Consider the following 112130-nt stretch of genomic DNA (forward strand, 5'->3'; position numbering starts at 1 on the left):
GCGTCGATCGCGTCGAGCAGCTGGCCAATCGCGGCCTCGAAGCTCGCGCGTTCGATCATCAGGGTCTCCGGCGGCGCCAGCCGGTCAAGCTCGAGCGCGACCTGCGGCTGGGAGGACAAGCCGATCTTCGCGCCCTCGACCTGCATCGCCAGCCAGTGGCCGGCACGCTCGTCGATCAGGTCCTGCAGGCGGGCCAGCTTCGCCGGCTCGCGCGCATCGCGCACCAGGTCGTCGAGCTGGGCGATGCTCTTCCTCGTATAGGCCTGGTTGATGGTATGCCAGGTCGCCAGGTTGAAGTAATAACTGGACGGGATCTCGGCGCCCGAGCGCAGCGCGCTTCGATAACCCAGCAGCGGCATCACCGAGGCCAGGCTCAGGTATTTGTCGAAGTCGGTGCCGCCGATGTGCACGCCGCCGGTGGCGAGGATGTCGTCGCGGCGCTCGGCCTTGCCGGCGCGGCCCGGTCCCAGGCGTACCAGCGAAAAGTCGGAGGTGCCGCCGCCGATGTCGGCGATCAGGACCAGTTCCTCGCGGTCGATCTGGGATTCGTAGTCGAAGGCGGCGGCGATCGGCTCATACTGGAAGGCGATCTCGCGGAAACCGACGCTGCGCGCCACTTCCGCCAGCGTATCCTCGGCCAGCTTGTCGGCGGCCGGGTTCTCGTCGATGAAGAAGACCGGACGCCCGAACACCGCGCGCTCGAATCCACGCCCCGCCTCGGTCTCGGCGCGGCGTTTGACTTCGCCGATGAACTGGGCCAGCAGCATCTTGAACGGCAGCGCCCGCCCGCCCACTTCGGTCTGGCCGTCCATCAGGCTCGTGCCCAGCAGGCTTTTCAGGGAGCGCATCAGGCGCCCTTCGTAGCCGGCCAGGTAGTCGGCCAGGGCCGCGCGGCCATAGCGCACCTCTTCGTCGTCGGCATTAAAGAACACCACCGACGGCAGCGTTGCCTTGCCATCCTCGAGCGTCAGCAGCGCGCTTGCCCCCTGCGCCGGCTTGTCCTGCCCTGGCTTGATCCAGCCAACCGTGGAATTCGACGTACCGAAGTCGACGCCGCAAGCATTCGTCATGTGTGCCTTTCTCAGAAGGGGCGAGATCTTACCAGAAATCAGCTTCCCTGGCGAAGGCTCGATCGGCGCCGTTGCGCGAGGGCTACGTCCCAACTGCGGTCCCTCGCGCGCGGCGCGTCAATACAGCCTCTCCTATAATGGAATGATCCGTGTCACTCACACATGCCCGCCATGGCGCATACCTGGATCCTGAAACGCAACTGTTCGCTGACGCCGCGCCAGTCGGCGGGCGCCTACGCACTGCTGTGCGCCGGATCCTTCGGTATCGCCCTGGTCTTCCTGCTGCAGGGAATCTGGGTCGTGCTGGCGTTTTCCATCGTCGAAATGGCAGCCGTCGGCTGGGCCCTGCTGCATTACGCGCGCCACGCGCTGGACGTGGAACGGATCGCGCTGACGGATGGTTCCCTGGTCGTCGAGCGCATCGACGCCGGGCGCAGCAGCCAGTTCCAGCTCGACCCGGTACGCACCCGCATCGAGCCGCCGCTGCCGCGCAGGCGCAAGCTGATCCTGCTTGAGTCGCCGGGTACGCGTGTCGAGATCGGCAGCTACGTTTCGGAGCCGATCCGCCAGCAGGTGGCGCAGGAACTGGCCCGCGCCATGCGTTCCCACCCAGCACGTTTCCTATAGAAATGTTGTCTTCGTTGTAAGTTTGATCTTACATTGTCACGGCGGCGCTACCGATAGGTGTTTTCTATTAGCGTTTTTATAATTCTCTCTTAGATCTGCCAAGCGCCACAAGCGTGAAGGCAACAACAGAGAGGAAGACATTTTGAGCAACAAGGAACAAGGATTCGCCATCGTCGTCCACGGCGGCGCGGGCGAACCGCTGGAGTTCGCCGACGGCTGCGAGCGTGCTGCGCAGCAGGCGCGCAGCAAACTGCTGGAGACGGGCGACGCCCTCGACGCCGCCATCGCCGCGGTCCTGGTGCTCGAAGAAGACGAACGTTTCAATGCCGGCACCGGTTCGGTGCTGTGCCTGGACGGCGCCACCATCGAAATGGACGCCTCGATCATGGACACCCGCGGCCGCCTGGCCGCCGTCGCCGGCGTGCGCGACGTGCGCAACCCGGTCCTGCTGGCGCGCGCAGTGGCCGACACGCCGCACGTCTTCCTGGCCGGCGAAGGCGCCGACCGCCTCGCGCGCGCCCTCGGACTGGAGCGCGCGCAGCCCATCCGCGCCAGCCAGCGCGACAAACACCAGAAGCTGCTGAAGGAGCTGGCCGGCTCGGTGCCCGCCATGCCCGGCATCGACAACCGCATGTTCGAGCGCTTCTGGAATTACAAGACCCCGCTGCAACTGCCGCCGAGCGCCGCGCACGACACGGTCGGCGCCGTCGTGCGCGGGCCGGACGGCCACTTCGCCGTGGCCGGTTCGACCGGCGGCTCGGCCCCTTCCCTGCTGGGACGGGTCGGCGATACCGCCGTCATGGGCAGCGGCTTCTATGCCGGGCCGCTGGGCGCGATCGCCGCCACCGGCGTCGGCGAGCACATCGTGCGCCACATGCTGGCGCGCACCGTCTACGGCTATCTCGAACAGGGCATGCCGCTGCAGCTGGCCCTCCAGCGCGGCATCGACCTGATCGACAGGGACGTCGACACGGGCCTGATCGGCGTCACCAGAACGGAAGCTGCCTCCTGCAGCAACACGCATATGCCAATTGGGAAGATCGAACAGCAATGAAAACCGAACCACACCACACCGCATCGCACGGCCACCTCGTCATCATCGGCGGCCACGAGGACCGCAAGCACGGCAAGGAAATCCTGGCCCGCTTCGTCGAACTGGCGGGCGGGGAGAATGCCCGCATCGTCGTCATCACCGCCGCCAGCCAGATCGCCGAAGAGATGTGGGACCAGTACGACCAGGCCTTCGGCGACCTTGGCGTCCGCCAGCGCTTCCACCTGCCGCTGGCGAGCCGCCAGGACGCGAACGACGAAGCCAAGGTGCGCATGGTGGCCGAGGCCGACGGCATCTTCATGACCGGCGGCGACCAGAAGCGCCTGCTGGCCATCATCGGCGGCACTGCACTCGACGCCGAGATGCACACCGCGCTCAAGGTACGCGGCGCCTGCATCGGCGGCACCAGCGCCGGCGCCTCGGCCATGTCGGGCCATATGCTGGCCCAGGGCAAGACCGACCTGCTGCCCGAGAAGGGCGCGGTCAGCCTCGCGGCCGGACTCGGCTTCCTGCACCGCGTCGTCATCGACCAGCATTTTTCGGAGCGCCAGCGCCTGTCGCGGCTCCTGTCGGTGGTGGCGCAGAACCCGTATTTGCAGGGCATCGGGATCGACGAGGACACGGCCCTCGTGGTCGAGCGCGGACGCGGCATCGAGGTGCTGGGCGAAGGCTCGGTCACGGTGGTCGACGGCCGCACGATGGACACCAACATGGCCGACATCCAGGAGCGCGACACGCCTGAACTGATCGACGTGCGCCTGCACCTGCTGCCGGCCGGCAGCCGCTTTTACCTGCCGACGGACGACGAACCGCTGACCAAGCCGATGTCGCCCTCGCTGCGCGATTTCTTGGAAAATGTAACGAAACGGAACCCGATCTCATGAGAATTCTCGAACAACGCTTCCTGCGCGGCCCGAATCTGTACAGCGCCGCACCTTGCCTGATGGCGGTCGCCGATCCGGCCGGTCTCGACCTTGCGCCCGGGTTCGGCGCGCGTCTGCTGGCACTGCTGCCGGAGCTGTCGCCCGAAGTAGCGGCGCGCCTGGCCGGCATTCAGAATGCCGCGCAGGCGCTTGAACCAGTCGTGATGGAACTCCAGCGCCTGGCCGGCGCCCCGGCCGATTTCAGCCAGACCCTGGACGTGCCGCGCAAAACCGAGGTCCGGCGCGCCGTCTGCGGCTACCGTACCGAACAGGTGGCACGCCTCGCCTTCGACACGGCACTCGATCTGATCAAGGCCGTCGCGCGCGGCGAAGACTTCGATCTCGCCCGGGCCGTCGATGCGCTCCATGAAACGGCCGAGGATTATGCGATCGGCACCAGTACCGGCGCCGTGGTCAACGCGGCGCTCAAGCGCGGCATCCCCAGCCTGCGCATCACCGACGAAGCAAACCTGTTCCAGCTCGGCTGGGGCTCGAAGCAGAAGCGCCTGCAGGCGACCATCACCGGCGCCACCAACTCGATCGCGGTCGGCATCGCCAGCGACAAGCAGCTGACCAAGACCCTGCTCGAGCAGGCCGGCGTGCCGGTCCCGGGCGGCTCCACCGTCACCACGCTGGCGGACGCCCAGCGCGTGGCGCGCCGCCTGGGCGGCCCGGCCACCATCAAGCCGCTCGACGCCAACCAGGGCAAGGGCGTCACCACCACCTGCACCACGCCGGAGGAAGTCGAGCGCGCCTTCGAGCACGCCCGCAAGTACGGCCGCTACGTGATCGTCGAGGAATTCCTCGAAGGGCGCGACTACCGCGTGCTGGTCACCGGCAACAAGATCGCCGCGGCTTCCTGGCGCCGTCCGCCCTGCGTGACCGGCGACGGCAAATCCACCGTGCGCGAACTGGTCGAGGTCGAGAACCGCAACCCGGCGCGCGGCGAAGGCCACACGAATATTCTTACCAAGATCCCGCTGGATGACCTGGCGGCTTCCACGCTCGCGAAACAGGGCTATGGCTTCGATTCGATCGTACCAGGCGGCGTCAGCGTCGACCTGCGCGGCAACGCCAACCTGTCGACCGGCGGCACCGCCGAAGACGTGACCGACCTGCTGCCCGAAGAGACTCGCGAGATCTGCATCCGCGCCGCGCGCACCATCGGCCTCGATGTCGCCGGCATCGACGTGATCTGCCAGGACATCTCGCAGCCGCTGCGCGAACAGAAAGGCGGCATCATCGAAGTCAATGCCGCCCCGGGCATCCGTATGCACCAGTACCCGAGCCGAGGCACCCCGCGCGACGCCGGCGCGGCGATCGTCGAGGCCCTGTTCGGCGACAGCGACGGCCGCATCCCCGTGGTTGCCATCACCGGCACCAACGGCAAGACCACGACCTCGCTGCTGATCGCGCACGCCGCCCGCCTGTCGGGCCTGCGCACCGGCGTCACCACTACCGAGGGCGTCTACATCGACGGCCAGCTGACCATGAAGGGCGACTGCACCGGCTACCGCTCGGCACGCAGCCTGCTCACTTCCCCGGAAGTCGACTTTGCCGTGCTGGAAACGGCGCGCGGCGGCATTCTGAAACGCGGCCTTGCCTATGACCGCTGCGACGTCTCGGTGGTGCTGAACGTCTCCTCCGACCACCTGGGCCTGGACGGCGTCGAGACCATCGAGGACCTGGCGCGCGTGAAAGCGGTCGTCGCCCAGCGTGCTTCGCGCGCGGTGGTACTGAATGCCGAAGACGATTACTGCGTGGCCATGGCCAGGGACCTGGCGGAGAACGTCGAAGTCCTGTACTTCGCGCTAGATGAAGACAACCCGGTCCTCCTGCGCCACCTGGAGCGCGGCGGCCGCGGCGTCTACCTGGAAGACAACACCGTCGTGCTGGCGACCGGCGCGCGCCATGAAGCCCTGGTGGACGTGCGCCAGATGCCGGTCTCGCTGAACGGCTGCGCGCGCTACAACATCGCCAACGCCCTGGCCGCGACCGCCGCCCTGGCCGCGAGCGGCTTCGGCAACGCCGAGATCGTGGCCGGCATGCGCAGCTTCGTCTCGGACAGCAAGCACAACCCGTTGCGCTCGAACGTGTTCGACGTCGACGGCGTGACCGTCATCGTCGACTACGCCCACAACTGCGCTGCCTACGCCGCGCTGTCGGAAACGGCGCGCGCCATGACGCCGGGCCGGGTGGTCGGCGTGGTCGCCGCCCCGGGCGACCGCCGCGACGCCGACCTGGTCGACGTCGGCCGCACCTGCGCCGCCGGCTTCGACGAGCTGGTCGTATACGAGACCGAGAACCGCGGCCGCTCCGAGGGCGAAGTGGCCGCTTTGCTGGTGCAGGGTGCGCGCCTGGGCCGCGTTGCCCAGGACAAGCTGTCCTGCGAGCTGGACGTGCACCGCGCGATCCGCAAGGGTTTGTCGCTGTGCCAGCCCGGCGACGTGCTGGTGTTCGGCTGCGGGTCGTCGATTTCGGAACTGACGGAGGCGCTGCGGCCGACCAGGCCGGAGATTGCGCAGCGGATCGAGGCGGAAGCGGTGTGATTCTTGCTGCCGGTGGATGCGAGGGCGGCCCGGGGGCCGCTCTTTTTTCTTGCTTCGCCGGTAGGCAAACGGTGTAACGCGTGGGCTCGGAGAGCCCACCCTACGGTGCACCACGGTCTCGACTCAACCCGGCGATGGCCGTGCACCGTAGGGTGGGCACTTGTGCCCACGCGGATCACCGTCCGCACAAGGCCTGCGTTCGCAATGGCCACCTGTAAAAAACCCCGCACACGGCGGGGTTCTTCATTCGGGCGACAACTATCAGACCGTCTGCGCCTCGATCCTGTCCGCACTCTCCGGATCGTCCACGCGCAATGCGTCGATGAAGGTCTTCAGCGAAGACCCGCAGGCAAACACCAGCACGTCCCCAGCGCGGCACAGCGACAGGCCGAGGCGGATCGCCTTGTCGACCTCGATCTCGCGATGCGTCGTATCCGACGGCCCGACCACCTTCTCGATGCCTTCGATGATCAGGTCGACTGCGCCGCCGACCTCGCGCCCGCGGCTTTGCGACTCATAGACCACCAGCTCGTCGAAGCGCTCGCCGCAGACTTCCCCGATCTGGACCAGGTCGCTGTCGCGGCGGTCGCCGGGCGCGGTCACGATGCCGACCAGCTGGCCCGGCAGCAGCGCGCGCGCCATTTCGGCCAGCGCCGCGTAGGCCGCCGGGTTGTGGGCGTAGTCGACGATCACGGTCACGCCGCGCACGTCGAACACGTTCGTGCGCAGCGGGTTGGTCTTGCTGTCGGAGACGAAGGTCGACAGGCCGGCGGCGATCTGCAGGTTCGAGAAGCCCGAGGCCATCAGCGCCGCGCTGGCCGCCAGTGCGTTGGCGATGTTGTAGCGCGCGCGGCCGCCGAAGGTCGAGGGCATGGCCTCGACCCGCATCAGTTCCTGGTGCAGGGTGCCGTCGGCGATGACGATGGCGTTGTCCTGCAGGTAGGCGCCGCGGCCTCCGTCTTCCAGGTGCTGCAGGAAGGTCGGGTTTTCGGCGTCCATCGAGAAGAAGATGATTTCCGCGCCCGGCCTGGCGCGGCGCGCCATCGACACGCACAGCGCATCCTCGGCATTGAGCACGACCGCCTTCGACGCCGAGGTGGCCACCACCGCCTTGACTTGCGCCAGGTCTTCGATGGTGTCGACCCCGTCCAGCCCCAGGTGGTCTCCGGCGACGTTCAGCACGACGCCGACGTCGCACTGGTCGAAAGCCAGGCCGCGCTTCAGGATGCCGCCGCGCGCCGTTTCCAGCACGGCGAAGTCGACGTCCGGGGCCGACAGCACGGTGCGGGCCGACCAGTAGCCGGTGCAGTCGCCCTTGACCAGGCGCTTGCCGTTGACGAACACGCCTTCGGTGGTGGTGACGCCCGTGCCCAGGCCCGCGACGCGCGCCGCGTGGGCGATCATCAGGGTGGTCGTGGTCTTGCCGTTGGTGCCGGTGACGGCGACCACCGGAATGCGGCCGTTCGATGGGCCCATCAGGCCGTCGACGATGGCCTCGCCCGCGTCGCGCGGCAGGCCGGCGCTCGGGTGCTGGTGCATCCGGATGCCGGGCGCGGCATTGACTTCGATCACCGCCCCACCCTGCTCGTCCAGCGGCAAGGCGATGTCGCGGCAGACGATGTCGATGCCGGCCACGTCCAGGCCGATCTTGCTGGCCGCGCGCACGCACAGGGCGCGCGTCGATTCGGGCAGGAGGTCGGTCACGTCTTCGGCGGTGCCGCCGGTCGAGAGGTTGGCATTGCTGCGCAGTTCGACGCAGACGCCCGGCGCCGGCACGGAATCAGGCGCGTAGCCCTGGCGGCGCAGCATGTCCTCGGCGTGGGCGTCGAGCGCGAGGCGGGTCAGCACATTGCTGTGGCCCGCGCCGCGCGCCGGGTTCTGGTTTTCGATCTCGACCAGTTCCGTGATGGTCGACACGCCGTCGCCGGTCACGTGGGCCGGACGGCGCAAGGAAGCGGCGGCAATGCGGCCGCCAGCCACCAGCACCCGGTAGTCGCGGCCCTCGACGAAGCGCTCGACGATGATGCGGCGTCCGTATTCGCGCGCGAATGCGAAGGCTTTCTCGACTTCCTCGGGCGTCGAGCACCTGGTGGTGACGCCCTTGCCCTGGTTGCCGTCGAGCGGTTTCAGGGTGACCGGCACCCGCAGGCGGCGCGCGATGCGCTGCGCCTCTTCCAGCGTGGTGACGGTGCCGCCTTCGGGCACCGGCACGCCGGCTTCCATCAGCAGCGCCTTGGTCAGCTGCTTGTCGCTGGCGATTTTGACCGCGACATAGCTGGTGTCGCCGGTGGTCGTGGCCTGCAGGCGCTTCTGCTTCGAGCCCCAGCCCAGCTGGAACAGGTTCGCCTCGTCGGTGATGCGCGTGTACGGAATGCCGCGCTCGTGGGCCGCGGCCAGCACGGCAGCCGTGCTGGTGCCGATGGCATAGCGCGAGCCCAGGGAACGCAGCTCCTGCAGGCGCGGCTCGATGTCGAATTCCTCGCCGCCCGCCAGCGCCGTGACCAGGTCGACCGCCAGCTGGAAGCTCGGCTCGGCCAGTTTTTCGATCGCATACTGCACCACCACGCGGTACTGGCCCGGGCGACCGGCGGCCGGGCGCGTGCGGCCATAGCCGACCGTCGGACCGGCCAGCGACTGCAGGGCCAGGGTGACGTGTTCGACCACGCGCGCCAGGTAGGTACCGGCGCGCAGGCGCTGGGCGAAGCCGCCCGGCTGGCCGGTCGGCAGCAGCTGGCCGTGCAGGGACGGCAGCGCCGCCAGCAGCGCGTCGTTGAAGCCGGGGATGTCTTTCGAGGAGACGCCGTACAGGTCTTCCAGGTCGATCAGGCTGAGCAGGCAGGGGGTGTCCGCGTGGACGTTCGGTCCGCGCAGGAATCGTTGTTCGAGGATGTACACGAGAATGTCCCTATTGTTGGAATTTTATGTAGTCGACGGCCGCCGCTCTCCGCGTGGGGTCGGCGGCCGCTTGCTTGCGTGTTGAGGGCTTTAACTGTCCAGGAGCTGGGTGTACATGCGGGTCGCCATCAGGCCGGCGGCCGTATGGTGGCCCGCAGGCGTCATGAGCTCGAGCAGCAGCGCCATCGCTTCCGCCTTGCCGGCGGCCGAGGCAACGCGGCCTTCCAGCAGCGCCAGTTCGTTGTCGGACTCGCTGTCGCGTGCCGCCCGGCGGCGGATCAGGCCGCGCTCGGGGAAGTTGGTGCTGCGGTCGGCGTGCTGGCCCAGGTTGTCCAGGGTGCGCTGGCGCGCGCGCCAGGTCAGCGTGCGTTCCTGTTTGACGGTGGCGCCCGGCGCCGTGACGATCCAGTCGCGCAGCACCTGCAGTTCGTAGGCCGAGAAGACGCCGAACATCTCGGCGCGTTCGCCTTCGACCAGGCGCCAGAAGCGGCTGTTCTCCACCTCTTCGCCGCGCTTGATCCAGCCTGCCGTTTCCATGGCCGACAGGAAGCCCGGGATCTGGCCCGGTTCGGCCAGCCAGTCGTTGACCGAGCGGCCGGCGACGCGGCAGTAGTCGGAGTGCATGTTCTTGCCGACCCTGCTCTTCTGGGCCAGGACGGTCACCACTTCTTCCTGCAGGTCGAAGTCGGCGATCACGGAATTCGTGCTCGCGCCCAGTTCGTTGAGGCGGTAGCCGTCGAGCACGCGCTTGTAGAAGGCGGCGCGGTCGCCGACGCGCGGCATCAGGTCGAGCAGGGCCTGCACCGCCTTTTGCGCGTGGCCGGTGGCGGCATTGTCGACCGTGACGTGCAGCTGGAAATAATAGGGGTCGATGCCGAATTCGTTCAGTTCATACGAGGTAATCAGGAGGTGCAGCGGCAGCTGCTCGTAGCCGAGGTTGAAGCCGATGACCTCCGGCAGAAAGCGCTCGGCGTTATGGCCCAGGGCCAGTTGGATCGCGCCCTGCACGAAATGGTCGTCGCTCAGCTGCTCCCAGTTGTCGATGCCGTGGGTAGCGAGCAGCTTGCGGTAGATCGTGACATGGTTCTTGTCCGGCACGCCCTCGCCCAGCTCTTCGAGATAGGTCTTGATCAGCGGGTGGAAGTCAGGGCTGTCCCAGTTCCTGAGCATGCCGTACAGCCAGGATCCGTCGACCAGCTTGGTCGGCGCGGCCGACTTGATGAAATTCAGCGCATGCGCCTTGTTGGAGAAATAGCGGCGCGGCGCACCGCCCTTGCGGGCCGCCAGGTATTCGCGGTACTGGATGCCGACGGCTTCACTGCGCGCCTCGATCCAGGCCGGGAGCTGGGCCAGGGTGGGCGGCAGGTCGGCCGGGATGTCCTGCACGGCGGCGATCTGGTCGCGCAGGAAGGCCTCGCCGGCGCGGGCGTTGTGCTGCGGGTCGGCGTACAGGGCGAAGTACAGGTCCCGCGCGCGCGCATGCGCGTGCACGCGGCGTGCGGCCTGGACGGATTCTTGTACATCGGTAACGGGCGATGGCATCATAAACGTTTGTTCACAATCTTGTTGAATGATCACCGGAATTATCCGGGCTGGGCCATGCACCGCACATCGGCACGCACCCTCAATGCATGTAAGACAAGCCTTACAAAAATGCAAAAATGTTCACACTCGGTGCAACTGCGGGGTGTGCGAGGGCTCGTCGCCGAGGCAAATGCCCAGATCACGTGCGGTTGCGACCGTGTCGCCATCGACCGGCACCAGCCTGGTGCGCCCGGCGACAGCATCCAGGGGCACCAGTTCGATCGTTTGCGGCCCGAGCGCGACCATGACCCCATCCTGTCCGGCAGCCAGCGCGCGCACCGCGGCCGCGCCGAATCGGGCGGCGATCACCCGGTCGAAGGCCGAGGGAGGGCCGCCGCGCAGCAAGTGTCCGAGCACGACGCTGCGGCATTCTTTTGTCGTGAGCGCAGCCAGCTGCGCCTCCACACGCGCGCCGATGCCGCCGAGGCGCTCGGCGTGCCCGGCCGCGGCCCCTTGCCGCACTTCGCGCGCGCCACCCTCCTGCTGCGCGCCCTCGGCCACGACCACGATCGCATGGTGGTGGCCGGCCGCATCGCGCCGCGCGATCGCTTCCAGCACCGCCTCGATCCGGTAGGGGATTTCAGGAATCAGGATCGCATGGGCGCCGCCGGCGATGCCCGCATGCAGGGCGATCCAGCCTGCGTAGCGGCCCATCACCTCGACCACCATCACGCGGTGCTGGCTGTGCGCCGTCGTGTGCAGGCGGTCGATGCATTCGGCGGCGAAGCCCACCGCGGTATCGAAACCGAAGGTGAAGAAGGTCCGGTCGAGGTCGTTGTCGATGGTCTTCGGCACCCCGGCCACGCGCAGGCCCTGGGTATGCAGGGCCTGGGCGATCCCCATCGAGCCGTCGCCGCCGACGATCACCAGTGCGTCGAGCCCGCGCGCGCGGCACAGGGCGACGACTTCCGCCGTACGGTCGCGCTCCACGACTTGCCCGTCCGCACCGGGCGTCGGATAGTGGAGCGGATTGCCGCGGTTGGTGCTGCCGAGGATGGTGCCGCCGAGGTGGCCGATCGATTGCACGTCCAGGGCGCGCAGGCGCGTCACCGGTTCCCCGGCGCAGGTGTCGGGCGCGAGCAGCCCGTTGAAACCGTCGCGGATGCCGTGGCACTCCCAGCCGAGGCGCCCGGCCGCGAGCACGACGGCGCGGATCACGCCGTTCAGCCCGGGCGCGTCGCCGCCTCCAGTCAGCACGCCGATGCGGCCGATGGGTGCGGGGATCGATTTCGCTGCTTGCGCGGCCACCTTGCCTCCCGTTCAGGATCGCCAATACGAGCATGATGCGGGCGTGTGGAGCACGGCGGCGCACGCATGCGCAAAGCCAACGCCGTCGCAGGCCGGACGACGGACAGGCGGCGATACGCTTGCATGCATGTGCAGTGAGCCGAACAGGCGTAGCATGTACTCCATTGTGTCTTCAGTCGGGCACAGGGAGACGGCGATGAAGCAGTCCGAAGTCCTGATCGTAGGCGCCGGCCCGAGCGGCCTGGTACTGGCCCTGTGGCTGAAGGCCTTCGGTGTCGGGGTGCGCATCGTCGATGCCGCAAGCGGGCCCGGCACCACCTCGCGCGCCCTTGCCGTGCAGGCGCGCACGCTCGAGCTCTACCGCCAGCTCGACCTGGCGCAGGCGGTCGTGGACGCAGGCCATCCGATCGAGTTTTTCAATCTCTGGGCCGAAGGCAAGCATCGCGCGCGCATCCCGCTCGGCGCGATCGGCGCCGGCCTGACGCCCTACCCTTTCTTCTTCATTTACCCGCAGGACCGCCATGAGCAGCTGCTGGTCGAGCGCCTGGCGGCGGCCGGCCTCGAAGTCGAGCGCAGCACTACGCTGGCCGGCTTCGAGGAGCGGGGCGACCTGGTCGAGGCCAGGCTTGTCGATGGGAACGGCCGCGAGGAAGTGTGCGCCGCCCGTTACCTGATCGGCTGCGACGGCGCCCACTCAAAGGTACGCAATGTCATGGGAGTCGGCTTCCCGGGCGGCACCTATCGCCAGGTCTTCTACGTGGCCGACATCGAGGGCGACAGCCCCGCCCTGAACGGCGAGCTCAACATCGACCTGGACGAAGCGGACCTGCTCGCCGTGTTCGCCACCGCGCCCCAGGGCCGCGGGCGGCTGGTCGGTACCGTGCGCGACGACCGCGCCGAACAGGCGGAGACCCTGCAGTTTTCCGATGTCAGCCAGCGGGCGATCGACAACCTGATGATCAGCGTCCGGATGGTGAACTGGTTCTCGACCTACCGCGTGCACCACCGCGTCGCCGAGCACTTCCGGCGCGGACGCGCCTTCCTCGTCGGCGACGCCGGCCATATCCACAGTCCGGCCGGGGGCCAGGGCATGAACACCGGCATCGGCGACGCGATCAATCTCGCCTGGAAGCTGGCCGCCGTCCTGCACAAGCAGGCGCCCGAGGAGCTGCTCGACAGCTATGAAGCCGAACGCCTGCCCTTCGCACAACGCCTGGTGCACACGACCGACCGCGCCTTCAGCTTCCTCACGGCCGATGGTCCCGTCGCCGAGATCGTGCGCACCGGCATCGTCCCGCGCCTGATGCCCCTGGTCGGCAAGCTGCCCGCCGCACGCGAATTCCTGTTTCGCACGATCTCGCAAACCCTGGTGCATTACCGGACCGCGCCGCTGAATGCGGGCCATGCCGGCAAGGTACACGGCGGCGACCGCCTGCCCTGGGTGCAGTTCGACGGCGGCGACAATTTCGCGCCGCTGCCGCGCCTGGGCTGGCAAGTCCATGTCTACGGCGAGGTGGGCGCGGAACTGGCGACCTGGTGCGCGCTGCACGGCGTGGCCCTGCGCCGCTATGACTGGAACGAGGCTTGCGCGGAAGCCGGCCTCGCACGCGACACCGTCTACCTGCTGCGCCCGGATACGTATGTCGGCCTGGCCGCCGGCACGCCGTCGGTCGCGCTGCTGGACGACTACCTGCGCGCGAACGGACTCAGGCTGTAGGGCCCGGTCGCGGCAGGCGCAATGCGGGGCGGCCTAATGCGAGGCAGGCTTGATGCGAGGTGGGCTCAATGCTTTTTGCCGCCGCCCGAGACCTTGTTTTCGGTCGCCCAGGCGCGGCGCTTCGCTTCGGCCGGCGCAACGCCCTTCTTCTCATAGCCTTCCTCGATATGCCTGGCCTGGCGTTTCTGCTTGTCGGTATAGGACGATTTATCTCCCTGGGGCATGATGATTTCTCCTCGTGGCAAAGGTTTGGCATCGGCCGCGACGGCGGCCGCATGGTGAGAAATTTAGCATTTCGCCATCGAACGCCGGCGCACCTTTCCAAATGTCATCAACTAGCCAGCGCGGAAATTTACATCAGGCAAAGCTGCGCCACCTCAGCCGGTTTGGCGCGATGATCGAGCCTTCCGCGTTCGCGTTCGCGCTCGCGCCCACCACCATCGGAGAACCATGGACCTCACCGTCAACAACAGCACCACCGCCGCCACCCTCGTCACCGTCTTCGCCGAACTCCAGGACGGCCGCTTCGTCGCCAAGGTCATGCCGGAAACCGAGGTGCCCTACACGCCCTATTTCGAGAACGAACTCGACCAGGTGATCGTCTACATCGCGCCCAACGAAGAGCAGTTGCAGGCCATCCTTGCCGCCCTCAACGAACGGCGCCTGCCCTTCGGCGACCTGCAGAATTATGGTGCGGCCGGCGGCGGCACCTCGACCATTCCGGTTTGAACCGGGCGCGGCAACTGCCGGGCTGCGGCGTGCCGGGCCTGACGAAGGCTCCTGTTTGTGCCTGGAGCAACAACACCGTGCGCCAGGCGATTCGGACGTCCGGTATCGACCGCTTGAATGCGCACCCCTGAGCAGTCCTTGCCGATTCCAGAAAGCGGTCGTTCAAGGCCCGCGTCAAGCTGCCACCCGCTGGCGCCGCCAGTGAGCCGACGACTCGAGCGACTTGGTGGGCTGCTCAGCCCGGCAGCTTTGCCGCAAGAACGTCCACCTTTTCGATGGACGGCGGCTTGGCAAATAACTCACCTGCTTTTTCCATGAGCGCGGCCGCGACGGCGCCGGAAAGATGAGCTTGCCGCCCAGCCTCATCTGGAAACGCGTCAAAGATGCCGAAGGTCGACGGCCCCAGGCGGATGCCGAACCAGGCTGTAGTAGCCGGCTCTGCCTGAACGAGGGGAAGACCATTCAACAGAAAGTTCTCTACGTCTTTCTCCTTACCCGGCTTGGCTTCCAGACGAACGAACAACGCGAGTTTGACCATGATATATCTCCTGTTGTGAACAAGACATCACTTCACCCACTTTCCAGCAAGCCCTATGCAATGATGACCGGACCGCCGCCACTTGCAGCGTAGCCGCCTTCTTCACGTGGGCGCAAGCAGTCTACCGGCAAAGGACCGATACCGCCCCGAAGCGGACGGGCAACTGTCGAACTATGGCTCGCGTCCTTTGTCGCGCTCTGGCGTCTCTGGAGTAAGCGGAACAAACGGGCCTTGCATACGACGCTTCAGATAACGCTCGCCATCTGGGGAATTGAAAGCCTTCCACAACCTGAAGGCCACATAGGCAATAAAAACCACGGTGATCGTCAGACCGATTGCGCGTACGTCCATTGCTTTCTCCTCAGGTGTCTGTTCTGGTTGAAATTGGCCACCTGGACAAGCATATCAGCTTACCAAGCCGACAAGATCACGTCGTGACCAACTTTCGCTATCAACGGCCGATAGCGGACGACCGGAATAGCTCAGTGTACGGAGTCGTTGCCGGACGGGTAAGCAAAAAGACGGATCGGCGCCTCAGCCGCGTGCCCGCGGCAAGCCCTGGCTGCCTGCCCCGCGGCCGTTTCGCCCTGCGCGAGCAGGCCCGGCAGGCGCTTCGATACGCGTGACCAGCACCGCCGCGATACGCCGGTCCTTCACCTCCGCTACCTCGAAGCGCAAATCGTCGACCACGACCTGCTCGCCCACCGCCGGCAGCGTGCCCAGGCGCTCGAGCATGAAGCCGGCCAGCGAGCTGTAGTCGTCGCTCTCGCTCACCAGGGCATCGGTGCCGAGCTCCTGCTGCACGTAATGCAGGTCGGCGGCGCCGTCGATGCGCCAGCAGTCCGGTCCTTCGCACACCACGGCGGGCTGCTCGTCCTCGTCCGGGAATTCGCCGGCGATCGCTTCCAGGATGTCGATCGGCGTCACCAGGCCCTGCAGGGTCCCGTATTCGTCGGCGATCAGCACTAGCTGGCCGTGCGAGCGCTTCAGCGTGTCCATCACTTTTAAAACGTCGCCCGTCTCGGGCAGGATGATCGGCGTGCGTACGTGCCCGGGATCGATCCGGCCGCCGAGCGCCAGGTCGGCCATCAGGTCGCGCGCGCGCACGACGCCGATGATCTCGTCCAGTTCCCCTTTGCAGACGGGGAAGAAGCTGTGCGGGGTTTCCATGATCTGGCCGCGGATGACGTCCGCCGGGGCATCGATATCGATCCAGGATATGTCCGAGCGGTGGGTCATGATCGAGCGGATCGAGCGCTGCGACAGGCTCAGCACGCCGCTGACCATGTTGCGCTCGGCCGGCTCGAAGGCTTCGGCCACGCTCGTTTCGGGCGGCGCGTCCGGCCCGCCGGCCGCCACCGGCTCGACTTTGCCGCCCAGCATGCGCAAGATGGCGTCGGCCGTGCGCTCGCGCAGCGGCAGCCGGCTTTCTTCTTTCGCGATATTGCGTGAAGCCATTTGATTGAGCGCTTCGATCGCCACCGAAAATCCGATCGCCGCATACAGGTAGCTCTTCGGAATATGGAAGCCGAAACCTTCCGCGATCAGGGACAGGCCGATCATCAGCAGGAAACTCAGGCACAGCACGACCACCGTGGGGTGGGCGTTCACAAAAGCGGTCAGGGTTTTCGAGGCAAACAGCATCACGCCCATCGCCGCCACGACGGCCGCCATCATGACCCAGAGTTCGTCGACCATGCCGACCGCGGTGATGACGGAATCGAGCGAAAACACGGCGTCGAGCGCGATGATCTGGGCCACGACCACGGCGAAGCGCGCGTACTCGACGGGCCCGCTGCGGCGGGCAGTCTTGCCCTCGACCCGTTCATGGAGTTCCATGGTCGCCTTGAACAGCAGGAACAGGCCACCGAGCAGCAGGATCAGGTCGCGCCCCGACAGGTCGAGGCTGCCGAGGCTGAACAGGGGCGCGGTCAGCGTGACGATCCAGGAAATCATCGTCAGCAGGCCGACCCGCATCAGCATCGCCAGCGACAGGCCGAGCAGGCGCGCCCGGTCGCGCTGCCCGGGCGGCAGTTTTTCGGCGAGGATGGCGATGAAGATCAGGTTGTCGATGCCGAGAACGATCTCGAGAACGACGAGGGTAAAGAACCCTATCCAGATGTTCGGATCCAGCAAGCCTTCCATGCCGCGCCCCGCCCGCGCGCCGGCTAGACGTAAGCCGGCAGGGTCGGCAGCAGTTTGTCGAGCGTGATCGGATAATCGCGCACCCGCACCCCGGTCGCGTTGTAGATCGCGTTCGCGACCGCCGCCGCCACGCCGCAGATGCCGAGCTCGCCCACGCCCTTGGCCTTCATCGGCGAACTCATGGGATCGGTTTCGTCGAGGAAGACGACTTCCTGGTGCGGGATGTCGCCATGCACCGGCACCTCATAGCCGGCCAGGTCGTGGTTGACGAAAAAGCCGATGCGCTTGTCGACCACCAGGTGTTCCATCAGCGCCGCGCCGACGCCCATCGTCATCGCGCCGATGACCTGGCTGCGCGCCGACTTCGGGTTCAGGATGCGCCCGGCCGCACAGACGGCCAGCATGCGGCGCACGCGCACTTCGCCCGTCGCGGAATCGACGCCGACTTCGACGAAATGGGCGCCGAAGGTCGATTGCTGGGTTTTCTTTTCCAGGTCGCCGTATTCCATGATGTCTTCGGCCGTGATCACGCCCTCTGGTGCCATCTGCGCCACCTGCGCCAGCGGAATCGAACGGGTGCCGAGGCGGATCGCCCCATCGGCGAACTCGGCCGTTGCCGGATCGAGGCCGGCCCTGGCGGCCACCATCTCGCGCAGCTTCATGCAGGCCGCGTACACGCCCGCGGTGGAGCTGTTGCCGCCCCACTGCCCGCCCGATCCGGACGACACCGGGAAATTCGAGTCGCCCAGCAGCACGGACACGCGCCCGATCGGCAGGCCCATCATCTCGGCCGCGGTCTGGGCAATGATCGTATAACTGCCGGTGCCGATATCGGTCATGTCGGTTTCGATGGTGACGCTGCCGTTCTTTTCCAGGCGGGCGCGCGCGGCCGACTTCATGTTCATGTTGTTGCGGAAGGCCGAGGCCACGCCCATGCCGATCAGCCAGCGCCCTTCGCGCCGTTTGCCGGGCTCGGGATTGCGGTTCTTCCAGCCGAAACGTTCCGCGCCCTGGCGCATGCATTCGACGAAGCGGCGCTGGGAAAATTTACGGGCCCGGTTCTCCGGGTCGACCGTGGTGTCGTTGACGATGCGGAAGGTCACCGGGTCCATTTTGAGCTTTTCCGCCATTTCGTCGATCGCGATCTCGAGCGCCATCATGCCCGGCGCCTCGCCCGGAGCGCGCATCGCGTTTGCTTCCGGCAGGTCGAGGGTGGCCAGCTTCAGTTGCGTAAAGCGGTTCGGACCGGCGTAAAGCAGCCGGGTCTGCTGGACCGCCGTTTCCGGCTGACCACCGGGCAGGTCGCCCGACGTGCTTTCGTGGGCGATCGCCGTGATGCGGCCCTCGCGGGTGGCGCCGATGCGGATGCGCTGGATGGTCGCCGGGCGGTGCGTGGTGTTGTTCATCATGATCGCGCGTTGCAGGGCGATTTTCACAGGGCGGCCGGCCGCGCGGGCGCCGAGCGCCGCCATCAGCGCTTCCGAACGCAGGAACAGCTTGCCGCCGAAGCCGCCGCCGATGAAGGGCGAGACCAGGCGCACGTTTTCCTTCGGGATGCCGAGGGTCTTCGCCAGGTCGCCCTGGCTCCAGGCGATCATCTGGTTCGAAGTCCACAGCGTCAGTTTGTCCCCCTCCCACACCGCCAGCGAGGCATGCGGTTCCATCATCGCGTGCGACTGGTCGGGCGTGGTGTAGGTGGCGTCCAGTTTTACGGGGGCGCTGGCGAAGGCGCCGGCGAAGTCGCCGGTCTTCGTTTCCGGCTTTTCTTCCTTCTTCGGCAGTTTGGCGCTGTTCTTCGCCTGCTTCAGGTCGTATTCGCCTTTTGCCTTCACGTACTCGACCTTGACCAGGCTGGATGCGGCGCGCGCCTGCTCGAAGGTGTCGGCGACGACCACGGCCACGGCCTGGTGGTAGTGCTGCACTTCGGGCCCGGCCAGCAGCCGCGCGGTGTTGAACTTGCCCTTGCCGATCTTGCCCGCGTTTTCGTAGGTAACGATGGCCAGCACGCCGGGTGCGCGCTTCGCGGCCGCCGTGTCGATCGAGGCGATGCGGCCCTTGGCGACGGCGGCGCCGATCACATAGCCGTAGGCCGGGTTCGGGGCGGCCGCGTGCTGCTCGTAGGCATAGGGTGCGGTGCCGGTGGTCTTGTACGGGCCGTCGATGCGGTCCGTGGGCTTGCCGATGACCTTCAGCTGGTCGATCGGGTTGGTGGTGGCGGGTGTGGTGAATTTCATGCCCTCAGCCTTTCTTTGCGTCGACCAGCACCGATTCCAGCGTGCGCCGGACCAGCGGGACTTTGTATGCGTTTTCGCTCGTCGTTTTCGCGCCGGCGAGCAGGGTGTCGCTTGCCGCGCCGGCGCCGCGCGACAGGACCGCGTCCGCCGCCGGCAGGCGCCAGGGTCGATGCGCGACGCCGCCCAGCGCGACCCGGCCGCTGCCGTCCGGCTGCACCACGGCCGCCACCGACACCAGCGCAAAGGCGTACGAGGCCCGGTCGCGCACCTTGCGGTAAAAGTGTTTGCCGCCGAGCGGGCGCGGCAGTACGACCGAGGTGATCAGTTCGCCCGACACCAGGGTGTTTTCGATATGCGGGGTATTCCCCGGCAGGCGATAAAAATCGGCGATCGGGATCACGCGGGTGCTGCCGTTGGCGCGCACCGTCTCCACGCCGGCGTCGAGCAGCTGCATGGCCACCGCCATGTCGCTCGGATGGGTGGCGATGCAGGCGTCGCTCTGGCCGACGATCGCGTGGTTGCGCGTGTAGCCGCCGATGGCCGAGCAGCCGCTGCCGGGAACCCGCTTGTTGCACGGCAGGTTCGTATCGTAGAAATAGGGACAGCGGGTGCGCTGCAGCAGGTTGCCGGCCGTGGTCGCCTTGTTGCGCAGCTGGGCCGAAGCGCCGGCCAGCAGGGCGCGCGCCAGCACCGCATAATCGCGCCGTACGCGCGGGTCGCTGGCAAGGTCGGTATTGCGCACCAGGGCGCCGATGCGCAGCCCGCCGCCCTCGACTGCTTCGATGCGGTCGAGCTTCAGGCCGTTGACGTCGATCAGGTGCGGCGGCGCCTCGATCTCCAGCTTCATCAGGTCGAGCAGGTTGGTGCCGCCGGCGATGAAGCGCGATCCCGGGTGGCGCTCGGCCGCAGCGGCCGCCTCGGCCGGGGTGCGCGCGCGTTCGTAGGTAAATGCCTTCATGCCTTGACTCCTCCCACTTCAGTGATCGCCTCAAGGATGTTGGAGTAGGCCCCGCAACGGCACAGGTTGCCGCTCATGCGCTCGCGGATCTCGTCCACGCTCAGCAAGGGCTTCACGTTGAGGTCGGCGCTGACGTGGCTCGGGATGCCCTGGCAGATCTCGTCCAGCACGGACACGGCCGAGCAGATCTGCCCCGGCGTGCAATAGCCGCACTGGTAGCCGTCGTGCTTCACGAAAGCCGCCTGCATCGGGTGCAGTTTGTCCGGCGTGCCGAGGCCCTCGATCGTGGTGATCTCGTCGCCGTCGTGCATGATCGCGAGCGACAGGCAGGAATTGATGCGGCGGCCGTTGACGATGACCGTACAGGCGCCGCACTGGCCCTGGTCGCAGCCCTTCTTGGTGCCGGACAGTTTCAGGTGCTCGCGCAGGGCGTCGAGCAGGGTCGTGCGGGTGTCGACCGTCAGCTCGCGCCGCTGGCCGTTGACGCGCAGCGTGGTTTTCGCCGTGCTCGGCGGCGGATTCACCGGCTGGGGTGCCCCGGCCCCGGGCTGGGCCACGGCGGGAATCGCCGCGCTGGTGGCGGCGGCGGCGCCGGTGATCAGCAAGTCGCGCCGCGACAGTTTCAGGTCGCTCAAGTCGTCCATATCGTCAAACCTTCCGAACTGGGCCGCGTCCTGCGGCCCGCGTGAGTGGTAGGCCAGGCGCGCCGAACGGCGCCTGGCAGGTCGTCCCATCATAAAGAGATTCGCGATAGCGGGCGGCACGGTTGACCGGACCGGACAATGCCGCTTTCCGGTGCGCTGTGCCGGCTCGCCGTGCACCGCGGCGGGGCGTGCGCGCAGCCCTAGGGTGCGCAAAGGCCCTCGCCCGCCTGGCGGGCGCGGCAGGGTAAAATCACGGTTTTGCCCGAGGCCAAGACCATGACCAAACAAGCCCCGCCCGCCACGCCGCCCCTGGGCGGTTCGGAACTGATCCTCGGCCTGGAAGACCGGCCCCGTCCCCTGATCGGCATCCTGGCCGCCCTCCAGCACCTGCTGGCGATCATCGTGCCGATCGTGACGCCGGGCCTCTTGATCTGCCAGGCGCTGGGCGTGTCGGCGCGGGACACCAACCTGATCGTCTCGATGTCGCTGGTCATCTCGGGCATCGCCACCTTCGTGCAATGCCGCCGCTTCGGGCCCTTCGGCGCGGGCCTGCTGATCGTGCAGGGCACGAGCTTCAATTTCGTCGGACCCCTGATCGCCGGCGGCAGCCTGATGGTCAAGGCGGGTACGCCGGTCGAAGGCGTGATGGCGGCGATCTTCGGCGTCGTGGTCGCCGGCTCTTTCGTGGAGATGGGCGTCTCGCGCATCCTGCCTTTCGTGAAACGCATGATCACGCCGCTGGTGACCGGCATCGTGGTCCTGATGATCGGCCTCACCCTGATCAAGGTCGGGCTGATCAGCATGGGCGGCGGTTTCAGCGCGATGCAGAACGGCAGCTTCGCCAATGGCGAGAACCTGCTGCTCTCCGGCGTGGTGCTGGCCCTGATCGTGGCGATCAACCGCGTGCCCGTGGTCTGGGTGCGCAGCTGCGCGATCGTCATCGCCCTCGCCGCCGGCTATGCGCTGGCCGGCGCGATGGGCCGGCTCGATTTCACCGGCATGCACGAGGCGCCCCTGTTCCAGGTGCCGCGCCCCCTGCACTTCGGGCTCGATTTTTCCTGGTCGCTGTTCATTCCGATGATCGTGATCTATCTCGTTACCTCGCTCGAGGCGATCGGCGACGTCACGGCGACCAGCAAGATCTCGCGCGAGCCGGTCGAGGGGCCGCTCTGGATGCGGCGCATCAAGGGCGGTGTGCTGCTCAATGGCGCCAATTCCCTGCTGGCCGGCGTCTTCAATACCTTCCCGAGTTCGATCTTCGCCCAGAACAACGGCGTGATCCAGCTGACCGGCATCGCCAGCCGCCACATCGGCGTGTGGCTGGCGCTGATGCTGGTCGTGCTCGGCCTGTTCCCGGCCGTCGCCGGCGTCATCCAGGCAGTGCCGGAACCGGTGCTCGGTGGCGCGGCCATGGTCATGTTCGGCGCCGTCGCCGCGGCCGGCATCAACATCCTGGCCAGCATCCACCTCGACCGGCGCGCCTTGCTCGTGATTGCGGTGTCGCTGGCACTGGGCCTGGGCGTGTCGCAGGTGCCGGAATTCCTGGCCCACATGCCCCATGCACTGCGCAACGTGCTCGAGTCGGGCGTCGCCACCGGCGGCATCTGTGCCGTGCTGCTGAACTGGTTCCTGCCGGCCAGCCCCGAAGTGGACACGCAAGCGGGCGCAGTGCATCGCTAAGCCGCAGCGCCCGTCACCGGCGTCGGCAGCGGCCTGCCCGCGAAGTGCGCGAGCAGGTTGTCCAGCGCCAGCCGGCCCATCGCCGTGCGGGTCTCGACCGTAAAACTGCCGACGTGGGGCGTCAGCACGGCATTCTCGCATTCGCGCAGCGCGGCCGGCACGCGCGGCTCGTCGGCGAAAACGTCGAGCGCGGCGCCGCCGAGGCGCCCGTCCTGCAGGGCCGCGATCAGCGCCGCTTCGTCGACCAGCGAGCCGCGGGCGATGTTGACCAGGGTGCCGTCCGGGCCGAGGGCCTCGAGCACGGCGCCGTCGATCATCGCGCGCGTGGCCGCACCGCCGGGTGCGCACACGACCAGGTAGTCGCTTCCGGCGGCCAGCGCCAGCAGCGACTCGCTGCGCGGATAGGGCGCATCGGCCGTGCTGCGCTGGTAGTAGCGGATCGCCATGCCGAAGCTTGACAGGCGCGTGGCGACCGCGCGGCCGATCCGTCCGAGGCCGACGATGCCGGCCACCTTGCCGCGCAGGCTGCGGCTCGCGCGCAGGGGGACCTTCGCCTCCCATTCCCCCGCCCGCACATAGCGGTCGAGCTGGGGCAGGCGGCGGCTGGCGGCCAGCAGCAGCGCCACCGCCAGGTCGGCGACGTCCTCGGTCAGGACGTCGGGCGTGTTGGTGACGACGATGCCGCGCGGCGCCAGCGCAGCGAAATCGACCGCATCGACGCCGACGCCGTGCACGGCGACGATCTCCAGCGCCGGCAAGCGCACCGCCAGCGCGCCATCGATGCCGGCGACGCCGGTGGTGTAAACGCCGCGCACCTTCTGCCCGATGCGCTCGATGAAGGCAGCCCGATTGGCCGGCGCCACCTGCGCCATGCGGTGGCAGACGAAAGCGCGCTCCAGCGCTTCATCGACTTCGGCTACCCAGCCGGAACCCAGCAACAGTATTTCTGGACGCACCCTGGTCTCCCCTCGTTTCAGATGCAAAGAGTATAGGGCCTAGTCGACATCCTGCCACCAGGCCGGGCCGGCGTGCGGCTGCAGGATGGCGAGCGGCTCGCCGATCAGCGGCGTCGCCAGCGGCAGGCCGCGCGCGCCTGCCAGCGCCGCGATCCGCTCCATCGGTTCCTGCCAGCGGTGCAGGGCCAGGTCGAAGCTGCCGTTATGGATCGGCACCAGCCAGGCGCCCTTCAGGTCGAGCGCGGCCTGCAGGGTTTCCTCGGGCTGCATGTGGACGTCGGGCCACTGCTTGTCGTAGGCGCCGGTTTCGACCAGGGCAAGATCGAAGGGGCCGTAGCGCTCGCCGATCGCCCTGAAGCCGTCGAAATAGCCGCTGTCGCCGCTGAAGAAGACCCGCAGCTTGTCGGTCGTGATGACCCAGGACGCCCATAGCGTCGCATTCCGGTCATTCAGGCCGCGCCCGGAAAAATGGCGTGCCGGCGTGGCCACGAAACGCACGCCGTCTATCGTGGCCCCCTGCCACCAGTCGAACTCGCGCACCCTGGCCGCATTGACGCCCCAGCCGACCAGGCGCTCGCCCACGCCGAGCGGCGCCAGGAAATGCGCGGTCTTGCCGGCCAGGGCCAGGATGCTGGCGTGGTCGAGGTGGTCGTAATGGTCGTGCGACAGGATCACGGCCTTGATCGGCGGCAGGTCCTCGATGGCGATCGGCAGTGCCGAGAAGCGCCGCGGACCGGCCCACTGCACCGGAGAAGCGCGCTCGGAGAACACGGGATCGGTGAGGTAGAACTCGCCCGCAAGTTTCAGCAGCACGGTCGAATGGCCGAGACGCACCAGCGTATTGTCGGGCGCATCCAGCAAGGCCTGCCGGGTCAGGCTGCGCACCGGGACCGGGTGCGTGGGGCTGGTCCCTTCCGGCTTGGCGAGCATCGCCGTCCACCACATGCGCGCCTGCTCGCCGAGGCTGTATTCGCGCATCGGGGTCGGATTGGCAAAGGCCTCGCCCTTGTATTGCGGAGAGACATGTGCCGTGCGCACCGCCGGCTTGAGCGCGCAGGCGCCGACCAGGGCGATCGCCATGAGGACGAGGGTGATGGTGAGAAGACGCATTGGCAGCCGGTTCGATGTTGGTAGCGCCATCTTAACCGGCGTCGTGCGTGTTAATCCGGCCGGGGTTTGCATGCCCTTATGAACGCAGCTCATGAATCGGCTGCTAGAATGAGGACGAATTTTCATGAAGGGAGAGTCCATGGCGCGCGACAATATCAACGACATGCTGGTCTTCTTCGCCGTCGCCCGCGAGCGCAGCTTCACCCGCGCCGCCGCCAAGCTCGGCATGACGCAATCGGCCCTCAGCCACATCGTCCGTTCGCTGGAGGCGCGCCTCGGCGTGCGCCTCTTGAGCCGCACCACGCGCAGCGTCTCGCCCACCGAAGCGGGCGAGCGCCTGCTGCAGAACGTGGCGCCGCGCCTCGAAGAAATCGAGGCCGAGATCGCGGCCGTCAGCGACCTGGGCGGCAAGCCGGCCGGCACGGTACGCATCACCGCCATCGACCATGTGATCGACCAGGTGCTGTGGCCGCGCATCGCGCCCCTGCTGCCGCAGTACCCCGACCTGCACGTCGAGTTCAGCGCCGATTACCGCATCGTCGACATCGCGGCCGAACGCTACGACATCGGCGTGCGCCACGGCGACCAGGTCGACAAGGACATGATCGCCGTGCGCCTGACGCCCGACGTACAAATGCGCATCGTCGGTGCGCCCGCGTATTTCGCGCACCGTCCGGTGCCGGCTTCGCTGGCCGAGCTCATGAAGCACAACTGCATCAACCTGCGCCTGGCCAGCAGCGGCGGCATCTATGCCTGGGAACTGCAGCACGCGGGCCAGGACATCGAGGCCCGCGTGCGTGGGCAGGTCGTCTTCTCGAACGCCGGCCACATCCTGCAGGGCGCGCTGGCCGGCGCCGGCCTCGGCTTCCTGCCCGACGAACTGGTCGGCGAGCACCTGCGCGCCGGGCGCCTGCTCAGCGTGATGGAGGACTGGTGCCCGCTGTGGCCGGGCCTGCATGCCTATTACCCGAGCCGGCGCAATTCCTCGCGCGCCCTGGCCCTGGTGATCGACGCGATCCGCCACAAGGGCTGAACCGCTTAGTGCTCGTGGGGCTGGTCCGCCAGCGCGCTCAGGTAATCCGCGTCGCCGACCTTCTCCATCCAGACCACGTTCACGCCGTCCAGCGCTTCCTGGACCGCGATGTGGGTCATGGCCGTGGTCGCGGTGGCGCCATGCCAGTGCTTGTGGCCGGGCGGGCACCAGATCACGTCGCCGGCGCGGATCTCGACTTTCGCTTCTCCCTCGCACTGGGTCCAGCCGCAGCCGGCGGTGACGATGAGAGTCTGGCCCAGCGGATGCGTATGCCAGGCCGAGCGCGCGCCCGGTTCGAAGGTGACGCTGGCGCACGAGACCCGGCTGGGTAGCGGCGCCGCGTTGAGCGGGTCGATGCGGACGGTGCCGGTGAACCAGGCCTCGGGGCCCTTGACCGATGGCTGCGAGCCTGCGCGTTTGAGTTCCATGTCTTCTCCTCTTATTCGCCGTACTGCTCGTCGCTGACTTTTTCCATCCATTCGACATTCTTGCCGGCGGCCGTCTCCTGGATCGCGAGATGGGTCATCGCGGTCCCTGGTACCGCGCCATGCCAGTGCTTGACGCCGGGCGGGATCCGGATCACGTCGCCGGGACGGATTTCCTCGATCTTCCCGCCCCAGCGCTGCACGCGGCCGACGCCGGCGGTGACAACCAGGGCCTGGCCCAGCGGATGGCTGTGCCAGGCCGAACGCGCGCCGGGTTCGAAAGTGACGTAGGCGGCACCGGCGCGGGCCGGTTCGGTCGGCGTGAACAGCGGGTCGACGCGCACGCTGCCGGTGAAATTGGCCGCTGGCCCCTGCACCGGGGCTTGCGTCCCGGCGCGGGAAATGCCGATGTCGCCGGCAGGCGCCTGGGCGTGTGCCGCGCAGGCGGCCAGCAAGGCGATAGTGGTCAGGACGGCAGGCTTCATCGGCTTCCTTTCGAAAACCCACTGTAACCCGCCCTCCGATCCATGATAAGACCGGATAAACGACATAGGCCCATGAATGCGCCTCATGAATGCGCGCGCAGCGCGAATGCAGACAGGCCCGCCGGATTTCCCGGCGGGCCTGTCTGCATGGGCAAACCAGGCTTAGCTTGCCGCGGCCGTCACGCGCCGGCGGCGCAGCCCGGCCAGGCCGGCCGCGCCCAGGCCGAACAGCGCCAGGCTGCCCGGTTCCGGCACCTCCGTCAGGAAGCCGCGGATTTCGCCGCGCGGGAAGGCGCTCGTGTGGATGTTCAGGTAGGCGCGGCCAGAGGCAAGTCCCGCCAGGAAGGCCGCCTGGGCGCCGGCCACGTTGCCGCCGTTGTTGTTGACGAAGGCAGGATTCCAGGTCGACAGGTTGGAAAAGTCGAAGGTTTCGGTATAGGTACCCGCGGTGACACCCAGCGGAAATGCCGGGAAGGTCGGCAGCGAGGTCGCCACCCCTGCCGTACCGGCGAACGGCAGCGCCGTGCAGCAATGGATGTGCGAGGCGGTCGTCCCCGCGCTCAGGCCGGAAAAGCTGGCGTTCACGGTCATGGTGCCGAGCACGTCGTCGATGGTGACGCGTGCCTGGCCGGTGCCGGCCGAATTGTTTTGCGGATCTTCATTCGTGCCGTTCAAGGTTGCCTGGTAGGTGATGATGTCCGCATGCGCCGCGCTGCACAGCAGGAGCAGCGCGGTGGACAAACCGAGAGCAAGACGTTTCATGACGAATCCTCCGAAATGGGTGTCCTACCCGCCCAGCATAAAATGTGCCCGTGCCGTGGCGCGGGGCGTCGCGGATGTTCCAGGGGCGTCGCCGACTTGTAGTGTAAATACTGCCGACACCGGAAGTATGTCGGCCTGTCATCTAACCGTTCCGCGTGGAATCGGCTGGCGGGCCGGCCAGGGTTTTCGCACGTGCGCCTGACAAGCGGCAGCGCACGGCGTAAACTCGTCCAGGCGGCCACTTGCGCCGAACCGGGACGAAAGGAGACAGCATGTACAAGACAATCGTGGTGCACGTCGACGACAGCGCGGGGATGGAGGCACGGCTGCGGGCGGCGGCAAACCTGGCGAACCTGCACGGCGCCCACCTGGTCGGCAGCGCGGCGACCGGCACCTCATGGTCCTCGTATGCCTTGCTGGTCGGTTCGATGGCGGTGACGCCGATCGAGGAATTCGATGCCATGTGCGTCGAAGCGCGTACCAGCCTGCGCCACTTCGCCGAAGCGGCGCGCCGGCTGGGCGTGGAATCGGTGGAAGAACGCCTGACCGAGGACGAGCACCGCCGCGCCCTGCTGCTGCAGTCGCGCTACGCCGACCTGGTCGTGACCAGCCAGGACACGGGCGCCAGGACGGGTGCCTACGAACGTGTGCGCGGCCTGCCGCAATACGTGGCCATGCACGGCGCACGGCCGGTGCTGGTCGTGCCGCAGGCCTACGGCGGCAAACCGATGGGCGAGCATGTGGTCGTCGGCTGGGACGGCAGCCTGCCGGCCGTCCGCGCCATCCAGGCTGCCCTGCCCCTGCTGGTGCGCGCGGCATCGGTGCGGCTCGCGCTGGTGAACGTCGACGACGAGTCCGGCCTGCATGGCGAAGAGCCCGGCGCCGACATGGCCCTCTATCTCGCGCGCCATGGCGTGCCGGTCGAGGTCGTGCTCGAGAAGACGAATGCCGCGCCCGGCCAGGCGCTGGCCGACATCGCGCAGGCGGGCCACGCCGGCCTGATCGTGGCCGGCGCCTTCGGGCACAGCCGCTACCGCGAACTGGTGCTGGGCGGCGTCACGCGCTACCTGGTCGAGCGCAGCCCGCTGCCGGTGCTGCTTGCGCATTGAGAGCCCGGTGAAACCGTCATCGAGGCCATTGGCCTCGATGACCCCTACGGCAGCTTGTCCGTCCCCGCCTTGGCCTCGAGCAGCCTGGCCAGCAAGGCGTCGCGCGTCGGCGCCAGCTGGGCGCCGTCGCGCCCGGCCAGGGCCGCCTCGACGCCGGCGGCCAGCTGCAGCTTCAACTCCTCGGTGATGCGCGGCGTGCCGAGGTCGTCCCACCAGCTTTCGATCGGTGCGCCCAGGTGGTCGAGCATGTGGCGGATCCCGCCCTCGCCGCCCGACAGGTGCAGGTTCATGAAGGGCCCCATCAACGCCCAGCGCAGGCCGGGACCGTAGGCAATCGCGGTATCGACGTCGGCCACGGTCGCCACGCCCTGTTCGACCAGGTGAAAGGCTTCGCGCCAGAGCGCGGCCTGCAGGCGGTTGGCGATATGGCCCGGCACTTCCTTGCGCACGTGGATCGGGCGCTTGCCGATCGCCGCGTAGAAGGCCATGGTGCGTTCGACCGTCTCGGCCGATGTCAGCGCGCCGCCGATCACCTCGACCAGCGGAATCATGTGCGGCGGATTGAAGGGGTGGCCGAGCACGACGCGCTCGGGGTGAAAGCAGGCCTCCTGCACCTTGCTCATCAGGAGGCCCGAGGAGCTCGATGCCAGGATGACCCGCGCCGGCAGTAGCCCATCCATGTCGCGGAACAGGGCCAGTTTCAGGTCCTCGCGCTCGGGACCGCTCTCCTGCACGAAGTCCACGCCCTGCAGCGCCTGCTCCAGATCGGCGGAGAAGCGCAGCCGGTCCGCAGAAGCGCCCTGGGCCAGCCCCATCTGCTCGAGGATCGGCCAGTGCGCGCGCACCGCCGCGCGCAGTTTGTCTTCCGCACCCGGCATCGGGTCGCTGGCCGAGACGTCGAAACCGCGCGCCAGGAAATAGGCCGCCCAACTGGCGCCGATCACGCCGGTGCCGATCACGCCGATACAGCGGATATCGTTCATATGCTTCCTCAAGCCGATTTCTTGTTCAGCCCCAGATAGGTGTCGATCACCTTCGGGTCGTTCGCCAGTTGCGCGGCCGGCCCTTCCATCACGACCTCGCCGGTCTCCAGCACATAGCCGTAGTCGGCCGCCTGCAGCGCCGCGCGCGCGTTCTGTTCGACCAGCAGGATACCGACGCCGGTTTCCTTCAGGCGCACGATGACGCGGAAGATCTCCTTGACGATCAGGGGCGCGAGACCCAGGCTCGGCTCGTCCAGCATCAGCAGCGTGGGCCTGGCCATCAGCGCACGGCCGAGGGCCACCATCTGGCGCTCGCCGCCGGACATCGTGCCCGCGGCCTGCATGCGCCGCTCGCGCAGGCGCGGGAACAGTTCATAGACCGATTCCAGCGTCGCCGCGTAGTCCTTCTCGCGCCGCCTGTAGCGGGTGTAAGCGCCCAGCAGCAGGTTGTCCTCCACGCTCATGGTGGTGAACAGGTCGCGGCTTTCCGGCACCAGGCTCATGCCCTGCGCGACGCGCTGTTCCACCGGATAGCTGCCCACGTCCGCGCCGCGCAGCAGCACCGCTCCGCGGGTCGAGGCATTCGCCACCTGCGCGCCGGCGATGGCATTCAACATGGTCGATTTACCTGCGCCGTTCGGGCCGATGACGGTCACGATCTGGCCGGCCCCGACCCGGATGTTCAGGCCGTGCAGCGCTTCGACCTTGCCGTAGGCGACGTGCAGGTCATTGACTTCCAGAATAGGAGCGCTCATCAGTCGATCCCTCCCAGATAAGCTTCCAGCACGGCCGGATCCTGCTGCACCTCGGTGGGCAGTCCCTGGGCGATTTTGGTACCGAATTCCATGACGACCAGGCGGTCGGTCAGGTTCATGACGAAGTCCATGTCGTGCTCCACCAGCAAGATGCTCATGCCCTCGCCTTTCAGTTTTTTCAGCAGGCTTGCCAACGCCTCCTTCTCCTTGTAGCGCAGGCCGGCCGCCGGCTCGTCGAGCAGCAGCAGGGCCGGGTCGCAACAGAGCGCCCGCGCGATCTCGAGGATGCGCTGCTGGCCCAGGGCCAGGTTGCCCGCCTGCTCGTACAGCATGGCGCCGAGGCCGACGCGTTCCAGCTGGCGCCGCGCTTCGAACAGCAGTGCCGTCTCCTCGCCCCGGTCCAGGGCCAGCGCGCTCGAGAGCACGCCATGCCGCGCGCGCAGGTGGGCGCCGATCGCCACGTTCTCGAGCACCGTCATTTCCGGCAGCAGGTGCACGTGCTGGAAGGTGCGCCCGATCCCGAGTTTCACGATCTCGCGCGAGGGCAGCGAATCGATGCGGCGCAGGGTGTCGCCCACGCGCAGCGAGATCGCGCCGGACGTCACCGGCAGCACGCCGGTCACGAGGTTGAACATGGTCGACTTGCCGGCGCCGTTCGGGCCGATCAGGCCGACGATCTCGCCGCTGTCGACTGCGAAGGCCATGTCGTTGACGGCCACCAGCCCGCCGAACTGTTTACGGGCCTTGTCGATCACCAGCAGCGGCTCGCCGGCTTGCGGCCTGGCCCGCAGCGGCAAGGCGGCGGCGGAATCCGGCGCCACCGCTTCCGGGCGGTGCGGCAGCCAGCGCGCGATGAAGGGCCAGATGCCGTTTCTCGCGTGCTGGAGCAGGATCACCATCAGGATGCCGAAGACGATGATCTCGAAATTGCCCGTCGAGCCGAGCAGGCCCGGGAGGATGCTTTGCAGCTGGTCCTTCAGCACCGTCAGCACGGCCGCGCCGAGGATGGCGCCCCACAGGTAGCCGGCGCCGCCGATCACGGCCATGAACAGGTATTCGATGCCCGAATTCAGGCCGAAGGGCGACGGATTCACCGCGCGCTGCAGGTGGGCGTAGAGCCAGCCCGAGACGCAGGCCAGCAGGGCCGCGATGACGAAGATGCGGATCTTCATCGCCGCCGTGTTGACGCCCATCGCTTCGGCCATCAGGCCGCCGCCCTTCAGGGCCCGGATCGCGCGGCCCGAGCGCGAATTGAGCAGGTTGCGCAGCAAGGCGACGGCGCCCAGCAGGATTGCCCAGATCAGGAAGAACATGCTGTTGCCGGAGCCGAGATCGAGGCCCAGCAGCTTCAGCGAGGGGATGCCGCCGATGCCGTCGTACTTGCCGAGGAATTCCAGGTTGCCGAACAGGAAGTACAGCGACAGGCCCCAGGCGATCGTGCCCAGCGGAAGATAGTGTCCGGACAGGCGCAGCATGATGGCGCCGATGAAGAGCGCGCTGGCCGCGGTGACGACCAGGCCGACGGCCAGGCCGATCCAGGGCGAGAGGCCGTGCGCGGTCGACAGGTAGGCCGTGGCATAGGCGCCGAGGCCGACGAAGGCGGCCTGGCCGAAGGAAGTCAGGCCGCCGACGCCGGTCAGCAGCACCAGGCCGAGGGCCACGATGGCGTACAGGCCGATATAGTTGGCCAGGGTGATCCAGTAGGCCGGCAGCGGCAGCAGCCCGAAGACCAGGGCCGCGAGGGCGAGCAAAGTCAGGGGATGGCGGGTGATGGCGTTCATCATGCTTCGCCCTCCTCGACTTGCGGATGGACGATCGAGCGCCACAGCAGCACCGGGATGATCAGGGTGAACACGATGACTTCCTTGTAGGCGCTGGCATAGAACGAGGAATAGGCCTCCAGCAGGCCGACCATCAGGGCGCCGCCGGCCGCCAGCGGATAGCTGGCCAGGCCGCCGATGATGGCGCCCACGAAGCCTTTCAGGCCCATCAGGAAGCCGCTGTCGTAATAGATCGTGGTGATTGGTGCGATCAGCACGCCGCACAGGGTGCCGATGCTCGACGCCAGCAGGAAGGCGAGGCGTCCCGCCTGCGTGGTGCCGATGCCGACCAGGCGCGCACCGCGGCGGTTGACGGCGGTCGCGCGCAGGGCCTTGCCCGAGAGCGTGCGGTCGAAGTACAGGTACAGCGCGCCGATCAGCAGCAGCGCGGTGACGATCACGACGATGCTCTGGCCGGAGATGGTGAGCGAACCGACGCTGAAGGACGCGGCGCTGAAGGCGGCGGTGCGCGAACCCTCGGCACCGAAGATGACCAGCCCGATGCCGAGCAGGACCAGGTGTACGGCCACCGCCACGATCAGCAGCACCAGCACCGGGCTTTCCGCCAGCGGCTGGAAAGCCAGGCGGTAGATCATCGGCCCCATCGGCGCGACGATGGCGAAGGTGAGCAGCAGTTGCGCAAGCATAGGCCAGGACGCGCCTTCGGCCGAGCGCGCCGCGAAGAACACGGCCAGCGGATAGAGCACGAATCTGGCGAAGGCCAGGCCGAGGGCGCGCGGGCGGTCGACCTGCCCCGCGGCGCTGCGCAGCAAGCCCCAGGCTTCCTGCAGGAAGGCGGCCAGGGCCAGCACCAGCATCAGCGCGGCGCTGTGCGGCACCTTGCCGGCCTGGAGCGCCGCCATGGTGAGGGCGCCGAAAGCGAGGAACTCGCCGATGGGAATGAAGATCACGCGCGTGATCGAGAACACCAGTACCAGTGCCAGCGCCAGCAGCACATACACTGCCCCGCTGGCGATGCCGTCCTGGGTGAGGATGGCGAAAATCGTTAAATCCATACCGCTGCCCGGGGCATGCCGATGTGCGTCGGCGGCGTGAAGCGTCTCCTCATCATGCCGCCCATCGACACCGCCCGTATGGCCCTCCTTGTCGAATGTCGTTATTTGGCCAGGTGTGGATGTGCTCTTGCGGCCCGTTTTCGGATGCCGCGGCGAGCATTTTTCCATCCACCATGGTTAAATGATATGCGAAAACTGTTGAGGAACCGACATTTTTTCCTGCGGCTCGGCCTATACTATCGTCCAGGGCCGCCCCGCCGCGGCGACTTTTCAAAATAATCAGGAGACAGGCATGACCCGCATTCCCCGCCTCACCACCATCGCCTCCGGCGTGCTCGCCCTCGCCGCCCTGGGCGCCTCGTTCAGCGCCCACGCCCAGATCAAGGTCGGCGTCTCGATCTCGACCACCGGCCCGGCCGCGTCGCTCGGCATCCCGGAAAAGAACACGATCGGCCTGCTGCCGGCCGAGATCGCCGGCCAGAAGGTGCAATACATCGTGCTGGACGACGCCTCGGACGCGACCCAGGCGGTGAAGAACGCGCGCAAGCTGGTCTCGGAAGACAAGGTCGACCTCCTGATCGGCTCCTCGATCACCCCGACCTCGCTGGCCATGCTGGAAGTGGCGGCCGAAACCGAGACCCCGATGATCTCGATCGCCGGCGCCGCCCGCATCGTCGAACCGATGGACGCCAAGCGGCGCTGGGTCTTCAAGACCACCCAGCACGACGGCCAGATGGCCAATGCGATCGCCACGCACATGTCGAACAACGGCGTCAAAACCATGGGCTTCATCGGCTTCTCCGACGCCTACGGCGAAGGCTGGTACGGCGAGGCGACGAAATACGCGCCGGCCCGCAAGATCAACGTCGTCGCCAACGAGCGCTTCGCCCGCACCGACACCTCGGTCACCGGCCAGGTCCTCAAGCTGATGGCGGCCAATCCGGACGCGATCCTGATTGCCGGCTCCGGTACCCCGGCCGCGCTGCCGCAGAAGGCGCTGCGCGAGCGCGGCTACAAGGGCAAGATCTACCAGACCCACGGCGTGGCCAACAGCGACTTCCTGCGCGTCTGCGGCGCCGATTGCGAAGGCACCTTCGTGCCGGTCGGCCCGGTGCTGGTGGCGAACCAGCTGCCGGATTCGAACCCGGTCAAGAAGAGCGCCCTCGCCTATTCCACCAAGTACGCGGCCGCGTTCGGCAAGGACAGCGTCTCGACCTTCGGCGGCCACGCCTGGGACGCCTCGCTGCTGCTGGCGGAAGCGGCCAGGACCGCGCTGCCGAAGGGCAAACCGGGCACCAAGGAATTCCGCGCGGCCCTGCGCGATTCGCTCGAAGGCATCAAGAACCTGCCTGCCTCGCACGGCATCTTCAACATGAGCCCGACCAACCACCAGGGCCTGGACCAGCGCTCGCAGGTGATGGTCAAGATCGAAAAGGGTGCGTGGAAGTATGTGCCTTAATTCTTGCGTGGCCCGGGCGTAAGCTGGCCGCAGCCCGGGCGCTGCCCGGAACAGGAAACGCGGCATTCAGGTGCCGCGCCTTTGCAGCAGAATCTGTCGCCGAAGGAAATTTTTGCAAATCGCGTCAACAAGAGCGTGCCTGTCCGCGTTTCTGGAGCAGGTAACACGACGTGACACTCGAACCCGAAACCCAAGGACCCTTCATCATGAAAAAAGCCATCGCAACCCTGATCGTCAGTCTGTTCGCCACCGCAGCCTTTGCCCAGACTCCCGCCGCGGACACGCAAGAAACCCAGGGCACCGCCACGGTCGCCAAGACCCACGTCAAGGTCGCCAAGAAACGCGTCAAGCACACGATGCACAAGGCGCGCCATCCGCTGGCAAAGAGCGTAGTGGCCAAAAAAACGAAGCACGCGGCCGCCACTACCCAGCCTTGAATCACCGGCGCTCGCCTGCCATCAAGCCGGCATGACTGAACTACCCGCACGCGGCGCCTGAGGCCGCGTGACCGGTTCAGTCATGCCGGCTTTCTTGTTCCGCAATCAGGGCGATCACACGCTGCACGCATCCCCTGCCGGCACCTGCAGAGCTCCACGCGCAGCACGACAGTCACCTGGCCGAGGAGGATGAGCGCTGCCTCGGCGCGGCCGGCGGCCGGCAAATGCTTCTACCGCGCGCATACCATTTCCCTGATCGTCCTGCCCATGTCCACCGCCTACTTTCGCAATCGTCACCGGCTTTTTCATTCCCATCCACGCCTGACGGGCGCCTTCGCGACAGGCGTCATCGCGGGGGCGCTGCTTCCTCATGCGTGGGGACTGTCATTCAGGTGCCTGCTCGGCTGGAATATCGCCGTCTGGCTGTATCTGGGCATGACCAGCTGGGTGGTGCTGCGCGGCGACCCGCGCCGGATTACCAAACTGGCGGAACAGGAGGAAGGCAATGCGGTCTTCGCGCTGTCGGTCACGTCGATCGGGGCAATGATCAGCCTTGCTGCGATCGTCATCGAGCTGGCCTCGGCGAAAAACATGAACGGACAACAACGAATGACCCACTACTGGCTGACCGGCGCGACGGTGCTCGGCTCGTGGCTGCTCGTTTCGGTGGTCTACAGCTTTCACTATGCGCATCTCTACTATCGTTCGCATACGGGCACCAGGCCGCTTCGATTTCCTGACGAAACATTGGAAGCCGGCTATTGGGACTTTTTGTATTTCTCGTTCACGATAGCCGTGGCGGCGCAGACCTCCGATGTCAGCATCCATTCGACGCTTGCCCGCAAGGCGGTGCTCGCGCAATCGGTGTTGGCCTTCTTCTTCAATGCCGCGATCATCGGAATGTCGATCAATATTGCCGCCGGCCTGGTGGGCAGCTAGCGCCGGCCAGCGCCTTGCAATGTCGTCCGCCGATTCAGCCCGCAAGCGACTTTCTTCAATACCCTATTGCGTTCGGTCCTTGACGACCCATCTAGGGCACACGGGACGGTCCCGCGCGACGGAGGAGAACGCATTGAAACGCATCTTTGCACTGTGGCGCGTGGTCGCCAGCCAGGACCTGCGCCTGCTATGGTTCGCGATCCGGCATGAGAAACGTCCCGCATGGCTGCTGCCCGGACTGGCTGGCCTGGCGCTGTTCGCTGTCGAGCCGCTGAATTTCGCCTTGCCCGTGATCGGCGTCGTCGACGAATTCGTGCTGGTGCCGCTCATCCTGCATGGCATGGTGAAGATGTTGCCCGCGCACGTCCTGGAAGGTTTTGCGCGCAGTTACGCCGGACGCCTGCGCCGCCGTCGCTTCACATCCTGACGCGCCTGCCTCAAGGCGACTCAGACCGGGGAACCGGCGACAAACGCCGGGTTCCGGCCCGGCAAGCCGCAAGAAACTGCGCAACGAAGTGATCGGGGCTGACGGGCGGCGACAGCAGGAATCCCTGCATTTCCTGGCAACCTTCGGCCCGCAGGAATTCCAGCTGCTCCTGGGTTTCGACCCCTTCGGCGATGACTTCGAGCTTCAGGTTGGCCGCCATCGCCAGGATCGCGCGCACGATGGCGCAATCGTCGGCGTTGTGCGGGATGTCGCGCACGAAGCTCTGGTCGATCTTCAGGCGGTCGACCGGCATCTGCTTCAGGTAGGACAGCGACGAGTAGCCGGTGCCGAAGTCGTCCACAGCCAGCTCGACGCCCATGGCCTTGAGCTGATGGAGCTTGTCGAGCGCGTCGAGGATGTCGGAGACGACGGCGCCTTCGGTGATCTCCAGTTCGAGCAGATGCGCCGGCAGGCCGGATACGGCGAGCGCGTGCCTGACCTGGTCGGCGAAATCCGCCTGGTGCAGCTGGACCACGGAGACGTTGACGGCCATGCGCAGGTGCAGCCCGGCCGCGCGCCAGTCCGCCGCCTGGCAGCAAGCCGCCGTCAGCACCCAATTGCCGAGGCCGACGATGAAGCCGCTTTCCTCGGCCATGCGGATGAACTCCTGGGGCGGCACCATGCCCACGCCGGGCCGGTTCCAGCGCAGCAGCGCTTCGGCGCCGACAATGCCGCCGTCCGCCAGCGAGCGCTGGGGCTGATATTCCAGGCGGAACTCTTCGTGTTCGATGGCATGCCGCAGGGCGGTTTCCATGTCCAGCCGGTGTTCGACCTGGCGCGCCATCGAGCTGTCGAAGAATTGCCAGCCGTTGCGCCCGGCTGCCTTGACCCGGTACAGGGCGGTGTCGGCATTGCGCATCAGGGTCTGGCAATCGCGCCCATCCTGGGGCGACAGGGCAAGGCCCATGCTGACGGTGAGATACAGCTTGCGCCCGTCGATCGGGATCGCCCGCTCGAGCGCGGCCTGGATCCGTTCGGCGAGCTGTTCCACCTTCAGCCCGACGCGGTCTACATCCTCGACGACGATGGCGAATTCGTCTTCGCCCATCCGGGCCAGCATGTCGCCCGGATCGAGGCAGTCCTTCAGCCGCTGCGCGACGTGAACCAGCACCTCGTCGCCCAGGTCGTGGCTGAGGCTATTGTTGACGGTACTGAAGTTGTCGACGTCGACCAGGACTACTGCCGTCACCGAGCGGTTGTGCCGGGCCAGCACCAGGGCGTGTTCGAGATGGTCGGCCAGGGCGCGCCGGCTCGGCAGCCGGGTCAGGGGATCGACGTGGATCGCCTCGAACAGCTGCAGCTCGGATTCCTTGTGGGCCGTGATGTCGGTCGTGACCCCGCGCACGTGCAGTCCTCCTGCGGGACTGTCGGCCAACATGATATTGCTCCGAAGCCAAATGTCCCTGCCGTCCGGCGCCAGGATGTGGTGCTCGATCGGCTTCATGAGCCGCGGGCCGCCGAGGTTCAGCATGGGCTCGGACCGCTTGCCGTCGGGCGTGGTACACAGGCGCTCGCGCCAGAACTGCGGCTCCGCCATCCATTGTTCGGCCGGATAACCGGAAATGGCGGCGGCGTTGCCGCTGACGTAAGTGAAGCGGAAATCCGGCAGCGCCGCCTCCCACACGATGCCGTCGATGCCGTCGACCAGTTCCTGGAAACGGCGGCGCGCGGTGTCCAGCTCCTGGTTGCGCCTGGCCAGGCCGCCCTGGACCGCTTCGAGGTCGGCCAGCCGCAGCCACAGGAAGCGCAGCAGGGCCAGCAGCATCACCGTCGACAGCGCGCCGAGGCCGGCGAACTGCAGGCTGCGCGTCACCCAGGGTTGCAGCACTTCGTCGCGCCCGATGCTGGCTACCGCGACGATCGGCGACTGCGCCAGGCTCGCATAGCCGACCACGCGCGCGGAGCCGTCGATGGTGCTGCGCTCGGTTTCGTAGACGCCGACGGGCGCATGGCCGAGCACGCGGAAGGGCCAGGTGCTGGCCAGGTTGCGGTCCATCACGCCGGCGGACAGCGGCGTTTCCGTGATGACCCAGCCGTCGCGCCGTACCAGGACCAGGCGGCTGCTCTCGCCGAGGCGCAGGCTGCGGTAGAAGCGGTCGAAGTAGGCCATGTCGACCCCGAAGTTGACGATCATCTTCAGGGAGCCGTCCGGATTGTCGATCCGGCGTGCCACCGGGACCACCCACCTGGCGTTGGAACGCGACCGGACCGAACGCGACAGGTACATGCCGCGCTCGCGGTGCGTGCTCAGCCAGGCGTAGTAATCGCGGTCGCGTCCATCGGCCGGAACGGATGGGTAGGCGTAGGCGCTGGCGCGTATCTCGCCGTCGGGCGCCATGACGCCGGCGCTGCCGGCCACCGGGGAATCGCCGCCGGCCGCGACCAGGATGTCGTGCAGCGCGCGCTCGTCCGCCGGCACGGGCGCCAGACCGCGCCGCTCGATCTCGGCCATCGCCACGCGCAGCCGGGTATCGGCCTCGCCGAAAGTGCGCATCGCATGCTCGTGCAGCGTGGCGGCGATGTTGCGCATGTCCGACTCGGCCTGTGTGATGGTCGAGCGGTAATCCTGCACGATGGCTGTCCCTGCCGACACGGCGTACAGTCCCGGCAGGGCAATCGAGAGCGCGATCAGGCCACGTCGCAGCTTGCGAGCAGAACGCAGCACCATGTTGACTTTCCCCGGACAGGGTTGTAGGGGAATTCATCATACATCCAGTCTCTGGCGCTTCACATGCCTGTTCGGCCTGGAAAGCAACGGTGACCGGCCGAAGCACGACGCCGGTCCCGGCCGGCGCTCAGCATCGCAGCGACACGGCGGGCCTGCCTTTACTGCGTGCCCGCCACCGCCACCCGGTCGCGCCCGCCGCGCTTGGCCGCATACAAGGCCTGGTCGGCCGCCTCGATCAGGCTCGCCGCCTCGTTCAGCCCATCCTTGCCGAAGGCGGCCACGCCGATGCTGAGCGTGACGTGGTCCTTCACCGCCGCCGGCGCATGCGCCAGCGCGCGCGCGGCGATATCCAGGCGGATCGCCTCGGCCACGCCGGCCGCCTGCGCCAGCGTGGTATCGGGCAGGATGGCCACGAACTCCTCGCCGCCGTAGCGCGCAGCCACGTCGGCCGGACGCTTGAGCATGCCGGCCAGCGCCTGCGCCACCGTGATCAGGCAGGCGTCGCCCTGCTGGTGGCCGAAATGGTCGTTGTAGGCCTTGAAGGAATCGATGTCCATCAGCAGCAGCGAAAGCGCGCCGCCGTTTCTGTGGGCGCGGCGCAGTTCGCGTTCCAGCGTCATGTCGAAGTAGCGCCGGTTGTGGATGCCGGTCAGGCCGTCGACATAGGACCGGGCGCGCAGGGATTCGGCGTGTTCGAGCAGGTGGCGCTCGCGGTCGACGGTGCCGCTGACGTCGCGGATCTCGATCAGGCAGAGCTGCTCGTCGCCCTCCCTGAAGGGCGTCACCGCGATCGCCTGCTCGATGCGGGTGCCGTCGAAGCTGCCCGCTTCGCGCAGCGGAAACGGCGTGCGGCCCTCGAGGTTCGACACCTTGCGGGTACTGCCGTCGCCCGGCCCGGCCAGCACGGCTGCTTCCACACGCGAGCCGCGCAGTTCGGGAAAGACCGCGAACAGCGATTGCTCGCGCACGCGCGCGGCGGAGCGGCCGGAGCGGCTCACCATCCAGCGGTTCCAGAGCACGATGCGATGTTCGGCGTCGAGCACGATCACGCCGCAGTCGAGGAGGTTGAGGGCGCTTGCGGCGAGATCGAAACTGGTGTCGGTCGGATTCATCATGCCGACAGTGTAATGCTATTGCGTCAATGCAAAAAGGCCACCGGGGTGAGCCGGTGGCCTTTTTTTTGTAGCCTGGCGCGCTTAGATGCCGACCATCGACACCGCCTTGGTGTTCAGATAGCCTTCCATCGCTTCCGGACCGCCTTCGGTGCCGTAGCCCGAATCCTTGATGCCGCCAAACGGCAGCTCGGCGCTCGGCGTAGCCGGCTGGTTAATCCACAGCATGCCGACCTCGACCCGGTTCATCAGCAGCTGGGCGTTCTTGATCGAGCGCGTGAAGGCATAACCGGCCAGGCCGTAAGGCAGGCGGTTCGCCTCGCTGATCGCGTCTTCCAGGCTGTCGAAGCCGCGGATGCCCGCGATCGGACCGAAGGGCTCGTCGTTGAAGATGCTCGCTTCCAAAGGCACGTCGGACAGGATGGTCGGCGCGAAGAAGTTGCCGGTCTCGCCGATCCGCTTGCCGCCCGACGCCAGGGTCGCGCCGTGCTTCTGCGCGTCCTCGACCACCTTCGCCATCGCCGTCAGGCGGCGCGCGTTGGCCAGCGGGCCGAGGGTCGTCCCTTCGACCAGGCCGTCGCCCAGCTTCAGGCCTTCGGCGTGCTTCACGAAAGCGCGCGTAAACTCTTCCTTGATCGCGTTGTGCACCAGGAAGCGGGTCGGCGAGATGCAGACCTGGCCCGCGTTGCGGAACTTGGCGCCGCCGGCGGCTTTCACGGCCAGCGCGACGTCCGCGTCTTCGGCGACGATCACCGGCGCATGGCCGCCCAGCTCCATCGTCACGCGCTTCATGTGCAGGCCGGCCAGGCTGGCCAGCTGCTTGCCGACCGGGGTCGAGCCGGTGAAGGTGACCTTGCGGATGACCGGATGCGGGATCAGGTAGCCGGAGATTTCGGCCGGGTCGCCGAACACGAGGCCGACCACGCCCGGCGGGATGCCGGCGTTCACGAAACACTGCAGCAGCGCGGCGGGCGAAGCCGGGGTCTCTTCCGGCGCCTTGCACAGGAAGGAGCAGCCGGTCGCCAGCGCGGCGCCGAGTTTGCGGACGATCTGGTTGATCGGGAAGTTCCAGGGCGTGAAGGCGGCGACCGGGCCGACCGGTTCCTTCAGCACCAGCTGCTGGGCAGCCGGATTGCGCGATGGGACGATGCGGCCGTACACGCGCATGCCTTCGGCCGCGAACCAGTCGATGATCTCGGCGCCGGCCAGGGCTTCGCCCTTGGCTTCGGCGAGCGGCTTGCCCTGCTCCTGGGTCAGCAGGCGGGCGATGTCGCCGGCGCGTTCGCGCAGCAGCTGGGCGGCGCGGCGCATGACGGCGGCGCGCTCGGCGGCAGGCACGGCGCGCCAGGTCTCGAAGCCTTTCTGCGCCGCGGCCAGGGCGCGATCGAGGTCGGCGATCGAGGCATGGGCGACATTGCCGATCGGCTGGCCGGTGGCCGGGTTCACGACGGGAATGGTCTTGCCGCCGGTGGCCTCACACCATTCGTTGGCGATGAGGAGGCGGGTGTCGGGATAGCTGGACGTCGTCATGGGCATCAGGTCCTGTGTTTGGTTGAGAACATGATCATACCCTGTGCGCGCACGCCTTGCAGGCCCCGGCCGGCTCACGCCGGTCCGGGCATCTTTCCACGGGTTTTCAGTTGAAGCGGCCGTTGATGCCGCCCAGGCTGTAGCGGCCCGCGCCCAGCAGGGCCACCGCCAGCGCGCCCGCCAGGTACATGGCCTGCAGTTCGAGCGCCCAGCCGCCGGTCGCGCCCATCGTGAAGAACTGGCTGGTGTGCGCCAGCAGCAGCGCCACGACCATGTTGAAGGCGACGACCAGGGCCGCCGGACGGGTGGACACGCCCGCCAGGATCAGCAGCGGGGCGACCACTTCGCCGATATAGACCCCGTAGGCGAAAACGGACGGCAGCCCGGCCTTTTCCACCATGCCGACGATGGGGCCGATGCCGCCGCTCAGCTTCGAGAAGCCGTGGAACAGCAGCAGGATGGCGAGCACGGCACGCAGGAGCAGCTTGCCGGTATCTTCGCTCGAACGCAGGGTGTCGGCGGTGGCGGTAGTCGTGGTTTGCATGATTGTTCCTTTTTGTGTGCGGTTGACGTGGAAAGTACTACTCAGCTGAAAGCGTAGGCGTCCATTGCAAGGATGCCGTGTTCGAAGCTCGCGTGCACTTGTGTCGCGTGCGCGCCCTCCCCGGCCGCCCCCATGGCGACGAACAGGGGCAGCAGGTGCTCGTCGGTCGGGTGGTTCTCGGCCGCATAGGGGGCGACGCGGCGGTAGTCGAGCAGCGCGGCGCGGTCGTCGGCTTCCAGGCGCGCCTGCATCCAGGCGCCGAATTCGCTGACCCATCCCGGCACCGGCGCGTCGACGCCCTGCCCGCGGAATTCGTAGAGGTTGTGCGTCAGCGAACCCGAGGCGAGGATCAGCACGCCCTCTTCGCGCAGCGCCGCCAGCGCCCGGCCGATCACCTCGTGCTGCGCCGGGCTGGCGCCGCGCACGATCGACAGCTGGGCCACGGGGATGTCGGCCTCAGGATACATCAGGCGCAGCGGCACCCAGGCGCCGTGGTCGAGGCCGCGCGTGCTGCTGCGGCCGACCGCAATGCCCGCCGCTTCGAGCAGCGCCGCGGCGCGTTCGGCGGCCTCGGGCGCGCCCTGCGCCGGATACTGCATCTCGAACAGTGCGCGCGGAAAGCCGCCGAAGTCGTGGATGGTCTCCGGCTGCTGCGCCAGGCTCACGGCCGGGGCGCCGGCAGTTTCCCAGTGCGCCGAGACGACCAGGATCGCCCGCGGCCGCGGCAGCGCCTGGCCCAGCTGCTGCAGGAAGCGGCGTGCCGGGCTGTCCTGCAAGGCCAGCATGGGGGAGCCGTGCGAAACGAACAGGGTGGGAAGGGGTGGCATGATGTGTCCTCTTAATCTGGGCGGCGGATGCCGCGTCAACATGGAATCATCTTAATTGCGTGCTCCTGTGAGATAAATACGCGCGCCCATACAACACTGTCTCTCGATCCGGAACAATCATTGCCATGTTACCGCCGAGGTAACGTACGGTGGGCTCCCGAGCCCACCCTACGGTAACTCAAGGTGCCCCGGCATTTAGTCCCACGCCGGATCGGCAAACGCCTCCACCAGAAAATCGATCAGCAAGCGCACTTTCGGCGACACGAACTTGCGCGACGGGTAGACGGCATAGATCCCCAGTTCCAGCGAGCGGTAGCCGGCCAACGTCTCGCGCAGGGTCCCCTCGGCCAGGTCCGGCCCGACGATGAAGGTCGGCTGCAGGATGAGGCCCCCGTCCTGCAGCGCGGCGGCGCGGCAGGTGTCGCCGCTGTTGGTGCGCACCCGCGGCAGCACCCGCACCGTTTCCTCGCCCCCGGGTCCGGTAAAACTCCAGTTCTCGCCGGACGAGAACAGGCTGTACGAAATGACCTCGTGCGCCGGCAAGTCGGCTGGGCGCGCCGGTTCGCCGCGGCGCGCCAGGTAGGCGGGCGAGGCGCACAGGACCAGGCGCGTGGAGGCGAGCTTGCGGCTGATGAGCGTGGATGCGGGAAGCTGGCCGATGCGCACGGCGACGTCGAAGCCCTCCTCGACCAGGTCGACCACGCGGTCGGACAGGCTGATGTCGAGCGCCAGTTTCGGGTGCCGCGCCATGAAGGCCGGCCACAGGGGCGCCAGGTGCATCAGGCCGAAGCTGACCGGGACGTTCACTTTCAGCAGCCCGCTCGCCTCGCCGCTGCGCGAGGTGATCTCGGCCTCGGCCTCGAGCAGGTTGTCGAGCAGCTCGCGGCAGCGCACCTGGAAGATGGCGCCTTCGCTCGTCGGCGAGAGCTTGCGCGTGGTCCGGTGCAGCAGGCGCACGCCGAGGCGTTCTTCCAGCTCGGCCACGTAGCGCGACACCGCCGCCTTCGACATGTCGAGCACGTCGGCCGCTGCGGTGAAGCTGCCCGACTCGACCACGGCCGAGAATACTTTCATTTCGAGGAAGCGGTCCATTGTCCTTGTCTTTGCAATAGTCCCGTCCATTCTACGCCGATTACCTCGCCGTTCGAAGCAGGCGGCGCGCCGCGCATCGGCCAGGCGCGCGCCATGCCAAACGGGTCGGGCAGCCGTTATACTGCCTGATCGGGCTTGTGTGCAGCAGCCGGGAAGGACCGTCCGCTGTGCCATTGGGGAACAGCATGCGCGGACGCATCGGGTTGGCCTTGACGGTACTGGCAGCGCTGGCCGCGCTGGCGGCGCCGCCGTGGCTTGCGCTGCGCGAGGCGCGCCACCAGGCCTACGAAGCCGAATCCGACCAGGTGCAGCGCTACGCGCTCGACGTGCTGCGCCGCATGGACGGTACCACGCAGCAGGTCAACAAGGCCTTTCGCGCGCTCGAGCAGTCCCGGCTCGCGCCCTGCTCTCCGGCGTCCCTGGACCTGATGCGCCAGATCGACCTCGGCTCGAGCTATCTGCAGGCGGTCGGCTACGTCCGCGATGACGCGATCGTCTGCTCCTCGATGGGCGGCGCGCCGCTCGCGCTGGGCAAGGGAGCCTTCGAGTCGTCGACGGGGTTCATCTTTTATCCCAACGTGCCGGGCAACCTGCCGGGCCAGCCGCCGCTGATGGCGGCGCGGCGCGGGCAGCTGGCGGCCCTGGTCCACCGCGACCTGCCGATCGACGCCTGGACCGATACGCCCGGCGTGTCGCTGGGCGTCCTGCACGGCGAGGAACGCCGCGTCTGGATCGCGCGCGGCCCGATCGATCCGGCCTGGCTCGCGCACCTGGGGCAAGGCGACACGGTCACTTTCGCGGACCCGGGCCACGTGGTGTCGGTCCTGCGCTCGCGCCAATCGCAATTCATCGCCGTCGCCGCCGCGCCCATCGCCGAACTCGACCGGCGCAGCGCCGACATCGCGCGACGGATGGTCCCGGCCGGCGCGATCGGAGGACTGATCGTGGCGCTGGCGATCCTGCTGCTTGCGCGGCGCCAGCTGTCGATGGAGGGCGCCTTGCGCAATGCCTTGCGCCGCGACGAATTCTTCGTGTGCTACCAGCCCATCGTGCGCCTGCAGACCGGCGAATGGGTGAGCGCCGAGGCCCTGGTGCGCTGGCGCCGCGCCGACGGCACCCTGGTCGGTCCGGACCTGTTCATTCCGGTCGCCGAACAGTCGAAACTGGTGACCAGGATCACCGAACGCGTGTTGCGCCTGGTCGCCCGCGACGCCGGCCATTTCCTGTCGACCCATCCGGCCTTCCACGTCGCGCTCAACCTGGCGGCCGAGGATATCCACTCGACCGACATCGTGGGTCACCTGAGAACCATGCTGGCGCGCTGCGGCGCCCTGCCGTCGAACCTGATCGTGGAAATCACCGAGCGCGGCTTCCTGGACCTGGAATCGGCCCGCGACACCATCGGGGCCTTGCGCGGAAACGGCATCGAGGTGGCGATCGACGACTTCGGTACCGGCTACTCCAGCCTGTCCTACCTCGAATCGCTCGATCTCGATTTCCTGAAGATCGACCGTTCCTTCATCGAAGCCATCGGCACCGATGCGCCGATCAGCCTGGTCGTCGGCCACATCATCGCCATGGCCCGTTCGATGGGCCTGCGCATGATCGCCGAAGGGATCGAAAGCGAGGCCCAGGCCGATTTCCTGCGCGAGCGCGGGGTCGAGTATGCGCAGGGCTTCCTGTTCGGCAGGCCGATGCCTTTTGCCGAGCTGATGCAGCGCTTCAAGGAACGCGAGCACGCAGCCCTGGTGCGCATGGCCGGCGCCGGCGCCGGACCGTGAGGGCGGCGCCGGCCGCTTCGCTCAGCCCTCGCGCACGCCCGCTGCCGCCAGCGCCGTCATGTTGACGATGCGGCGCACCGTCGCGCTCGGGCTCAGGATGTGCACCGGCTTCGCCGCGCCCAGCAGGATCGGGCCCACGGTGACGCCCTTGCCGGCCGCGACCTTCAGCACGTTGAACAGGATGTTGGCGGCGTCCAGCGAAGGCGTGACCAGCAGGTTGGCGCTGCCGGCGAAACCGTTTTCGACGTGATACAGGTCGCGGATTTCCTGCGACAGCGCGGCGTCGCCATGGACTTCGCCGACCACGGCGAGATCCGGCGCGCTTTGCGCCAGCAAGGCGCGCGCTTCGCGCATGCGGCGCGCCGACGGACGCTCGGACGAGCCTTGCGAGGAATGCGACAGCAGCGCGACCTTCGGCTCCAGGCCGAACTGGCGCAGTTCGGCGGCCGCCATGCGCGTGATCGCGGCCAGCTCCGGGGCGCTCGGCTGATCGTTGACATAGGTGTCGGCGATGAACAGCGTCAGCTTGTCGAGCACCAGCGCATTCATCGCGGCCATGACTTCCGCGCCGGGCGCGAGGCCGATCTCGTTCTGGACGTGCGTCAGGTGGCTGTCGTAATGACCGGTCATGCCGCAGATCAGGGCATCGACCTGGCCCGACTTCAGAAGGCGCGTGCCCTGCAGCGTCGTGTCGCCCTCGGCCGCGACCAGCTCGTAGTCGGCGCCCTGCTTCAGGCGCAGGCCGGCTTCCTGGATGGCGCGTGCGATGGCGGCGCCGTCGCCGATCAGCACCGGGCGCGCCAGGCCTTCGTCGACCACGGTCTGCACCGCGCGCAGCACGCGGCGCTCGGTCGCCTCGGCATAGGCCACACGGCGGCTCTTCGCGCGGGCCTGGGCGAACACCGGCTTCATGAAGAAACCGGTGTGGTAGATCATCTGGCCCAGCTTTTCGCGGTAGGCATCCATGTCGGCGATCGGACGCGACGCGACGCCGGAGGCGGCCGCCGCTTCGGCCACTTTCGGCGCGATTGCGGCCAGCAGGCGCGGATCGAAAGGCTTCGGGATGATGTAGTCGGGACCGAAGGAGAGGTCTTGTCCCTCGTAGGCCGAGGCGACGACGTCGCTCGCTTCGGCTTCGGCCAGCTCGGCGATCGCGGTGACGCAGGCCAGCTTCATCTCGTCGGTGATGCGCGTGGCGCCGCAGTCGAGGGCGCCGCGGAAGATGTAGGGGAAGCACAGGACGTTGTTGACCTGGTTCGGATAGTCCGAACGGCCGGTCGCGATGATGCAGTCCGGACGCGCGGCTTTCGCCACTTCCGGACGGATCTCCGGCTCCGGATTGGCCAGCGCCAGGATCACCGGTTGATCGGCCATGGTTTTCACCATCTCGCCGGTGAGGACGCCCGCGGTCGAGCAGCCGAGGAAGACGTCGGCGCCGTTCACGATGTCGGCCAGCGTACGCGCGCCCGTCTCTTGCGCATAGCGCGCCTTGTTCGCTTCCATGTTGGCGTCGCGGCCGGCATAGATGACGCCCTTGGAGTCGGTGACATAGATATTCTCGCGCTTGACTCCCAGGATCACCATCATGTCGAGGCAGGCGATCGCCGCCGCGCCGGCGCCGGAGGCCACCAGCTTGATCTGGCCGATGTCCTTGCCGACCACCTTCAGGGCATTGAGCAGGGCCGCGCTCGAGATGATCGCGGTGCCGTGCTGGTCGTCGTGGAAGACCGGGATGTTCATGCGCTCGCGCAGCTTCTTCTCGATGTAGAAGCACTCCGGCGCCTTGATGTCTTCCAGGTTGATGCCGCCCACGGTGGGTTCCAGCATCGCGATCGCTTCGATCAGTTTATCCGGGTCGTTCTCGGCCAGTTCCAGGTCGAATACGTCGACCCCGGCGAACTGCTTGAACAGGCAGCCTTTGCCTTCCATCACCGGCTTCGAGGCCAGCGGACCGATGTTGCCGAGACCCAGCACCGCAGTGCCGTTCGAGATCACGGCCACGAGATTGGCGCGCGAGGTGTACTCGGCCGCCATCGCCGGGTCGGCCGCGATCTCTTCGCAGGCATAGGCCACGCCCGGCGAATACGCCAGCGACAGGTCGCGCTGGTTCGACAGCGGTTTCGTTGCCACCACCTCGATCTTGCCGCGCGTCGGGCTGCGGTGGTATTCGAGGGCGTCGGCGCGCAGTTGGGCGTCGTTGGTTTCGTTGAGGCTGCTTTCAGTGCTCATATTGTTTGGCGTAAAGGAAGTTGGAAGGCAGAGGGCAAGGCCCGGGGATGGTCAATCGTACACGACATCGGGGCGCCTTGCCGAGGTCCGGGCCGCCGGCGTCGACGGGCTACCCGGCGCGCATGCAGGGCCGGGGGAAGCCGCCCCGGCAGCTCGAACGGCCGGCCGCTCAGGCCGGCAAGCCGAGCCTGGCACGCGCCTCGGCAGGCGTCGCCGGACGCGCACCGTAGGCCGCGCACAGGTCGGCAGCGACCCGGACCAGCTCCGCATTGCTCGTGGCCAGGCGCTCGCGGTCGATGCGGATGTTGTCCTCCAGCCCGGTGCGTACCGCATCGCCCTTGCGCTTGAGGACCCACTCGATCACGTCGTTCTGGTGGCGGCCGATGCCGGCAGCGGTCCAGGTGGCGTTCGGCGCCACGCGTTTCAGCACCGAGAGCAGGAGATCGAGCAGGTACTCGGCCACCGGCAACGCATTCTTGATGCCCATGACGAACTGGACATGCGGCCGGTCGTTGATCAGGCCCGCGTCCATCAGCCGCCGCATGCCATACAGATGCGAGAGGTCGAAGATCTCGATCTCCGGCAGGATCGCGTGCTGCTTCATGGTCGCCGCCAGCTGGTCGACCAGGGCCGGGGCGTTCTCGTAAATGATGCTCGGAAAATTGACGGTACCGGTCGCCAGCGATGCCATGTCCGGCCTGTGGTGCAGCGCGGCGCCCCGGGCGGCCTGGTCGCGCCCGCGGCCGCCGGTCGAAAACTGGACGATCATGCCCGGACAATGTTTGCGTATGCCCTCCAGGACGCTGGCAAACAGCGCCGGATCGGATGAGGAACTCTCGTCCGGATTGCGCACGTGCAGGTGCACGAGGCTGGCGCCCGCTTCATAGGCTTCGTGGGTCGACTCGATTTGTTCGGCAACGGTGACCGGTACCGCCGGATTGTCTTTCTTGCGCGGTACCGAGCCGGTGATGGCGACGGCGATGATCACGGGATCCATGTTCGTTCCTTGGTCTGGTCAGGTTAACGATCGTATAACGCAGAAAATGGACAAAGGGGGCGGGCAGCGGCAAAGTGTGCGCCATGCGCCCGCAACCTGGCTCGCCCGATGCAGGCAGAAATTACCCACGATAATGTCTGAGATGCGGAATCAAAATTGGATGAATGACTCCCGCAGGCGTACAGTCGCGCTATCGATCACGCGACCAACGCACGGGAACCCCATCATGCACACTGCCACCATTACTTCTGTTTCGAACAAGACCGACACCCCCCTGCGCCGCAAGGCGCGCATCCTGCTGGCCGAAATTTTCTACGCACTCTCGCTCTCGAACCGCGCCTACTACCAGGGCCTGAACCGGTTCTGAATCCCGGTGCCCGACACGGGTTTTACAAGGTCCGTCCCGCATAGGCACGGACTTGCAGGCTGCGCCGCAGCACCTGGTCGGTAATCCATTTCGCCGCCATCAAGGCGCGCCCGCAGACGATATCGGGCGGCAGCTGCAGGTAGTCGTCGTTGACGACCTCCAGGCTGTAGCTGCCGCGGTAGCCGCCGCGGTCCAGCCGCCGCAGGATGCTCGACAGCTCAGCCGAGTGGCAGCCCTCGCCGGGGAAGACGCGCAAATGCCCGGCCGTCTCGATCCGCTCATCCAGGCTGCCCAGGTCGCGCCACATGAAATCCGACAGCTGGACCAGCGCGATTTTTTCCGAAGGCATGTCTTCCAGTCCTTCCAGCTCGTCGCCGCCGGCCAGCATGTGGAAGGAATCGAGCACGACGCCGAGATTGGCGTGCGCCGCCATGTCGACCACTTCCCACGCCTGTTCCCAGGCCCGCACATGGCGGCCCCAGGACAGCGCTTCATAGCCGATCCGCACCCCCAGCGGCACCGCCGAATTGGCCAGCTTGGCCAGGTCGCGGGCGATCCGGTCGAGCTCGCCGCTGGCGTGGCTCGAGGTGCTGGAAGCGACGACCAGGATGCCCGCCCCCACCGCCTTGCACACGCGCAGCAGGTGGCGGGCGATATCGAGCTTGTACGCGTGCAGGCCGTCGTCGAGGCCCTCGTAGTCGCGCATGACCTGGATTCCGGTCACGCGCAGCCCGCTTTGCCGGACCAAGCGTATCGCGTCCTCGAGTCCGCCCGGGTGCTCGACCAGGTCGCGCGCCCAGAGCATGATCTGCGAAAAACCGGCCGCCCGGCAGGCCGCCAGCTTCGACCCCAGCGGCCCGGCCAGCGTGATGCTGTCCAGGCCAAAATTCGTCAGGTTCATCGCGCCTCCGCGGCCGGCGCACGCTCGCTGACCACCAGTTCGAAGCTGACGCCTCCCTTGTACAGCCGGGTCAGGGCGCCCCTGGCGTGCGGCTGGGGCGGGTCGCGTTCGATGAAGACGATGCCGCGCTCCTCCAGCAGGCGCACGGCGGCGGCGACATCCGGCACGCCGAAACCGACCCGCACCAGCTGCTCTTCCCATTGCAGGCCGCCGGCCCCGGGCGGCGGCTCGATCAGCTGCAGGTAGAAGCTGCGGCAAGGACTGGCGAGCAGCGTCCCCTTCTGTACGACGCCGAAAAACTGGCCCTCGGGCAGCGCTTCGAAATGCATCAGCTGGCGGTAGAAATCGCACCACTCCGGCTGGCGCCCCTCGTCGATCGACTGCACCACACCGAAGAAATGCATGCCGGCCAGCGCAGGCGGCTGTTGCGGCGCGCCCGGGATCGGCTTGAAGTCGACGTCGTAGATGGAAAAGTCGCCGACCCGGTCGACGAAATACAGGATCGAATCGCCTGCGCCATGCACGCCCGGGATGTTCAGCTCCATGACGCCGGCCCGCGTCTGGATCGGCCAGGCGCCCATCTCGATGGCGTGTCGGTAGGCGACGTCGGCATCGCGCACCCTCAGGGCAATGGCGCTGATCACGGTCGTGGGCATGTCCTCGCGCGCCGACGAGGGCAGCGCGCGCTTGTCTGCGTTGACGACGATGTTCATGTCGCCCTGGCGGTACAGGGTCACTTCGCGCGAACGGTGGCGCGCGGTCGCGACAAAGCCCAGCTGTTCGATCAGGGCGCCGAAGGCTTGCGGCTGGGTCGTGGCGTATTCGATGAACTCGAGGCCGGCGATTCCAAGCGGGTTCTCGTTGGCGGCATTCTTGTCGGTATGGGTCATGCACTTGTCTCCGATGCATCAGCTGTCAAATCATAACGCGTTTCGCAGGTCCGGCAGCTTTCGTTCGCCGCCGCGGCGCAGGCTTGACCGAACCCTGCAACCGGCGCCGCTGCCCGAACTTCCACCCGCCACGCATAGTCTCCCGTATTGGGTTTGCCGTCGCGGGATCGGGCCGTGCCAATTATGAACTCAATGGGCGACTAGCGCACACATATTCGATTATCGCCCAACCTGTCCGTGATTTTTGTTCTAACATTTTCACATCGCACAACCATAACCCGGGGCGATGCGGGTGGCACACAGAAGGCCGCTCCGGACATACTCAACGATGGAGACATGATGAAAACCAGAATCGCAGGCGCCCTGGCCCTGCTTGCCTCGACAGGCATGGCCCAGGCCCAATCCGCCCTCACGATTTACGGCGATGTCGACGAATACCTCGGCTATATCCACAGCAGCAACGGCGAGCACATTACTGGCCTGAACGACGGCGCCATCCTGCGCACCCGCCTCGGCGTGCGCGGCAGCGAGGCGCTGGGCCAGGGCTACGAGGTCAAGTACAACCTCGAGATGGGCATCGGCGCCGACACCGGCACCCAGGCCGACAGCTCGCGCCTGTTCGACCGCCAGGCCTGGGTCGGCATGAACACGCCGGCCGGGGAAGTGCGCGTGGGCCGTCAGAATACCGAGATCTTCCTCACCGGCGGCCCCATCGACTACACGGAACGCACCACCTTCGGTTCCGTGATCAACACCTTCGGCGTCCCTTCGCGCTACGACAACGATATCTCGTACCGCACGCCGCGCGTCGCCGGCCTGATGCTGTCGCTGCACTATGCACTGCCGGAAAACGGCGGCGCCACGCGCGGCAACCGGCCGGTCTACCAGGCGGCGCTCGATTACGAGAAGGGTCCGTTCCGGCTCGGTTATGCCGGCCTGCAGGCGACCCCGAACCGGCTGACGGCCACCGTCCCCGACAAGGTCAGCTACCAGCACCTGTATGCCAACTACAAATACGATGCCGGCACCGTCTACCTGGCTTTTGTCCGCAGCAACAACTCGACCGGGAATGCCAACGGGCGCAACGCCGCCACCATCCTGAGCAATGTCGGCTCGCCGAACAATTATTTCGCCGGCACCGATCCGAATGCCGGGCGCTACTACAATATCTGGCAGATCTCGGCCGATTACCGTGTCACGCCGGCCCTGCGCGTCGGGGCGCTGTATGGCGTCATGCACGATACCTCGGGTGGCGACGCCGGCGCGCGCGGCGCCAACGCCGGCGCTTATTACGCGATGTCGAAGCGCACCACCCTGTACAGCTTCCTCAGCTACCTGAAAAACGAAGCAAACGCGGGCTTCCGCTTCAGCAGCTCGGCCGCCCCCTCGGCCAACCTGGCGGGGGACGCGATCAACGGCAGGAGGCTGACCGGCCTGCAGCTCGGCATCCTCCATCGTTTCTGAGCGCCTTTCCCAATCGCTTCAGGCATACAGTCCAACACTTTGCACGAACCAGGAGACACCATGGCTACCACGCTAAACGAGACTGCGCACGACCGCAGCCAGACCAAGAAGGCGACACTGAGCGGCTGGATCGGCTCGGTGCTCGAGTACTACGATTTCTTCATCTACGCCACCGCGGCCTCGCTGATCTTCCCGCAGATCTTCTTCCCGAAGGGCGATCCGAAGACCGCCATCATCGCTTCGCTGGCCACCTATGGCGTGGGCTATGTCGCGCGCCCGATCGGCGCCTTCGTCCTCGGCCACTGGGGCGACACCCGGGGCCGGAAACATGTGCTCGTCGTGTGCATGTTCCTGATGGGCTTTTCGACCATGGCCGTCGGCCTGCTGCCGACCTACCAGCAAGTGGGCATGCTGGCGCCCACCCTGCTCGTCATCATGCGCCTGATCCAGGGCTTCGCCGTCGCCGGCGAGATCTCCGGCGCCAGTTCGATGATCCTCGAGCATGCGCCCTTCGGACGGCGCGGCTACTTCGCCAGCTTCACACTGCAGGGCGTGCAGTTCGGCCAGATCCTGGCGGCCGCCGTGTTCCTGCCGCTGGCGCACTACATGCCCGAGGATGATTTCAATTCCTGGGGCTGGCGCATTCCTTTCCTGCTCAGCTTCGCGGTCATCGTCGTCGGCTACATGATCCGCCGTAACGTCGAGGAAACCCCGGCCTTCGAGCAGGAAAGCGTCGACGGCAAGGTTCCGAAGGCGCCGATGCTGCAGGCCGTGCAGGAAAGCTGGCGCGACATGCTGCGCGTCGTCTGCATGGCGCTGATGAACGTGATCCCGGTGGTGGCGACGATTTTCGGCGCCGCCTATGCGGTCCAGCCGGGCTACGGCATCGGCTTCTCGAAAGACGTCTACCTGTGGATTCCGGTGATCGGCAATATCGTGGCCGTGCTCGTCATTCCTTTTGTCGGCAACCTGTCGGACAAGATCGGCCGCAAGCCGCCGATCATCGTCGGCGCGATCGGCTCGGGCCTGCTCTCCTTCGGCTACCTGTACGCCATCAGCATCGACAACGTCCCGCTGGCGGTCGTGATGTCGGTACTGATGTGGGGCATCGTGTACCAGGGGTATAACGCCGTCTTCCCGAGCTTCTATCCGGAGCTGTTCCCGACCCGCACCCGCGTCTCGGCGATGGCGATCTCGCAGAACCTGGGAACCCTGGTCACGGCGATGCTGCCGGCAGTCTTCGCCGCCGTGGCGCCTCCGGGCGCGCGCGACATCCCGACCACGGTCGGCACCCTGGCGTTGATCGTGACGGCGATTGCCGCGCTGGCCGCGCTGAGCGCCCGCGAAACCCACCGCATCCGCATGGAAGACCTGGGCAAGCGGGACGCCGTGCCGGTCGACAAGGAAGAGTACAAGCACCTGCGCGAACAGAGCGTGCACGGCGGAAGCGGGGTCAAGGCCGCCGCCTAAGCGCCTCCAGCGTATCCGGGGTCCGGCAGTCGGCTTGCTGTACTGCCCGGCAAGGTGCGGGATAGCCGCAGCTTGCCGGGACAGCGGGCGCAGGCCTCAGAAAACGCGGCCGACCTCGGTCAGGCTGGACGAGCGCCGCAGGTCCGCCGGCGTCACGAAATCGGCGGGCGTCCGGAACAGTGCCTGCAGCGCCGGCGGCAGCTCCTGCCCGACGGCCGCCGGTTGGGTCGCGGCCGCCAGTGCTTCCTCCTTGCCTGCTCCGGCGGCCTGGTGGCGTACGGCGGCCAGGGTGATCGCAAACCTCGACACGGCCGCGCCGAGCTGCGCTTGCGGGACGAGGCGCTCGACCGGCTCGACCGGCTCGCTCGGCGGCCTGCCATACTGGACCTCGGCCAGGTACTCGGCCACCAACCTTTCAGCCTGCTTCTGAAGCAGCTCCTGGTTGAGCGGCAACTGCACGACCGCACGCTCGGCCGCCTCGGCAAAACCCGGCTGCAGCAGCTGCGGCTGCGCCAGCAGGGTGGCGGCGATGCTTCCCTCCTCGATGGCGGGCGCTGTCGGGGCGTAGGCTTCCCTGGCGATCCCGGGAATCTCCAGGTGAAACGGGTTGGCCTGGCCGCTGACCGCTTCGTCATAGGCCCGGTACACGAATTCCGAGCAGATCATCAGTTCCTTTCCGCTTTCGAGGAAGCGGTTGAGGGCCTCCGACGCAGCCACCGACACTGCCTGTATCATTTTCCCCAGGATGCCGGAAGGGCGTAACTTTTTCGTCAGCAGCAATATCCCGAGAAAAACAAGCTGCGGGTAGGCGTACTGCAGCTTCTTGTCCAGATAGTAATTGCCCCGGTTGAGCACGGGCGTCATGTCGCGCTTGTCGCGCAAACGGTGCACCACGACCCAGTTGTGACCTGGGAAACTCTGTTCCGGGGCATCCCGGATGACACCGGCATCCACGGCCTCGCCGATCAGGCCCCTGCCATCCCCGCCCAGGTACAAAGCCACATGGCTGACGTCACTGTTGGTGAAATACTTGATCGCATCCGACAGGATTCCCGTGCCGTTGTACAGCAGGACATCGCCGGGCTCGAGCGTCTGGACAAAGGCAGGCAGCCTGGTCTGCACGCCCACCATCCCGAGCACCTGGTCGGCGACCCTGGCCGCCCCACGTGCCACGTCCGACACCAGCCCCTCGTCGCGCGCGCCCGGCAGGCGCGCGGGCGCGTCGGTCGGGCGCACGCTGATCGTGATCTCGGTCACGTAGGCGCCCGCGTCGAGGGAAACCTGGGTTCCCGGCGCCAGGGTCATCTTTTCCGCCTGCCTTTCCTGGCCGGCAGCGGGCTTGAACGTCGGGCTGGCTGCTGCGGCGCCGCCATCCAGGCTGGGCAAGGGCGTGAACGCCTCTTGCTGCAAGACGGCGGCGACCATCTGCTGAACCGGTGCCGACAGGCTGTGCAATTCCTTCAGGTAGGCCACGATACGGCTGATCCGGACTCCTTCGTTGGCAATCCAGCTTGCCGACGCGCCCGCCGCACCCGTGCCACCGGCAGGCACACTCGCATGATGCAGCGCCACCACTTCCCACTGGTCGTTGAATACGGGCGATCCCGATGCGCCGGGCTCGGTGTCGGTTGTGTAATGCACGAAGTCGGGCAGCAGGTCGACAACCTTGTTTTCGCGCAGGGCCACCTGCTTTGGCAGGGCCCGGGGATGCTCGATGATCGCGACCGGCTCGTCCGGGAGTATCTTCGCGCTGGAGGCGATCAGCGGCAACACGGTCCGCTGGCGGGATCCCGCTGCCGGGATGATGCCGACCAGGGCAAAGTCCAACTCTTCGTTCGACAGGTAGCGATTCTTGTCGATGTGCGCAACGTCGAAACGCTCCATCTGCCCGTCGACCCCTGCCTGATAGTTGAACTGGATGACGCTCAGCTCAGCCGTGTCCGCATCCGGCAAGACGTGGTGGTTGGTGAGGATCACGCCTGGCGCCACCAGGAAGCCGGTGCCATAGCTGAGCTCGTGACCTTGCCCGTCGGTCGTGACCACGCGCCCGACCGCATCGGCAGCCAGGGCACCGTGCCCGAAATAGGCCACCGGCAGCAGGTCGTTGCTGCCGATGATGCGTTCAATGGCGGCGCTCATGCTGCGCGCGGGCATCTTAGCGGCGCTGATCACCGCCTGTACGAGATTCGGACTTGCCTGCGCCTTCCCTCCCTTGCGCGCGGCACGCTCTGCAATTTTTGCCGGGTCTGCAAGTTCAAGGAATAATCCCTGGTCCTTCAGCTTGTCGGCTTGTTGCCGGACCGCCTTTCTCGCCTCGAAACGCGCGGCTGCGGCACGGTCCTGCTGCTCCTTGAGCTTGGCGGTGTACCCGATCTCTGGCGTTCGCTGAATGCCCCGCTCGGAAACAAGGCTTGCTACCGGATTGTCGTTCATTGCAGTCTCCTTCGTCATGTCGATGCGATAGACGGCATGGCCGCGTTACCAGCTTGTTCGCCGGCGTAAGCGGTTAGACTGGCGGCTTCCTGGCATGACAAAGGCCGACCTTTGAGGAATCTCAAGGGTCACATGCATTCCCATTGCGCGCGGCTATAGACGAGCGAGAAAAGATCCGGCATGGCATCTTTTTACCTTGGCGTCTGGAGAACGATTCCTGGCTGCCGCGCCGGGAGCGAGGGTCGGCCGCGATCAAAGCCAGGGCCAGCCGAGGCGCTTGGGCGACCCAACAGGCGCGCCAGCCAGGCTTGATTTCGCCACACGCCGTTAGAACAGCAACAGGTGGCCAAGGGCCTTGGCGGCCTCGTTCAGTGGATGAAAATATCTGGCCGCCGCTTCCTGCGGAGTCGGCGGCCGGCCCTGCAGCAGGACGTTGATCCCGGCCACATACTGGCCGGCGGCGTCGCGTACCGGCACCGCCAGCGAGGACAGGCGCGGTTCGATCTGCTCGCGCGAGAACGCAAACCCGTTGGCGCGCGCCTGCGCCAGGATGGTGCGCAACTCCTCGCGGTCCGTCACCGTGTGCTCGGTATAGGCCTGCAGGCGCGTGTTGCGCAGATAGGCATCGCGTTGCGCGTCGGGCAGGTGGGCAAGGAGGATGCGGCCGATCGAGGTGCAGTAGGCGGGAATGCGGCGCCCCACGTTCAGGGACGGGGAAATCACCCGCGAAGCGGACGAGCGCGCGAGATACACGATCTCGTCGCTGTCGAGCACGGCCAGGGAACAGCTTTCGCCGATCTCCTCGCCGAGCTTGTCGAGGATGGGCTGGGACAGCATCGCCAGCGGCGAGGCCGACAGGTAGGAATGACTCAGCGACAGGATGCGCGGCCGCAGGTAGAACAGATTGGCCTCGTCCATGGCCACGAAGCCGAGCTTGGTCAGCGTGTGCAGGCTGCGCCGTGCCGCGGCGCGCGGAATGCCGGTGACATGGCTGACCTGGGCAATCGAAATGCGGCGCCGCTTTTCCGACAGCGCCATCATGACCGCCAGGCCGCGCGCCAGGGCCGTCACGAAGTCCGGGTCGTCCTTGTAGTGCTCCATGGCCGCGGCCATCTGCGCCTGCACGTCGAAGGCGAGCGGAACGGCGCGGCTGGCGCGGGGTGCCGCATTCTGGGCCGCATTCTGTGCCGCCTGCTCGGCCGGCTGGGGGACTTCGACTGACCTTTTCATAGCGACCCTTGTGCTCGCAAAGACGCCGATATCATAGCATCGGAATAAGGTATGGGCGCATGCCGGCCACGGTGGCCGCAATGCGCACACGGTGTCCGCGCCTTCGGTGGTGTCAGGCGTGCGCGCGCAGCAGCCACAGGCCAGTGCTCAGGGTCAGGAAGGAGAGCGCCGTGGTGACCAGCAGCGCCGCGGCACTGCGGTCGGCCAGGCCATGGGCCTGGGCCAGGATCGGATAGATGCCGAGCATCGGTACCGCCGCCATCACCACGCCGGCGGCCAGCAGCGCCGGGCCAGGCGGGGCGATGCCGACCCAGGACAGCGCGCTGGCCACGCCCAGCACCGCCAGCGGATGCCCGACCAGCTTGCCGATGGCGATCGCCAGCACGCCCGGTCCCATGCCGCGCAGCGGCAGGCCGACCAGGGTGCCGCCGATGACGAACAGCGACAGCGCGCCGGTGGCCTGCGCGAACAGGGTCACGCTGCGCGCCAGCGCCGCCGGCAGGTTCCAGCCGAGCAGGCTCATGGCGAGCCCAGCGGCCAGGCCCAGCACCAGCGGCATGCGCGCCACCCGGGCCGCGGTCTGGAAGAACACGCGGTGCGCCGGGCCGGCGCCCTCGCGGCCGCTCTCGGCCATCATCAGCAGCAGCGGGATCATCACCACGTTCTCGATGATCACGTTCATGGCCAGGGCCACGCTGGCCAGCGCCGGCATGGTCAGCAGCAGGATCGGCAGGCCGATGTAGCCGCTGTTCGAACACGACACGCCCATCGCTGCGAAGGTGCTGCCGACGTGGTCCAGTCCGGCCAGGCGGCGCGCGCACAGGAAGCCCAGGGCCATGCTGAGGAGCGAACCGCCCAGATAGGCCGCCATGTAGCCGGCGTTCAGGACCTCGGCGATCGGACGCTGGGAAATCGCGTTGAAGATCAGCGCCGGCAAGGCGAAATTGATGACGAATTTACCGAAAACCCGCATGTCCGCCTTGCTGAACAGCCCCATCCGTGTAGCGGCGTAGCCGGCCAGGATGGCGATATAGATGGGGCTGATGATGGCAAGGATGTCGAACATGCATTCGCTTTCAGGAAAGAGGATCGTGGGTGGTGTGCTGGTTGACCGGGGGAGGATTGCCATGCCGGCTGGCCCAGTGCGCCAGCGCCGCCAGCCGGAACGGCGCGTTGCCGGCGCCATAGCCCTGGTAGCCGTGGCGCCTCTCGATCAGCTCGAAGAAGAAGCGGTTGTCGAAAGGGGTACTGTAGGCATGCAGGATCTCGCCCTCCCCGCTGCGCTCGAGCATCACGCCCAGCTCGCTCCAGGCCGCAAGCGTGGCCTGCTCGATGCCATACTTGGCGCCCAGGTCGTCGTAGTAATTGGCGGGAATCGCCAGCATCGGCATGCCGCGTGCGCGCAGCTGGCGCACCGTGGCGACGACGTCGTCGACCGCGATCGCGATATGGTGGATGCCGGCGCCGCCGAACTGGCCGACGGTGCGTCCGACCACGGTGCCGGGACGGTCCGACACGTTGAGCGCATAGCGCACCTTCCGGTTCGGCGCCTCGAGCGCGCGGCTGCGGATGATGCCGTAGGGGTCGTGCAGGACCGTGTTCGGCTGCGGCTCCAGTCCCAGCAGGGCCCGATAAAAGAGCACCCAGCTGTCGAGCTGTCCCGGCGGCAGGACCGCGGCGATATGGTCGATGCGCGCGCCCGTGCCGAGGCAGGTGTCCAGCGCCGCTGCGCCCTCCGGCATGGCGTCGAGCACGAAATCGGCTTCGAAGCCGTGGCTGCCGCCCTGGTGGGTGTCAAAAAAATACACTAGGCTGCCGTCCGGCGCCCGCACCGCGGGAATCGTCAGTTCGTTCGGGCCGACCTGGCCCTCGACGCGCGTCGCGCCCAGCGCTTCGGCGCGCGCCAGCGCGGCTGCCGCGTCGTCGCAGGCCAGCGCCACCGCGCAGGCCGAGCTGCCGTGCTGGTCGAAATAGCCGCGCGCGAACGAATCCTCTTCGAGGTTCAACACGATGCGCACGTCGCCCTGCCCCAGCAATTCGACGTTCTTGGAGCGATGGCGCCCGATCGGACAAAAGCCGAGCAGGAACAGGAATTCGCGCAGCCGGCTTGCCGTCGGGCCGTCGACCGCGAATTCGACGAAGGCCCAGCCGTGCAGGACGGGGGGCGGCGGCGGATCGAGCAGCACCGCCCGCCCCAGCTGGCCGTGGGTGCGCTCCGGGTGCTTCAGCGAAGGCAGGTGCCGCACCTGTTCTTCCAGCCACAGCAGCGAACGCATGGCATCGAGCGCGGTGCTGCGCGCCGGCGCCGCGCGCACCTCGTCGCTGAAGATCTCGAGCGACATCGGCCCGTTGTAGCCGCTGTCGAGCACCGCGCCGACGAATCCGGTCACATCCATTTCGCCCTGGCCGGGGAAGCTGCGGTAGTGGCGGCTGTGCGTCAGCGGGTCGGTATTCACCCAGGGCGCATCGGCCAGCTGCATGAAGAAGATGCGCTGGCCCGGAATATCCTTGATCCCCTGCCAGTCGTCGCGGATCGCCAGCGTATGGAAGCTGTCGAGCGCCACGCCCAGGTTGGGACGGTTGGCGCGCTGGACGATGTCCCAGACCTGGCGCCAGGTCCTGACCGCCCCGCCCCAGGCCAGCGCCTCGAAGGCGATGCGCAGCTTGCGCCGCGCGGCCCGTTCGGCCAGCAGCGCCATCTGCTCGGCCCGCAAGTCGAGGTCGCTCGATGCATCGGCCGAGATGTTGGCGCACACCAGCAGCAGCTCGGTCCCGAGCTGCTCCATGACGTCGAACTTGCGCTCGGCGCGGTCCAGGTTGCGCAGCAGCTGGTCGGGGGCGACGCCCTCGAAGTCGCGGAAGGGCTGGAACATCTCGATCCGCAGCCCGAGGTCGGCGCAGATGCGGCGCGCCTCGCCCGGGGTTCCGGGGAACTGCAATAAATCGTTTTCGAAAATCTCGACCCCGTCGAAACGGGCGGCGGCAGCGGCTTCCAGCTTCTCCGGCAACATGCCCGAGAGCGAGACGGTGGCGATCGACTTGCGCATGGCGTGCTCCGTTCAGCCCTGTTGGTCCCTGGCCGCGATCATTGCGCGGAAATGCGCATCGATCCTGGCGGCGTCGGGCTCGAGGCCCGTGAACAGTTTGAAAGCGCCGACCGCCTGGCCGACGGCCATGTTGCCGCCGTCCGCCGTGGCGCAGCCTCGCGCGCGCGCCGCCTGCAGCAGCGCGGTATCGAGCGGGAAGTACACGACCTCGGATACCCACAGCGAAGGCCGCAGCAATTCCGCCGGCAGCGGCAAGCCGGGCACCGAATACATACCGACAGGCGTGGCGTGGATCAAGCCGCTCGCCCCTTCCAGGGCGGCGGCAATGTCGGTGCTGGCGCTGACCCGTCCGGCGCCATGCTGTTCGTTCAGCTTGGCGGCAAGCGCCTCGATGCGGCCGGCGTCGATGTCGACCACCGTCAACTGCTTGATGCCCATGCGCAGCGCCGCGTCCGCGATGGCCGAGCCGGCGCCGCCGGCCCCGAGCAGCACCGCACGCGACAGGTCGGCGCCCGGCAGCGCCCGTTTGAAACCCCAGGCCCAGCCGGAGCCGTCGGTATTGTGCCCGACCAGGCGGCCGCCGGTGTTGACCACGGTGTTCACCGCGCCCATCGCCTGCGCTTCTTCGGACAGGCCGTCGAGCAGCGGCAGGATGGCCTGCTTGTAGGGGAAGGTGACGTTGAAGCCGGCAAAGCCGATCGCGCGCAGTGCCTTGACCAGGCCGGCCAGGTCTTCTTCGCCGGCGCCCGGCTCTGCCAGGTCGATCAGCTGGTAGTGGAGGTCGATGCCGTGTTCGCGCGCCTCCTTTTCCTGCATCGCCGGGGTCATCGAGTGCTGGATGCCGCGGCCAACCAGGCCCACCAGCAGCTTGCGCGCTTTCGCGGCGCCGGGGCTCGCCGCCCCTTCATTCTTTAGCTCGTTCGTCGTGCTCATGATCGTGCTCCTTTCTGGTTCAGGCGCGCGCCTGCACGGCCGCGACCGCGGCCCGCAAGCCGAGCAGGTAACTGTCCACGCCGAAGCCGGCGATCTGGCCCAGCGCGATGTCCGCGATCACCGAGGTATGCCGGAACGGTTCGCGCGCATGGATATTCGACATGTGCACCTCGACGATCGGCACCGTGAGAATGGCCAGCGCGTCGCGGATGCCGTAGCTGTAGTGGGTCCAGGCGCCGGCGTTGATGAGGACGGCATCAACCGCTTCCCCATGCGCCGCATGGATGCGCTCGCACATCGCGCCCTCGCAGTTGGTCTGGAAGCTCTCGACCTCGGCGCCCAGTTCCTGCCCCAGCGCGCGCACGCGCTCGTCGATCTCGGCCAGCGTCACGGTTCCGTACTGGGCCGGGTCGCGCTTGCCGAACATATTCAGGTTGATCCCGTGGAGCGTCAGGATATTCATGCAGGTGCCCTCGTCATAGGATGCGTTGGACGGCGGCGGCATGCCGGCGTCGTTCGTGTAGTCGATGACGAAATACTACCGTGCGCAAAACGGACGATGGGGGCGTACAGCGACTAAGTGTGCGCTAAGCGCCCACGTTTGGCGGAGTCCGGGGCGAGCCCTGCGAGGAAGGACTTGCGAGGGTGGTTCGCATGGCTTGCCAAAACTGCGTGCGGGAGATGTGCTGACCCGATACCAGTGCGTCAAGCAGATGGGCTCCGCCCCTACGGCACCACCGCCGTGACTTCGATCTCGACCCTGGCCCGGTCCTCGACCAGGCCGGCTACCTGCACCGCACTCATGGTCGGGAAGTGGCGGCCGATCAGCTCGCGGTAGGCCGCGCCGATCTCCGGCCAGGCGGCGACGTACTCCTTCTTGTCGAGCACATACCAGGTCATGCGCACGATGTGTTCGGGCCCGGCGCCGCCCTCGGCCAGCACCGCGACGATGTTCGCCAGCGCCTGGCGCACCTGGCCGGCGAAATCGTCGGTATGGAAGACGCCCTGGGAATCCCATCCGACCATGCCGCTCACGAACACCATCCGGCCCGACGCAGAGATGCCGTTGGCGTAGCCGCGTGGTTTGGCCCACCCTTCCGGTTGCAGGAATTCCATTGGTCTTGCCTTTCCTTGTTCAGCTTCAGAGTGCCTGACATGCCGGTCAGGCGCGGGGAACCGCTTCTGCCAGCAACTCGCGCGCGATGATCAGCTGCTGCACCTCGGTCGCGCCTTCATAAATGCGCAGCGAGCGGATCTCGCGGTACAGGCGCTCGACCGGCTGCTCGCTGACCACGCCCAGGCCGCCGAACATCTGCACCGCGGCGTCGATCACCTGTTGCGCGGTTTCGGTTGCGCTCAGCTTGGCCATCGCGGCCTCTTTGGTCACGCGCCTGCCCTGGTCGCGCTGCCAGGCGGCGCGATAGGTCAGGAGCGCGGCGGCGTCGATGCCGGTCGCCATCTGGGCCAGTTTCGCCTGGGTCAGCTGGAAGTCGGCGAGGGTCTTGCCGAACATCTTGCGCGAGGTCGCGCGCGCCAGCGCCTCGTCCAGCGCGCGCCGCGCAAAGCCCAGGGCCGCGGCGGCCACCGAGGTGCGGAAGACGTCGAGGGTCGCCATCGCGACCTTGAAGCCCTGCCCCGCCGCGCCCAGGCGCTTCGATACGGGGACCCGGCATTTGTCGAAGCGCAGCCGCGCCAGCGGGTGCGGGGCGATCACGTCGATGCGCCCGGCAATCTCGAAGCCGGGCAGGTCCGCATCGACGATGAAGGCGGAAATGCCGCGCGCGCCCGGCGCTTCCCCGCTGCGCGCGAACACGACGTAGAAGTCGGCGATGCCGCCGTTGGAGATCCAGGTCTTCTCGCCGTCGAGCACATAATGGTCGCCGTCGAGCGTCGCGGCACAGGACATCGCCGCGACGTCGGAGCCGGCGTCGGGCTCGGACAGCGCAAAGGCGGCAATCGCCTCGCCGCGGCCGACCGGGGCCAGGTAGTCGCGCTTGTTGTCCTCACTGCCGAACAGCGTGATGGCGCCGCTGCCCAGGCCCTGCATGGCAAAGGAAAAATCGGCCAGGCCCGAGTGGCGGGCCAGGGTTTCGCGGACCAGGCAGACGGCGCGCGTGTCGATCGCCTCGCTGGCGCCGCCGCAGGCCGTGCCGCCGATCGCGTACTTCAGCCAGCCGGCCGCGCCCAGCTGCTTTACCAGGGCGCGGCAGGCGGCGTCGACGTCGTGGTCGTGCTGCTGGGGGATGTGCCGCGCTGCCCAGGCGTCGAGTTCGCGCGCCAGCTCGCGGTGGCGCCCGTCCAGGAAGGGCCAGTCCAGGTAATCAAGGTCGGCCATCGTGCTCAGTCTCCTTCGAATTGGGGTTTTTCCTTCGCCACGAACGCGTGGTAGGCGCGATGGAAGTCATTGGTCGCCATGCAGATCGCCTGGGCCTGGGCTTCGGCCTCGATGGCCTCGTCGACGCCCATGTTCCACTCCTGCTGCAGCATCTTCTTGGTCATGCCGTGCGCGAAGGTGGGGCCGGCCGCCAGTGCGGCGGCAAAGGCGCGCGCCTCGGCCAGCACGCTCTCGGGCGAACAGAGGCGGTTGAAGAAGCCCCAGCGTTCCGCCTCCTCGCCGTTCATGCTGCGCCCGGTGTACAGCAGCTCGGCTGCGCGTCCCTGGCCGATCACGCGCGGCAGCAGCGCGCAGGCGCCCATGTCGCAGCCGGCCAGGCCGACGCGGGTGAAGAGAAAGGCCGTCTTGCTGCGCGCAGTGCCGTAGCGGATGTCCGAGGCCAGCGCCAGGATCGCGCCGGCGCCGGCGCAGATGCCGTCGATCGCCGCGACGATCGGCTGCGGACAGGCGCGCATCGCTTTCACCAGGTCCCCCGTCATGCGCGTAAAGGCGAGCAGGCCCGGCATGTCGAGCTTGGTGAGCGGACCGATGATGTCGTGCACGTCGCCGCCGGAGCAGAAGTTCTCGCCGGCGCCGGTGACGACGACCGCCTTGACCCCGTCCGCGTAGGCCAGGGCCCGGAACAGGTCGCGCAATTCGGCATAGGAGTCGAAGGTGAGCGGGTTCTTGCGCTCGGGCCGGTTCAGCGTGATCGTGCCCACGCCTTGCTCGAGCGCGAACAGGAAGTGCTGCGGCTGGTAATCGGCCAGCTCGCTGCGGTTGCCCGGCAGCTGGTGGCGTTCGCCTGTGAGGTAAGGCATCAGGTCTCCTGGTTCTGTGGTTTGTCGGGGCCGCCCAGGCCCCGCTTCATGGTGGACAGCAGGGTCATCAGCGCCGTCCTTTCGTCTTCGCCCAGGCCGCTCATCAGCTCGATGATCCAGCCTTCGTGGCGCGCGGCCATGCGCCTGAACGCGCGCCGGCCGGCCGGACTCAGGCTGATGCTGAAGGCGCGGCCGTCGCCGGGCACCGCCTCGCGCACCACCAGCCCTTCCTGCTCGAGCAGGTTGACGATGCCGGTGACGTTGGCGCTGGTGACCATCATGCGCCTGGACAGCTCGCCCATGCGCAGGCCCTCCGGATGGCGGTCGAGCTGCGCCATCAGGTCGAAGCGCGGCAGCGTGATGCCGAATTCTTGACGCAGGCGGCTGCGGATCTCGGTTTCGATCAGCGTCGTGCAGGAGAGCATGCGCAGCCACAGCTTGAGCGACCCGTGATTGTTCCCGGTCAGGCGGCTTTCGAGGTCGAGCACTCCGTCCATCTCGTCGGAGGCTGGTGCGCTGCTTGCGTGTTTGCCGGTCACCTCAGCCCTCCAGCAAGCGGGCCGCGACCTGCTGCGGGGTGAGCCCGCTGCTCGCCGCCGCCATCTGCCGTTCGCGTTCGAGGTTGCGCTCGAGCTGCTGCTTGCCGGCGTAGTACTGCTTCGGCCAGGCGATATCCGTGTAGCCCAGTTTCGCCGTTTCGTGCAGGGTCCAGGCCGGGTCGGCCAGGTGCGGCCGCGCGATCGCGCACAGGTCGGCGCGGCCGGAAGCAATGATGCTGTTCGCGTGATCCGCCTCGAAGATCGCGCCCACGGCGATGGTCGGAATCCCGACCTCGTTGCGGATGCGGTCCGCGAACGGAGTCTGGTACATGCGCCCATACACCGGCCGTTCCTTCTTGCTGACCTGGCCCGAGGAGACGTCGATCATGTCCGCGCCTGCCGCCTTGAACAGGCGCGCGACGTCGACCGCATCGTCCGGGGTCAGTCCGCCGGGGGTCCAGTCGTGGGCGGACAGGCGCACGCTGATCGGCTTGTCCGCGGGCCAGGCGGCGCGGATCGCGGCGAACACCTCGAGCGGATAGCGGCAGCGGTTCTCCAGGCTGCCGCCGTATTCGTCGCTGCGCTGGTTGGTGAGCGGCGAGATGAAGCTGGACAGGAAGTAGCCGTGGGCGCAGTGCAGTTCGAGCCAGTCGAAGTTGGCCTCTGCCGCCGCTTCGGTCGCGCGCACGAAGTCCTGCCTGATGCGCTCCAGGTCCGCGCGGCTGGCCTCGCGCGCCAGCTGCGACACGCCTTCCAGGTACTGCTGGGGAGAAGCGGAGACCAGCGGCCAGTTGCCTTCTTCCAGCGGCAGGTCGGTGCCGTCCCAGGATCGCCGGGTCGATCCCTTGGCGCCGGCGTGGCCGAGCTGCATGGCGATCTTCGCATCGCTGCTCGCGTGGACGAAATCGACGATCCGCTTCCAGGCCGCCGTGTGCCCGGGCGTGTACATGCCGGGACAGCCCGGCGTGATGCGGGCGTCGGCGGAGACGCAGGTCATCTCGGCGAAGACCATCCCGGCGCCACCCAGCGCCCGGCTGCCCAGGTGCACCAGGTGGTAGTCGCCGGCCACGCCGTCCACGGCCGAATACTGGGCCATCGGCGAAACGACGATGCGGTTTTTCAGCACCGTGCCGCGCAGGCGGAAAGGCGTGAGCATCGGCGGTATGCTGCTTTGCCCGCGCGGCAGCGCCAGCCCGGCCTGTTCAAAGGCCCGCCTGGCGATCCAGTCCTCGAAGCGGTTGACGTAATCGGGATCGCGCAGGCGCAGGTTTTCGTGCGACAGGCGCTGGCTGCGGGTCAGCATCGAATAGGCGAACTGCTCGGCCTCCATGGCGGTGTAGCGTTCGACGTTCTCGAACCACTCCATCGAATTGCGCGCTGCGCTCTGGATCTTCAGCACCTCGACCGCGCGCAACTGCTGGTAGGCGTCCAGCACCTTGTCGATGCCCGCGCCGTTCTCGCGTTCGAAGCAGCGCGCCAGCTCGATCGCATCCTCAAGCGCCAGCTTGGTGCCGGAGCCGATGGAAAAATGCGCGGTATGGGCGGCGTCGCCCATCAGCACGACCGGCACGCGGCGCCCGTCGACGGCGTTCCAGTGCACCCACTGGCGGCACACGATGCGCGGGAAGGTGATCCACATGGCGGAGCCGCGCAGGTGCTTCGCATTGCTCATCAAGGCGTGGCCGTCGAGGTGGCGCGCGAACAGCCTTTCGCAAAAGGCGATGCCCTCTTCCTGGCTCATGTCGGCCAGGCCCGACTTTCTCCAGACCTCTTCCGGCGTCTCGACGATGAAGGTCGAGGTGTCGCCGTCGTACTGGTAGCAATGGGCCTGGAACCAGCCGTGTTCAGTCTCTTCGAAGGCAAAGGTGAAGGCGTCGAACTTCTTCTTCGTGCCGAGCCAGACGAAGCGGCAGTGGCGGCTGTCGATGTCGGGCTGGTAAGTATCGGCGTAGCGGCTGCGTACGCGGCTGTTCAGGCCATCGCAGGCGATCACGAGGTCGGCCCCGTACTGGCTGGCGATGGCGCCGTCGTCGGCGACCTCGGTTTCGAAGACCAGCCGCACCCCGAGCTCCTCGCAGCGCGCCTGCAGGATGTTCAGCAGGCGCTTGCGGCCGATGCCGCAGAAGCCGTGCCCGCCAGAGGTGATGGTGCGGCCCTTGAAATGGACGTCGATGTCGTCCCAGTGGTTGAAGGATTGCAGGATGGTGCGTGCGGTCTGTTCGTCCGCGGCCACCAGGTTGCCCAGGGTCTGGTCGGAGAACACGACGCCCCAGCCGAAGGTGTCGTAGGGCCGGTTGCGCTCGATGACCGTGATGGCGTGCGTCGGGTCCTGCTTCTTCATCAGCAGGGCGAAATACAGTCCGGCCGGGCCGCCGCCGATGCAAACGATGTTCATGACGTCTCCATGCTTTCTTTTGCTTCCTGGCGCAGCTTGAAGCGCTGCAGCTTGCCGGTTTCGGTACGCGGCAATGCGGCGCGAAACGCGATCCGGCGCGGATATTTGTAGGGCGCGACGGTCCGCTTCACATGGTCCTGCAGCGCCTTTGCCATCTCCGGGCCGCCTTCGAAGCCGGCGCGCAGAACGACATAGGCCTGCACCACCTGGCCTCGTTCCGGGTCGGGGGCGCCGACCACGCCGCACTCGGCCACCGCCGGATGCTGCAGCAGCACGTCCTCCACTTCCGGCCCGGCGATGTTGTAGCCGGCCGAGATGATCATGTCGTCGGTACGGGCCTGGAACCAGTAATAGCCGTCGGCGTCGACCTGGTAGGCGTCGCCGGTCAGGTTCCAGCCATGGCAGACGTAGTCGAGCTGGCGCGGGTCGGCCAGGTAGCGGCAGCCGGTCGGACCCTTCACCGCGAGGCGCCCGGTGACGCCGGGGCCGACCGGATTGCCGTCGTCGTCCAGGATGCAGGCGTGGTATCCGGGGATCGGCCGGCCGGTGGCGCCGGGCCGGATGTCCGCGCCGGCGGCCGAAATAAAGATGTGCAGCATTTCGGTGGCGCCGATGCCGTCGATCATGGCCAGGCCCGTGGCCTCCTGCCAGGCCTGGCGCGTCTGCAGCGGCAGCGCTTCGCCGGCCGAGACGCTGCGGGTCAGGCTGGCGAGATCGTGCTGCGCGGCCAGCGGCGCCATCTGCCGGTAGAAGGTGGGCGCGGTGAAGCAGACGGTGGCGCGATACCTGGCAATCGCCGCCAGCAGCAGCTCGGGCGTGAGCTTTTCGAGCAGCACCGCCGAGGCGCCGTAGCGCAGCGGGAACAATAGCAGGCCGCCGAGGCCGAAGGTAAAGGCCAGCGGCGGCGTGCCGATGAAGACATCGGCAGGCGTCGTCGCCAGCATCGAGCGCGGAAAGCAGTCGCAGATCGCCAGCACGTCGCGGTGGAAGTGCATCGTGCCCTTCGGGCGCCCGGTGGTGCCGGAGGTGAAACTGAGCAGGCAGACGTCCTGGGACCAGGTGTCGAGCGCCTCGAAGCGCGGCGGCATGGCCGCCATCAGGGCCTCGAGTGCGTCCGGGGCCGGGTCGTTAAAGGAGAGTATGCGCGGCGCTGTCTCGAGCTCGCGGCAGGCCAGGTCCAGTTCCGCGCGCAGGTCGGCGGTACACAGCACCGCGTCCACCCGCGCCAGCGTCATGATTGTGCCGAGTTCCCTGGCGCGCAGCAGCGGCATGGTAGGTACGGCGATCAGGCCGGCCTTCCAGGTCGCCAGGATGCAGGCCGCCATCATCGGGTTGTTGGCGCCGCGCAGCAGGACGCGGTTGCCGGGGACGAGGTTCAGCTCCGTGCGCAGCACGCCGGCGATACGGTCGACCTTCTCCAGCAGCTCGGCATAGGTCCAGTCCAGGTGCGCACCGCGGATCGCTGTCGAGGCGCCGTGGCCGCGCGCGACCATCCGGTCCAGCAGTTCGGCTGCGCAGTTGAGACGGTCCGGATAGGCCAGCTCGTCGAGCTCGAACAGCAGCTCGGGCCACTGTTCGCGTGGCGGCAGGTTGTCGTTCGCAAAGGTGTCCAGGTACGCGGTTCCGCTCATGGTGTCTCCGGCCAGTCGGGGAGGACAATCGGGGAAGGCATGGGCGCTCGTGGCACCCATGCCGGCCTCACGGCACAATCCTGGATACTTTAAGCTTAAACTAGATTGGGTGGCAAGCGATTCCGCTCGCTGGCTTTGAGGGCGGTAGCGGACCTTCATCAGGTGCAGTGGTCGTTCAACGTCAGCTTGAAAACAAGTGATCCGTTCAACTGAACACTGCACCAACTTCTGCGGCCGGCCAGATCGTGATTTGCCTGGATGGGGGCAGTCATGAAGGTCTTATGATGGTCCACAGGACAGGACGAGCGGGTATATTCCATTCCTGTTCGCCAGACTTCCTGACAACGCTCACTTGAGTGCATCGCGTAACATATGTTTCGTCAATGCTTGCGCAGGCCTCCAGACCATGGGCAGCTTCGCGAACTTTGCGAGTTTTCTGATCTTCCGCGAACGCCGCATTGCGACCGAAATCTGGTCCGCGATGTCGCTGCGTCCACGTTCCAGTGCAGTCGTATGAAGGTGAAGAAAGAATACCTCATCGATATCGTGACCCATATAAATCTTGGAAATACGGTCAATGTGATACTTCGAGCGATCGAATAGCACTGCATCGTCAAGTTTACCGAAGAGATCGAGTGCAATCATGGTGCGGTAGCATTTCTCGCACCGGCAGCAATTTTTATTATCCTGTCCGTTCGCGTCCTCACCTCGAAAGCACACATGCAGTTCGTTCAATGCCCTCTTGTCACGGCTCAGGTATTCGATCTTTTCAGTTCTTGAATATGCCGTTCCCTCATGAATGATTTTCGTATGTACGGTCGAGAAAAGAGGATCGGACAAAGGATGAGAACCCCATGGATCCAGACTGGAGTAATCGCATGATGCCGGAAGTAATATTTCATGGAAATGATCTTCGAACATTAACCCCACCGCAGCCAAAGCAGGGCCGAACGCAAACAATTCCCAGTGGGCTTTCTTCCAGCGCGTTTCGCGGATATTGGTTCGAACAGGAATGAAACACGCTTGATAGTGCGCGGCGATCGCGGAAAGGCGTTCGCAGTGATGCTTGAACGCTTCGTTTTTTGTAATCGGCATGTCAAAACCCTGGACCGTGATCCAGTTTTTAACGTCAGGACGGCGCAGTACCGTAAACGTCGAATCGACACCGGCAGAAAAGAACGATGCCGTCGTACGTTCTGTAAACGGGCGTGCTTCAAGGGGACCCGTCGTGATGTTGACCAGGTGCATTTCTTTACGCCAATATGCCCACAGACGGACAACGCTTTCTGCACCGCGCAGTAATGCAGGATCGACTGGAAGCGGGATGTGCAAGTCTTCGCCAACTGTCGCTGCGAGCGGCAACAAAATAGCCAGCCATGGGTTGCCACTCGATGAAGGCGTATAGGATTCCGGAAGTTCGAACCAGTAATCCTCGAGAACACCGTCGTCGTATTCCACCGTCCCCGTTACACGAACGATTCCGTTCGTATGTTGTGTCTTCAACACCCGCACCAATTTCATTTCCGGCCCTTAATTATTTCTGAATAGATATGTTTAATACAAATAAATATACCACATGAATTATGCATTGAACATTCCTTGCCGATTTGTATGATCATTGCCACAGACTGCAAATTGTGAATTAAAGCGACGTTACTTTCACATGAAGGTTATCAAAGAGCCGATCGCGTACATTGAATGCCGCAAATAATTGTCGAGTTCAAAAGGGCGTTTCATGGGAGTTATAACGTTCGCTTCGGGCCGGAAGCGAGCGCTACAATACGATTGCATTCGACTATAAGCGGACTGAGAAATATGGAAATATGGAAATCCCATTCGATATGACTTTCCCAAAGGCGAATTAAGAATAGTCAGCGATGCCGAGGGTCGACAACGGAGGTCTCCCAGCGGATCGGATAGCAAGCACTGCGAGCGGCTTAACCGCTCAAAACTGCCGTGCTATACTCGGCGCACTCATGAACCGCACCGTCAAAACCTTCCTCATCTGGCTGTTGATGCTCGTGCTGCCACTCCACGCGGTGGCGGCGAACGTCGGGATGTCGTGCGCGCCGGTCAAAGGTCTGGTTCATGTGATGGCTGACGTTTCAATGGCGCACCATGGCGATGCCGATGCTGCGCAGGCCCACCACGGCCATGCGCGCGGCGACGCCTCGGCTGCACATCAGGACGACGCTGCGGCCAAAGACCCCGGCAAGAAGCCGCACTCGTCCTGCAGTGCCTGCTCGGCACTGTGCATCGGTGCGGTGGCGCCTCCCTCCGCCTTCCTTCCCCTGCCCGCCTTCGACGGCTCCGACGCCGTCACCGTGGCGCCTGCGCGCTTCGCCGCCGGCTTCATTCCGGACGGCCTGCAACGACCTCCCCGGCATCCCTCGGCTTGATCGATCCGGGAGCTGACTGCCGCCGGTGCATCCGCACCGCCGCGTCCGCGTCCCGACTACAGGCGCGTGCAGCTGCACGCCGTGTTACCGATTTCGAGGATCCGTATGAAACCGATATTCCTGGCCACCGTCACCGGTGTCCTGCTGGCTGCGTCCTTCTGTACGCAGGCCGAGCCATCCGCGCGTACGCCGAACCCGCTCGACCCGAACGCGCCGGTTCCCGCGCCGGCCCATGATTCCGCGCTGAGCGGCTATGTGCGCTTCAGCGCGGACGCTTCAGCCACGCCCGACAAAACCTGGCGCCGCGCGAACGATACCCTCGCCGGCAATGAAGGCGGCGACGGCCACGCCAGCGCCGCGGCTCCCGGCGCGCCCGCAGCGCCTGCCGCTGCGCACAGCCACCATCATCCGGTCCCGGCAAAACAATGAGGACGCAGCCCTTCCCGATCAGGCTGCGCGTCGCCGCAGGCGCGTGCCTGCTCGTCCTCGGCGGATGCGCCAGCTTCAGCAAGGACGGCGGCCTCGACGCCGTCTCCACCATGACGTCGGAGCGCATCGGCCAGGATGTGCGCCTGCACGAAACGGGCGACGCGGCCGACGCCGAGGCCTATGCCGAGGCCGCCCGCCTGCTGGCGCAGCCGCTCACGCCCGACGCCGCCGTGCGCGTGGCCCTGCTCAACAACCGTGCCCTGCGCGCCTCCCTCGCCCGGCTCGGCGTGGCCGAGGCCGACCTGGTCCAGGCCGGCCGCATGCGCAATCCCGGTATCGGCTTCAGCCGCATGTCCGGCGGCGGCGAAACCGACATCGAGCGTAGCGTGATGGTCGACCTGGTCGGCCTGCTGACGATGCCGATGCGGCGCGATATCGAGGCGCGCCGCTTCGAGGGCGCCAAACTGGCCGCGGCGCTTGACGCCGTGCGCCTGGCCGCCGATACCCGCAAGGCCTGGTTCAATGCGGTGGCGGCGGCACAGTCGGCGCGCTACGCCGGGCAGGTGCGCGAAGCCGCGCAGGCCGGCGCCGAGCTGGCCGCGCGCATGGCGCAGGTCGGCAACCTCAGTGCCCTCGACCAGGCGCGCGAACAGGCTTTCTCGGCCGAGGCCACGGCGCAGCTGGCGCGCGCCCGCCACAACGCCGTCGCGGCGCGCGAACATTTGGCGCGGATGATGGGCGCCTGGGGAGAGCAGACCGCCTTCGGGCTGCCGGAACGCCTGCCCGATCTACCCGCGAGCCCGAAGGCAGCGGGCGCATTCGAGGCCGAGGCCATGCAACAGCGGCTCGACCTGCGCCTGGCAAGGCTGGAGCTTGAGGCGACCGCGCGCGCACTGGGCCTGACGAAGGCGACCGGTTTCATTAACGTCCTCGATGCCGGCTACCTCAATTCCAGCAAGACCGGGTCGGCGCGCGAGGACGGCTACGCCATCGAACTCTCGCTGCCGCTGTTCGACTGGGGCGGCGCGCGCGTCGCGAAAGCCGAGGCGGTCTACATGGCCTCCGTCCACCGCGCCGCGAGCGCCGCCGTGCTGGCCCGCTCGCAGGTGCGCGAGGCCTGGTCCGCCTACCGCACGGGTTACGACCTCGCCCGCCACTACCGCGACGAGATCGTGCCCCTGCAGAAGAAGATCTCGGACGAGACCCTGCTGCGCTATAACGGCATGCTGGTGAGCGTCTTCGAACTGCTGGCCGACGCGCGCAGCCAGATCGGCGGCGTCAACGCGGCGATCCTGGCCCAGCGCGATTTCTGGATTGCCGAGACCGAACTGCAGGCGGCCATCCATGGCGGCGCCGCCGCAGTACCGAACACCGAACAAGGATTGAGCCAATGAGTTCACGTCGAGACTTTTTCAGCGGCGCCGCGGCGCTGGTCGGCGCCGGGCTGGTGAGCCGTGCCGGCGCGGCCACCCTGCCCGAAGCGCCCATCATGGGGAGCGCAGCCACCCAGCCGCCGCCGGCGCCGCCCAACGGCCGTCCCTACAACCCGGTGGTGACCCTCAACGGCTGGTCGCTGCCCTGGCGCATGAAGGACGGCGTCAAGGAATTCCACCTGATCGCCGAGCCGGTGGTGCGCGAAATCGCACCCGGCATGCAGGCCAACCTGTGGGGCTACAACGGCCAGAGCCCGGGTCCGACGATCGAGGTGGTCGAGGGCGACCGCGTGCGCATCTTCGTCACCAACCGCCTGCCCGAGCACACCAGCATCCACTGGCACGGCCAGCGCCTGCCGAACGGGATGGACGGCATCACCGGGCTGACCCAGCCCGGCATCCAGCCAGGTAAAACCTTCGTCTACGAATTCGTCGCGCGCCGGCCCGGCACCTTCATGTACCACCCGCACGCCGACGAAATGGTGCAGATGGCGATGGGCATGATGGGCTTCTGGGTCACGCACCCGAAGAACCCGGCCCTGCACGCGGTCGACCGCGACTTCGTCTTCCTGTTGAATGCCTACGACATCGAACCGGGCAGCTATACGCCGAAGGTCAACGAGATGACGGACTTTAACCTGTGGACCTTCAACAGCCGCGCCTTCCCCGGCATCGACACGATGAACGTGCGCCAGGGCGACCGCGTGCGCATCCGCGCCGGCAACCTGACGATGACCAACCACCCGATCCACCTGCACGGCCACGAGTTCGAAGTCACCGGCACCGACGGCGGCTGGACCCGGCCCGAGTCGCGCTGGCCCGAGGTGACGACCGATATCGCGGTGGGGCAAATGCGCGCCATCGAATTCATCGCCGACGCACCGGGCGACTGGCCCTTCCACTGCCACAAGTCGCACCACACGATGAACGCCATGGGCCACAAGGTGCCGACCCTGATCGGCGTCGACCAGCGCGGCGTGGCCGAGAAGATCGCGAAACTGGTGCCGGACTATATGGTCATGGGCGACAAGGGCGGCTCGATGGGAGGAATGGACATGCCGATTCCCGAGAACACGCTGCCGATGATGGGCGGCCAGGGCCCCTTTGGCGACATCGAAATGGGCGGGATGTTCACCCTCCTCAAGGTGCGCAAGGACCAGAAGCCGGGCGACTACCGCGACCCGGGCTGGTACAGGCATCCTCCCGGCACGGTCGCCTGGGAATGGACGGGCGAGCCGCCCGCCGCCGTGCGCAGCAACGGGCCGGGCGCCGCGGCGACGCCGGACAGGAAACCCGTTGAAGTCGAAGTCACCGTCCGCAAGCCTACCGGCCACCAGGGCCATCACTGATTGCAATTCATACGAAAGGATTGAACATGAAACGACGCGAATTCTCCCTTCTCGCCCTGGCCGGCGCCTTCGGCCTGCCGGCCCTGGCGCGCGCCGCAGCGCCCGTGATCGAGGTCTACAAGAGCGAAGCCTGCGGCTGCTGCGGCGCCTGGGTCGAGCACCTGAAGGCCAACGGCTTCGCGCCGCGCGTGACGAACGTGGACAACCCGTCCGACTACCGCGAACGCGCCGGCATCCCGAACCAGCTCGGCTCCTGCCACACGGCGCTGGTCGGCGGCTATGCCATCGAAGGACACGTCCCCGCCGCCGAGATCAAGCGCCTGCTGGCCGAGAAGCCGAAGGCGCGCGGGCTGGCCGTGCCCGGCATGCCGCTCGGTTCCCCGGGCATGGAAGGACCGCGCAAGGACCCGTTCGACGTCTTCCTCGTCGACCGCAGCGGCCGCGCGACGGTCTACAAGCATTACGGCCAGGAGGTCCAGGCGGTGCAGGCTGGCGCGCCCGCCGACCTGGTCGACGCCGAAGTGAAAAAGGTCGACCGGGAAGCCGGCAAGATCACCATGCGCCACGGCGAACTGAAAAACCTGAACATGCCGGGCATGACGATGGCCTTCCGCGTCCGGGAAGCGGCGATGCTCGACGGCGTCAAGGCCGGCGACCAGGTGAAGTTCAGCGCCGACCGCGTGAACGGCGCGATCACCGTCGTGCAGCTCCAGCTGGCACAATAGGCCATTCATACGGGAGAATCACGATGAAGACGAACAAGCTGGCCGCCGCGGCCCTGGCGACCCTCGCATGCGCATTCGCCTCGCAGGCATGGGCCCACGCGAAGCTGCAGGCCTCGACACCAAAGGCCGACAGCGTGGTCAGTGCTGCCCCGGCGCAGCTGCGCCTGCAGTTCAATGAGCCGCTCGAGCTGCCCTTCAGTAAAGTCAAACTGGTCGACGACAAGGGCGTTGAGCTCCAACCGTCGAAGATCGCCGTCGACGCCGCCGATCCGAAGACCCTGGTGGGGGTACTGCCCGCGCTGCACCCCGGCGCCTGGCGCGTGCAATGGACGACCGTGACCCGCGACGGCCACAAGGTCAAGGGCGAGTTCGGCTTCCGCGTCAAGTGATGGAGGGCGAACTCGCCCTGGCCCAGCGCATCGCGACCGCCCTCCTCAACCTGGCGCTGGCCGGCGTGGTGGGCGCCGCCATCGCGCGCCTGTGGCTGCGGCGCGGCGTCTCGCCCTGGGCCAGGGCGCTGGACCTGCGCCTGCACGGCGCGATGCGGGCCGGCGTGGCGGCTGCCGGCCTGGCGTATGGCGCCGTGCTCTGGCTGGAAGCGGCAGCGATGGCCGAAGTGCCGCTCGCGCAGGCCTTCCCGGCCGTGCAGTCGGTGCTCGCGGCCACCCATTATGGGCTGGCATGGATGAGCGGTGCGGGCGCGCTGCTCGTGCTCGGGCTGACGCTCGTGCTGCCGGGCGGACGCGGCGCGGCGGCCGGCCTGCTGCGGCTGGTCGCGCTGGCGGCGCTCCTGTACAGCCGCAGCACCGTCAGCCACGCCGCGGCCGGCGGCGACTTCACCTGGGCCGTGGCGGCCGACTGGCTGCACCTGGTGCTGGCAAGCGTCTGGGTCGGCGCGGTGCTGGTCGCCGGGCTGGCCGCGCTGCGCGCGCAGCCGGCCGACCCGCAGAGCCGTCTCGAGTGCGGCGCCTACGTGCAGGCGCTGTCCCGTTCAGCGACCGTCGCGCTGGCCGGCATCGTCGCCACCGGCGCCGTCAGCGCCTGGCGCAGCCTGGGCACCATCGGGAACGCCTTCGGCAATCCCTATGCGGACACCCTGCTGCTCAAGCTGACGCTGGTGCTGTGCGCGGCGGCGCTCGGGGGACTGAACCGTTTCTCCGTCATGCCGGCCCTGCTGAAGGGCCTGCGGCAGGCCGGCCCGACACCACCCGCTACGCGCCGCAGGTTTGTCCTCATCCTGCGCGTGGAAACAGTCTTCCTGCTTGCCGCGCTGGTAACGGCAGCCTTCCTGGCTGCGACGCCGCCACCCGGTTAAGGCGCGCCCACCTCACCCGCGCTGCGCACCTTGCCGGTAATGCACTTCGATGGTCGAATGCACGATCTCTTCGTGGACGCCGAGCTGCTCGCGCAACCGGGCCGGGGTCAGCGCCGCGTCGTTCGTGACCACACTCATCGCGCAGGAATAAAACTGCTTGCCGACGCGCCAGACGTGCAGGTCGACCAGCCTGGTGGCGCCGGGCGCCGACGCGCCGGCCACGACTTCGCGGATTTCTTCCACCACCGGCGCATCCATTTCGCGGTCGAGCAGGACCTTGCCGGTTTCGACGATCAGGTTCTTCGCCCAGACCGCCACCAGCACCGCGCCGACGATGCCCATCACCGGATCGAGCCAGGACCAGCCGAAGGCCCAGCCACCGACCAGCGCGGCGATCGCCAGCACCGAGGTCGCCGCGTCGGCGATGACGTGGACGTAGGCGGACTTCAGGTTGAGGTCGTGATGTCCGTGGCCGCGATCATGACCATGGTCGTGGCCATGATGATCGTGTCCATGATGGTCGTGGCCGTGGTGCCCGTGTCCGTGGTCATGGTGCGCATGGCCGAGGATGCTGGCGCAGACGACGTTCACGACCAGGCCGATGATGGCGATCACGATGGCGTCCCGGTAATGGATGGGCTGGGGTGCGAAGATGCGCTCGATCGAGCTGAAGGCCATCAGCGCGGCGATCCCCAGCAGGAAGACGGCGCTGGTGAAGCCCGCCAGGATCTCGATTTTCCAGGTACCGAAGGCAAAGCGCGGGTCCTGCGCATACTTGCGCGCCGCCGCGTAGGCAAAGGCGCTCAGGCCGATCGCCAGCGCGTGGGAGCTCATGTGCCAGCCGTCGGCCAGCAGGGCCATCGAGTTCAGCCACCAGCCGGCGGCGATCTCGACCACCATCATGGCGAGGGTGATCCACATCACCATGCGCGTGCCGCGCTCGGCCTTGTTGCTGCCCTTGTCGAAGATGTGGTCGTGCGCGAGTTCGTCGCCGATGTGTGCGTGTGCGATGTGTGCTTGTGTCAGGTCCTGCATGGTTTTCCTCCACCAGCCGCGCTAGCGCCCGGCCAGTTTTTTCTCGCGCCGCGCGCGTTCGTTGATGATCTGGTGCCGGCGATGGTCGGTCATCTTCTTCCACTCGCGCGCTTCCGCCTGCGTGCGCAGGCAGCCGGTGCACAGGCTGGTCTTGCGGTCGAACTGGCACAGCTCGACGCAGGGCGATTTGACGGCCATCGCTGTCTACTTGAGGTAACTGCGGATCACGTCCAGCAGTTCGTCCGCCCCCTCGGTGCGCGCGGCCTGCGACAGCTCGCCGGCGGCGACGTGCTCGCGCACGTGGTCGTCGATCACCTCGAGCATCAGGCCGTTCATGGCCCCGCGGCTGGCGGCCAGCAGGTGCAGGATGTCGGTACAGCCGGCTTCGGCCTCGAGTGCCCGCTCGACGGCTTCGACCTGGCCCCGGATGCGGCGTACGCGGGCCAGCAATTTGGTTTTTTGACGTGCGGTATGGGACAAGGCAGGCTCGCTGAAGTATAGGGTACCGGGGTATTCTACCAGTCCAGTGCGCGGGTGCAGCCATTCGCCAATTCCTGCGTCATTTGCCATAATCGTGCTCCAATACAAGTCATCCGCTTGATAACGCTACCAAATGTGGTCCGGAACCAGATAACGATGAGCAAAGCACAGACCCAACGTACCCGCGCCAGCGGCCGCGTCACGCTGGCCGAGGTGGCGGCGCGCGCCGGCGTCGGCACCATGACGGCCTCGCGCGCGATCAGCCAGCCGGAAATGGTGTCGCCGGCGCTGCGGGCCCGGGTCGGGCAGGCGGTGGCGGAACTGGGCTATGTGCCCAACCGCGCGGCGCGCGCGCTGGCCTCGGCCCGCTCGAAGGTGATCGTGGTGCTGGTGCCCTCGCTGTCGAATGCAGTGTTCACCGACGTCCTCGCCGGCATCCAGGATGCGCTGGAACCGGACGGCTACCAGATCCTGATCGGGAATACCCGCTATTCGGACGCCGAGGAAGAAAAGCTGCTCAACACCTACCTGCAATCGAGCCCGGACGGCATCCTGCTGTCCGGCCTGACCCACAGCCGCCAGGTGACGGAACTGCTGGCGTCCTCGAAGCTGCCGATCGTCTCGATGATGGACCTGGCGGGCGCGCCGGACGGCCAGCCCGCCGCCTCGTCCACGACCACGGCCGGCATGTCGGTCGGCTTCTCCCAGCTGCAGGCCGGCTACACGATGACGCGCTACCTGCTCGACAAGGGTTATCAACGCATCGGCTTCATGGGTGCGCAGCGCGACGAGCGCACCCTGAAACGGCTTGAAGGCTACCGGCGCGCCCTGCAGGAAGCGGGCAGTTACGATCCCCGCCTCGAGACCATGGTGGCCGACCCGTCGACGATCGCGCTCGGCGCCGAACTGCTGGGCCGCATGCTCTCGAGCACGCCCGATTGCGACGCCATCTTCTGCTGCAACGACGACCTGGCCCAGGGCGCGATCTTCCAGTGCCAGCGGCGCGGCATCGCCGTGCCGCGCCAGCTCGCCATCTGCGGCTTCAACGACCTGCCGGTGTCGGCCTGGATGAATCCGTCCGTCACCACGATCGCCACCCCGCGCTACCGGGTCGGCTTCGAGGCGGCCCAGCTGCTGCGCGCCGTGATCCGCGGCGAGACCCCCGCCGCCACCCGCATCGACCTCGGCTTCACCCTGATGGCCCGCGAGAGCGCCTGATTTCCTGAGCCCCGATCCGCCCTCCCGCCTTCGCCGCCGGGGGCGGCCGCCGCATTGCGCGCGCAATCCTTATGCGGCAGTGCAGCATAAATAGCACTTTACAAATTCATTGATCGGCGTAGACTCGCCTCCACTTTGGTAGCGCTACCAAACGCGCTCAACTTTTACTGGTGTTCCGACTATGCAAGAGCAACTCATTTCCAGTCCCGAGCCGGCCCGCTGGGTCGTCATGGGCGTCTCCGGCTGCGGCAAGAGCGAGGTCGGCAAGCGCCTGGCGGCTGCCCTCGGCGTCCGTTTTCTCGAGGGCGACGCCTACCACAGCGCCTCGAACGTGGCCAAGATGGCGGCCGGCATTCCGCTCGACGACAGCGACCGCGCGGACTGGCTGCGCACCCTGCAGGGCGAAATTGCCGATGCGGCGGCGCGCGGCGAAGGCCTGGTGCTGGCCTGCTCCGCGCTCAAGCGGCGCTACCGCGACCTGCTGCGCGCCGCCGATCCGGGCCTGCGCTTTGCTCACCTCACCGGTCCGCGCGAACTGATCGCCGAGCGCATGGGGGCGCGCACCGCCCACTACATGCCGGCCTCGCTGCTCGACAGCCAGCTGCGCGATCTCGAACCCCTGCAGGCGGACGAGGACGGCGTCCTCCTCGACCTGCGCAAACCCCTCGCCGATCTCACCGAGGACATCCTTCATCCCCAGGGTCGCTAGAACCCACCACCAACAGGAGACAGACATGACAACTACCCACAAACAGAACATCCCGCGCCGCCGCTGGGGCATCGGCGCCCTGCTCGGCATGGGCGTCCTGATCAACTACATCGACCGCATCGGCCTCTCGGTCGCGGCGCCGCAGATCAAGGAGATGTTCAACCTGACCCCGGTCGAACTCGGCCTGCTGTTCTCGGCCTTCGCCTGGTCCTATTCGCTGCTGCAGATTCCGGTCGGGATGGTGCTCGACCGCTTCGGCCCGACCCGGGTCGGGCGCTGGGGCGCCTTCCTGTGGGGCGTGGCCTCGGTCATCACCGCCTTCTCGAGCGGCTTCGCCGGCATCTTCGTGGCGCGCATCCTGCTGGGCGTGGCCGAGGCCCCGGCCTTCCCGGTCAGCTCCAAGGCCACCGGCTACTGGTTCCCGCGCCATGAACGCGGCATGGCCACCGCCATCTTCGACGCCGCCGCCAAGTTCTCGAACGTGATCGGCGTGCCGCTGGTGGCGCTCACCGTCGTGACCTTCGGCTGGCGCTGGGGTTTCGGCCTGACCGCCGCCCTGAGCTTCATGTACTTCATCGCCTTCTATGTCCTGTACCGCGACCCGAGCGCCGACGAGCGCCTCTCCAAAGTCGAACTCGACTACATCCAGCGCGGCGGCGCGGCCCCCGAAGGCCCGGCGGAAGCCGGCGCGGTCAACATGCTCGGCTACCTGCTGACCAAGTCGAAAGTCTGGGGCCTGACCATCGGCTTCGCCGCCTACGGCTACACCTTCTACCTGTTCCTGACCTGGCTGCCCGGCTACCTGGTCGAGTCCATGCACATGAGTATCCTGAAGTCGGCCGGCTTTGCGGCCATCCCCTGGGCCTTCGCCACCCTGACCGACCTGTTCGTGGGCGGCTGGCTGATCGACCACCTGATATCGAAAGGCAAGGACGAATCGAAGGTGAGGAAAGCCGTGCTGGTGACCGGCATGACCTTCGGCCTGGCCGTGTTCGGCGCGACCCAGACCACCGATCCGGCCTGGGCCATCTTCTGGATCTCGATCGCCCTCGGCGGCCTGGCCTCGGCGGCGCCGGTCAGCTGGTCGCTGCCCTCGCTGATCGCACCGAAAGGCGGCGCCGGCACGGTCGGCGGCATCATGAATTTTGCGAACAACCTGATGGGCGCGGCCGCACCGATCGTGACCGGCATGATCGTCGGCGCCACCTCCTCGTTCACGAATGCCTTCTTCGTCGCTGGCGTCATCCTGCTCATCGGCATCGCCTGCTTCGTGTTCGTCCTCGGGAAGATCGAACCGATCCCCGATCCTGCACCACGCACCATCGCTCCCGTTCCAGCAGCCTGATTCATACAAGAAGAAAACCATGACGTTCACACTCAAACCTGTCGTTTTTTGCGCCGCCATCCTTTGCAGCGGCGCGGTACTCGCTGACCCTTCGTCGGTCGCATTCTACGGCGTCGTCGACATGGGTATTTCGGTCGACGGTGGCGGCGCCGCCGGCACCTCGACCCGCGTCACCAGCGGCATGGCCACCCAGAGCCGCTGGGGCTTCCGCGGTAACGAGGAACTCGGCGGCGGCCTGGCCGCCTTCTTCGTGCTCGAAGGCGGCATCCACGCCGACAACGGCACCTCGACCCAGAACAACACGCTGTTCGGCCGCACCTCGATCGTCGGCCTGCGCGGCAAACTCGGTTCGGTGAGCATCGGCCTGCAGGACACCCCGCTGTTCACCGTGCTCAACGTCGTGGTCGACCCGCTGCGCAACGGCATCGTCCGCTCCAACAACCTGATGCCGCCGACCGGCTTCCGGGCCTCGAATTCAGTGCTGTACCGCAGCCCCGACATGAACGGGTTCACGACGGCGCTGATGTATGTGGCGGGCGAAGTGCCGGGCAAGGCGTCGGCCAGCAGCGCGGTCGGCGGCTCCTTCAACTACAGCCGCGGTCCGCTGAACGCCAGCATCGCCTTCCACCGCAAGAACAACGACAGCGCCACCGTGGGCGGCACCGACCCGGCACGCAACCTGCTGCTGGGCGCGAACTACAATTTCGGGCCGGTGCGCGGCTACCTCGGCTACGAAATCAACCGGGGACCGAACAGTGCGCCGCTCAACAACAGCGCGGCGCTGTTCGGCGGCCTGCCGCCGGTGCCCTCCACCGACAGCCACGACCTGCTGCTCGGGGCCTCGATCCCGCTCGGGGCAAGTACTGTGGTGCTGACCGGCGTGCATGCGAACGACCGCACCCTGCGCAACCAGGACGCGAACCAGTTTGGCCTGGCCTACATGTATGCGTTCTCGAAACGCAGCGACGTCTACACGTCCTACGGCACCATTCGCAACCATAATGGTGCCGCCTACACCGAGGGCAACAGCGAGGAGCCGGGCACGGGCAACCGCCAGTTCGCGATGGGACTGCGGCACCGGTTCTGAGGCGCGACCCGGCGCACGGTCGACAGCCGCGACGTGGTGGTCGGCGACCTGTGCGTGATCGGCGAAAGCGATTGCGCAAGACCAGGCCACCGGTCCCGACCTGCTTCCTGGCTGGCGCGCCACGGGATCGATGCCGCGCTCAGCGCTGCGTCGCCGGGTCTCGAAGGCGGCGCGCCCCTGCCGTCGCTGGCGGCCTACCTCGGCGCGGATTTGCTGGTGATGGGCGGATATGGCCGCGCCCGACTGGGCGAATTGCCGGCGGGCGGCGCACCAGGCAGCAAGCAGAGTTGCACGCGCCTGTCTAGTTCCCGGCGCAAATTTCATTCAAATAATCGGAGGGATTTGATCTGGATCATGGCTATTGAATGACACGGGCGTGAGACTGTAGCATGGCGCCGTTTCGCCGCCGGGCTGCCCTTTCACCCGTTCATCTCTTGAGCCGACCCATGCGTTACAAGACCGTCCTTGTCCACGCCGACCTTTCGCGCCATGCGCCCGCCCGCATCGGCCTAGCGACCGCCATTGGCGCCGAACACGGCGCGCACCTGGTCGGCGCCGCCATGACGGGGGTGTCGCGCGCGGTCTTCCCCGACGGCTGCGACGCCCGGCCGGGCACACTGCTGGCCGGCTATGTCGATCCGCTCGTGCACAGTGCGCGGGAGGCGCTTGCACGCTTCGAAGACATCGCGCGCAGCCGCGGCGTGTCCCACGAAACCCGGCTGATCAGCGACCAGGCGCCGGATGCGCTGGCACTGCTGGCGCGCTTCGCCGACCTGGTGGTCGTCAGCCAGGATGACCCCGACGAGAGCCTGGGCTACCTGCCGCCGGCGCTGCGCATGCCCGATTACGTCGTGGTCAACGCGGCATGCCCGGTGCTGGTGGTGCCGCGCGTGGACCTGGCGCCCGCCCCTGCGCGCCGGGTCCTGCTGTGCTGGAACGGCAGCCGCGAAGCTGCGGTGGCGATGGCGGCGGCCCTGCCCCTGTTGCAGCGCGCCACCCATGTAAGCCTGGCTGCGTTGACGTCCGTGTTTCCGAACGAGTTCGCGAGCGCGGCGGAACTGGACGATGCGCTCGCCTTCCTCGGGCGCCACGCGGTGCGCGCCGTGCCGTCACTGCGCGACCCCGGCGGCGACACCGGCCGCGCCATCCTCGGCCTCGCGGCCGAACTGGACTGCGACCTGGTCGTCATGGGCTGCTTCGGCCACTCACGCTTCCAGGAACTCCTGCTCGGCGGTGCAAGCAGGACCGTCTTGCAGGAGGCGGCACTGCCCGTGCTGATGGCCCGCTAAGCCCGCACGCAGGGACTACAGGGAGCGCCGTCCGCCTCGCCCTTCGCACCTTCAAGACGAACACCAGCAGGAGAACATCATGCCGGACATGAACGCAGCCGACTTCACCGGACCCGGCGAAGCGGTCGTCAAGATCACCATCACCACCAACTGCGGCACCGACGTCCACATCCTGAACCTCGACGGCCACCGGGCCCAGTGCGGCGGGCACGCTATCGGCGGCTGGCGCTTCGGCAACTGCGTCGACGGCTGCCAGGCCGGGTACGTGCGGGTGCCCTTCGCCATGGCCAACCTGGCGCCGCTTCCCGACGGCCTGAGCGACGAGCAGCTGCAGATGTGCCCGGACATCATGGACGCCGTCGCTGCCGGTCCCCCGGAAGGCTCGACCTGCAGCTGCTGGTCGCTCACCGCTTCCGCCTCGGGCAGGTCGAGGAAGCCTGTGACTTGTTCGCCCAAGGGCGCGATGGCGTTCTGAAGGTGGCGATCGCGCCCTGAATGACCCGATCTGAACACAACGAAAGAAAGGACCCGCCATGTCCATGTACAAGACGATCGTCGTCCACGTCGACGACGCCTCCCACTTCGAGGCCCGGCTGAGGGCCGCCGCCGCACTCGCCGACGCGCACGATGCGCACCTGGTCGGCACCGCCGCCACCGGAATGTCGGTCGCCGCCTACGCCATGCTGACCGGCTCGATGGGGGCGATGCCGGGCGACGAGTTCGACTCCCTGCGCGCGAGCGGCAACGCGAGCCTGGCCCGCTTTGCCGAACGTGCGCGCCAGCTCGGCGTCAGGTCGGCCGAGGGCCGGCTGGTGGAGGACGAGAGCCGCGCCGGGCTGCTGCTGCAGTCGCGCTACGCCGACCTGATCGTGGTCGCCCAGGACAGTCCCGACGCGCCGGCGGTGCGCGGACTGCCTCAATACCTGGCGCTGCATGGACCGCGGCCGGTATTGACCGTGCCGGCCGGGTATGCCGGCGAACCGATCGCCGACAGCATCGTCGTCGGCTGGGACGGCAGCGTGCCCGCCCTGCGCGCGATCGATGGCGCCATGCCGCTGCTCACCCGCGCGCGCAGCGTGCGCCTGGCGCTGATCAATCCGGAACGCGAGGTCGGCCTGCACGGCGACGAGCCGGGCGCCGACATGGCCTTGTACCTGGCGCGCCACGGCGTGCCGGTCGACGTCGTCGTCGAGCGCACGGAGTGGCCCCCCGGCGAAGCCCTGCTGCGCATCGCGCACGACAACGATGCCGGGCTGCTGGTCACGGGCGCTTTCGGCCACAGCCGCTACCGCGAGATCGTGCTCGGCGGCGCCACCCGGGTACTCCTCGAGCGTGCACCGATTCCGGTACTGTACGCGCATTGAGCATGCCGGCCGTCAGCGCGCCGCCGCCCCAAGCCGGCGCAAGTGTGCGCACCAGCGCTCGACCTGCTGCGGCGTGAGCGACGCGGCGCCGCCCACCACGCACGTGCGCACCGGCCGGATGCCTGCAAAGCCGAGGATGTTGCGTTGCAAGGCCTTCAGGCTGTGCGCCCGGTAGAACCAGCGGTACAGTACCGCCGGCATGCCCATGGTGACGATCACGCGCGCGCTGCGCCCGCCCAGCAGCCCGGCGCGCAGGGGATTGCGGCTTTCCGCTGCGATAGCGAAGCCCGGCCGCGCCACCTGTTCCAGGAAGGCCTTGAGCAGCGCCGGCATCTCCCCCAGCCACAAGGGATACACGAGCACCAGGTGGGTCGCCTGCATGATCTGCTCCTGGACGGGGGCGAGCGCGGCCGGCACGCTGCCATGCTGCCATTCCTCTGCGCTGCGCAGCAGCGGAAAGTCGATCAGCGCGGGTTCGACCGTCTCGACGGCGTGGCCGGCGCCGCGCGCACCGTCGGCATAGGCCTGCGCCAGCGCGTGGCACAGGTGCCGCTTGCTACGGTCGGGATGCCCCTGGATGATGAGGATGCGCTGTGCCATCACGGCGCCCCGCGCGGGTCCCGCGGGTCCAGTATGCGGCCAACACTGCCCGTGCGCGCGCAGGCACCGATGAGCGCCACGGAATCGGGCGTGAAAAAGTGGTCGAGGTTGCGGATACTCATCTGGCGCTCCCGGTGCCTGCCGCCTGTGGCGGTCCCAGGTCCCAGCTTACGTCGACAGCCGGCCACTCGACAAGCCGCCGCTTGATTTGCATCAAATATCTCGAGAAGGAAGGTGAACCGCGCCGTCCTGTCAGCGCAGCCACGGCAAACATGGCGAATTGGATCATTAAATGGAACAGTGTTATCCGAACGGATAGCTTACTCTCGCTTTGCGGAACAGATAAAGTGCTGCCATCGCAAATGATTTGACAGGCAGCAAGTCCATGAAGGCATCGACACCCCAGCGTTACAGCCCGACCGCCATTGCCCTGCACTGGCTGGTGGCGCTCCTGATCGTCGGCACCTTCACGCTCGGCCTGGTGATGACCGACATCCCCGGCCTGACGCCGACCAAGCTGAAGTATTTTTCCTGGCACAAGTGGGCCGGCGTGACCGTGCTGCTGCTGGCCGCCCTGCGCCTGCTGTGGCGCCTGCGCACACCGGCGCCGGCCTATCCGGCCACGATGCCGGCCTGGCAGCACCTCGCCGCCCACGGCACCCACGCCTTCCTCTACCTGCTGATGTTCGGCGTGCCGCTGTCCGGCTATTTCTACACCCTCGCCGCGGGCGTACCGGTGGTGTACTTCGGCCTGTTCCAGCTGCCTGTATTGATCGAACCGGACCTGGCCCTCAAGCCGGTGCTGAAGGCCGTGCACTACTGGCTCAACATGGGCATGGCGGCCCTGGTCTTCATGCACGTCGCCGCCGCCCTGAAACACCTCGTCGTCGACCGCGACGGCATCACGCAGCGCATGCTGCCGTTTTCGAAAGCAAAGGAAGTCCAATGAAATCCCTGCGCCGCCTGGCCCTTGCGGCCGCCATCGTCCCGTTGTTCGTTCACGCTGCGCCGCTCAAGCTCGACGCCGCCCGCAGCAATGTGAGTGCCGTCTTCAAGCAGATGAACGTTCCGGTCGAAGCGAAATTCAAGCAGTTCAATGCCGTCATCGATTACGACGCCAAGCGTCCCGAAGCGGCGAAGGCGCAGGTGAACATCGCCACCGCCAGTCTCGATATCGGCGACCCCGAATACAACCGCGAAGTCGGCAAGAAGGAATGGTTCGACAGCGCCCGCTTCCCGCAGGCCAGCTTCGTCTCGAGCGCCATCAAGCCGGCCGCCAATGGCGCCTTGACGGTCGCCGGCAAGCTGACGATCAAGGGCAAGACGGCCGACGTCGCCTTCCCCTTGACCGTGAAGACGGAGGCCGGCAAGCAAATCTTCGAAGGCCAGATCCCGATCAAGCGCCTGGCCTTCGGCATCGGCGAGGGCGAGTGGAGCGATACCGGCATGCTCGCCAATGAAGTCACCATCAAATTCCGCGTCGCAGCGGCTAACTAATCCATTACCAACCAGAGGATCTACACAACATGAACATCAAGCACATCGCCGCCGCCATCTTTGCCCTGACCGCCGCCACCGGCGCCATCGCCGCCGACACCTATGCCATCGAGCCGAACCACACCTTCCCGAGCTTCGAGGCGGACCACATGGGCGGCCTGTCGATCTGGCGCGGCAAGTTCACGAACACGAGCGGCAACATCGTTCTCGATCGCGCAGCGAAAACCGGCAGCGTGGACATCACCATCGATGCCAGCACCCTCGACTTCGGCCACGCCAAGATGAGCGAGCACGCCAAGGGTCCGGACATGTTCGACGTCGCCAAATTCCCGACCGCGACCTACAAGTCGAAGTCGATCACCTTCAAGGGCGACAAGCCCGTGTCGGTCGACGGCGAGCTGACCCTGCACGGCGTGACCAAGCCGGTCAAGCTGAGCATCAACCAGTTCAAGTGCATCCAGCACCCGATGTTCAAGCGCGAAGTCTGCGGCGCCGATGCTTCGGCCAGCTTCAACCGCAGCGATTTCGGCATCGACTACGGCGTGCAAATGGGCTTCAACCCGACCGTCAAGCTGGCGATCCAGGTCGAAGCGCTGAAGCAGTAAGCTCTGCCCGCTCCGCCCGCTCAGGCCGCGATCGGCCTGGCGCTGAAATTGCGCGTGGCCTCGACCAGCGTGCGCGTATAGGGATGCACGCTGCTGCCGTCGACCAGGGCGGCGCTGGCCTGGATGTCGACGATGCGCCCCTCCTGCATCACCGCGACGCGGTTGCACAGGTGCACCAGCACGCCCAGATCGTGCGTCACCATCAGGTAAGTCAGGCCATCGCGCTCGCGCAGTTCGGCCAGCAGGTTCAGGATCTCGGCCTGCACCGAGACGTCCAGCGCCGAGGTGGGCTCGTCGAGCAGCAGGATGCGCGGCTCGAGGACCAGGGCGCGCGCGATCGCCACCCGCTGGCGCTGCCCGCCCGACATCTGGTGCGGATAGCGGTAGCGGAACGAGTCGTTCAGGCCGACCCGCGCCAGGATGCGCGACACGCGCCCGTCGATATCGCCGATCCTGTGGATGCGCAGCGGTTCCGACAAGGCCGTGTCGACCGTATGGCGCGGGTGCAGCGAACCGTAGGGATCCTGGAACACCATCTGCATCTGGCGGCAACGCGCGCGGTCGATGCCGGGTTTCAAGGCCTGGCCGTCGATACTGGCCTTGCCGGTCCAGTGCGGGTACAGGCCGGCCAGGCAGCGCAGCACGGTGGTCTTGCCCGAGCCGGACTCGCCGACCAGGCCGAAGGATTCTCCTTCTGCCACCGAAAACGACACGTCGCTCAGCACCTTGTGGGCGGCGGCGCCGGTCCCGAAACTCAGGTTCAGGGCATCGACTGCAATCATGCTGCTTCCTCCGGGGTGAGCCACAATGGGTCGCGCTGCAGCACCGGCAGCACGGGCCGGCGATGGTCCATGTCCGGCAAGGCGGCCAGCAGGCCGCGCGTGTAGGGATGGCGCGCATTGTCGAGGTCCGCGGCGGCGATCGATTCGACCACCCGGCCGGCATACATCACGAGCACGCGGTCGCAGAAGCTGCGCACCAGGTTCAGGTCATGGCTGATGAAGATCAGCCCCAAACCGCGCGCGGTCACCAGTTCGTCGAGCACGGCCAGCACCTGGGCACGGACCGAGACGTCGAGCGCGGAGGTCGGCTCGTCGGCGATGACGATTTCCGGTTCCGGGATCAGCATCATCGCGATCATCACGCGCTGCCCCATGCCGCCCGAGATCTCGTGCGGATAGCTGTCGTAGACCCGCTGCGGATCGCGGATGCGCACCGCCTCCAGCATCGCGATCACTTTGTCTTTCGCCTGCGCGCGCGGCATTTTGCGGTGCGCCAGCAGGGCCTCGGCGATCTGGTGGCCCACTCTCATTACCGGGTTCAGCGAATATTTCGGGTCCTGCATGATCATCGACATGCGCCGCCCGCGTATCGCCCGCATCGCCTTTTCGTCGGCCCGCAGCAGGTCGGTGTCGCCGAAGCGCAGCACCTTCGCATCGATGCGGGCGCTGGCCGGATGGAGTTTGAGCAGCGCGCGTCCCACGGTCGACTTGCCGGAGCCGGATTCGCCGACGATGCCGAGCTTTTCGCGGCCCAGCGTGAACGACACGTTGCGGACCGCGTCCACCATCCCGTCGCGCGTCGCGAAACGCACCCCGAGTTCCTGTACATCGAGTTTGAGCTCGTTCATCGTCATCCTTTCAGCTGCGCGGATCGAACACGTCGCGCAGGCCGTCGCCCAGCAGGTTGAAGGCCAGGCTGACCAGCATGATCGCCGCGCCGGGCATGGCCACCAGCCACCAGCACTCCATCATGTAGCGGCGCCCGGCCGAGATCATGGCGCCCCACTCCGCCACCGGCGGCTGCGCGCCCAGGCCGAGAAAGCCCAGGCCGGCTGCGGTGAGGATGATGCCGGCCATGTTCATGGTCAGGCGCACCACCACCGAGGACAGGCACAGGGGCACGATGTGGCGCAACAGGATGCGCAGCGGCGAAGCGCCCTGCAGCTGGACCGCGGCGACGAAATCAGCCTTGCGCAGCGAACGGGTCTCGGCGCGCGCGAGGCGCGCGATCGGCGGCCAGGCGGTGAGCGCGATGGCGATCACCGCGTGTTCGAGGCCCGGGCCGAGCGCCGCCACGAAAGCCAGCGCCAGGACCAGGCTGGGGAAGGAGATGAAAATGTCGGTCACGCGCATGAACACGGTGTCGACCATGCCGCCGAAATAGCCGGACACCGCGCCCACCGCCAGCCCGACCGGCCCGACCACGGCCGTTACCAGGGCGACGATGTACAGCGTGGTGCGGGCGCCGTGGACGACGCGGCTGAAGACGTCGCGGCCGTACTCGTCGGTCCCGAACCAGTGGACGCCGTCGGGCGCGCGCAGCGCCATCGACAGGTCCTGAACCAGCGGATCGTGGCTGGCGATCAGCGGTGCGCACAGGGCGACCGCGACCAGCAGCAGCACCACCAGCGAGCCGGCCAGGGTCATGGGATTGTGCAGCAGGTGGCGCGCCGCGCGCAGCAGGCTTTCGCTGCGCGCCTGCGCCGGCGTGTAGGTAATCGTCAGGGAGGTAGTCATCATTTCATCCGCGGATCGAAGATTTTATACAGCGCATCGGAGACCAGGTTCAGGGTCACGAAGATGATGCCGACGATGAGTACGCAGCCCATCACCGCGTTCATGTCGCCCAGCAGCAGGCTGTTGGTGAGGTATTGGCCGAAGCCGGGCCAGGCGTACACGGTTTCGATCAGGACCGCGCCTTCGAGCAGGCCGCCATAGGCCAGCGCGACGATCGTCAGGAGCTGGACCAGGATGTTGCGGAAGGCGTGCTGCCACACCACCCGCCATTCCGGCAGCCCTTTTACGCGCGCCGTCAGCACGTATTCCTGCGACAGCTGGGCCAGCATGAAACTGCGCGTCATGCGGCTGATGAAGGCCATCGAATGCAGGCCGAGGATGCAGGCCGGCAGCGTGATGTGCTTGACCGCGTTGCCAAAGGCCGCCCAGTTGCCGGCCAGTGCGGTGTCGACCAGCAGCAGCCCGGTCGCGCGCGGCACCACGCCGTCGTATTCGAGCGCGATGCGCCCCGAGCCGCCGGCCCAGCCCAGCCAGGCGTAGAACACCAGTAAACCCATCATGCCGAACCAGAACACCGGTACCGAATAGCCGGACAGGCTGATGACGCGCACCACGTTGTCGCCCAGGCCGCCGCGCCGGGTGGCGGCAAACACGCCGAGCGGCACGCCGGCCAGCGCGCCGAGGACGATGGCCAGTGTGGCCAGTTCCACGGTGGCGGGAAACACCCGCGCGATGTCGGCGGTGACGGCGTTCCCGGTCAGCAGCGAGGTGCCCAGGTTGCCGCTCCCGAGTTCGGCGATATAGCGCCCGAACTGCACCCAGACCGGCTGGTCGACCCCGAGCCGGGCCGCCGCCTCCTTGTACATCGAGGCGTCCGCGTCGGGGCCGACCAGCGCCAGCACCGGGTCGACCGGCATCACGCGGCCGATGAAGAAGGTCAGCACCAGCAGGCCGAGCAGGGTCAGCGCGGTGCTGGCCAGGCGGCCGCGCATGGCGCCGGCGCGGGCGCGCCAGCGGGCCAGGTCGGGTCTCCAGGAGGTAGTCGAGGCCATCTCAGTCTTTGTAAACATCGCGCAGGTGGGTAGTGGCCGAGGGGTGGCCGATGTAGTTGTGAACGCGCTTGCTCAGCACGACCGTTTCGACCATTTGCGAGACCGGCTGGATGGCGCCGACTTCGCGTTCGTAACGCTGCTGGATGCGGCGGTACATCTCGTCCTGCACGGCCGGGTCGCGCTCGCGCACCGCCTCCTCGATCAGGCGGTTGATCTCGGGATCGTGGAAGCTAGTGCGCCAGCCCTGGAAATTGGTCAGGCGGGCGGCGTCGCTGTTGTCCGGGTTGTAGACCAGGGCGCGCAGGTTGGCGTGCGGATGCGGTTCGACCCCGCCGCCGCCGCGGCCGACGATGATCTCGAATTTGCGCTCGCGCATCGCGCCGTAGACCTGGTTACCGGTGCCCGACAGGATTTTCGCGTCGATGCCGGCCAGCGCCAGCGTCGCCTGCAAGGAAGTGGCGATGTTGATCAGCGGCGGATCCGACATCACGCGGATCGTGGTGGCGAAGCCTTTCGGATAGCCCGCCTCGCCCAGCAGTTTTCTGGCGGCCGCCGGATCGAGCCGGTAGCCGGGATCGGGCAAGGTAGCCGCCAGGCCGATCATGACCGGCCGCTGGTGGCTGACGCCGTAATTCGGCATGATGGCCGCGTTGATGCCCTGGTAGTCGATCAGGCTGCGCAGGGCGAGCCGCACCCGGCGATCGGCAAAGTGCGGATCCTTCATGCTGACGGCCACATAGTAGGAGGTGCCGCGCAGGACCGGCTGCACCACCACGCCCCCATGTTTTTTGAGCGCCTCGATGTCGGGACCGGCCATGCCGGCGGCCAGGTCGACGTCGCCGCGCTCGATCATGAAGCGCAGCGACAGCGATTCGCCGATGTGGCGCATGACCACGCGCCGCAATCTGGCCGGTCCGCGCCAGTAGCCGTCGAAGCGGTCGAGCAGCATGGCGTCCTTGGCGCGCCATTCGGTCAGCGCGAACGGACCCGAACCGGCGGCGTGGGTCAGCAGCCAGGCCGCACCGAGGTCGCCGTTCTTCTGGTGCGCCATGACGGCCTGGCGATCCAGAATCGCCGCGCTGACCGAGGTGGCGAGCGTATAGAGCACCATGCGCGGATCGGTCGCTTCCGGCAGGTCGATGCGCAGGGTACGCGCGTCCTCGGCGCGGATCAGGCGCTCGACGTTGGCGGCCTTGAAGCCGTAGCTTTTCCAAGGCGAGGCCATCGCCAGGTTGAGTTTCAACACCCGGCGCAAGGACCAGGCCGCGTCTTCGGCCGTCAGCGGGTTACCGGACTGGAAACGCACGCCTTCGCGCAGGGTCAGCGTGAGGCTCATGCGGTCGGGGGCGATCTCCCAGCGTTCGGCCAGCGCCGGCCGCACCTGGCTCAAATCCTGCGGATCGAGTTCGACCAGGTAGTCGTACAGGTTGGCCACCACCCCGAGCACGTCGTTGCCGGTGGCGCCCGCCGGGTCGAGCGACAGCAGGTTGTTCATGTTCATGCCGATCACCAGCTGGTCCTTCGGGGTGGCGGCGAAGGCGGCCATGCAGGCCACCGCCCCCACCACCGCCAATCCAGCCTGCACCGCCCGGCGCAGCCATGCGATCATCTTGTTCATCGCTCAGTAGGTTTCCACGGTATGCGCTTCGATGTAGCCGAAGTTGATGTCTTCGCCCAGGCCCGGCTGCTGCGACAGGTGGACGAAACCGTCGGCATCCATCGGGTCGGCCAGCGAATTGAGGTAGGCCGGGACCTGGTCGTAGTCGAGGAAGGGGTGCAGCAGGCCGCGCTCGTACCACTGGCAGTTCTTGATCGCCGCCGTCACCGCCAGGTTGGCCGCGCCGTTGCCATGCACTTCGCAGTTCATGCCGAAGGCGTCGGCCAGCGCCGCCACTTTCAGGGTCGGCGTAATGCCGCCCACGCCCGGCACGCCGGCGCGCAGGATGTCGCAGGCGCCGGCCTTGACCCAGTCGGCGCGGCTGTGGTGCTTGCCGGCGATCGATTCGGGCCCGACGATCGGAATATCGAGCTGGCCGGCAAGCCAGGCATAGGACGCGATGCTTTGTTCGTTCATCATCTCCTCGAACCAGGCGAAGTTCAGGCGCTCGAGCGCGCGTCCGATGGTCAGCGCGTCGGTACGACTGTACCAGTGGTAGCCGTCCAGCATCAAGGCGATGTCCGGTCCGACCGCCTCGCGCACCGCGGCGCAGGCCTTGATGTCCATCGAGACGCTGGGCGCAAACGACACCGGCGGCATCCAGGTGTGCAGCTTGATCGCCTTGTAGCCGCGTTCGACCAGCTTGACGGCGAAGCGCGCGTAGTCGTCGGGCGTGGACAGGCCGCCTTCGAGCTGGTCGCCGCACATCGTGCTGCCGTAGGCCGGCACCTTGTCGCGGTAGGCGCCGAGCAGTTTATATACCGGCGTCTTCAGCGCGCGGCCGGCCAGGTCCCACAGGGCCTGCTCGATCACGGCCAGCGCGCGGTCGGTCAGCTGGCCGGCGCTGCCGCGCTGCCAGTGTTCGAGGTCCTGCCACAGGCGCTCGCGGTCGAAGGCGTCCTGCCCGATCAGCACCTTGCGCGCGAAGGCTTCCAGGATGTGCGGGCGGATCACCTCGACCGGGCCGAACGCATGGCCGCGGTGGCCGTCGTCGGTGGTAATGGTGAGCATCGCCATCGTCACGCGCTTTTCCGGGCCCGGGTGGGAATGGCCGGCGCTGTCGCTGGTACGGCTGCTCAGGTAGTGGAACACAGTTCCCTGGACGCGTTCAATTTTCATCTGCTGCTCTCAAAATGGTCAAAAAACGGCCGGGCGGCGCACGCCCGGCCATGCACTTACAGGTCCGTATTACAGGTCCGTATCACAGGTCATAACTCAGGCGCAGGTTCCAGGCGCGGCCGATCGGGCTCGACACGTTGTTCGCGTAGCCGGTCGCGTTCGAGTTGGTCGCCGGCGGCCTGGTGTCGGCCAGGTTGCTGACGCCGACCAGGATGGTGGTGTGGGGAATGCCCTTGTAGCCGGCCGTCAGGTTCCAGATCGAATACGAGCTGATGTCGCGCCGGAACTCCGGCAGCACGTTGTTCAGGTCGTGGTAGCCGGTGTTGTAGAAGTTGGTCAGCTGGCCGAACCAGTCGGCCCTGTTCCACGACAGGCGCGCCGTGTGCTTCCAGCGGAAGGTGTAGGTCGGGGCCGAGCTGACGTTGCCCGAACCGATGGAACCGAACCGGCCCAGGTTCGAGATCCATTCGCCTCCCTTCTCGTTCTGGGTCTGGAAGCGGGTCACATAGGTGCCCTCCAGCCCGACCCGGAAGTCGCCCAGTGGATTCCGCGGGAGCTTGTACTGGAGGCCCAGGTCGACGCCGCTGGTGCGCAGGTCGCCCAGGTTGTCGGTGGTGTCCTTCACATAGGCGAGCGAGCCGTCCGGGTTCCTGACGAACAGGTCGGCGTACTTGGCGGTGTTGGTGAAGATCGCATTCTGGGCCAGCACGCCGATGCTGTTCCGGACGCGGATGTCGTACCAGTCGACCGAAACGGTGGCGTTCCGGATCGGCTCGACCACCACGCCGGCGGTCAGATTGCGCGCCTTCTCCGGCTCCACGTCCGGGTTGCTGCCCTGCTGGATCGGCAGGATGGCATTGCAGACCACCAGCGGATTGGCGCCGGCGACGGCCGTGCCGGTGCCGGGCACGCCCATCCGTCCACCCGGGCACAGGAGCGGGTCATCCCACCTGGCAGTGGTCAGCGCGGTGGCGCCCGGAAGCCGGTAGCCGTAGCGGTCGAAGATGGTCGGGGCGCGAAAGCCCGTGCTGGCCGAGCCGCGCAGCATCAGCAGCTTCGTCGGCTGCCAGCGCACGGTGAGCTTCGGGTTGACGGTGCTGCCGAAGTCGGAATAGCGGTCGCCGCGCACTGCCAGGCCGACGTCGAGTTCCTTCGTGAACGGCAGGTCGAGCTCGGCGAAGGCGGCCGCGATGTTGCGGCTGCCCCTGGAGTGGCTCGGCATGCGGTTCTGGTACGGGACCAGGGCGTCGCCGTCGAGCGAGCGGTCCTCGTCGCCGTCGTGGTGGAATTCGGCGCCAGTGGCGAGGGTGAGCGCGCCGCCGCCCAGTTGAACCAGTTCGCGCGTGAAGGTGGTGTCGACGCCCGTGTACACGTTGGTCGTGTGGCGGATCTGGTTGCCGTCGACCGAGATGCTTTTCAGGTAGTCGAGGCCCTTCGCATCCTGGGTGCCGAAGGGATTGAGGATGCCGTTCAGGACACCGGCGTTCAACTGCGGGCCGTTCAGGTAACCGCGCACGAAGTACGAGTCGCGCCGGCCCGCCGCGTACACGAAGCCGAGACGGTAATCCCAACCCAGGGCCTTGCCCTCGTCGGCCAGCACCAGGCGCATGTTCTGCTGCTCGTCGTCGGCGATCGCCGGGCCGAGTTCGGCCACGCTCCAGGATACGTTCAGGGGCGAACCGTTGATGCCGGCGATGGCCGGCACGCCGGCGCTTCCGCCTGGATAATACGGGCTGCTCGGCGTGATCTTCATGGTCACGCCGTTGAAGCCGACGCTGGTCGTCGGCGCCTTCTGCGTCTTGATGTGTTCCTTTGCGTAGAGCAGCTCGGCGGTGAACAGCTTGTCGTCGCCGTGGCGCAGGCTGCCCTTGCTGAAGAAGGTGGTCTGCGCATTGCCCGGCAGCGCCAGGATATAGTTGGCGCTCAGGGCGCAGGTATTCTTCGGCGCGGGTACCGAGTACGGCGCCGTGCAGCCTTTCGAATAATACGGATTGCCGGTGATGCCGGTGCTGGGCGAGAAGATGTTCGCCGGCTGCGCATAGGTGCCGGTACTGAGCTTGGGTGCGATGCCCAGGCTGGCCAGCTGTTCCGGGCTGCTCAGTTCCGGGCGGTCGGCCGAGTCGAGCGCGCTGCGCTTGTGATGGTCGACGGTGGCATAGACGTTCCAGCCGTCTTCGGCCAGCGAGCCGACGCCGCCCAGCACCGACAGCCGGTATTCGCGCCCGCCGCCCGAGCGTTCCGGCTGCACGGTTTGCGCCGTCACGTTCAGGCCCTTGAAGCTCGGGCGCGTGATGAAGTTGAGCACCCCGCCGACGGCATCGGCGCCGTAGGTCGAGGAAGCGCCGTCGCGCAGCACTTCGGCCCGGCTCAATGCGCTCATCGGGATCACGTCGACGTTCACGAAACCGTCCGAGATCGGCTCGTTGGCCAGGCGCCGGCCGTTGAGCAGGACCAGGGTGCGGTTGATGCCGATGCCGCGCATGTTGACGTTGGTGCCGGCGCCGGCCGACGAGGGCACGTTGGTGGCGCCCACCGGCAGCGAAGTGACGACGTCGGCAACCGTGGTCAGCGCGCTGTTGGTCATCTCCTCCGCCTTGACGGTGGTGACGGGCACCGCCTGCTCGCTGGCGACGCGCTTGATGCTGGAACCGGTGATTTCGACTTTCTGCATCGGCGCCGCCGGCGCGGCCTCCTGGGCCGCGGCCGCGCCGGCCAGGCTGAGGACTGCAAGGGCGACCGCGGTCGCCAGGATGGTACGTCGCTGCGGTGGGCAATTCTGGTACATACTCTCGTCTCCTCCGTTGGTTTAGGTAGGCATGTGTCCTTGCGCCGGCACCTGGCGCGATCGGCGCGGTGTGCGTGCCACCCGGACCGGCCCGGCTCGGACCTGCTGGTGGAAACGGCGGCTGGCGATGCGGTCAATGCCGCATTTCTCTTGCCAGTCGTCAGACAACTTACGACCGAGTATAATCACATCATTTTGGAATAGCAAGCATCTCGACCGTCTCATTTTTTTCACAAAAGCATCCATGAACGACACCCATCCCCTCCCGGCCCGCAAGAAGGCCCGTACCCTGGCGCACAGCGTAGTGGCCCATATTTCGGACATGATTCGCGACGGCCGCATCGCGCCGGGCGAGAAGATTCCCTCCGAGGCGGAGGTGATCGCCACGCTCGGCGTGAGCCGTTCGGTGGTGCGCGAAGCGGTCTCGCAGATGCAGGCCGCGGGCCTCGTCGAGACCTTCCAGGGCATCGGCACTTTTGCAGTGGCGGGCGCGCCCCAGCCGATGGGCATGGCGACGGAAGGCGTCGTCACGATGAAGGACGTGCTCGCCCTGCTCGAGCTGCGCATCAGCCTGGAGACCGAAGCCGCGGGGCTGGCGGCCAGCCGCCGCACCGACAGCGACCTGGCCAGGATCCACGCCGCGCTGGCGCATTTCCTCGCGCTCTGCCGTTCCGGCGCCGAGACGGCACAGGCCGATACCGCCTTCCACCTGTCGATCGCGCATGCCGCCGACAACCGCTTCCTGTACGACACCCTGAACCACCTGGGCACCAGGCTGCTCCCCGAAGCGCGCAAGAACACCGTCCAGTTCACGCGCGATGCCCCGTCGGTGTACATCGAGCGGGTGACGCGCGAACACGACGACATCGTGACCGCGATCGTCCGCCGCGATCCCGAGTCGGCGCGCGCGGCGATGCGCACCCACCTTAGCAACAGCCGTGAGCGCCTGCGCCGGGCTTACGAGGCCCATGAGGCGAAATCGGGCTGAGAAAGTGTTTTAAATCGCCAGATACTCGTCAGACGTCTGATTAGTGTTCGTGCATTTTCGCCTTTTCTCCTGAACTGGCAGCAACAAAAAAGGGCTCGCCACCGAAGTGGGCGAGCCCTCTTGCCTTGCGTCTGGAGTTCGCGCAGGCGCCTAGCCCCGGCTGTGCGCCTTGCCGAACAGCGCGGCGACCTGCCTGCCCGCGCGTTCCAGCAGCATCCCGGCATTGCGCATCGCGTAGTCCAGGCTCACCGGCCCGGGCTGGATCGAAAAGCAGCCGTCGAAGGCCGCTTCCAGCGCCGGGTCGAGTTCGACCGCGCCCGACAGCAGGGTCACCGGAATCCCGCTGTCACGGGCCAGGCGCGCCACCATGGCCGGGCCTTTGCCGAGCAGGGTTTGTCCGTCCGAGCGCCCTTCCCCGGTGATGATCCAGTCGTAGTCGACTGCGCCGGGCGTCAGCCGGTGCGCCTCGAGCACGAACTGCGCACCCGGGCGCAGGCTGCCGCCCACCACCGTCACGGCGAACCCCAGGCCGCCGGCGGCGCCCGCTCCGGCGGCGCGACTCAGGTCGTCCCCCAGCAAGGCCGTGCAGCAACGGGCGAAATGCGCCAGCACGGCATCGGCCTGCGCCAGGTCGCCGTATCCCTTTTGTCCGCCGAATATCATGCTGGCGCCCTCGGGCCCGTTGAGGGGACTGGTCACGTCGGTCAGGCCGATCAGGTGCAGTCCGCCCAGCCATTCGGCACCGGGCCGGCGCTCGACCGACTGCACCCGCATCAGGTTGTCGAAGACCGGATCGAGCTCGTTCCCGGCTTCGTCGCGACACACCAGGGCCAGTTCCGCCAGCATGCCGGCGCCGGCATCGTTGGTCGACGATCCGCCCAGGCCGAGCGCAATCGTCGTGAAGCCGCGTTCGTGGATCGCCCGGATCGCCTGGCCGACGCCGCGCGTGCTGCGTGCGCCCGGCGCTGCGACGGCCGCCGGCAGGCCGACGATCTCGGCGACGTCGAGCACCGCGAAGCTGCCCAGCGCAGGGCTGGTGCAGGCCGCGAAGGGCACGGCGATCGTGGCGCCGTTGGCGTCCCGCACACTGACCTGCAGCCAGGTCCCGCCCAGCCCCTGGGCGATGGCGCTGGCGGACCCCTCGCCGCCGTCGGCAATCGGGGCCTCGCTCACCAGCGCGCCGGGGATGGCGGCGCGCACGCCGGCGGCGATGCTGGCGGCGACGGCGCTGGCCGGCAGGCTGCCCTTGAAGGAATCGGGGGCGACCAGCACCCGCAGCGGTTTGCGTTCACGCGACATCATGTAATTCTCCTGAATGGACGATGATCATAGGGCAGGCGCGCCCGGGCCTGGATTGCCGATTGCTCCAGCTGCTTTTCCGGATCGGCAAAGCTAGCCCCCATGGCGCAAGTGGTCGAGCAGCTTGAGCGCCTCCGGGGCCAGCGAAGCGCGCGCACGCACGCCCAGCCACAGCGAACGCCGGGCCCAGGCGTCGGTCAGGCGAATCGCGTGCAGGCCCGTGTGCTCGGGGCGCACCGCGCCGTCGGGCAGCACGCCGACGCCCAGCCCGGCTTCGATCATGCGGCAAATGCCGTCGAAGCTGCTGACCTGGATCCGCAGGCGCAAGGCCTTGTCGAGCGAGGCGGCGGCGTCGGTCACGCGTTGCAGCAGCGAGCTTCCCGTGTTCAGGCCGACCAGGTCGTATTCGAGCGTCTCGGAAAACGAGATCTCCGTCAGCGCGGCCAGCGGATGGTCGGCGGGCACGACCACCATCAGGTGATCGCGCCGGTACAGGTATTTTTCCAGGCTGGGCGCGGGCACGTTGTCGGCAAAAATACCGAGGTCCGCCTCGCCCGCCGCCACCGCCGCAATCGATTCGGCGCTGACCTTTTCCTCCAGGCTGAGGCGAATCAGGGGCTCCTCGCGCACGAAGGCGGCCAGGTCGCGCGGCAGGAACTGCGTGACCGCCGAGGTGTTGGCCCAGATCCGCACATGGCCGCGCACGCCGATGGCGAAATCGCCCATCGCATCGGCCATCCGGTTCACCGAATCGAGCACCGCGCGCGCGTGCTGCACCAGCTCCGTTCCCGCCGGGGTCAGTTCCAGCCCGCGCGGATGGCGGATGAACAGGCTGCAGTCGGCGGTGCGCTCGAGTTCCGCGATGCGCTTGCTCAGCGCCGACAGCGTCATGTGCGACTTGTCCGCCGCACGCGTCAGGCTGCCGGTGAGCGCCACGTGCAGGAACACGCGCAGGGACTGCAGGTCGAAGTGGCCGGGATTGATCATGGGGGCATCGGTTCGCTTTTCCGAAATGGAAAGGGTCCTTGAAGAATAACCGATTTCCAAACGGTTCCGCCAGACCTACTATCGATCCGACAACGTGAACAATCGAGGAGACGACCATGACGAAACCCCTGCGAGGCTTGCGGGTCATCGAGCTTGGACAACTGATCGCCGGGCCCTTTGCCGGCAAGATGCTGGCCGAATTCGGCGCCGAGGTCATCAAGATCGAACCGCCCGGCAGCGGCGACCCGCTGCGCAAGTGGCGCCTGCTGCACGAAGGCACCTCGGTCTGGTGGGCGGTGCAGTCGCGTAACAAGCAATCGGTGTCGCTCGACCTGCGCACGCCGGAAGGCCAGGACGTCGTTCGTACACTGGTGCAGGACGCCGATGTCCTGATCGAGAACTTCCGTCCCGGGACCATGGAAGCCTGGAACCTGGGCTGGGAGGCCCTGCATGCGATCAACCCGAAGCTGGTCATGCTGCGCGTGTCCGGCTATGGCCAGACCGGCCCTTACCGCGACCGTCCCGGCTTCGGCGTGGTCGGCGAAGCCATGGGCGGCCTGCGCCACCTGAGCGGCGAACCCGGGCGCACGCCGGTGCGTGCCGGGGTCTCGATCGGCGACTCGCTCTCCGCCCTGCACGGGGTGATCGGCGTGCTGCTGGCCCTGCGCCACCGCGACCAGAACGGCGGCGAAGGGCAAGTCGTCGACGTGGCGCTGTACGAGTCGGTCTTCAACATGATGGAAAGCCTGTTGCCGGAATACTCGGTGTTCGGCACGGTGCGCCAGGCTGCCGGCAGCAGCCTGCCGGGCATCGCCCCCACCAATGCCTACCTGTGCGCCGACGGCAAATACGCGCTCATCGCCGGCAACGGCGACGGCATCTTCCGGCGCCTGATGGAGGTCATCGAGCGGCTGGATCTGCGCGACGACCCGGAGCTGGCCCGCAACGACGGCCGCGTCAGGCACGTGGCGCGCCTCGACGCGGCGATCGGCGCCTGGGCCGCCGAGCGCACGCTCGACGAGGTACTGGACCGCCTCAACGAAGCGCGCATTCCGGCCGGCCGCATCTACGACGTCGCCGATATTGCCGCCGACCCGCACTACAAGGCGCGCGAGATGATCCTCGACACCCAACTGGCGGACGGCACGCCGGTGCAGGTGCCCGGCATCGTCCCCAAACTGAGCGCGACCCCGGGCGAGGTGCTGCATGCGGCACCGGCCCTGGGCGAACACACCGATGCGGTGCTGGCCGACATCGGCATCGATTCCACCACCCGCGCTGCCTGGCGTGCGCGCGGCATCATCTGAAGGAGCCGTGATGGCCAAGCAGCGTCTGTACATCCAGGAAGTCGCGACCCGCGACGGCTTCCAGAACGAGGCGGTCTACGTCGAGACCGAGGACAAGATCGCGCTCGTGAACGCCCTGAGCGAGTGCGGCTACGCCAAGATCGAAGTCACCTCGTTTACTTCACCGAAAGCGATTCCGGCGCTGAAGGACGCCGAAGCGGTGATGCACCAGATCCGGCGCAAGGAAGGCGTGGTCTACACGGTGCTGGTGCCGAACATCCGCGGCGCGGAGCGCGCCCTGTCCTGCAAGGTCGACGAAGTGAACCTGGTGATGTCGGTGAGCGAATCCCATAACCGCCGCAACCTGCGCATGACCCGCGAGCAGTCGTTTGCCCAGCTGGCGGAGGTGGTCAAGGTCGTCAAACAGTCGCCGGTCGCCGTCAACGTCTCGCTGTCGACCGCGATGGGCTGCCCGATGGAGGGCGAGGTGCCGGTGGCCGAAGTGCTGGACTGGACGGCACGCTTCGCCGACCTCGGCGTGCACGGCGTGACCCTGTGCGATACCACGGGCATGGCCTATCCCTCCCAGGTCGGCGAGCTGTCCCGGCTGGCCCGTGCGCGCTTCCCGGCGCTGGAGCTGACACTGCACTTCCATAACACGCGCGGCCTGGCGCTGGCGAATACCCTGGCCGCGCTGGCGGCGGGCATCGACCGCTTCGATTCTTCCCTCGGCGGCCTTGGCGGCTGCCCGTATGCGCCCGGCGCCAGCGGCAATGTCTGCACCGAGGAGCTGGTGCACATGCTCGAACTGGAGGGCTACGACACCGGCGTGGACCTGGACGGGATCCTGGCCGCCGCCGCCCGGCTGCCCGGCCTGATTGGCCATGAGGTGCCGAGCCAGATCCTGAAGGCCGGCCGCCGGCTCGACCTGCATCCGATGCCGGAGGGCGGCGCGGACATGCCGGAGCAGCGCGCGTTCGCGGGAGCGGCCGCATGAAAGTCGTCTTCCTGGATGCGGCCACGCTCCCGACCGGCCTGCGTTTCGACCAGGCGACGATCGACTACACGGCCTGGCCGTCGACCACGCCCGAGCTGGTGGCGGAACGGATCCGCGAGGCCACGGTCGTCATCACGAATAAGGTGCGCCTGGACGCCGCACAGCTGCGCGCCGCCGGCCAGTTGCGGCTGGTGGCGGTAGCCGCCGCCGGTACCGACAACATCGATCGCGAGACCGCTGCCGAATTGGGCATCGCGGTGGCCAACGTGCCCGACTACGGTTCCGATTCCGTTGCCGAGCACGTGATCGCGACCCTGTTCGCGCTGCGCCGCCATCTCGTCACCTACGCCGCCGCCGCGGTCGACGGCCGCTGGAGCGCCTCCGGACACTTCTGCTGGACCGGGCCGCGCATCCGCGACGTCGGCGGCAGCGTGTTCGGCGTCGTCGGACGCGGCCGCATCGGCGAAGCGGCGGCGCGGCTGGCGCGCGGGCTCGGGATGCAGGTGCTGTTCGCCCAGGCACCCGGCAAGCCGTGCCGGGACGATGAGCTGCCCCTTGGCGAATTGCTGGAATGCGTGGACGCGCTGACCCTGCACGTGCCGCTGACGCCAGCTACGCGCGGCATGATCGGCAGGGAGGCGCTGGCGCGCATGAAGCCGGACGCCGTCATCGTCAACACCGGCCGCGGTGCACTGGTCGACGCCGAAGCACTGGTGGAGGCCCTGCGGCTGGGGCGCATCGGCGGCGCCGCGCTCGACGTGCTCGATGTCGAACCGCCGCCCCCGGATCACCCGCTGCTGGCGCGCGACCTGCCGAATTTGCTGGTCACGCCGCACGTGGCCTGGGCCAGCGAACATGCGCAGGCGCGGCTGGCACGCAGGCTCGAAGAGCTGGTGCAGGCGCAGCTGGATTGATACCGCATTCAGGCAGCACACATATGATCAGACCAACCAGGAGACAAGCATGAAACCCATCCACAACCTGCTTTCGCACACCGTCATCGGCCTCGGCATGCTTGCCGCCACGGCCGCACAGGCGCAGGACCCGGCCTGGCCGGCCCAGTCGATCACGCTGATCGTGTCCTCGGCGGCAGGCGGCACCACCGACATGGCCGCGCGCATGATTTCCGATCCCCTGTCGAAGGCACTGGGCAAACCGGTGGTCGTCGACAACCGGCCGGGCGGCTCGGGCGCGATCGCGGGGTCGGCCGTCAAGCGCGCAAAGCCCGACGGCTATACCCTGCTGGTCCAGTACTCCGGCTACCAGGTCGTCACGCCCCATTTGATGAAGCTGCCCTTCGACCCGATCAAGGACTTTGCGCCGGTGGCCAACCTGCTGGTGGCGCCGCAGGTGATCGTGGTGCGCCCGGACATCCCCGTCAAGACGCTGCCGGAACTGGTCGGCTACGCCAGGGCCCACCCGGGTAAACTCAGCTACGCCTCGTCGGGCAACGGCTCGCTGCAGCACGTCACCGGCGAAATGATCCGCCACCTGACGCAGGCCGACATCACCCACGTCCCGTACAAGGGCACCGGCCCCGCCATCACCGATCTCCTCGGCGGCAATGTCGACATGACCTTCACCACGGCCCCTCCCCTGATCAGCCACATCAAGACCGGAAAACTGCGCCCGCTGGCCATCACCGGCGACGTGGCCCTGCCGGCCGTCCCCAACGTGCCGACCACCGCCGCCATCAAGGGCTTCGAGAAGCTCGACGTCAGTTCGTGGTTTGCCGTGTATGCGCCGGCCGGTACGCCCAAGCCGGTGATCGACAGGCTGACGAGCGAGATCGGCAAGATCACGCAGACGGCGGAGTTCAAGAGCAAGGCGGAAGCGCAGGGCGCCTACGCCGTGTACATGAACCCGAAGGAGCTCGGCGACTACACCGCCAGGGAATTCCAGAGCTGGGGCAAGTTCGTGAAAGAGGCGAAGATCACGGGAGAATGAGCAGGCAGGCAGCGGGGACGGCGGCGGCCAAGCGCGCGCCATCTGCGGGTCAAACTGCTAGTATGCCGCGATCGCTTGCCGATTGTCGTTGCCTCTCCGACTGCCATGCCGCCCTCTTCCCCAGCGGACCTCCTCTGCTCCCCCGGCGTGCTGCATGACCAGCTGCCGGCGGGTATCGTTGTGCATGCCCCGGACGGCCGCATCGTCTCGGCGAATCGGCTGGCCCAGGAACTGCTGGGCCGGAGCGAAGCGCAGCTGCTCGGGGTCGACCCCAGCGCCAGCGCCTGGGCCGTGCTGCGCGAGGACGGCTCGCCCATGCCGCCCGAGGAATTTCCGGCACACGTCGTGCTGAGCACCGGCCGCAAACTGTCGGGCCTCGTCGCCGGCATCGTCGGTTCCGGTTCGCCGTCCTGGCTGTTGTGCAACGCCTACCCGGACTTCGACGAAGCCGGGCGCCTGCGCCAGGTGGTGGTCTGCTTCACCGATTGCACGGCCTTGAAGAGGACCCAGCAATCCCTGGAGAAATCGGAAGAACGCCTGCGGCTCGTGCTCAAGGGCTCCACCGATGCACCCTGGGACTGGGACCTGGTCACGGGCGAGGTGTATTACTCGGCGCGCTGGTGGAACATGCTCGGCTACTGCAGCGGCGAAGGGCTGGACGACTCCGGCGCCTGGCGCCGTCTGCTGCACCCGGAAGACGACGCGATGATCGGCGCCTATCTCGCGGACCTGTTGCCGGGCACGCGCGACGGCTACAGCCTGGAGTTCCGGCTGCGGCACCGGGAAGGACACTATGTGCCCGTGCTGTCGCGCGGCTATGTGCTGCGCGACCACAGCGGCAGGCCGCTGCGTATTTCCGGCGTCAACACCGACCTCACGGAGCGCAAGCGTACCGAGCGGCACATCTACGAACTGGCCTATTTCGACCATTTGACGGGCCTGCCGAACCGCCGCTTCCTGATCGAGGAACTGGGACACGTGCTGGCGCGCGGGCGGCGCTCGGGACATTATGGCGCCCTGCTCTACCTCGACCTCGACAACTTCAAGCTGCTCAACGACACGATGGGGCACGACCTGGGCGACATGCTGCTGCGCCAGACCGCCGAGAGGCTGCGCGCCACGGTGCGCCACAGCGACCAGCTGGCACGGCTTGGCGGCGACGAATTCGTCGTGGTGCTGGAAGACCTGGGCATGTCGCCGCGCGCCGCGGCCGCCGAGGCCGACCGGGTCGCGAACAAGATCCTGTCGGCCCTCGGCCAGCCCTACCAGCTCGACTCGCTCCTGTTCAAGAACACGGCGAGCATCGGCATCACGCTCTTCGACAGCACCGGTACCGACATCGAAACCCTGCTCAAGCAGGCCGACCTGGCCATGTACCGCGCCAAGGCCGACGGGCGCGACATGGCCCGCTTTTTCGATCCCAGCATGCAGAACGAGGCCGACCGCCGCGCCGCCTTCGAGCTGGCGATGCGCGACGGCCTGTCGCTGGGCGAGTTCCGCCTGTTCTGCCAGCCGCAGTTCGATGGCCACGGGCGTCTGGTGGGCGCCGAGGTGCTGGTCCGCTGGCAGCGCGGCGAGCACGGGCTGGTCGGCCCCGACGATTTCATCGGCTTCGCCGAGGAGTCGGGCCTCATCCTTCCCCTGGGCGAGTACGTGCTGGAGGAAAGCTGCCGCGCACTCGCGCGCTGGGAGCGCGACCCCGTGCTGGCGTGCCTGAAGCTGGCAGTGAACGTCAGCATCCACCAGATGCGCGATTCGGATTTTCCGGCGGCGGTGGCGACGATCCTGGACGCCACCGGCGCGCCCCCGAAACGGCTCTGCCTGGAACTGACCGAGAGCGTGTTCGCCGAAAACATGCAGGAAATTAGCGAACGCATGTACGCGCTTCGGTCCCAGGGCATCTGCTTCTCGCTCGACGATTTCGGCACCGGCTATTCCTCGCTGGCCTATCTCAGGCGCTTCCCGCTCTCCGCGCTGAAGATCGACCGCTCCTTCGTGCACGACATCGGTATCGATCCGGCCTCGGGATCGATCGTCGAGGCGATCATCGCGCTGGCCCGCAAGTTCAAGCTCGAGATCGTGGCCGAGGGCGTCGAGCACGAGGCGCAGCGAACATTCCTGGTCCATGGCGGCTGTTCCTCGATGCAGGGCTTCCTGCTGGGGCGCCCGCTGCCGATGGCCGAGTTCGAGCACATGTACGGCGCCGCCGGCGCCGGGCATGCATGAGCGCCGCCCCCCGCCGCCCTAGTCGGCCTTGATGTTGCGCTCGCGGACGATCTGGGCCCAGCGCGCCGTTTCCGTCTTCAGCGTGGCCGCCAGTTCCTGCGGCGATGAACCGACAGGTTCCGCGCCGATCTGGGCAAAGCGCGCCCGGACATTGGCCTGCTTCAGCGCTTTCACCAGTTCGGCATTGAGGCGATCCACGATCGGCTTCGGTGTCCTGGCGGGCACGAAGACGGCATACCAGCCGCTCAGCTCATAGCCCGGAAGACCCGACTCGGAAATCGTCGGGACGTTCGGGAAGACGCTCGATCGTTTGGCGGTGGTCACGGCGAGCGCCTTCAGCCTGCCCGACTCGACATAGGGCTTGGCCGACGAGAGCGAATCGAACATGATGTCGACCTGCCCGCCCATCAGGTCGGTCACGGCCGGCGCGCTGCCTTTGTACGGCACGTGCACGATGTCGACGCCGGCCATCGAATTGAACAGTTCGGCCGCCAGGTGCACGGTCGTGCCGTTGCCGGCCGACGCGTAGGTGAGCTTGCCCGGCCGGGCTTTCGCCAGCGCGACCAGCTCTTTCACGTTGTTGGCTTTCACGGATGGATGGGCAACGAGCAGGTTGGGCACGATGCCCACCAGGCTGACCGGTTCGAAGTCGCGGGTGGCGTCGTATTGCAGTTTCGGATAAATGCTCGGGTTCACCGCGTGGCCGACGGACACGATCAGCATGGTGTGGCCATCCGGCGCCGCCCTGGCGACGATGCCGGAGCCGATCGCGCCGCCGGCGCCCGGCCGGTTCTCGACCACGACCGGCTGCTTCATGCTGACCGAGAGGCTCTCGCCGAGCGTGCGCGCCATCGTATCCATCGCACCGCCCGGCGGGAAGGGCACCACCCATTTGATGGGCTGGCTCGGGTAGGCTTCCGCGGCGGCGGCATCGACGCTGCAGGAAATCAAGGCGCTCGCGGCGAGTACTGTAAAGACGGTCCGGTTCATATCATCTCCCATCGTGATCAGGCGGTCTCGCGCACCGCGCCAGCCAGCGGCAGGGGCGCCGTCGCGGAGCGCTCATGCCGGATCAGCGAGACGGCAATCGTGGCGACGACGGCCGGGATCGAAATGGCCAGGAAATTCTGCTGCAGCGGCAGCTGCATGCCGACCAGGGTGCCGATCACGATCGGCGCCAGGATGGCACCGCTGCGGCCGACACCCGAAGCCCAGCCGATGCCGGTGGAGCGGATCGCGCTCGGGTAGAACTGGCCAGCATACGCGTAAGTGACGATCTGGGTGCCGATGGTCGAAGCGCCCGCAAGGCCGACCAGCAGGAACAGCACCGGCGTCGATACCGGATAGCCCAGCAGCGTGATCGACACCGCGGCCAGCGCATACATGGCCACCAGCACGTACTTGATGTGGAAGCGGTCGGCCAGCCAGCCGCCGCCGACGGCGCCGATCACGGCGCCGAAGTTCAGCACCAGGACAAACGTCAGCGCGGAACCGAGGCTGTAGCCGGCGCCAGCCATCAGCTTGGTCAGCCAGGAGCTGAGCGCATACACCATGAACAGGCACATGAAGAAGGCAACCCAGAACATGATGGTGGAGAAGGCGCGGCCTTCCTGGAACAGTTTACCGACGGGCGCGCCGGAGGCACGGTCGACCGCCGGCAGCGCGAAGCTGTCGCCCGCCTGCGGGCGGTAGCTCGGGTCGAGGCGCAGCACGATGGCCTTGAGTTCCTCGAGACGGCCCTGCCTGACCAGGAAAGGCATCGACTCCGGCATCGATTTCAGGACGAAGGGAATCAGCAGCACCGGCACGCCGGCCGCCAGGAACACCGACTGCCAGCCGTGCTGTTCGATCAGGCCCTTGCCGAGGACGGCCGCGAGCATGCCGCCGACGGCATAGCCGCTGAACATCAGGGTCACCATCGTGGCGCGGATCTTGCGCGGCGAGTATTCGGTCATCTGCGCCACCACGTTCGGCATCACGCCGCCGATGCCCAGGCCCGCCAGGAAGCGCATCACGCTGAACACATAGGGATCGTGGGTGAGGCCGGCGGCGGCCGTGAAGACGCTGAACAGCGCGAGGCAGATGACGATCGCCCAGCGGCGGCCGATGCGGTCGGCCAGGGTGCCGAGGAAAATCGCGCCGAACATCATGCCGAACAGGGCCGAACTGACCATGAAGCCGGCGTTCTGGGCGGTGACGCCCATGTCCTTCATGATGGACGGGACGGCGATGCCGGCCACCGCCAGGTCGTAGCCGTCGCAAATGATGATCAGGGCGCACCACAGCAGCAGGGATGCGTGGAAGCCGTTGAATTTCGCCGCGTCGGCGGTTTTGTGGATGTCGATGTGTCGCATGATACTTGTCTCCGTTATCGTTGGGTTTTGGTGCGAAACGCTCTTTACTGCGGGTTTTTCGATCTCTGAAGGTGCAACATCCAGTAGGCGAGCATGCCGATCACGATCCCCCAGAAGGCTGAGCCGAGGCCGAGGAAGCTCATGCCCGATGCGGTGGCGAGAAAGGTGATGACGGCGGCCTCGCGGTGGTCTTCCGCCGCATTGACTGCCGCCAGGTTGGCGGTTATCGGCCCGAGCAGGGCCAGGCCGGCCAGCGTGACGACCAGTTCCTTCGGCAGCGCCGCGAACAGCATCACGATCGAGCCGCCGCACAGGCCCGCCAGCAGGTAGAACACCCCGTTGGCGATGCCGGCCACGTAGCGCCGGCGCGGGTCCTCATGGGCGTCCGGCCCGGTGCACATCGCGGCGGTGATCGCGGCGATCGCGATCGTGATGCCGCCGGTGACCGCCACCGCCAGCGAGACCAGGCTGTTGACCGCCATGATCTGGCGCACGTTGGTGTCGTAGCCGGAGGATTTCAGCACTGCCATGCCCGGCAGGTACTGGCCGGCGAGCGTCACCAGCACCAGCGGCAAGGCCAGGCTGAAGGTGCTGGCCCAGGACCAGGCGGGCGCGATGAATTGCGGGGCGACCAGCTTCAGCTCGACGCGCGAGAAATGGGTGGTATCGAGCAGGAACGCGAGCAGCACGCCGGCGACCAGCAGCAGCATGACGCTGTAGCGCGGCGCCAAGCGCCGGAAGGCCAGCCAGGCGATGATCATGCCGCAGGCCAGCAGCGGCAGCGTGGCGGTCGAGCGGAAGGCATTCAGGCCGAAGGGCAGCAGGATCCCGGCCATCATGCCGCTGGCGACACCCTTCGGCACATGGGCCATGACGCGGTCGAAACTGCCGGACAAGCCGATCGCCAGCAGGATCGCGGCGGCCGTCAGGTAAGCGCCGACCGCTTCGTTCAGCGACAGGCCGGGGAACAGCGTGATCAGCAGGGCCGTGCCCGGCGCCGACCAGGCGGTGATGATCGGGGCCCGCAGCACCCAGGAGAGGACGATGCCCGACACGGCAGCGCCGATCGAGATGCCCCAGACCCAGGAAGCGAAGCCGGCGCCGTCGACCTGGGCCGCCTGGGCTGCCTGGTAGAAGATCGCGAGCGGTCCGGTGAAGGACACCAGCACGGCGAGAAAGCCCGCCGTGACGCTGGAAGCCGACCAGTCGGACCAGGACCGGCCGCCGGCGCCGGCGGCCTGGGATACGGCGGGCAAGGCATCCGCCGGCCTTCGATGACCAGTCTGTAGCATGCGTGTCTCCGGTAGTGAATCGTACGCGGCCGGTTCAGGCCAGCAGGAAGGATGCGACGGCGTCGGTGAACCGGTCCGGCGCCTCGACGTTCGAGAGGTGCGAGGCCGGCAGGGTCGCCATGGTCGCGCCCTTGATTGCAGCTGTCAGCGCGCACGCGTGGGCAACCGTGGTCACCGGGTCGTCCGTGCCGGCGATCACCAGCGTGCTCGCCTCGATCCGGCGCAGGTCCGGCGTCAGGTCGGCCATCGCGAGCGCTTCGCAGCAGGCCGCATAGCCTTCCGGGTCGAGTCCGCGCACGGTCTTTTGCATGCTGCCCACCACGACCGGCTGGCGCCCGACGAAGCCGGGCGTGAACCAGCGCGCAGGCGAGCCCGCGGCAATCTCGTTCATGCCCTCGGCGCGCACCGCCGCGGCCCTCGCCTGCCAGCCCTCGCGCGTGCCGATCTTCGACGCCGTATTGGCCAGCACCAGCTTCTGGAGGCGGCCCGGCGCATGCGCGCCGAGCCACTGGCCGATCACGCCGCCCATCGACAGGCCGACAAAATGCGCGCGTTCGATGTCGAGGTGATCGAGTAGCCCGAGCACGTCGCTCCCGAGGAGTTCGACCGTGTACGGTCCGGCCGGCGCACCGGATGTGCCGACTGAGCCGCCATGGCCGCGGGTGTCGTAGCGCACCACGTAAAAGCGCGTGGCCAGCACCGCGGCCTGGGCGTCCCACATCGACAGGTCGGTGCCGAGGGAATTCGAGAAGACGACGGCCGGGCGGCTGCGCTCGCCATCGCAGCGGACGTTGAGGGTGGCGCCGTTGACAGGAATGGTCGTCATGTTCACCCCTGGTCGCCGCCGGCCACCGGCAGCACGCTGCCGGTGATGTAGGACGCCTCGTCGGAGGCCAGGAACAGGATCGCGCGTACCTGCTCGTCGATCGTCCCATACCGGTGCATCAGGCTCGACTCGACGGTCTGATCGACGATGCCCTGGTACCAGGCCTGCTCCTGTGCGCTCAGCGGGTTCGGATTGCGCGGGACGATCCGGGGCGGCGCCTCTGTGCCGCCGGTCGCCACCGCGTTGACGCGGATGCCGTCCTGCGCATGCTCGA

The 112130-nt window shown here is 67.2% G+C and carries 101 protein-coding genes and 1 pseudogene (2 of these 102 cut by a window edge); 41 read left to right on the forward strand and 61 right to left on the reverse strand.

Going from position 1 to position 112130, the window contains the following annotated elements; translation table 11 throughout:
- Positions 1–1070: the 5' portion of an Hsp70 family protein gene (locus ACI48I_RS17125; protein WP_498574884.1), read on the reverse strand. 202 nt of this gene lie to the left of the window's left edge; 1070 of the gene's 1272 nt are visible here — the first part of the coding sequence; its start codon is at positions 1068–1070; its stop codon lies off the left edge, out of view.
- 171 nt (positions 1071–1241) lie between these two features.
- Between ACI48I_RS17125 and ACI48I_RS17130 the strand changes: the two genes are divergently transcribed.
- The 4 genes from ACI48I_RS17130 to cphA (ACI48I_RS17145) all read left to right on the forward strand — a co-directional run bounded on the left by ACI48I_RS17130 (position 1242) and on the right by cphA (ACI48I_RS17145) (position 6220).
- A complete protein-coding gene (locus tag ACI48I_RS17130; RefSeq protein ID WP_227496469.1) occupies positions 1242–1697 on the forward strand; it encodes a DUF2244 domain-containing protein in 456 nt (151 codons plus the stop codon).
- Positions 1698–1839: 142 nt separating this feature from the next.
- Positions 1840–2751 carry an isoaspartyl peptidase/L-asparaginase gene (locus tag ACI48I_RS17135; RefSeq protein WP_498574885.1) on the forward strand — a complete coding sequence of 304 codons (912 nt, stop codon included), beginning with the start codon at positions 1840–1842 and terminating at the stop codon, positions 2749–2751.
- Positions 2748–3632 (forward strand): cyanophycinase, encoded by an 885-nt coding sequence (locus ACI48I_RS17140; protein WP_193685937.1) that lies wholly within the window; start codon positions 2748–2750, stop codon positions 3630–3632. The genes ACI48I_RS17135 and ACI48I_RS17140 overlap by 4 nt, the downstream gene beginning before the upstream one ends.
- On the forward strand, positions 3629–6220 hold the full coding sequence (gene cphA / locus ACI48I_RS17145; protein WP_193685938.1) for a cyanophycin synthetase: 2592 nt from the start codon (positions 3629–3631) through the stop codon (positions 6218–6220). The genes ACI48I_RS17140 and cphA (ACI48I_RS17145) overlap by 4 nt, the downstream gene beginning before the upstream one ends.
- Before the next feature lie 261 nt (positions 6221–6481).
- On the opposite strand, the gene cphA (ACI48I_RS17150) is transcribed toward cphA (ACI48I_RS17145), so the two are convergent.
- The 3 genes from cphA (ACI48I_RS17150) to ACI48I_RS17160 all read right to left on the reverse strand — a co-directional run bounded on the left by cphA (ACI48I_RS17150) (position 6482) and on the right by ACI48I_RS17160 (position 11947).
- Positions 6482–9115, reverse strand: coding sequence for a cyanophycin synthetase (cphA, locus tag ACI48I_RS17150; RefSeq protein ID WP_498574886.1), 2634 nt, complete (start codon positions 9113–9115; stop codon positions 6482–6484).
- Positions 9116–9205: 90 nt separating this feature from the next.
- Positions 9206–10660 carry an iron-containing redox enzyme family protein gene (locus tag ACI48I_RS17155; protein WP_227496470.1) on the reverse strand — a complete coding sequence of 485 codons (1455 nt, stop codon included), beginning with the start codon at positions 10658–10660 and terminating at the stop codon, positions 9206–9208.
- A 120-nt stretch (positions 10661–10780) separates the two neighbouring features.
- A complete protein-coding gene (locus tag ACI48I_RS17160; RefSeq protein ID WP_498574887.1) occupies positions 10781–11947 on the reverse strand; it encodes a 6-phosphofructokinase in 1167 nt (388 codons plus the stop codon).
- Positions 11948–12143: 196 nt separating this feature from the next.
- On the opposite strand from ACI48I_RS17160, the gene ACI48I_RS17165 reads away from it, so the two are divergent.
- On the forward strand, positions 12144–13664 hold the full coding sequence (locus ACI48I_RS17165) for an FAD-dependent monooxygenase (protein WP_498574888.1): 1521 nt from the start codon (positions 12144–12146) through the stop codon (positions 13662–13664).
- Between the two features lie 65 nt (positions 13665–13729).
- On the opposite strand, the gene ACI48I_RS17170 is transcribed toward ACI48I_RS17165, so the two are convergent.
- Positions 13730–13888 carry a hypothetical protein gene (locus tag ACI48I_RS17170; protein WP_193685941.1) on the reverse strand — a complete coding sequence of 53 codons (159 nt, stop codon included), beginning with the start codon at positions 13886–13888 and terminating at the stop codon, positions 13730–13732.
- Between the two features lie 226 nt (positions 13889–14114).
- Here ACI48I_RS17170 and ACI48I_RS17175 point away from each other — a divergent pair, with 226 nt between their 5' ends.
- Positions 14115–14393, forward strand: a complete 279-nt coding sequence (locus ACI48I_RS17175; RefSeq protein WP_498574889.1) for a hypothetical protein — start codon at positions 14115–14117, stop codon at positions 14391–14393.
- A gap of 235 nt (positions 14394–14628) precedes the next feature.
- Here the strand turns inward: ACI48I_RS17175 and ACI48I_RS17180 are convergent, their stop codons facing one another.
- The 6 genes from ACI48I_RS17180 to paoA form a co-directional block, all read right to left on the reverse strand.
- On the reverse strand, positions 14629–14931 hold the full coding sequence (locus ACI48I_RS17180; protein ID WP_193685943.1) for a putative quinol monooxygenase: 303 nt from the start codon (positions 14929–14931) through the stop codon (positions 14629–14631).
- Positions 14932–15102: 171 nt separating this feature from the next.
- Complete coding sequence (locus ACI48I_RS17185) at positions 15103–15282, reverse strand: hypothetical protein (RefSeq protein WP_193685944.1); 180 nt, start codon at positions 15280–15282, stop codon at positions 15103–15105.
- A gap of 183 nt (positions 15283–15465) precedes the next feature.
- On the reverse strand, positions 15466–17076 hold the full coding sequence (locus ACI48I_RS17190) for a TerC family protein (protein ID WP_498574890.1): 1611 nt from the start codon (positions 17074–17076) through the stop codon (positions 15466–15468).
- A gap of 23 nt (positions 17077–17099) precedes the next feature.
- Positions 17100–19310 carry an aldehyde oxidoreductase molybdenum-binding subunit PaoC gene (paoC, locus tag ACI48I_RS17195; RefSeq protein WP_498574891.1) on the reverse strand — a complete coding sequence of 737 codons (2211 nt, stop codon included), beginning with the start codon at positions 19308–19310 and terminating at the stop codon, positions 17100–17102.
- Positions 19311–19314: 4 nt separating this feature from the next.
- Positions 19315–20268 carry an FAD binding domain-containing protein gene (locus ACI48I_RS17200; RefSeq protein WP_498574892.1) on the reverse strand — a complete coding sequence of 318 codons (954 nt, stop codon included), beginning with the start codon at positions 20266–20268 and terminating at the stop codon, positions 19315–19317.
- Positions 20265–20912: an aldehyde dehydrogenase iron-sulfur subunit PaoA gene (gene paoA / locus ACI48I_RS17205; protein ID WP_498575041.1), complete on the reverse strand. Its 648-nt coding sequence runs from the start codon at positions 20910–20912 to the stop codon at positions 20265–20267. The genes ACI48I_RS17200 and paoA overlap by 4 nt, the downstream gene beginning before the upstream one ends.
- A 276-nt stretch (positions 20913–21188) precedes the next feature.
- Between paoA and ACI48I_RS17210 the strand changes: the two genes are divergently transcribed.
- Positions 21189–22592 (forward strand): nucleobase:cation symporter-2 family protein, encoded by a 1404-nt coding sequence (locus ACI48I_RS17210; protein ID WP_193685948.1) that lies wholly within the window; start codon positions 21189–21191, stop codon positions 22590–22592.
- On the opposite strand, the gene ACI48I_RS17215 is transcribed toward ACI48I_RS17210, so the two are convergent.
- Complete coding sequence (locus ACI48I_RS17215; RefSeq protein ID WP_498574893.1) at positions 22589–23548, reverse strand: 2-hydroxyacid dehydrogenase; 960 nt, start codon at positions 23546–23548, stop codon at positions 22589–22591. The genes ACI48I_RS17210 and ACI48I_RS17215 overlap by 4 nt on opposite strands.
- Positions 23549–23587: 39 nt before the next feature.
- The gene (locus tag ACI48I_RS17220) at positions 23588–24658 is read right to left on the reverse strand and encodes an MBL fold metallo-hydrolase (protein ID WP_498574894.1); all 1071 of its coding nucleotides are present in this window, start codon (positions 24656–24658) and stop codon (positions 23588–23590) included.
- A gap of 139 nt (positions 24659–24797) precedes the next feature.
- On the opposite strand from ACI48I_RS17220, the gene ACI48I_RS17225 reads away from it, so the two are divergent.
- Positions 24798–25691 (forward strand): LysR family transcriptional regulator, encoded by an 894-nt coding sequence (locus tag ACI48I_RS17225; RefSeq protein WP_498575042.1) that lies wholly within the window; start codon positions 24798–24800, stop codon positions 25689–25691.
- 5 nt (positions 25692–25696) lie between these two features.
- On the opposite strand, the gene ACI48I_RS17230 is transcribed toward ACI48I_RS17225, so the two are convergent.
- The 3 genes from ACI48I_RS17230 to ACI48I_RS17240 all read right to left on the reverse strand — a co-directional run bounded on the left by ACI48I_RS17230 (position 25697) and on the right by ACI48I_RS17240 (position 27363).
- Entirely contained in the window at positions 25697–26119 is a 423-nt protein-coding gene (locus tag ACI48I_RS17230; protein WP_193685951.1) for a (R)-mandelonitrile lyase, read from the reverse strand.
- An 11-nt stretch (positions 26120–26130) separates the two neighbouring features.
- Complete coding sequence (locus ACI48I_RS17235) at positions 26131–26601, reverse strand: (R)-mandelonitrile lyase (protein ID WP_193685952.1); 471 nt, start codon at positions 26599–26601, stop codon at positions 26131–26133.
- A gap of 162 nt (positions 26602–26763) precedes the next feature.
- Positions 26764–27363, reverse strand: coding sequence for a CHRD domain-containing protein (locus tag ACI48I_RS17240; protein WP_498574895.1), 600 nt, complete (start codon positions 27361–27363; stop codon positions 26764–26766).
- A gap of 272 nt (positions 27364–27635) precedes the next feature.
- Between ACI48I_RS17240 and ACI48I_RS17245 the strand changes: the two genes are divergently transcribed.
- Complete coding sequence (locus tag ACI48I_RS17245) at positions 27636–28472, forward strand: universal stress protein (RefSeq protein ID WP_193685954.1); 837 nt, start codon at positions 27636–27638, stop codon at positions 28470–28472.
- 44 nt (positions 28473–28516) lie between these two features.
- Here ACI48I_RS17245 and ACI48I_RS17250 read toward each other — a convergent pair whose 3' ends face one another.
- The 4 genes from ACI48I_RS17250 to ACI48I_RS17265 are packed head-to-tail and all read right to left on the reverse strand — an operon-like array spanning position 28517 to position 33046.
- Entirely contained in the window at positions 28517–29455 is a 939-nt protein-coding gene (locus ACI48I_RS17250) for a 3-hydroxyacyl-CoA dehydrogenase NAD-binding domain-containing protein (protein WP_498574896.1), read from the reverse strand.
- An 8-nt stretch (positions 29456–29463) separates the two neighbouring features.
- Complete coding sequence (locus ACI48I_RS17255; RefSeq protein WP_498574897.1) at positions 29464–30210, reverse strand: ABC transporter ATP-binding protein; 747 nt, start codon at positions 30208–30210, stop codon at positions 29464–29466.
- A complete protein-coding gene (locus ACI48I_RS17260; protein WP_498575043.1) occupies positions 30210–31991 on the reverse strand; it encodes a branched-chain amino acid ABC transporter ATP-binding protein/permease in 1782 nt (593 codons plus the stop codon). Before ACI48I_RS17260 ends, ACI48I_RS17255 begins: the two co-directional genes overlap by 1 nt.
- Positions 31991–33046 carry a branched-chain amino acid ABC transporter permease gene (locus tag ACI48I_RS17265; RefSeq protein ID WP_498574898.1) on the reverse strand — a complete coding sequence of 352 codons (1056 nt, stop codon included), beginning with the start codon at positions 33044–33046 and terminating at the stop codon, positions 31991–31993. Before ACI48I_RS17265 ends, ACI48I_RS17260 begins: the two co-directional genes overlap by 1 nt.
- Before the next feature lie 292 nt (positions 33047–33338).
- Between ACI48I_RS17265 and ACI48I_RS17270 the strand changes: the two genes are divergently transcribed.
- From ACI48I_RS17270 to ACI48I_RS17285, 4 genes are all read left to right on the forward strand, one after another.
- Entirely contained in the window at positions 33339–34505 is a 1167-nt protein-coding gene (locus ACI48I_RS17270) for an ABC transporter substrate-binding protein (protein WP_193685958.1), read from the forward strand.
- 206 nt (positions 34506–34711) lie between these two features.
- Complete coding sequence (locus ACI48I_RS17275) at positions 34712–34942, forward strand: hypothetical protein (protein WP_193685959.1); 231 nt, start codon at positions 34712–34714, stop codon at positions 34940–34942.
- Between the two features lie 189 nt (positions 34943–35131).
- Complete coding sequence (locus ACI48I_RS17280; RefSeq protein WP_498574899.1) at positions 35132–35881, forward strand: DUF1345 domain-containing protein; 750 nt, start codon at positions 35132–35134, stop codon at positions 35879–35881.
- A 133-nt stretch (positions 35882–36014) separates the two neighbouring features.
- Positions 36015–36308, forward strand: a complete 294-nt coding sequence (locus tag ACI48I_RS17285; RefSeq protein ID WP_498574900.1) for a hypothetical protein — start codon at positions 36015–36017, stop codon at positions 36306–36308.
- Positions 36309–36318: 10 nt separating this feature from the next.
- Here the strand turns inward: ACI48I_RS17285 and ACI48I_RS17290 are convergent, their stop codons facing one another.
- The 6 genes from ACI48I_RS17290 to ACI48I_RS17315 all read right to left on the reverse strand — a co-directional run bounded on the left by ACI48I_RS17290 (position 36319) and on the right by ACI48I_RS17315 (position 44141).
- A complete protein-coding gene (locus tag ACI48I_RS17290; RefSeq protein WP_498574901.1) occupies positions 36319–39036 on the reverse strand; it encodes a bifunctional diguanylate cyclase/phosphodiesterase in 2718 nt (905 codons plus the stop codon).
- Positions 39037–39194: 158 nt separating this feature from the next.
- Positions 39195–40151 (reverse strand): GGDEF domain-containing protein, encoded by a 957-nt coding sequence (locus ACI48I_RS17295; protein ID WP_193685962.1) that lies wholly within the window; start codon positions 40149–40151, stop codon positions 39195–39197.
- An 81-nt stretch (positions 40152–40232) separates the two neighbouring features.
- A complete protein-coding gene (locus ACI48I_RS17300; protein ID WP_498574902.1) occupies positions 40233–41678 on the reverse strand; it encodes an NAD-dependent succinate-semialdehyde dehydrogenase in 1446 nt (481 codons plus the stop codon).
- A 106-nt stretch (positions 41679–41784) separates the two neighbouring features.
- Positions 41785–42222: a DoxX family protein gene (locus tag ACI48I_RS17305; RefSeq protein ID WP_498574903.1), complete on the reverse strand. Its 438-nt coding sequence runs from the start codon at positions 42220–42222 to the stop codon at positions 41785–41787.
- Positions 42223–42263: 41 nt separating this feature from the next.
- Complete coding sequence (locus tag ACI48I_RS17310; RefSeq protein ID WP_498574904.1) at positions 42264–43049, reverse strand: dioxygenase family protein; 786 nt, start codon at positions 43047–43049, stop codon at positions 42264–42266.
- Positions 43050–43244: 195 nt separating this feature from the next.
- Complete coding sequence (locus ACI48I_RS17315) at positions 43245–44141, reverse strand: LysR family transcriptional regulator (RefSeq protein ID WP_498574905.1); 897 nt, start codon at positions 44139–44141, stop codon at positions 43245–43247.
- A gap of 185 nt (positions 44142–44326) precedes the next feature.
- On the opposite strand from ACI48I_RS17315, the gene ACI48I_RS17320 reads away from it, so the two are divergent.
- Positions 44327–45922 carry an EAL domain-containing protein gene (locus ACI48I_RS17320; protein ID WP_498574906.1) on the forward strand — a complete coding sequence of 532 codons (1596 nt, stop codon included), beginning with the start codon at positions 44327–44329 and terminating at the stop codon, positions 45920–45922.
- A gap of 21 nt (positions 45923–45943) precedes the next feature.
- Here the strand turns inward: ACI48I_RS17320 and ACI48I_RS17325 are convergent, their stop codons facing one another.
- Both ACI48I_RS17325 and ACI48I_RS17330 read right to left on the reverse strand, forming a co-directional pair.
- The gene (locus tag ACI48I_RS17325) at positions 45944–48151 is read right to left on the reverse strand and encodes an NADP-dependent malic enzyme (protein ID WP_498574907.1); all 2208 of its coding nucleotides are present in this window, start codon (positions 48149–48151) and stop codon (positions 45944–45946) included.
- Positions 48152–48320: 169 nt separating this feature from the next.
- Entirely contained in the window at positions 48321–49148 is an 828-nt protein-coding gene (locus ACI48I_RS17330) for a 3-oxoadipate:acetyl-CoA acetyltransferase (RefSeq protein WP_498574908.1), read from the reverse strand.
- Positions 49149–49374: 226 nt separating this feature from the next.
- Here ACI48I_RS17330 and ACI48I_RS17335 point away from each other — a divergent pair, with 226 nt between their 5' ends.
- The gene (locus ACI48I_RS17335) at positions 49375–49515 is read left to right on the forward strand and encodes a hypothetical protein (RefSeq protein WP_193685970.1); all 141 of its coding nucleotides are present in this window, start codon (positions 49375–49377) and stop codon (positions 49513–49515) included.
- A 22-nt stretch (positions 49516–49537) separates the two neighbouring features.
- Here the strand turns inward: ACI48I_RS17335 and ACI48I_RS17340 are convergent, their stop codons facing one another.
- The gene (locus ACI48I_RS17340) at positions 49538–50416 is read right to left on the reverse strand and encodes a sugar phosphate isomerase/epimerase family protein (protein ID WP_498574909.1); all 879 of its coding nucleotides are present in this window, start codon (positions 50414–50416) and stop codon (positions 49538–49540) included.
- Positions 50413–51306 carry a 4-hydroxyphenylpyruvate dioxygenase gene (locus ACI48I_RS17345; protein WP_193685972.1) on the reverse strand — a complete coding sequence of 298 codons (894 nt, stop codon included), beginning with the start codon at positions 51304–51306 and terminating at the stop codon, positions 50413–50415. The genes ACI48I_RS17340 and ACI48I_RS17345 overlap by 4 nt, the downstream gene beginning before the upstream one ends.
- 339 nt (positions 51307–51645) lie before the next feature.
- Here ACI48I_RS17345 and ACI48I_RS17350 point away from each other — a divergent pair, with 339 nt between their 5' ends.
- On the forward strand, positions 51646–52770 hold the full coding sequence (locus ACI48I_RS17350; protein WP_193689078.1) for a porin: 1125 nt from the start codon (positions 51646–51648) through the stop codon (positions 52768–52770).
- A gap of 60 nt (positions 52771–52830) precedes the next feature.
- The gene (locus tag ACI48I_RS17355) at positions 52831–54240 is read left to right on the forward strand and encodes an MFS transporter (RefSeq protein WP_498574910.1); all 1410 of its coding nucleotides are present in this window, start codon (positions 52831–52833) and stop codon (positions 54238–54240) included.
- A gap of 96 nt (positions 54241–54336) precedes the next feature.
- Here the strand turns inward: ACI48I_RS17355 and ACI48I_RS17360 are convergent, their stop codons facing one another.
- The 13 genes from ACI48I_RS17360 to ACI48I_RS17420 form a co-directional block, all read right to left on the reverse strand.
- Complete coding sequence (locus ACI48I_RS17360) at positions 54337–56673, reverse strand: trypsin-like peptidase domain-containing protein (RefSeq protein ID WP_498574911.1); 2337 nt, start codon at positions 56671–56673, stop codon at positions 54337–54339.
- A gap of 327 nt (positions 56674–57000) precedes the next feature.
- On the reverse strand, positions 57001–57903 hold the full coding sequence (locus ACI48I_RS17365) for an IclR family transcriptional regulator domain-containing protein (RefSeq protein WP_498574912.1): 903 nt from the start codon (positions 57901–57903) through the stop codon (positions 57001–57003).
- A 112-nt stretch (positions 57904–58015) separates the two neighbouring features.
- Positions 58016–58969 carry an AEC family transporter gene (locus ACI48I_RS17370; protein WP_498574913.1) on the reverse strand — a complete coding sequence of 318 codons (954 nt, stop codon included), beginning with the start codon at positions 58967–58969 and terminating at the stop codon, positions 58016–58018.
- A 10-nt stretch (positions 58970–58979) separates the two neighbouring features.
- A complete protein-coding gene (locus tag ACI48I_RS17375; protein WP_193685977.1) occupies positions 58980–60950 on the reverse strand; it encodes a bifunctional sugar phosphate isomerase/epimerase/4-hydroxyphenylpyruvate dioxygenase family protein in 1971 nt (656 codons plus the stop codon).
- 12 nt (positions 60951–60962) lie between these two features.
- Positions 60963–61883, reverse strand: a complete 921-nt coding sequence (locus tag ACI48I_RS17380; RefSeq protein WP_498574914.1) for a shikimate dehydrogenase — start codon at positions 61881–61883, stop codon at positions 60963–60965.
- A 19-nt stretch (positions 61884–61902) separates the two neighbouring features.
- Complete coding sequence (aroQ, locus tag ACI48I_RS17385) at positions 61903–62346, reverse strand: type II 3-dehydroquinate dehydratase (RefSeq protein WP_193685979.1); 444 nt, start codon at positions 62344–62346, stop codon at positions 61903–61905.
- Positions 62347–62609: 263 nt separating this feature from the next.
- The gene (locus tag ACI48I_RS17390) at positions 62610–62999 is read right to left on the reverse strand and encodes a RidA family protein (RefSeq protein ID WP_193685980.1); all 390 of its coding nucleotides are present in this window, start codon (positions 62997–62999) and stop codon (positions 62610–62612) included.
- Between the two features lie 46 nt (positions 63000–63045).
- Positions 63046–64218: an acyl-CoA dehydrogenase family protein gene (locus tag ACI48I_RS17395; protein WP_498574915.1), complete on the reverse strand. Its 1173-nt coding sequence runs from the start codon at positions 64216–64218 to the stop codon at positions 63046–63048.
- Positions 64219–64223: 5 nt separating this feature from the next.
- Entirely contained in the window at positions 64224–65078 is an 855-nt protein-coding gene (locus tag ACI48I_RS17400; RefSeq protein ID WP_498574916.1) for an enoyl-CoA hydratase family protein, read from the reverse strand.
- The gene (locus tag ACI48I_RS17405; RefSeq protein WP_193689079.1) at positions 65078–65575 is read right to left on the reverse strand and encodes a MarR family winged helix-turn-helix transcriptional regulator; all 498 of its coding nucleotides are present in this window, start codon (positions 65573–65575) and stop codon (positions 65078–65080) included. Before ACI48I_RS17405 ends, ACI48I_RS17400 begins: the two co-directional genes overlap by 1 nt.
- 43 nt (positions 65576–65618) lie before the next feature.
- Complete coding sequence (locus tag ACI48I_RS17410; RefSeq protein ID WP_498574917.1) at positions 65619–68012, reverse strand: bifunctional salicylyl-CoA 5-hydroxylase/oxidoreductase; 2394 nt, start codon at positions 68010–68012, stop codon at positions 65619–65621.
- Positions 68009–69643 carry an AMP-binding protein gene (locus tag ACI48I_RS17415; RefSeq protein ID WP_498574918.1) on the reverse strand — a complete coding sequence of 545 codons (1635 nt, stop codon included), beginning with the start codon at positions 69641–69643 and terminating at the stop codon, positions 68009–68011. The genes ACI48I_RS17410 and ACI48I_RS17415 overlap by 4 nt, the downstream gene beginning before the upstream one ends.
- A 348-nt stretch (positions 69644–69991) precedes the next feature.
- A complete protein-coding gene (locus ACI48I_RS17420; protein ID WP_498574919.1) occupies positions 69992–71164 on the reverse strand; it encodes a hypothetical protein in 1173 nt (390 codons plus the stop codon).
- A gap of 455 nt (positions 71165–71619) precedes the next feature.
- On the opposite strand from ACI48I_RS17420, the gene ACI48I_RS17425 reads away from it, so the two are divergent.
- The 7 genes from ACI48I_RS17425 to ACI48I_RS17455 all read left to right on the forward strand — a co-directional run bounded on the left by ACI48I_RS17425 (position 71620) and on the right by ACI48I_RS17455 (position 77293).
- Positions 71620–72042, forward strand: a complete 423-nt coding sequence (locus ACI48I_RS17425; protein ID WP_193685986.1) for a hypothetical protein — start codon at positions 71620–71622, stop codon at positions 72040–72042.
- 105 nt (positions 72043–72147) lie between these two features.
- Complete coding sequence (locus tag ACI48I_RS17430) at positions 72148–72471, forward strand: hypothetical protein (protein ID WP_193685987.1); 324 nt, start codon at positions 72148–72150, stop codon at positions 72469–72471.
- A complete protein-coding gene (locus ACI48I_RS17435; protein ID WP_498574920.1) occupies positions 72468–73865 on the forward strand; it encodes a TolC family protein in 1398 nt (465 codons plus the stop codon). The genes ACI48I_RS17430 and ACI48I_RS17435 overlap by 4 nt, the downstream gene beginning before the upstream one ends.
- Complete coding sequence (locus ACI48I_RS17440) at positions 73862–75253, forward strand: multicopper oxidase family protein (protein WP_498574921.1); 1392 nt, start codon at positions 73862–73864, stop codon at positions 75251–75253. The genes ACI48I_RS17435 and ACI48I_RS17440 overlap by 4 nt, the downstream gene beginning before the upstream one ends.
- A gap of 26 nt (positions 75254–75279) precedes the next feature.
- Positions 75280–75978, forward strand: a complete 699-nt coding sequence (locus tag ACI48I_RS17445) for a DUF411 domain-containing protein (RefSeq protein WP_498574922.1) — start codon at positions 75280–75282, stop codon at positions 75976–75978.
- Positions 75979–76001: 23 nt separating this feature from the next.
- The gene (gene copC / locus ACI48I_RS17450; protein WP_193685990.1) at positions 76002–76367 is read left to right on the forward strand and encodes a copper homeostasis periplasmic binding protein CopC; all 366 of its coding nucleotides are present in this window, start codon (positions 76002–76004) and stop codon (positions 76365–76367) included.
- Positions 76367–77293 (forward strand): CopD family protein, encoded by a 927-nt coding sequence (locus ACI48I_RS17455; RefSeq protein WP_498574923.1) that lies wholly within the window; start codon positions 76367–76369, stop codon positions 77291–77293. The genes copC and ACI48I_RS17455 overlap by 1 nt, the downstream gene beginning before the upstream one ends.
- 12 nt (positions 77294–77305) lie before the next feature.
- Here ACI48I_RS17455 and dmeF read toward each other — a convergent pair whose 3' ends face one another.
- From dmeF to ACI48I_RS17470, 3 genes are read right to left on the reverse strand one after another with little or no spacing between them, the layout of a single operon-like run.
- Positions 77306–78328 (reverse strand): CDF family Co(II)/Ni(II) efflux transporter DmeF, encoded by a 1023-nt coding sequence (gene dmeF / locus ACI48I_RS17460; RefSeq protein ID WP_498574924.1) that lies wholly within the window; start codon positions 78326–78328, stop codon positions 77306–77308.
- A gap of 21 nt (positions 78329–78349) precedes the next feature.
- Positions 78350–78526 (reverse strand): DUF1289 domain-containing protein, encoded by a 177-nt coding sequence (locus ACI48I_RS17465; protein WP_193685993.1) that lies wholly within the window; start codon positions 78524–78526, stop codon positions 78350–78352.
- Positions 78527–78532: 6 nt separating this feature from the next.
- Positions 78533–78808 (reverse strand): metal/formaldehyde-sensitive transcriptional repressor, encoded by a 276-nt coding sequence (locus tag ACI48I_RS17470; protein ID WP_498574925.1) that lies wholly within the window; start codon positions 78806–78808, stop codon positions 78533–78535.
- A gap of 156 nt (positions 78809–78964) precedes the next feature.
- Between ACI48I_RS17470 and gntR the strand changes: the two genes are divergently transcribed.
- From gntR to ACI48I_RS17510, 8 genes and pseudogenes are all read left to right on the forward strand, one after another.
- The gene (gene gntR, locus ACI48I_RS17475; protein ID WP_498574926.1) at positions 78965–80026 is read left to right on the forward strand and encodes an HTH-type transcriptional regulator GntR; all 1062 of its coding nucleotides are present in this window, start codon (positions 78965–78967) and stop codon (positions 80024–80026) included.
- A gap of 181 nt (positions 80027–80207) precedes the next feature.
- Positions 80208–80735, forward strand: coding sequence for a gluconokinase (locus tag ACI48I_RS17480; RefSeq protein ID WP_227496474.1), 528 nt, complete (start codon positions 80208–80210; stop codon positions 80733–80735).
- A gap of 25 nt (positions 80736–80760) precedes the next feature.
- The gene (locus ACI48I_RS17485; protein WP_193685996.1) at positions 80761–82080 is read left to right on the forward strand and encodes an MFS transporter; all 1320 of its coding nucleotides are present in this window, start codon (positions 80761–80763) and stop codon (positions 82078–82080) included.
- A 19-nt stretch (positions 82081–82099) separates the two neighbouring features.
- Positions 82100–83167: a porin gene (locus ACI48I_RS17490; RefSeq protein ID WP_193685997.1), complete on the forward strand. Its 1068-nt coding sequence runs from the start codon at positions 82100–82102 to the stop codon at positions 83165–83167.
- Between the two features lie 36 nt (positions 83168–83203).
- The gene (locus ACI48I_RS17495; RefSeq protein WP_498574927.1) at positions 83204–83536 is read left to right on the forward strand and encodes a hypothetical protein; all 333 of its coding nucleotides are present in this window, start codon (positions 83204–83206) and stop codon (positions 83534–83536) included.
- A gap of 77 nt (positions 83537–83613) precedes the next feature.
- Positions 83614–84456: a universal stress protein gene (locus ACI48I_RS17500; protein WP_498574928.1), complete on the forward strand. Its 843-nt coding sequence runs from the start codon at positions 83614–83616 to the stop codon at positions 84454–84456.
- Positions 84457–84535: 79 nt separating this feature from the next.
- A pseudogene (locus ACI48I_RS17505) lies at positions 84536–84826 on the forward strand (NAD(P)-dependent alcohol dehydrogenase); the annotation flags it as partial.
- A gap of 163 nt (positions 84827–84989) precedes the next feature.
- Entirely contained in the window at positions 84990–85820 is an 831-nt protein-coding gene (locus ACI48I_RS17510) for a universal stress protein (protein WP_227496475.1), read from the forward strand.
- Between the two features lie 12 nt (positions 85821–85832).
- Here ACI48I_RS17510 and ACI48I_RS17515 read toward each other — a convergent pair whose 3' ends face one another.
- Positions 85833–86420 carry an NAD(P)H-dependent oxidoreductase gene (locus tag ACI48I_RS17515; RefSeq protein ID WP_498574929.1) on the reverse strand — a complete coding sequence of 196 codons (588 nt, stop codon included), beginning with the start codon at positions 86418–86420 and terminating at the stop codon, positions 85833–85835.
- A gap of 385 nt (positions 86421–86805) precedes the next feature.
- Between ACI48I_RS17515 and ACI48I_RS17520 the strand changes: the two genes are divergently transcribed.
- The 3 genes from ACI48I_RS17520 to ACI48I_RS17530 are packed head-to-tail and all read left to right on the forward strand — an operon-like array spanning position 86806 to position 88522.
- On the forward strand, positions 86806–87369 hold the full coding sequence (locus tag ACI48I_RS17520) for a cytochrome b (RefSeq protein ID WP_193686001.1): 564 nt from the start codon (positions 86806–86808) through the stop codon (positions 87367–87369).
- Positions 87366–87917 (forward strand): YceI family protein, encoded by a 552-nt coding sequence (locus ACI48I_RS17525; protein WP_193686002.1) that lies wholly within the window; start codon positions 87366–87368, stop codon positions 87915–87917. Before ACI48I_RS17520 ends, ACI48I_RS17525 begins: the two co-directional genes overlap by 4 nt.
- Positions 87918–87946: 29 nt before the next feature.
- Positions 87947–88522, forward strand: a complete 576-nt coding sequence (locus ACI48I_RS17530) for a YceI family protein (protein WP_193686003.1) — start codon at positions 87947–87949, stop codon at positions 88520–88522.
- Between the two features lie 20 nt (positions 88523–88542).
- On the opposite strand, the gene ACI48I_RS17535 is transcribed toward ACI48I_RS17530, so the two are convergent.
- The 7 genes from ACI48I_RS17535 to ACI48I_RS17565 all read right to left on the reverse strand — a co-directional run bounded on the left by ACI48I_RS17535 (position 88543) and on the right by ACI48I_RS17565 (position 97654).
- Positions 88543–89304: an ABC transporter ATP-binding protein gene (locus tag ACI48I_RS17535; protein ID WP_193686004.1), complete on the reverse strand. Its 762-nt coding sequence runs from the start codon at positions 89302–89304 to the stop codon at positions 88543–88545.
- Complete coding sequence (locus ACI48I_RS17540; protein ID WP_193686005.1) at positions 89301–90152, reverse strand: ABC transporter ATP-binding protein; 852 nt, start codon at positions 90150–90152, stop codon at positions 89301–89303. Before ACI48I_RS17540 ends, ACI48I_RS17535 begins: the two co-directional genes overlap by 4 nt.
- A 10-nt stretch (positions 90153–90162) precedes the next feature.
- Entirely contained in the window at positions 90163–91044 is an 882-nt protein-coding gene (locus ACI48I_RS17545; RefSeq protein WP_193686006.1) for an ABC transporter permease, read from the reverse strand.
- Positions 91041–92093, reverse strand: coding sequence for an ABC transporter permease (locus tag ACI48I_RS17550; protein ID WP_498574930.1), 1053 nt, complete (start codon positions 92091–92093; stop codon positions 91041–91043). Before ACI48I_RS17550 ends, ACI48I_RS17545 begins: the two co-directional genes overlap by 4 nt.
- Position 92094: 1 nt before the next feature.
- The gene (locus ACI48I_RS17555; RefSeq protein ID WP_498574931.1) at positions 92095–93711 is read right to left on the reverse strand and encodes an ABC transporter substrate-binding protein; all 1617 of its coding nucleotides are present in this window, start codon (positions 93709–93711) and stop codon (positions 92095–92097) included.
- A gap of 3 nt (positions 93712–93714) precedes the next feature.
- Entirely contained in the window at positions 93715–94869 is a 1155-nt protein-coding gene (locus ACI48I_RS17560; RefSeq protein ID WP_498574932.1) for a mandelate racemase family protein, read from the reverse strand.
- An 82-nt stretch (positions 94870–94951) separates the two neighbouring features.
- Positions 94952–97654, reverse strand: a complete 2703-nt coding sequence (locus tag ACI48I_RS17565; RefSeq protein WP_498574933.1) for a TonB-dependent receptor plug domain-containing protein — start codon at positions 97652–97654, stop codon at positions 94952–94954.
- A gap of 244 nt (positions 97655–97898) precedes the next feature.
- Here ACI48I_RS17565 and ACI48I_RS17570 point away from each other — a divergent pair, with 244 nt between their 5' ends.
- The gene (locus tag ACI48I_RS17570) at positions 97899–98642 is read left to right on the forward strand and encodes a FadR/GntR family transcriptional regulator (RefSeq protein ID WP_193686009.1); all 744 of its coding nucleotides are present in this window, start codon (positions 97899–97901) and stop codon (positions 98640–98642) included.
- A 150-nt stretch (positions 98643–98792) separates the two neighbouring features.
- Here ACI48I_RS17570 and ACI48I_RS17575 read toward each other — a convergent pair whose 3' ends face one another.
- Together ACI48I_RS17575 and ACI48I_RS17580 are read right to left on the reverse strand one after the other, a co-directional pair.
- Positions 98793–99944 (reverse strand): glycerate kinase, encoded by a 1152-nt coding sequence (locus ACI48I_RS17575; protein WP_227496480.1) that lies wholly within the window; start codon positions 99942–99944, stop codon positions 98793–98795.
- Between the two features lie 90 nt (positions 99945–100034).
- Positions 100035–100928, reverse strand: coding sequence for a LysR family transcriptional regulator (locus ACI48I_RS17580; protein ID WP_193686010.1), 894 nt, complete (start codon positions 100926–100928; stop codon positions 100035–100037).
- A gap of 116 nt (positions 100929–101044) precedes the next feature.
- Between ACI48I_RS17580 and ACI48I_RS17585 the strand changes: the two genes are divergently transcribed.
- From ACI48I_RS17585 to ACI48I_RS17605, 5 genes are all read left to right on the forward strand, one after another.
- The gene (locus ACI48I_RS17585; protein ID WP_498574934.1) at positions 101045–102235 is read left to right on the forward strand and encodes a CaiB/BaiF CoA transferase family protein; all 1191 of its coding nucleotides are present in this window, start codon (positions 101045–101047) and stop codon (positions 102233–102235) included.
- A 10-nt stretch (positions 102236–102245) separates the two neighbouring features.
- The gene (locus ACI48I_RS17590; protein WP_498574935.1) at positions 102246–103211 is read left to right on the forward strand and encodes a hydroxymethylglutaryl-CoA lyase; all 966 of its coding nucleotides are present in this window, start codon (positions 102246–102248) and stop codon (positions 103209–103211) included.
- The gene (locus ACI48I_RS17595) at positions 103208–104125 is read left to right on the forward strand and encodes an NAD(P)-dependent oxidoreductase (RefSeq protein WP_498574936.1); all 918 of its coding nucleotides are present in this window, start codon (positions 103208–103210) and stop codon (positions 104123–104125) included. The genes ACI48I_RS17590 and ACI48I_RS17595 overlap by 4 nt, the downstream gene beginning before the upstream one ends.
- Before the next feature lie 49 nt (positions 104126–104174).
- A complete protein-coding gene (locus tag ACI48I_RS17600) occupies positions 104175–105158 on the forward strand; it encodes a Bug family tripartite tricarboxylate transporter substrate binding protein (RefSeq protein ID WP_193686014.1) in 984 nt (327 codons plus the stop codon).
- A 105-nt stretch (positions 105159–105263) separates the two neighbouring features.
- Positions 105264–107384 (forward strand): putative bifunctional diguanylate cyclase/phosphodiesterase, encoded by a 2121-nt coding sequence (locus tag ACI48I_RS17605; protein WP_193686015.1) that lies wholly within the window; start codon positions 105264–105266, stop codon positions 107382–107384.
- 18 nt (positions 107385–107402) lie between these two features.
- Here ACI48I_RS17605 and ACI48I_RS17610 read toward each other — a convergent pair whose 3' ends face one another.
- The 5 genes in view from ACI48I_RS17610 to ACI48I_RS17630 are tightly spaced (at most 44 nt apart) and all read right to left on the reverse strand, a layout consistent with a single transcriptional unit that may run on beyond the window.
- A complete protein-coding gene (locus ACI48I_RS17610) occupies positions 107403–108374 on the reverse strand; it encodes a Bug family tripartite tricarboxylate transporter substrate binding protein (protein ID WP_193686016.1) in 972 nt (323 codons plus the stop codon).
- Between the two features lie 17 nt (positions 108375–108391).
- Entirely contained in the window at positions 108392–109738 is a 1347-nt protein-coding gene (locus tag ACI48I_RS17615; protein ID WP_193686017.1) for an MFS transporter, read from the reverse strand.
- A 44-nt stretch (positions 109739–109782) separates the two neighbouring features.
- On the reverse strand, positions 109783–111030 hold the full coding sequence (locus ACI48I_RS17620; RefSeq protein WP_498574937.1) for a benzoate/H(+) symporter BenE family transporter: 1248 nt from the start codon (positions 111028–111030) through the stop codon (positions 109783–109785).
- 34 nt (positions 111031–111064) lie between these two features.
- The gene (gene pcaD / locus ACI48I_RS17625; RefSeq protein ID WP_498574938.1) at positions 111065–111856 is read right to left on the reverse strand and encodes a 3-oxoadipate enol-lactonase; all 792 of its coding nucleotides are present in this window, start codon (positions 111854–111856) and stop codon (positions 111065–111067) included.
- A gap of 2 nt (positions 111857–111858) precedes the next feature.
- A protein-coding gene (locus ACI48I_RS17630) for a 1,6-dihydroxycyclohexa-2,4-diene-1-carboxylate dehydrogenase (protein WP_498574939.1) crosses the window boundary here: on the reverse strand, positions 111859–112130 show its end. 514 nt of this gene lie beyond the right edge of the window; the window shows 272 of its 786 coding nt (coding positions 515–786); the start codon falls outside the window, past its right edge; the stop codon is at positions 111859–111861.

It is taken from the genome of Massilia sp. LXY-5 (genome assembly GCF_059801075.1).

What these genes read in the sequence shown, in the direction of transcription:
- ACI48I_RS17130 (WP_227496469.1), top strand. Translation starts at nt 1,242, where the DNA reads ATGGCGCATACCTGGATCCTGAAACGCAACTGTTCGCTGACGCCGCGC.
- ACI48I_RS17140 (WP_193685937.1), top strand. Translation starts at nt 2,748, where the DNA reads ATGAAAACCGAACCACACCACACCGCATCGCACGGCCACCTCGTCATC.
- cphA (WP_193685938.1), top strand. Translation starts at nt 3,629, where the DNA reads ATGAGAATTCTCGAACAACGCTTCCTGCGCGGCCCGAATCTGTACAGC.
- ACI48I_RS17155 (WP_227496470.1), bottom strand. Translation starts at nt 10,660, where the DNA reads ATGATGCCATCGCCCGTTACCGATGTACAAGAATCCGTCCAGGCCGCA.
- ACI48I_RS17165 (WP_498574888.1), top strand. Translation starts at nt 12,144, where the DNA reads ATGAAGCAGTCCGAAGTCCTGATCGTAGGCGCCGGCCCGAGCGGCCTG.
- ACI48I_RS17170 (WP_193685941.1), bottom strand. Translation starts at nt 13,888, where the DNA reads ATGCCCCAGGGAGATAAATCGTCCTATACCGACAAGCAGAAACGCCAG.
- ACI48I_RS17175 (WP_498574889.1), top strand. Translation starts at nt 14,115, where the DNA reads ATGGACCTCACCGTCAACAACAGCACCACCGCCGCCACCCTCGTCACC.
- ACI48I_RS17180 (WP_193685943.1), bottom strand. Translation starts at nt 14,931, where the DNA reads ATGGTCAAACTCGCGTTGTTCGTTCGTCTGGAAGCCAAGCCGGGTAAG.
- ACI48I_RS17185 (WP_193685944.1), bottom strand. Translation starts at nt 15,282, where the DNA reads ATGGACGTACGCGCAATCGGTCTGACGATCACCGTGGTTTTTATTGCC.
- ACI48I_RS17190 (WP_498574890.1), bottom strand. Translation starts at nt 17,076, where the DNA reads ATGGAAGGCTTGCTGGATCCGAACATCTGGATAGGGTTCTTTACCCTC.
- paoC (WP_498574891.1), bottom strand. Translation starts at nt 19,310, where the DNA reads ATGAAATTCACCACACCCGCCACCACCAACCCGATCGACCAGCTGAAG.
- ACI48I_RS17200 (WP_498574892.1), bottom strand. Translation starts at nt 20,268, where the DNA reads ATGAAGGCATTTACCTACGAACGCGCGCGCACCCCGGCCGAGGCGGCC.
- paoA (WP_498575041.1), bottom strand. Translation starts at nt 20,912, where the DNA reads ATGGACGACTTGAGCGACCTGAAACTGTCGCGGCGCGACTTGCTGATC.
- ACI48I_RS17210 (WP_193685948.1), top strand. Translation starts at nt 21,189, where the DNA reads ATGACCAAACAAGCCCCGCCCGCCACGCCGCCCCTGGGCGGTTCGGAA.
- ACI48I_RS17220 (WP_498574894.1), bottom strand. Translation starts at nt 24,658, where the DNA reads ATGCGTCTTCTCACCATCACCCTCGTCCTCATGGCGATCGCCCTGGTC.
- ACI48I_RS17225 (WP_498575042.1), top strand. Translation starts at nt 24,798, where the DNA reads ATGGCGCGCGACAATATCAACGACATGCTGGTCTTCTTCGCCGTCGCC.
- ACI48I_RS17230 (WP_193685951.1), bottom strand. Translation starts at nt 26,119, where the DNA reads ATGGAACTCAAACGCGCAGGCTCGCAGCCATCGGTCAAGGGCCCCGAG.
- ACI48I_RS17235 (WP_193685952.1), bottom strand. Translation starts at nt 26,601, where the DNA reads ATGAAGCCTGCCGTCCTGACCACTATCGCCTTGCTGGCCGCCTGCGCG.
- ACI48I_RS17240 (WP_498574895.1), bottom strand. Translation starts at nt 27,363, where the DNA reads ATGAAACGTCTTGCTCTCGGTTTGTCCACCGCGCTGCTCCTGCTGTGC.
- ACI48I_RS17245 (WP_193685954.1), top strand. Translation starts at nt 27,636, where the DNA reads ATGTACAAGACAATCGTGGTGCACGTCGACGACAGCGCGGGGATGGAG.
- ACI48I_RS17250 (WP_498574896.1), bottom strand. Translation starts at nt 29,455, where the DNA reads ATGAACGATATCCGCTGTATCGGCGTGATCGGCACCGGCGTGATCGGC.
- ACI48I_RS17255 (WP_498574897.1), bottom strand. Translation starts at nt 30,210, where the DNA reads ATGAGCGCTCCTATTCTGGAAGTCAATGACCTGCACGTCGCCTACGGC.
- ACI48I_RS17260 (WP_498575043.1), bottom strand. Translation starts at nt 31,991, where the DNA reads ATGAACGCCATCACCCGCCATCCCCTGACTTTGCTCGCCCTCGCGGCC.
- ACI48I_RS17265 (WP_498574898.1), bottom strand. Translation starts at nt 33,046, where the DNA reads ATGGATTTAACGATTTTCGCCATCCTCACCCAGGACGGCATCGCCAGC.
- ACI48I_RS17270 (WP_193685958.1), top strand. Translation starts at nt 33,339, where the DNA reads ATGACCCGCATTCCCCGCCTCACCACCATCGCCTCCGGCGTGCTCGCC.
- ACI48I_RS17275 (WP_193685959.1), top strand. Translation starts at nt 34,712, where the DNA reads ATGAAAAAAGCCATCGCAACCCTGATCGTCAGTCTGTTCGCCACCGCA.
- ACI48I_RS17280 (WP_498574899.1), top strand. Translation starts at nt 35,132, where the DNA reads ATGAGCGCTGCCTCGGCGCGGCCGGCGGCCGGCAAATGCTTCTACCGC.
- ACI48I_RS17290 (WP_498574901.1), bottom strand. Translation starts at nt 39,036, where the DNA reads ATGGTGCTGCGTTCTGCTCGCAAGCTGCGACGTGGCCTGATCGCGCTC.
- ACI48I_RS17295 (WP_193685962.1), bottom strand. Translation starts at nt 40,151, where the DNA reads ATGATGAATCCGACCGACACCAGTTTCGATCTCGCCGCAAGCGCCCTC.
- ACI48I_RS17300 (WP_498574902.1), bottom strand. Translation starts at nt 41,678, where the DNA reads ATGACGACGTCCAGCTATCCCGACACCCGCCTCCTCATCGCCAACGAA.
- ACI48I_RS17305 (WP_498574903.1), bottom strand. Translation starts at nt 42,222, where the DNA reads ATGCAAACCACGACTACCGCCACCGCCGACACCCTGCGTTCGAGCGAA.
- ACI48I_RS17310 (WP_498574904.1), bottom strand. Translation starts at nt 43,049, where the DNA reads ATGCCACCCCTTCCCACCCTGTTCGTTTCGCACGGCTCCCCCATGCTG.
- ACI48I_RS17315 (WP_498574905.1), bottom strand. Translation starts at nt 44,141, where the DNA reads ATGGACCGCTTCCTCGAAATGAAAGTATTCTCGGCCGTGGTCGAGTCG.
- ACI48I_RS17320 (WP_498574906.1), top strand. Translation starts at nt 44,327, where the DNA reads ATGCGCGGACGCATCGGGTTGGCCTTGACGGTACTGGCAGCGCTGGCC.
- ACI48I_RS17325 (WP_498574907.1), bottom strand. Translation starts at nt 48,151, where the DNA reads ATGAGCACTGAAAGCAGCCTCAACGAAACCAACGACGCCCAACTGCGC.
- ACI48I_RS17330 (WP_498574908.1), bottom strand. Translation starts at nt 49,148, where the DNA reads ATGGATCCCGTGATCATCGCCGTCGCCATCACCGGCTCGGTACCGCGC.
- ACI48I_RS17335 (WP_193685970.1), top strand. Translation starts at nt 49,375, where the DNA reads ATGCACACTGCCACCATTACTTCTGTTTCGAACAAGACCGACACCCCC.
- ACI48I_RS17340 (WP_498574909.1), bottom strand. Translation starts at nt 50,416, where the DNA reads ATGAACCTGACGAATTTTGGCCTGGACAGCATCACGCTGGCCGGGCCG.
- ACI48I_RS17345 (WP_193685972.1), bottom strand. Translation starts at nt 51,306, where the DNA reads ATGACCCATACCGACAAGAATGCCGCCAACGAGAACCCGCTTGGAATC.
- ACI48I_RS17350 (WP_193689078.1), top strand. Translation starts at nt 51,646, where the DNA reads ATGAAAACCAGAATCGCAGGCGCCCTGGCCCTGCTTGCCTCGACAGGC.
- ACI48I_RS17355 (WP_498574910.1), top strand. Translation starts at nt 52,831, where the DNA reads ATGGCTACCACGCTAAACGAGACTGCGCACGACCGCAGCCAGACCAAG.
- ACI48I_RS17360 (WP_498574911.1), bottom strand. Translation starts at nt 56,673, where the DNA reads ATGAACGACAATCCGGTAGCAAGCCTTGTTTCCGAGCGGGGCATTCAG.
- ACI48I_RS17365 (WP_498574912.1), bottom strand. Translation starts at nt 57,903, where the DNA reads ATGAAAAGGTCAGTCGAAGTCCCCCAGCCGGCCGAGCAGGCGGCACAG.
- ACI48I_RS17370 (WP_498574913.1), bottom strand. Translation starts at nt 58,969, where the DNA reads ATGTTCGACATCCTTGCCATCATCAGCCCCATCTATATCGCCATCCTG.
- ACI48I_RS17375 (WP_193685977.1), bottom strand. Translation starts at nt 60,950, where the DNA reads ATGCGCAAGTCGATCGCCACCGTCTCGCTCTCGGGCATGTTGCCGGAG.
- ACI48I_RS17380 (WP_498574914.1), bottom strand. Translation starts at nt 61,883, where the DNA reads ATGAGCACGACGAACGAGCTAAAGAATGAAGGGGCGGCGAGCCCCGGC.
- aroQ (WP_193685979.1), bottom strand. Translation starts at nt 62,346, where the DNA reads ATGAATATCCTGACGCTCCACGGGATCAACCTGAATATGTTCGGCAAG.
- ACI48I_RS17390 (WP_193685980.1), bottom strand. Translation starts at nt 62,999, where the DNA reads ATGGAATTCCTGCAACCGGAAGGGTGGGCCAAACCACGCGGCTACGCC.
- ACI48I_RS17395 (WP_498574915.1), bottom strand. Translation starts at nt 64,218, where the DNA reads ATGGCCGACCTTGATTACCTGGACTGGCCCTTCCTGGACGGGCGCCAC.
- ACI48I_RS17400 (WP_498574916.1), bottom strand. Translation starts at nt 65,078, where the DNA reads ATGCCTTACCTCACAGGCGAACGCCACCAGCTGCCGGGCAACCGCAGC.
- ACI48I_RS17405 (WP_193689079.1), bottom strand. Translation starts at nt 65,575, where the DNA reads ATGGACGGAGTGCTCGACCTCGAAAGCCGCCTGACCGGGAACAATCAC.
- ACI48I_RS17410 (WP_498574917.1), bottom strand. Translation starts at nt 68,012, where the DNA reads ATGAACATCGTTTGCATCGGCGGCGGCCCGGCCGGACTGTATTTCGCC.
- ACI48I_RS17415 (WP_498574918.1), bottom strand. Translation starts at nt 69,643, where the DNA reads ATGAGCGGAACCGCGTACCTGGACACCTTTGCGAACGACAACCTGCCG.
- ACI48I_RS17420 (WP_498574919.1), bottom strand. Translation starts at nt 71,164, where the DNA reads ATGAAATTGGTGCGGGTGTTGAAGACACAACATACGAACGGAATCGTT.
- ACI48I_RS17425 (WP_193685986.1), top strand. Translation starts at nt 71,620, where the DNA reads ATGAACCGCACCGTCAAAACCTTCCTCATCTGGCTGTTGATGCTCGTG.
- ACI48I_RS17430 (WP_193685987.1), top strand. Translation starts at nt 72,148, where the DNA reads ATGAAACCGATATTCCTGGCCACCGTCACCGGTGTCCTGCTGGCTGCG.
- ACI48I_RS17435 (WP_498574920.1), top strand. Translation starts at nt 72,468, where the DNA reads ATGAGGACGCAGCCCTTCCCGATCAGGCTGCGCGTCGCCGCAGGCGCG.
- ACI48I_RS17440 (WP_498574921.1), top strand. Translation starts at nt 73,862, where the DNA reads ATGAGTTCACGTCGAGACTTTTTCAGCGGCGCCGCGGCGCTGGTCGGC.
- ACI48I_RS17445 (WP_498574922.1), top strand. Translation starts at nt 75,280, where the DNA reads ATGAAACGACGCGAATTCTCCCTTCTCGCCCTGGCCGGCGCCTTCGGC.
- copC (WP_193685990.1), top strand. Translation starts at nt 76,002, where the DNA reads ATGAAGACGAACAAGCTGGCCGCCGCGGCCCTGGCGACCCTCGCATGC.
- ACI48I_RS17455 (WP_498574923.1), top strand. Translation starts at nt 76,367, where the DNA reads ATGGAGGGCGAACTCGCCCTGGCCCAGCGCATCGCGACCGCCCTCCTC.
- dmeF (WP_498574924.1), bottom strand. Translation starts at nt 78,328, where the DNA reads ATGCAGGACCTGACACAAGCACACATCGCACACGCACACATCGGCGAC.
- ACI48I_RS17465 (WP_193685993.1), bottom strand. Translation starts at nt 78,526, where the DNA reads ATGGCCGTCAAATCGCCCTGCGTCGAGCTGTGCCAGTTCGACCGCAAG.
- gntR (WP_498574926.1), top strand. Translation starts at nt 78,965, where the DNA reads ATGAGCAAAGCACAGACCCAACGTACCCGCGCCAGCGGCCGCGTCACG.
- ACI48I_RS17480 (WP_227496474.1), top strand. Translation starts at nt 80,208, where the DNA reads ATGCAAGAGCAACTCATTTCCAGTCCCGAGCCGGCCCGCTGGGTCGTC.
- ACI48I_RS17485 (WP_193685996.1), top strand. Translation starts at nt 80,761, where the DNA reads ATGACAACTACCCACAAACAGAACATCCCGCGCCGCCGCTGGGGCATC.
- ACI48I_RS17490 (WP_193685997.1), top strand. Translation starts at nt 82,100, where the DNA reads ATGACGTTCACACTCAAACCTGTCGTTTTTTGCGCCGCCATCCTTTGC.
- ACI48I_RS17500 (WP_498574928.1), top strand. Translation starts at nt 83,614, where the DNA reads ATGCGTTACAAGACCGTCCTTGTCCACGCCGACCTTTCGCGCCATGCG.
- ACI48I_RS17510 (WP_227496475.1), top strand. Translation starts at nt 84,990, where the DNA reads ATGTCCATGTACAAGACGATCGTCGTCCACGTCGACGACGCCTCCCAC.
- ACI48I_RS17515 (WP_498574929.1), bottom strand. Translation starts at nt 86,420, where the DNA reads ATGGCACAGCGCATCCTCATCATCCAGGGGCATCCCGACCGTAGCAAG.
- ACI48I_RS17520 (WP_193686001.1), top strand. Translation starts at nt 86,806, where the DNA reads ATGAAGGCATCGACACCCCAGCGTTACAGCCCGACCGCCATTGCCCTG.
- ACI48I_RS17525 (WP_193686002.1), top strand. Translation starts at nt 87,366, where the DNA reads ATGAAATCCCTGCGCCGCCTGGCCCTTGCGGCCGCCATCGTCCCGTTG.
- ACI48I_RS17530 (WP_193686003.1), top strand. Translation starts at nt 87,947, where the DNA reads ATGAACATCAAGCACATCGCCGCCGCCATCTTTGCCCTGACCGCCGCC.
- ACI48I_RS17535 (WP_193686004.1), bottom strand. Translation starts at nt 89,304, where the DNA reads ATGATTGCAGTCGATGCCCTGAACCTGAGTTTCGGGACCGGCGCCGCC.
- ACI48I_RS17540 (WP_193686005.1), bottom strand. Translation starts at nt 90,152, where the DNA reads ATGAACGAGCTCAAACTCGATGTACAGGAACTCGGGGTGCGTTTCGCG.
- ACI48I_RS17545 (WP_193686006.1), bottom strand. Translation starts at nt 91,044, where the DNA reads ATGATGACTACCTCCCTGACGATTACCTACACGCCGGCGCAGGCGCGC.
- ACI48I_RS17550 (WP_498574930.1), bottom strand. Translation starts at nt 92,093, where the DNA reads ATGGCCTCGACTACCTCCTGGAGACCCGACCTGGCCCGCTGGCGCGCC.
- ACI48I_RS17555 (WP_498574931.1), bottom strand. Translation starts at nt 93,711, where the DNA reads ATGAACAAGATGATCGCATGGCTGCGCCGGGCGGTGCAGGCTGGATTG.
- ACI48I_RS17560 (WP_498574932.1), bottom strand. Translation starts at nt 94,869, where the DNA reads ATGAAAATTGAACGCGTCCAGGGAACTGTGTTCCACTACCTGAGCAGC.
- ACI48I_RS17565 (WP_498574933.1), bottom strand. Translation starts at nt 97,654, where the DNA reads ATGTACCAGAATTGCCCACCGCAGCGACGTACCATCCTGGCGACCGCG.
- ACI48I_RS17570 (WP_193686009.1), top strand. Translation starts at nt 97,899, where the DNA reads ATGAACGACACCCATCCCCTCCCGGCCCGCAAGAAGGCCCGTACCCTG.
- ACI48I_RS17575 (WP_227496480.1), bottom strand. Translation starts at nt 99,944, where the DNA reads ATGATGTCGCGTGAACGCAAACCGCTGCGGGTGCTGGTCGCCCCCGAT.
- ACI48I_RS17580 (WP_193686010.1), bottom strand. Translation starts at nt 100,928, where the DNA reads ATGATCAATCCCGGCCACTTCGACCTGCAGTCCCTGCGCGTGTTCCTG.
- ACI48I_RS17585 (WP_498574934.1), top strand. Translation starts at nt 101,045, where the DNA reads ATGACGAAACCCCTGCGAGGCTTGCGGGTCATCGAGCTTGGACAACTG.
- ACI48I_RS17590 (WP_498574935.1), top strand. Translation starts at nt 102,246, where the DNA reads ATGGCCAAGCAGCGTCTGTACATCCAGGAAGTCGCGACCCGCGACGGC.
- ACI48I_RS17595 (WP_498574936.1), top strand. Translation starts at nt 103,208, where the DNA reads ATGAAAGTCGTCTTCCTGGATGCGGCCACGCTCCCGACCGGCCTGCGT.
- ACI48I_RS17600 (WP_193686014.1), top strand. Translation starts at nt 104,175, where the DNA reads ATGAAACCCATCCACAACCTGCTTTCGCACACCGTCATCGGCCTCGGC.
- ACI48I_RS17605 (WP_193686015.1), top strand. Translation starts at nt 105,264, where the DNA reads ATGCCGCCCTCTTCCCCAGCGGACCTCCTCTGCTCCCCCGGCGTGCTG.
- ACI48I_RS17610 (WP_193686016.1), bottom strand. Translation starts at nt 108,374, where the DNA reads ATGAACCGGACCGTCTTTACAGTACTCGCCGCGAGCGCCTTGATTTCC.
- ACI48I_RS17615 (WP_193686017.1), bottom strand. Translation starts at nt 109,738, where the DNA reads ATGCGACACATCGACATCCACAAAACCGCCGACGCGGCGAAATTCAAC.
- ACI48I_RS17620 (WP_498574937.1), bottom strand. Translation starts at nt 111,030, where the DNA reads ATGCTACAGACTGGTCATCGAAGGCCGGCGGATGCCTTGCCCGCCGTA.
- pcaD (WP_498574938.1), bottom strand. Translation starts at nt 111,856, where the DNA reads ATGACGACCATTCCTGTCAACGGCGCCACCCTCAACGTCCGCTGCGAT.